Below are 115,017 nucleotides of genomic sequence, written 5' to 3' on the forward strand. Positions count from 1 at the left end.
CTATGTCGAGTTCAACCTGCTCTACGATCGCGGCACCATCTTCGGCCTGAAGACCGGCGGCAACGTGGACTCGATCCTGTCGTCGCTGCCGCCGGAAGTGAAATGGCCATGACAAGACTCCCGCGCGCGATGCTGATCGACATGGATGACACGATCCTGTCGGCCTATGGGCGTCCCGAGATCGCCTGGAACAAGATCGCGGCGGAATTCGCCGACGAGCTTGCGCCGCTGTCATCGCAAGCGGTGGCAGCCGCCGTGCTGTCCTACGCGCGGCAATTCTGGTCGACCGCCGAGCCGGCATGGCGGATGAAGCTCACCGAGGCGCGGCGCCTCACGGTGAAGGGCGGCTTCGCCGCGCTCGCCGCCGACGGCCACCGTGCGCTACCCGACGATCTCGCGCACCGGATCGCCGACCGCTTCACCATTTATCGCGAGGAGGAGATGTTCGTCTTCCCCGGCGCGCATGAGGCGATCGATGCGCTGAAGGCGCTCGGCATCAAGCTCGCGCTGGTGACCAACGGCGCCGCCGACATGCAGCGCGCAAAGGTTGAGCGCTTCGCGCTGGGCCATCGCTTCGATCACATCCAGATCGAAGGCGAGCACGGCTTCGGCAAGCCGGAAGAGCGCGCCTATCAGCACGCGATGGACGCGCTCGGCGTCACCGCGCCGGAGACCTGGATGGTCGGCGACAATCTCGAATGGGAAGTCGAGGCGCCGCAGCGGCTCGGCATCTACGCGATCTGGATCGACGTGCACGGCAACGGCCTGCCGGCGGGATCGATGGTGAAGCCCGACCGCATCATCCGCTCGCTCACCGAACTCGTACCTGGCCTCTCTTCAGCGCAGCGCGCCTGACATCATCACGACGCCACCGATCATGGAAGCAAACAACGCGTCGGCGGCCACAACAAGAAGCTGCGCGAGCGAGATGTCGGCAAAACCCGAGAGAAGACTCACAGCCGATGGTCGCGGGTGAAGCGGGAGACGGTCTGATCGGCGATCGCCGACAAGACCCGGGGCTCCAGCGGAAAGTTTGCCGCAAGCCAAGCGTCCTCGGCCAAGGTCAGGACATGCCCCAGTGCCGGACCCTCCGCAATCCCGCGCGCGATGAAATCCGCGGCCTTCAAGGGAAATTGAGGCGCTTGCCAGCGCTGCGGCAGCGTGGCGAGCGCGCGCCATTGCTCGACATCCCGGCCTGCGCCGGTCCGCGCCCACGCCAGCAGGAGCCGGTCGCGATAGGCATCTTCACCCAGCCGGTAGAGCCTCCGGCGCGCCACCGTCTCGTCCATGCCGGGCAACCGCCACCAGCGATGGCCCATGGAGTCGAGCGCCTTGGCCTCGGCATTGGAGAGCCGCAGCCGCGTCGCGATGCGGCGCGCATCCTCGGTCACGGCGACCGTGAGCGCACCGAGCCTGCGCGTGGCGGATGTTGCAAGCCCCATCAGCTTCTCGATCTCGATCATCGCCGCGAACGGGCCGGTATAGGCGATGCCCCCGAACACCGGCAGCAACAGGCCGCCATCGGCCATCGCGACCACCGCTGCCACGGCGCCGTCCGCGACCACGAGCTTCAGCGTCTCCATACGGATGCGCTCGGCGGAAAGATCCGCAAGCCCCGCGCGAGCGTCGATGCAGGCGAGATAGCCGGCGCGATCGACCTCGCCTGAGCCGTAAGCGGCATGAAACCGGAAGAAACGAAGGATGCGCAGATAGTCCTCGGCGATCCGCCGCGCGGGATCGCCGATGAAGCGCACGCGCCGCGCGTCGATATCGGCGAGCCCGCCGACGCAATCGTGCACTACGCCGGCGGCGTCGACGGACAGGCCGTTGATGGTGAAATCGCGCCGCTCGGCGTCGCGCACCCAGTCGCGGCCGAATGCCACCTTGGCCCTGCGGCCATCGGTTTCGGTGTCCTCGCGCAGCGTCGTCACCTCGACTGGCTGACCGTCGACCACAAGCGTCACGGTGCCGTGCTCGACGCCGGTCGGCACGCTCTTGATGCCGGCGGCCTTCGCCCGTCGCATCACTTCGTCGGGCAAGGCCGTGGTGGCGACATCGATGTCGCCGGGCGCGATCCGCAGCAACGCGTTGCGCACCGCGCCGCCGACCACCCGCGCCTCCTCGCCGCCACCGTTGAGCAGGCCGAGCACGCGCGCCGCCGGGCCTGCGCTGAGCCAGGGTGCGTCCGACAGCAGGCGCGCCTGTTTCATCGCTCAACTCCGGGCACCAGCCTTCCATTCTCGATATGAGCGGGAACATAGGTGGAGTCTGGCGGCGCGCCGCCATAATGCGCGAGCAGGAGGAAGCTCGCGATGACGAGCAGCAGCGCCGCGAGGGTCAGCTTTGCAAGCATCGGCACCGGCCAGGACGCCGGCACCGTCACGCCGGAACGCGTCGCAATGAGAACGAGGGCATAGACGGCAAACGGGATCAGGAAAATCGCGATCTCGGTCAACGCCGTCCGGATCATGACAGATAGATCCGTTCGTAAAGAACGCGCAGAATCCCGGCCGTCGCCCCCCAAATATAGCGCTCGGCGAACGGCATCGCGTAATAGGAGCGATCCATGCCGCGGAATTCCTTGGTGTGGATCTGGTGGTTCTCAGGATTCATCAGGAACGCGAGCGGCACCTCGAAGGCATCGACGACCTCGGCTTCATTGATCTTCAGCGCAAAGCCCGGCTTCACCTTTGCGACCGTCGGCAGGATGCGGAAGCCGAAGGCTGTGCCGTAAAGGTCGAGATAGCCGATCGGCTCGATGAAATCGCGCTTGAGACCAACCTCCTCGCAGGCCTCGCGCACGGCGGCATCGACGGGCGAGGCGTCTGTTGCATCGATCTTGCCGCCCGGAAAGGAAATCTGGCCGGCATGACTGGACAGATGCGGCGAGCGCTGCGTCAGCAGCACGGTAGGTTCGCGACGGTCGATCACCGGGATCAGGACGGCGGCCGGCCGCACCGGCTGCTCCTTCGCGACCAGCTCCAGCATGCGGTCGTTGCCTGCATCGCCGGTGCGCGGAATAATGTTGGGATCGACGAGGCCTGGCGGCACGTCGAAGTTCAGCCGGGCACGGCTCCGCGCAAAAAACTCCGTCGAGCCGATCGCCGCCGCCGGTTGCACCCTTAGCATCGGCTCGTTCAAAGCGCGTCCCTCACCTGCTTCGCATCCGCCATCGCGAAGAATACGCCGCCGGACTCGACCCCGAACATCGGCCGACCATCGACCACCCGCTCCTCGCCCATGTCAACCAGATCGTAGTATAGCGCGCGCGTAACCTTGGCCCAGAGATCGGCGCGGACATGCAGATAAGGCGTTAGTCCGCCGTCCTCGGCGGCCTCGAAACGCAGGCCGTGTCCCCTCCCGCAATCGACCCAATCGTCGACATTGGTGCGGAACCTTAACAAACGTCCACGTTCGTCGTCCCGCGTCTGCATTTCGACCGCAAGGAACGGCGCATCGTCCACGCGGATGCCAACCTTCTCCACCGGCGTCACGAGAAAGTGCTTGCCGCTTTCGCGCTTGAGGATGGTTGAGAACAGTCGCACCAGAGCGGGCCGGCCGATCGGCGTTCCCATGTAGAACCACGTTCCATCGCCGGCGATTCGCATGTCGAGATCGCCACAAAACGGCGGATTCCAAAGGTGAACCGGCGGCAGGGCCTTGCCGCCTGCGGGCCCGGATGTCGCAGCGTGGCTCGCCGCAGCGGTGAGACCTTCGAGACTCTTACCTTCGAGGCCCGTTGTTTCACGGCCCTGATCGGTCTGCCCTTGCTTCGCCATTGTTTGCCTTGAAGTTTCCAGCTCTCAATCTGGCACGATTGGTGCACGTTCCCTACATGTGGGCGGGGCGTCATTCTCGCCACATCGTGATGCAGTTCATACCCCGAAATGCCGATAATGTGGGGATAGTTTAATTCAACGAATACATGGCCTTCGTGCCGGTTTAGCATGAGGCCCGTGAGATGACGATGCGGATTGATCGCACCGTCAAGAAGGAGTTGACGCAATGGCAGGTGCAGACAGCGTCGAGAAATTGGAGGATGTGATCGTCCGTTCGGCCGAGCAGGTCGCCGGTCAGATCCGTGCCGCCAAGGAAGCGATTTCCACCGTCATTTTTGGACAGGACCGGGTGATCGAAAACACCCTGGTGACGATCCTGTCGGGCGGCCATGCGCTGCTGATCGGTGTGCCCGGCCTTGCCAAGACGAAGCTGGTCGAAACGCTCGGTATCACGCTCGGGCTCGATGCCAAGCGCATCCAGTTCACGCCGGACCTGATGCCGTCAGACATTCTCGGCGCCGAGGTGCTTGACGAGAGTTCGACCGGCAAGCGTTCGTTCCGCTTCATCTCCGGTCCCGTCTTCGCACAGCTCCTGATGGCCGACGAGATCAACCGCGCGAGCCCGCGCACCCAGTCAGCGCTGTTGCAGGCGATGCAGGAGCAGCACATCACGGTGGCCGGCGCGCGGCACGACCTGCCGAAGCCGTTCCACGTGCTCGCGACGCAAAATCCGCTTGAGCAGGAAGGCACCTATCCGCTTCCCGAGGCGCAGCTCGACCGCTTCCTGATGGAGATTGACGTCGACTACCCCGATCGCGACGCCGAACGGCGCATCCTGTTCGAAACCACTGGCGCCGAGGAGACGCTCGCGAAGGCGTCGATGGACGCGGAAGCGCTGGTCGCCGCGCAGCGGCTGGTGCGCCGGCTGCCGGTCGGCGATTCCGTGGTCGAGGCGATCCTGTCGCTGGTTCGCGCCGCGCGGCCGGGCACCGAGAGCGGCGAGGCCGGCAAGCTGATCGCCTGGGGGCCGGGTCCCCGCGCCAGCCAATCGCTGATGCTCGCGGTTCGCGCCCGCGCGTTGCTCGATGGACGGCTCGCGCCTTCGATCGACGACGTGCTCGATCTCGCCGAACCCATACTCAAGCACCGGATGGCACTGACTTTCGCTGCGCGCGCCGAGGGCCGCACCATCCCTGACGTGATCAGGCAACTGAAGACACGGATCAGTTGATGGCCGGTGACAGCAGGCACCTGAACGGGGAGATCCTTGCGGTCCGACGTGCTGATGGCGAAAGCCGAACGCTCGCCGCGTCGCTGCCGCGTCTGGTGCTTGAAGCCCGCCGCATCGCCGCGAACGTCATCCACGGCCTGCATGGCCGACGCCGCGCTGGCGCCGGCGAAAGTTTTTGGCAATACCGGCGCTTTGTCTCCGGCGAGCCGTCGCAGCGCGTCGACTGGCGCCGCTCTGGGCGCGACGATCATCTCTATGTCCGCGAGCAGGAATGGGAGGCCGCGCACACGGTTTGGATCTGGCCCGACCGCTCACCCTCGATGGCCTTCGCCTCGCGGAATGCACGCGACAGCAAGCTAGAGCGCACCCTGATCGTCGCCTTCGCGCTCGCCGAACTCCTGGTCGCGGGCGGCGAGCGCGTCGGCATTCCGGGCCTGATGAACCCGACCGCGAGCCGCAGCGTTATCGACAAGATGGCCGAGGTGATGCTGCACGACGATACGGTGCGGACGAGCCTGCCGCCGTCCTTCGTGCCGTCGTCGCTCGCCGAGATCGTCGTGCTGTCCGACTTCTGGTCGCCGTTGCCTGAGATTACGACGATGCTGGCCGGACTGTCCTCCTCAGGCGCGCACGGCACGCTGATCCAGGTCGTCGATCCCGCCGAAGAGACTTTCCCGTATTCCGGCCGTGTCGAATTTGTCGAGCCGGAGGGCGGCGGTGTCATCACCGCAGGCCGCGCCGAAAACTGGGTGAGCGATTATGTCTCTCGCGTCGCGCTGCATCGCGATCAGATCCGCGACGAGACCAACCGGCTCGACTGGTTGTTCTCGACCCACACCACAAGCCGTTCGGCGGCTGAGCTTTTGTTGTTCCTGCATGCCGGCATGATGGTGAGCAAGGGCGGCGGACGCGCGACGGTCAAAGCGGGGCGAAGCGCATGATCGCGGGCTTGCCCCTCTCCTTCGCCGAACCACTGCTGCTTCTGGGACTGGTGAGCCTGCCGGTGCTGTGGTGGCTGTTGCGCGTGATGCCGCCGCGGCCGCGGCGCATCGAGTTCCCGCCGACGCGGCTGTTGTTCGACATCGCGCCAAAGGACGAGACGCCGGCGCGCACGCCGTGGTGGCTGACGCTACTGCGGCTCGCCGCCGCGGCGCTCGTTATCCTCGCCGCCGCCGGCCCGATCTGGAATCCGCCGACGGGGGTCGCCTCCAGCAAGTCGCCGCTGGTAATCCTGCTCGACGACGGCTGGAGCGCCGCCTCGAGCTGGGATGCGCGGATCAAGGCCGCCGACGAACTGATCGCCAACGCCGACAGCGATCGCCGCGGCGTCGCGCTGGTGCCGCTGTCGGAGCCTGCGCGCGACATCACGCTGATGCCCGCCGGCACCGCGCGCGTCGCGCTGCGCCAATTCGCGCCAAAGCCCTATTCGATCGATCGGGTCGAGACCCTTGCCACGATCGGGCGCTTCCTTAAATCCACCGGAGAGTGCGAAATCGTCTGGCTGTCTGACGGCGTCGACACCGGGCGCGGAACCGAATTCGTCGAAGGTCTCGGCAAGATGATCGAAAATCGAAGCCTGACGATCTTCGAGGGCGGCGCGTCTTCGGCGCAGGCGCTGGTCGCGGCGGAGAACGCTGCCGCCAAGATGACCGTGAAGGTGCTGCGGACCGAGACCGGGATTGCGGGTGGCGCTGTGCGCGCGATCGACGCCAAGGGCTCGCCGATCGGCGAGGCGCGCTACAGCTTCAGCCCGCAGGACCGCGAGACCGAGGCCACCTTCGACCTGCCGGTCGAATTGCGCAACGACATTGCGCGGCTCGAGATTTCAGGCGAGCGCTCGGCCGGCGCCGTGCAACTGCTCGACAAGCGCTGGCGGCGCCGCGCCATTGGCGTGGTGACGGGCTCGACCAGCGACACTGCGCAGCCGCTGCTCGCCTCGACCTTTTATCTTTCCCGCGCATTGCAGCCGTTCGCCGACGTCCGTTTGGGGGATCGCGGCGCGCCGCAGCAGGTGATCGCCCAGTTTCTCGATCAGCGGCTGCCGATGATCGTGATGGCCGATGTGGGTACGCTGTCGCCGGATATCCGCGAGCGGCTCAACGCCTGGATCGAGCAGGGCGGCGTGCTGGTGCGCTTCGCGGGCCCGCGCCTCGCGCAGGCCGACGACGACCTCGTTCCGGTAAAGCTACGCAGGGGCGGCCGTACGCTTGGCGGCAGCCTGACCTGGGAGAAGCCGCAGCATATGGCGTCATTTGCAGCCGATGGTCCGTTCGCCGGTCTTGTCGTGCCCAAGGACATCACGGTGAGCCGGCAGGTGCTGGCTGAGCCCGACGCAGTGCTTGCGACCAAGAGCTGGGCGTCATTGGAAGACGGCACGCCGCTCGTCACGGGCGAGCACCGCGGCAAGGGCGTGATCAGCCTGTTTCATGTCGGCGCCGACATGCGCTGGTCGGACCTGCCGATGTCCGGCAGCTTCGTCGAGATGCTGCGGCGGTTGGTCGATATGTCGGGATACACATCGACGCCGGGTGCAGGTGTCGCGGGCGATCCCAAGGCCGAGACGGTCGCGCCGCTGCGCACGCTCGACGGTTTCGGCGTGTTTGGCCCGCCGCCCCCGACCGCCAAGCCGATGTCGGCGGATTATCGCGACCGCGCCACCGCGGACCATCCGCCGGGCTTCTACGGTTCGGCTGAAGGACCCGTCGCCGTCAACACTCTTGCCTCCGGCGACCGCATCGCGCCGCTCGACACCTCAAACCTGCGCGCTCGGCGGGCGAGCTACACCAATGCCGAGCCTCGCGACCTGCGCGGCATCCTGCTGTCGTCCGCGCTCGCATTGTTCTTGATCGATGCGATCGTGGTGGCGATGCTCGGCGCTGGCCTCGCCGCTCTGCTCAGACGGCGCGCCGCGCCCGCCATGCTAGCCTTTGGCTTCATGCTAGCGGCGATATCGCCCTCGCCGACCCGGGCGCAGAACAATAATGACGACTTCGCCATCAAATCCACGTCGCAGACCCGTCTCGCCTATGTCGTCACCGGCAATGCCGACGTCGATTCCATCGTCAAGGCCGGGATGTCCGGGCTGACGCTGTTCCTGGCGCAGCGCACCGCGCTGGAAGCCGGTGATCCGGTCGGCGTCGATCCAGCGCGCGACGAACTGGCCTTTTTTCCGCTGATCTACTGGCCGATCGTGCCGGGCGCGCCGAAGCCGCCACAGGACGCGATCAACAAGATCGACGCCTACATGAAACAGGGCGGTACCGTGGTGTTCGACACTCGCGACGCGGTCGAAGCGCCGCCGGGCGATAATGGCGGCGCACAGACGCCGGGCATGCAGACCCTGCGCGAATTGCTCGCGACCCTCGACGTGCCTGAGCTCGAGCCGGTGCCGCGCGAGCACGTGCTAACCAAGACCTTCTACCTGCTGCGCGATTTCCCCGGCCGCTTCAATTCCGGCCAGACCTGGGTCGAGACCCTGCCGCGTGAGGACGAAGACGAAACCGCGCAGCGCCCGGCGCGCGGCGGCGATGGTGTTTCGCCGATCATCATCACCTCGAACGATCTCGCCGGCGCCTGGGCGATCCGCCCCGATGGCCAGCCGATGCTGCCGCTCACCCCCGGCGAACCCCGCCAGCGCGAATTCGCCTTCCGCGCCGGCGTCAACATCGTGATGTACACGCTGACCGGCAACTACAAGGCCGACCAGGTGCACGCGCCGGCTCTGATCGAGCGGCTGGGGCAGTGAGCATGATCCGGAGAAGTGGCAACCGGTTTTCCGAGCGCATCATGCTCCTAACCAATAGAAGCAAGCCATGAACTACGGTATCGCGTTCACGCCGCTGGTTCCCTCGCTCGTGCTGTGGCTCGCGTTCGGCGCGATCGTCGTCATCGCGGCGCTTCTGCTCCTGTCACGCGCCCGCGGGGCCGCCGTCCGCGTCACGGCGCTGGCGCTGATCCTGCTCGCGCTCGCCAATCCCTCCTTCACCCGCGAGGATCGCGAGCCCCTGTCATCCGTCGCCGCCGTCGTGATCGACAAGAGTCCGAGCCAGAATTTCGGCACGCGCAATCAGGAAACCGAGAAGGCCAGGGAAGCACTGGTCGACAGCCTGAAGCAGATCAAGGGGCTCGAGGTGCGCGTCGTTGAGGCCGGCCAAGCCGATGGCGAGACCGACGGCACGAAGCTGTTCGGCGCGCTGTCGTCGGCGCTGTCGGACGTTCCGGTTGAGCGCGTCGCCGGCGCGTTCATGGTCACCGATGGCCGCGTGCACGATATTCCGGCCAACGTTCAGGCACTCGGCTTCCAAGCACCGGTGCATGCGCTGGTTACCGGCCGCAAGGACGAACGCGACCGCCGCATCGCGATCACGGCCGCACCGCGCTTCGGCATCGTCGGCCAGACCCAGACGATCACTTACAGGCTCGACGATCAGGGCGTCACCGGTGAGCGCGCAAAGGTCGTGATCCGTCGCGACGGAGAAGTCATCAGCGAGCGCACGCTGACCAGCGGCCAGACCTCCAGCGTCGATATCGACATCAAGCATGCCGGTCCGAACATCGTGGAGATCGAGGCGTCGGCGCTCGACAACGAGCTGACGCCGGTCAACAACCGCGCTGTGGTTGCGATCGACGGCGTGCGCGACAAGCTGCGCGTGCTGCTCGTCTCCGGCGAACCGCATTCCGGCGAGCGTACCTGGCGCAACCTGCTGAAGTCAGACGCCAGCGTCGATCTTGTGCACTTCACCATTCTCCGTCCGCCGGAGAAACAGGATGGTACGCCGATCAACGAGCTGTCGCTGATTGCGTTTCCGACCCGCGAGCTGTTCCAGCAGAAGATCAACGAGTTCCAGTTGATCATCTTTGACCGCTACGCCCGACAGGGCGTGCTGCCGATCGCCTATTTCGACAACATTGCCCGCTATGTCCGTTCCGGCGGCGCGGTGCTGGTTTCGGCCGGGCCCGACTACGCGTCGACGACAAGCATCTGGCGCACGCCGCTGGATTCGGTGTTGCCGGCCGAGCCGGTCGGCGTCACCGAGAAACCGTATTACGCGCATCTGAGCGACGCCGGAAAACGCCACCCCGTCACCCGCGGGCTCGAAGGCTCGGCGTTCGAGCCGCCGCACTGGAGCCGCTTCTTCCGCACCGTCGACACGCGCAACGCGATCGGCCCGCCGGTCATGACCGGGGCAGACGGCAAGCCGCTGCTGCTATTGTCGCGCTTCGGCGAAGGCCGCGTCGCGCTGCTGCTCTCTGATCACATTTGGCTGTGGGCTCGCGGCTACGAGGGCGGCGGCCCGCATCTCGATCTGCTTCGACGGATGTCGCACTGGCTGATGAAGCAGCCGGACCTCGACGAGGAGGCGCTGCGCCTGCAGGTGCAGGGCAAGGACCTCATCGTGGTGCGTCAGACCATGGCCGACACCGTCGCGCCGGTCACCGTGACATCGCCGAGTGGCATGACACATGAACTGACCCTGAATGCCGGCGATCCCGGCGAATGGCGCGCGACGCTGCCCGCCAACGAGCTCGGCCTATGGCAGGCGACCGACGGCACGCTAAAGGCGCTGATCAATGTCGGTCCAACCAATCCGAAGGAATTTTCGGAAGTCACCTCCACCACTGACATGCTGAAGCCGCTCGCCCAGGCGACAGGCGGCGACGCACGGCGCATCGTCGATGGATCGAGCCTCGACATGCCACGCGTCGTGCCGGTACGCTCCTCCTCGGTCTTCCGCGGCGACGGCTGGCTCGGCGTCAGGATGCGCGACGCCAGCGTCGTCAAGGGCGTCGGCGTGCTGCCGATGTTCGCTGGCGTGATCGGACTGCTGCTATTGCTCGGCGCGTTTGCGGCGACCTGGCTGCGCGAGGGACGATAGCGGATACCTCTCCGAGAAGGCGGGCGAACCGAGCTTGCTCGCCCGCCGTATTTCCCGTGATCAGCGGTCTTGCTGTGCTCCGGTCGGAGTTCGAGGGCAAGCCGTTGCACCAAACACACAGCCCGTCGGGGATTGCGCGAAGCTCGCGTCAGCCACCGTTGACTTCGTGTGTGCCTTCCGATGTTATAATATAACATCGGAAGCGCTGGGATCATGGCGCTATCGCGATGGGGGTGGCGTGAATCGTCATGAAGTGGTTCCGGAAGCACATCAAGACCGGCTCTCGGCTGGCGCTGTTCGCGCTGGCCGTCCAGTTCGTCCTGTCATTCGGCCACTTCCATTCATTCGCAGCCGATGCGACGCCGGCGACCCAGGGCGGCCTGTCCAAGATCGAGCTCGCCTATATCGGAACCTCGGCAACGCCGGATCTCGCCATCCAGGTCTCCCAAACGCGGCTGCCCACCCATCGCGACGGCGACCGCCAACCGGCTGATAATTGCGCGATCTGCACCGTCATCTCGCTCGCGAGCAGCATTCTGCTCGCAGCGCCGCCCATGCTGTTGCTGCCGGAAGCCGTCGAGCTTCTTCGCCGCGCCACCGATGCCGAATTCGTCCACCTGAAGTCGGTGCCTTCGGCCTTTCACTCCCGCGCACCTCCCCTGTCCTGACATCGATTGATTGCTTCGCCCGCTGAGGACAGCCGCGTCACGCGCGGTCGCTTCCCCGGCGAGCAAATCGGAGTCGATCCGTCGTTTCGGCGGACTCAGGATCAGGGACAATGGAACTTCAGAAGAAACGAGCACTCCAGATCGGAGGAGCCAGCTGGCTGTTGCTGTGCGCGATGGGTCACGGCGCGATGGCCGACGACCCCCCGCCGGCGGCCTCCTCCACCGAACTGCCGGCCGTGACCGTGACCGCGCCGAGCCCGATTCAGCGGCATCGGACCGTGCCATCGCGCACGCCGGCGCGGGTCGCGCGCGCTGCGCCCAATCGTAATCGCGAACGGCCGACCGAGCCGCAACCGACACCGGCAGCGCCTACCCCGCAGCAGGGCGTGCTGCCTGTCATCACCGACCAGTTCGCGACCGTTACCGTGGTCCCGAGCGAGGAACTGCGCCGCGAGGGTACAGCCCAGCTCGGCGACCTGCTGTTCTCCAAGCCCGGCATCACCGGCTCGAGCTTCGCGCCGGGCGCGTCAAGCCGACCGATCATCCGCGGCCTCGACGTCAACCGCGTCGGCATCGTCGAGAACGGCACGGGTGGCGGCGGGGCCTCGGACCTCGGCGAAGATCACTTCGTGCCGATCGATCCGCTCGCGACCAACCAGGTCGAGGTGGTTCGCGGCCCGGCTGCGCTGCGCTATGGCTCAACCTCGATCGGCGGCGTGGTCAGCGCCACCAACAACCGCATTCCGGAGGCGATGCCGACCTGTGCGGCGCCGGCCTTCCAGAGCTACGGCCTTCCCGTGAAGGCGCCTCTCGCGGGCGCGCAAGGTGGGCCTTGCATGAACGTTGAGACGCGCACGGCCGTAAGTTCGGTCGATCGCGGGGTCGAAGGTGGCATGCTGCTCGATACCGGGGGCAACAATGTCGCCGTGCATGCCGATGTCTCCGGCCGCACGGCCGGCGATTACAACATTCCGAGCTATCCGTATCTGTTCAACCAGACGCGGCCGGTGGATGGCCGTCAGCCGAACTCCGCGGCACAATCGGACGGCGCCTCAGTCGGCGCCTCCTATTTCTTCCAGGGCGGCTACGTCGGCGCCGCGATCACGCAGAACGACTCGTTCTACCACATCCCCGGCATCGACGGCGCCGATCACCAGACCCGCATCGACGCGCACCAGACCAAGATCACCGCCAAGGGTGAGTACCGGCCGGACGCCGCGGCCATCGACGCCGTGCGGTTCTGGGCCGGCGCGACCGACTACCGACACAACGAACTCGGGCTGGCCGATCCGGTCGACCCCTTCAGCGACGGCGTGCGCCAGACCTTTACCAACAAGGAGCAGGAAGCGCGCGCAGAAGTGCAGATGATGCCGTTTAACGCGCGCTTTGCGACGGTGACGACGGCCTTTGGCCTGCAGGCCGGGCATCAGGAACTAACCGCGCCAAGTCCCGACGATCCCGGCAGCCCGCTCAACGGATTGTGGAACCCGAACACCAACAACAGGGTCGCAGGTTACGTCTTCAACGAATTCAAATTCAGCGAGACCACCAAGGCGCAGATTGCCGGACGCATCGAGCACGTCGACCTCTCCGGGACAACGCCGGCATTCATACCTCCCGTTTTCGACGTCAACATCGACCCTGCCAGTATCGGTCCTGCCACGCCGCGCAATCTGAGTTTCACACCGAAAAGTGCGAGCATCGGCCTGATCCAGAATCTGCCGTGGAATCTCGTCGCCAGCGTTACCGGTCAATACGTCGAACGAGCGCCGAAGCCGGCCGAACTGTTTTCACGCGGGGCCCATGATGCCACGGCCACCTTCGATATCGGCGATCCGAATCTCGGCATAGAAACGGCAAAATCGATCGAGGTCGGGTTGCGGCGGGCGGCAGGGCCGTTCCGATTCGAACTCACGGGCTACTACACGAAGTTCAACGGCTTCATATTCCGCCGATTGACCGGCAACACATGCGACAGTTCAGCATGTGTGGACATAGCCAATCCGGACCAGCTTGAGTTGCAGCAAGCGAGATACTCGCAGCGCAATGCCACCTTCCGTGGCGCCGAATTTCAGAGCCAGTTCGATGTCGGGCCGCTCTATGGCGGTATCTGGGGGATCGAAGACCAGTTCGATGTGGTGCGCGCCACCTTCGACGACGGCACAAACGTACCGCGCATCCCACCGGTCCGAATCGGCGGCGGGTTGTACTGGCGCGATACCAACTGGTTCGCGCGCGTCAACCTGCTGCACGCGTTCGCGCAAAACGACATCGCGCCGATCGGAGAGACGCCGACCGCAGGCTACAACCTCCTGAAGGCCGAGATCAGTTACAACACCAAGCTCGATTCGTCGTGGTTCGGCGCACGCGAGATAACGGTCGGTGTTTCCGGCAACAATCTGCTGAACGCAAACATCCGCAACTCCGTCTCCTATACCAAGGACGAAGTGCTGTTGCCGGGGATCGGCGTGCGGGCGTTTGCGAACCTGAAGTTCTGAGTCGAGCGAACTCCCTCTTCCGTTCGCGGCGGAGGGAGAACCCGAGCGCCCCGTCAGTCAGTGGCCGACGACGACTTCGCTAATCTGGATCACCGGTTGCTGATCGGTGTAATTCGGGATGTCGCCCAGGATTTCCTTGGCATGTGGCCCGAAGCCGGTCTGGAAGGCCTCAACCGAGTCGCAGAAGATGTGGCACATCCCGACATAGGTCGCGGGTGCGCCAGGCGCGCCGCCCGCAAGCCCCTTATCTATCGTGTAGTACTTGCACGCATCGCCCATGCGCGCCTTCACCAGCGGCATATGCTTGTCCCGATAATAGTCGTGATCGAAGCGCGCGCCGGGGTTGTTCGGATACATGACACTGACCTTGATCATTGCGCGCTCCCTTGCATGTGACATGCGCCGTCCAGCCTTCGGCGCTTGGCAGGACTCTGCTTCAGTTTTGTTGGTTGCGCAACCGCGCTGGATCATGATGCGATTCGTCGAATTACATCATGATCTCATCCCTTTGTTTGAGCATGATCTTTTCGGGAAACCGCTGCACACTTGGATCACGCTCTACCCGATCGGCGCCGCCGCTGCGTTAGAACGCCTTGCTCCAATCCGGATGGATCCGTCCGGACACGCCATCGAAGGCGCCCTCGACCAGTTCCATGACCAACAGGCGACTGTAATCGACCGGTCCAGGCATGATCGCCCGCCCCTTCGGGATGATCTTGAAGCCGACGCGTCCGTAATAGGGCTCGTCGCCGACCAGCACAATGAGACGGTGTCCCTTCTCACGGGCGTCGCTGATCGCACGGTCGAGCAGCGCGCGGCCGACGCCGCGGCTGCGGAACGGCGGCTCGACCGTCAACGGCCCGAGCATCAGCGCCGGCGTATCGCCGATGCGAATCGGAAGCTGGCGCACCGACCCGACCAGCAGGGTGCCGATCCGCGCGGTGAACGACACATCGAGCAGATGATCGACATGCTCGCGCAGCCGATAGGCGCTGAGCACGAAACGGCCGGGGCCGAAGGTGCGCTCATGCAGCCGGTCGATCGCCTGTGCGTCTTTCGGTGTCTCGGGCAGGATGGTCAGGGACGGATCAGTCATCGTGAGGCGGGGGATAGCACCTGTTCGGCGTGCGGTCCATCACTCTACCTGGCTGCATTCACCGCCACGTGGCAGGCAGCGGCTTGCCATCGAGCACCTCCGCGATCCGGAGCCGTGTGCCGGGAGTGGTGTCATCGGGCAGTGCGGACGGATCGAAAAAGCCGCAGTCCACGATCTCGCGGTTCGGCGCCGGCAGCCGGTCCTGGCGGAAATTTCTCACGACATAGACAGCGACGTGGTCGCGCGGCGAAACGTGGCTGTTGAAGAACACGCCATGCAGCAGCGGTTCGCCGGCAAGCTCAATCCGGCCCTCCTCGGCCAGCTCGCGCCGCAGCGCATCGAGGAAGCTCTCGCCGACCTCGACCCCGCCACCCGGCAGATACCAGCCATGAACATAGCTGTGCTTGACCAGGAACACCCTGTTGTGGGCGTCGAGCACGACGGCACGGACCCCGAGCGTCATGCTGCGGGCCAGCAGCCAGTAGAGATGAAAGACCCTCCGAATCTGCGGCTCGTAGCGTTTGCGTAAATCCTGCAGGACCGTCACTGAAGCCTCAACATCGTTGTGTTTCATCCTTGCGCGGAGGCACGCCGCTTGCCAATAGAGAGCAGGATTTTCGGGATAGCATGACATGACCGGGTGCCGGCCACCCATCACTGGCGATCCGAACGGGACCGAATGATGGCGGCGTTCCGCCTTGCGCATCTGTCCGATCCGCACCTGCCGCCTTTGCCGGCAACGCGGCTGCGCGATCTCGCAGGCAAACGCGCATTCGGCTACCTCAACTGGACGCGCAACCGCCACAAATACCACCGCCGCGACGTGCTCGACGCGCTTGTGTCGGACATGCGGGCTCAACAGCCGGATCATGTCGCCGTCACCGGCGATCTCGTCAATCTGGCGCTGGATGCGGAATTCAATCCGGCCCGGGAATGGCTCGAGGGCGTCGGCCGTCCTGCCGACGTGACCGTTGTTCCGGGCAATCACGATGCCTATGTGCGCGCCACGCGGCATCGCTTTGCCGGCATCTTCGCCGACTATCTGCGCGGTGATGTCGATGGCGCACCGGTTACCTTTCCGTTCGTGCGCCGGCGTGGGCCGGTGGCGCTGATCGGCGTCTCCTCGGCGGTGCCGACGCCGCCCTTGATGGCGACTGGCTGGCTCGGCCATGTGCAGCTCGCCGCTTTGGAGGCGATCCTTGGGCAATTGTCCAATGAGGACGCCTTCCGCATTCTCCTCGTGCATCACCCGCTGCACTCCGACGGACGCGCCAAGCGGCTGACCGACTCGCACCAGCTGTGCGGCCTGCTACAGCAGCATGGTGTCGAGCTGGTCCTGCACGGCCACGACCACATTCATTCGACGATGTGGTTCGACGGCCCCGACCGCAAGATCCCCGCGATCGGCGTGCCCTCGGCCTCGGCGCTGGCGCGCAAGCACTATCCGGCCGCGGCCTACAATTTGTTTTCGATCGAGCGCGACGGCAATGCCTGGCGTTGCGAGCAGATCGTGCGCGGCCTGGATGGCGATCGGCGCATCGCGCAGCTCTCCGCAACGCGGCTTCTCTAGAAATTCCTCAAGCTGGCGAACAGCGCGAGCCCGAACAGCGCCAGCGCCCCCACGATGAAGCCGAACACGAACATGCCGAAACCGCCGCGGCGCCTGGGCGCGACCGGCACAGGCGGCGGCTCCGTCGCCTTCGGCTCCACGATCGGGGTCGCCACCATCGCATGTTCGCGCTCGATCAGCCGGCGCGCGATATAATCGGTGACGGCATCGACGATCACGGGCACGTCGTGCGATTCGGCGAGCACGACACGGCCAAAGCGGGTGTCCTGCACGAAGCGGTAGATCCGCTTGTCGCGGCCCATCAGGACGTGCGCGACCACGTCGATCCACAGCCGCGGCGTCTCGCCCTGGCTGATGCCGCGGTCGAACAGATCGACCTTCTCGGGCACCTGCGCAAACAGCGGATCGAGCGCGTCGTTGAGAATTTCGAGACGCGCCACCTCGGCATCGCGCAGTTCGACGACGACGCCGGTCCGGTCGGCCGCCTCGATCCGCGCCCGGCGCAAGGCATCACGCAGCGTCGGCCGCATCTCGCGCGCCTCACTGCCGGTGTTCTGCGGATCTGACATCGGTCACGGCCTCGACTAGGTTTTTCCGCCGCTAACCTATCAGCAACCATGATTTGCGCAAAGGGCGTTGGTTCTCAAGGACTTGTTTGAGCGAGAAGTCCAACGTCCCGGAATCGGACGGCCTCACCCGGATGCACCGGATGAGGCCGCCCGTCCCTGGACGTTTCTTGATTGAGATGGCAGCGGTCAGGCCGAGACCCGCGACGGCTCCTCCACGATGGAGAAACGTACGCCGGCCTTGTGGCGGTTCTCTTCCGAAACCTCGCGCCAGCAGTCCTCTGCTTCCTTGCGGGTCTTGAAGGGGCCTTTGACCTGGGCGGAGCCTTCCACGAGCTTGTGGAAGTTCATCGAACCGAACTCGCCGCCGATCACCCAGAAGTTGCTGCCTTTGGTCATTATCAGTCTCCTCTAATCAATCGGGCCGCTGTTATTCAGCCGCCAATTCCACCGTTAGCCGAACTGGTTCATCGTGTTGTGGACGCCGCCCGCCTTCAGGGCAGCCTCGCCGGCGAAGTACTCCTTGTGATCGTCGCCGATGTCGGACCCGGCCATGTTCTGATGCTTCACGCAGGCGATGCCCTGACGGATCTCGGCGCGCTGGACGTTCTTCACATAGCCAAGCATGCCCTGCTCGCCGAAGTACTCCCTCGCGAGATTGTCGGTCGACAACGCCGCCGTGTGATAGGTCGGCAGCGTGATCAGATGGTGGAAGATACCGGCGCGCTTTGCCGAATCGGCCTGGAAGGTACGGATACGCTCGTCGGCTTCCTTCGCCAGCGGCGTGTCGTCGTATTCCGCCTTCATCAGCTCGGCGCGGTTGTACTTGCTGACGTCTTGGCCGGCTTCCTTCATCGCGTCGTAGACCTGCCAACGGAAGTTGAGCGTCCAGTTGAACGACGGCGAGTTGTTGTACGCCAGCTTCGCGTTCGGGACCACCTTGCGGATACGGTCGACCATCTTGGCGATCTGCTCGATATGCGGCTTCTCGGTCTCGATCCACAGCAGGTCGGCGCCGTTCTGCAGCGAGGTGATGCAGTCGAGCACGCAGCGATCTTCGCCGGTCCCGGGACGGAACTGGTAGAGGTTGCTGGGCAGCCGCTTCGGTCGCATCATCTTGCCGTTCTGGTTGATGATGACATCGCCGTTCCTTGCATTGGCGGCCGTGACTTCCTCGCAATCGAGGAAGCTGTTGTACTGGTCGCCGATGTCGCCGGGCTTGTGGCTCACGGCGATCTGCTGCGTGAGGCCGGCGCCGAGCGAGTCGGTGCGGGTCACGACGACGCCGTCTTCGACGCCGAGTTCGAGGAACGCGTGGCGGCAGGCACGGATCTTCGCCAGAAAGACGTCATGCGGCACCGTCACCTTACCGTCCTGGTGACCGCACTGCTTCTCGTCCGAGACCTGATTTTCGATCTGCAGGGCGCATGCGCCCGCCTCGATCATCTTCTTGGCGAGCAGGTAAGTCGCCTCCGCGTTGCCGAAGCCGGCGTCGATGTCGGCGATCACGGGCACGACATGGGTCTGGAAGTTGTCGATCTTCTCGATCAGCTCCTTCTCCTTCGCTTTGTCGCCTTCCTTGCGGGCGGCGTCGAGCGCGCGGAAGATATCGTTCAGCTCGCGTGAATCGGCCTGGCGGAGGAAAGTGTAGAGCTCTTCGATCAGCGCCGGCACCGACGTCTTCTCGTGCATCGATTGATCGGGAAGCGGTCCGAATTCCGAACGCAGCGCGGCGATCATCCAGCCGGACAGGTAGAGGTAACGACGATCGGTCGTGCCGAAATGCTTCTTGACCGAGACCAGTTTCTGCTGGGCGATGAAGCCATGCCAGCAGCCGAGCGACTGGGTGTACTTGGTGGGATCGCCATCATAGGCCGCCATGTCGGCGCGCATCAGCGCCGCAGTGTAGCGGGCGATGTCGAGGCCGGTCTTGAAGCGGTTCTGCAGGCGCATGCGCGCCACGGCTTCGGCGGTCACGCCGTTCCAGGTCTCCTTGGTCTTGAGGAGCGCTTCAGCCGCCTCAATCTCGCTCTGATACGAAGCCGGCCCCTGGATGCCCTGCTCGCTGATCCCGCGCGGTTGGAAGTTCATGTCCGTGATCCTTTCGGTGACGACGAATCTGCAGCGTTTAAGATCTCGTCTTCGTCACTCTTCTCTCAATCGACATTCTTGACAGTGCATTGCAAAATGCATTCAGGAGCTAAACGCTAAAAAATGAAGTTCGTACAGATAGCTTGCTTTTGAATGGTGATGTCTTGTAACATGCTGACTTGTAATAAATGTAACTTAGTAAATTTTGTCACAAATAGGTCAAGAAGGCTGCCATGCCGGCCGACTCCGGAAAAAAACTGTTCGTCGGGCCGCGCTTTCGGCGGATCCGTCAGCAATTAGGGCTGTCGCAGACCCAGATCGCCGAGGGCCTCGGCATCTCGCCGAGCTACGTCAACCTAATCGAGCGCAATCAGCGCCCGGTGACGGCACAAATCCTGCTGCGGCTCGCCGAAACCTACGACCTCGATCTGCGCGATCTTGCCACTGCCGACGAGGACCGCTTCTTCGCGGAACTCAACGAGATCTTCTCCGATCCGCTGTTCCGCCAGATCGACTTGCCGAAGCAGGAACTGCGCGACCTCGCCGAGCTATGCCCCGGCGTCACCCACGCGCTGCAGCGCCTCTACGCCGCCTACACCGAGGCGCGTCGCGGCGAGACCATGGCGGCCGCGCAGATGGCCAATCGCGAGGGCTCGCAGTTCGAGGCCAACCCGATCGAGCGGGTACGCGACCTGATCGAGGCGAACCGCAACTATTTCCCGGAGCTCGAAACCGCCGCGGAAACCCTCCGCGACGAGATCAACGCGCCGGCCGAAGGCCTGTTCGCGGCGCTTGCCGCGCGATTGCGTGAAAAACATTCGATCGTCACCCGCATCATGCCAGTCGACGTGATGCGCGAGACACTGCGCCGCTTCGACCGCCATCGCCGGCAGCTTCTGCTCTCCGAGCTCGTCGACGGCCCCGGCCGCAGCTTTCAGCTTGCGCTGCAGCTCGGTTTTGCCGAATGCGGCGCCAGCATCGATGCCATCGTCAGCCGAGCCGGCCCGCTCGACGACACCGCGCGCAGGCTCTATCGCATCACGCTCGCCAATTATTTCGCCGCCGCCGCGATGATGCCCTATCAGGCGTTCCATACCGCCGCGGAGGCGTTGAGCTACGACGTGCATGTGCTGGCGCAGCGCTTCAATTCGGGCTTCGAGCAGGTCTGTCATCGCCTCACTACACTGCAACGGCCGAACGCGCGCGGCGTGCCGTTCTTCATGCTGCGCGTCGACAACGCCGGCAATGTCTCCAAGCGATTCTCCTCCGGCACATTCCCATTTTCCAAGTTCGGCGGCACCTGCCCGCTCTGGAACGTCCATTCCACCTTCGACACGCCGGACCGCTTGCTCCAACAGGTGATCGAGCTACCCGACGGCACGCGCTACTTCTCGATCGCGCAGATGGTGCGCCGCCCGGTAGCGCCGCATCCGCAGCCGCAGCCGCGCTTTGCGATCGGCTTGGGCTGTGAAATCCGCCACGCCTCAAAACTCGTCTACGCCAGCGGCATTGATCTCGAGAAGGTTGAGGGCACCCCGATCGGCGTCAACTGCCGGCTCTGCGAGCGAGAAAACTGCAGCCAGCGCGCCGAGCCGCCAATCACGCGGAGCCTGATCCTGGACGAGAACACCCGGCGGCTGTCGTCCTTTGCGTTCTCGAATGCGCGGGAGCTGTAACTCTATCCCCTCCGAGGAAGCGGCAACGCACAGACACATATTCAGCGGAAGAAGTTGTTGGCAATTCTTGGAGCACTCCAGAATAATCCCAAGCCCACATTCACCACAAAGTGCCTCACCATTGGATCACGACTAATTGCTGCTGCTGGCAATTGCTACTTGGGGGGAGAGTCAAGATACAGGCCAGACTGCCGATCCGCAAATGGAGTCGAGAATGGCCGCTTCGATGACTGCCGTTCGCAGCCTGTCAGATTTGCCATCTCCGCGAGCGCTTCCGTTCCTTGGCAATGCACTTCAGCTGGATCCGTCGCGTCTGCATTTGATTCTTGAGGAATGGGCCAAGAAATTTGGCTCCATCTTCACTATCGGCCTCGGCCCAAAACGGGTTCTCGTGTGCTCCGACACCGACCTGCTACAAACCGCGTTACGTGAACGTCCGGCGCGCTACCGGCGCTTTTCAACGATTGAATCCGCCTCCAAGGAGATAAACCTCAATGGACTGGTCTCGGTCGAGGGCGAGGGCTGGGCGCCGCAGCGTCGGTTGGTAATGCAGGCAATGGCGTCAAAAACCTTCAGCGCGTTTTTCCCTGTTCTGAGGGATATCACCGGACGCCTGCACAAGAGGTGGCAGCATTCGGCCAAGACTGGTGAGGTTGTGGACGTGACGCAGGAGCTGCTCCGCTTTACCGTGGACGTGGCCACCGCGCTGGTGCTTGGCGAAGACTCAAATACGATCGAAGAGCGCGGCAACGTGATTCAGGCGCACTTTGCGGAAATATTGCCGGGGGCCGTGAAGCGCGCCAACGCGCCGGTGCCGTTGTGGCGATACTTCAAGCTGCCGAGCGATCGACGATTCGACCGCGCAGTCGCGGCTATGCATCGCGACATCGAATCGCTGATTGAGCGTTCAAGACGGCGCATGCGCGAACAACCGGACGAAAAATCCCGCAATTGGCTGGAAGCGATGCTGGCCACGGCGAGTCTTCCCGATTCCGGCATTACGGAAGAGGTCATCGCGGCTAACGTCATGACCCTGCTGATGGCCAGCGAAAACACGATGTCGCATTCGCTGGCATGGGCCACGTACTTCATCGCCCAGGATGCGGGCCTGCAGTCGAGGCTGCATCTGACAGCCATGGATGCACTGGGATCGTCGCCCGTGTGCCCTGAATTCGAAGACATCAAGAAACTGGATCTCTTTGAATTCGTGACGCTGGAAGCGTCGCGCTTCAAGCCGGTAACGCCGATGATATACCTGGAGCCGGTCGTGGATGTCGTACTCGGCGATGTCGCATTGCCGGCGGGCACGCCGCTTTTCTTCATCCTGCGGCCGTCGATGCTGGACGGCACGCACTTTGGCCGCCCTGACGAATTCCTGCCCGAACGCTGGTCCGCCGGACATCCGGTGCAACCCCACCAAGCCAGGGCCTATGTCCAATTCGGCGCCGGCCCGCGCGTTTGTCCCGGCCGCTCTTTGGCGGCGGTCGAGATGCGCCTCGTACTGTCGATGCTGGCCCGCAATTTCTCGATGGAGCTGGCAGCCAACCTCGACACCATCAAGGAAGTGCAGGGCTTCACCATGATGCCGAGCTCGTTGCCGGTGCGGCTTGAAGCATTGCATTGAAGGACCTGTCGCTCATATGAGTCACCAGGATCGATCGACGTCCTGAGTGCGTTTAGCGTGCGGCGTGGACGCACCGCATCCGGCATTCACCACAAAGTGCGTCACAACTGGAGGCGCATCACGACTAATTGCTGCTGCTGGCAATTGCTACTTGGGGGAGAGCCGGGATACAGGCCAGGCTGCCGGTCCGCAAATGGAGTCGAGGATGGCCGCTTCGATGACTGCCGTTCGCAGCTTGTCAGATTTGCCATCTCCGCGAGGGCTTCCGCTCCTTGGCAACGCACTTCAGCTGGATCTGTCGCGTCTGCATTTGATTCTTGAGGAATGGACCAGGGAATTTGGCTCCATCTTCACTATCGGCCTCGGCCCAAAACGGGTTCTCGTGTGCTCCGACACCGACCTGATGCAAACCGCGTTGCGCGAACGTCCGGCGCGCTACCGGCGCTTTTCAGCGATCGAATCCGTCTCCGAAGAGATCAACCTCAATGGGTTGTTTTCGGTCGAGGGCGAAGGCTGGGTGCCGCAGCGTCGGTTAGTGATGCAGGCAATGGCGTCAAAACCTCTCAGCGCGCTTTTCCCCGTCCTGAGGGATGCCACCGGACGCCTGCACAAGAGGTGGCAGCATTCGGCCAAGACCGGTGAGGTTGTGGACGTGACGCAGGATCTGCTCCGCTTTACCGTGGACGTCGCCACCGCGCTGGTGCTTGGCGAAGACCCGAATACGATCGGAGAGAGCCCCGACGTGATCCAGACGCAGTTGGCGGAGATAGTGCCGGTAACCGTGAAGCGCGTCAACGCGCCAGTGCCGTTGTGGCGATACTTCAAGCTGCCGAGCGATCGACGATTCGACCGCGCGGTCGCGGCTGTGCATCGCGACATCGAATCGCTGATTGAGCGCTCAAGACGGCGCATGCGCGAACAACCGAACGAAAAATCCCGCAACTGGCTGGAAGCGATGCTGGCCACGGCGAGTCTTCCCGATTCCGGAATTACGGACGAGGTCATCGCGGCTAACGTCATGACCCTGCTGCTGGCCAGCGAAAACACCACGGCGCACTCGCTGGCATGGGCCACCTACTTCATCGCCCAGGATGCGAGCCTGCAGTCGAGGCTGCGTCTGACAGCCACTGATGCACTCGGAACGTCGCCCTTGTGCCCTGAATTCGAAGACATCAAGAAACTGGATCTCTTTGAATTCGTGACGCTGGAAGCGTCGCGCTTCAAGCCGGTAGCCCCCATGATGTACCTGGAGCCGGTCGTGGATGTCGTGCTCGGCGATGTCGCTTTGCCGGCGGGCACGCCACTTTTCTTCATGCTACGGCCGTCAATGCTGGACGGCACGCACTTTGGCCGGCCTGACGAATTCCTGCCTGAACGATGGTCCGCCGGACATCCGGTGCAACCCCATCAAGCCAGGGCTTATGCCCAATTCGGCGCAGGCCCGCGCGTTTGTCCCGGCCGCTCCTTGGCGGCGGTCGAAATGCGCCTGGTACTGTCGATGCTGGCCCGCAATTTCTCGATGGAGCTGGCAGCCAGCCTCGACACCATCAAGGAAGTGCCGGGCTTCACCATGATGCCGAGCTCGTTGCCGGTGCGGCTTGAAGCATTGTATTGAAGGAGTTGCTCGCCAACATGAGCACGGGGGCGACGACGCCCTGAGTGCGCTAAGCCCCTATAGCGTCTTCGAGCGAAGTGACCACCGATTCGCGTGAAGAAAGCGTCTAAACAAGAATCTGGAGCTCGGGTTCTGATTCAATCAGAACCGACAATGCTGTAGACGGTGGAGAGCGGGTTGCAATCGCGCCGGCGCCACACTGCGGTGCGCCTCAATTCAACTCCAGGTCATCACGCCCTGGCGATTGGCGCGCCATAGCCGGCGATCATCGCGCTGAAAGACATGCTCGAGCAGGTGGCCGACATCAAGGAGCGGCACAAGCGGCCGGCGGTGCGGTCGAACGTGCACATGCACGCTACGTCCGCCTGATATTGCGTCAGCCCCACGGGCCGCGCGTCCCCGATGCGCCACCCCACGGGCTGCGCGGCGGATAGCCGGTCGTCGCCGGGCTGGCGACGCCGCCCTGCGCGCCGAGCTCGGCCGCAAGCTGCTGCAGGGCCGCGATGCGGTTGGCGGTCGAGGGGTGGGTGGCGAACAGATTGTCGACGCCGTGGCCTGACAGCGGGTTGATGATGAACATGTGCGCGGTCGCAGGATTGCGCTCTGCCTCCATGTTCGGAAGCTGGTGCGCGGCGTTCTCGATTTTTGACAGAGCGGAGGCGAGCCACATCGGCTGGCCGCAGATGCGCGCCCCAAGATTGTCGGCGGCGTATTCGCGGGTGCGGCTGATCGCCATCTGCACCAACATCGCGCCGAATGGCGCCAGGATCATCATGGCGATGGTGCCGATGATGCCCGGACCGCTGTTGTTGTTGCGGTGGCCGCCGAAGAACATGCCGAACTGTGCCAGCATCGAGATCGCGCCGGCGATCGTCGCGGTGATCGTCATCAACAGCGTGTCGTGATTTCTGATGTGCGCGAGCTCGTGCGCGATCACGCCGGCGAGCTCCTCGCGGCTGAGCTGCTGCATGATGCCCACCGTAACGGCGACCGCAGCGTTCTGCGGATTGCGGCCGGTCGCGAACGCATTGGGCTGCGCCTCGTCGATCAGGAAAACCCGCGGCATCGGTATTCCGACGCGCGAAGCGAGTTCGGCGACGAGATCGTAGAGCTCCGGCGCCGACTGGCGATCGACTTCATGGGCGCCATACATCGAGAGCACCATGCGGTCGGAATTCCAGTAGGCGAACAGATTCGTGGCAGCCGCGATGACCAGCGCGATTACAGCGCCGGTCCCGCCGCCGATGAGGTAGCCGACACCCATGAACAGCGCGGTGAGGCCGGCAAGCAGAAGTGCGGTGCGGAAATAGTTCATGGCGATGCCCTCTGGCCAGCCGTAATACTGCCACGACTTGCGCGGTTGAGGTAGGGATTTGGCCACCTGCGCCGCAAGGGGAATACCTGCGTCGCGGCGACGCGCGGACAAATTGTCTCTGCTTCCGGAACTGCCGGACGCCTTGATAACAGCGGCTATTGCGCCACGGCGGGCCGGTGTATGGAAGGAGCAAGCCCTCCCATTCTTCAGCCGGTGACATCGATGCCAGCACCTTTATCCCGCGCCACTACGTTTGCCGCAGCAATCACCGCATCGCTGGCCGTCTCGACCGCTGCACCGGCGCAGCAGCCGCTTCCAGCTCCCGCAGCGCCCACGTCTGCCAAGCCGCGGCCGGCCACCGTACCATCGTCGCGGGCTGCGTCCTGCCACAACGGCCAGACGTTTGATCGCTTCCTCGCTGAGCTCAAGAGCCAGGCGATCACCGCCGGCGTCTCGCGGAGCACGATCGCCGAGGCCTCACCTTATCTCGTCTACGACCAGGGCATCGTCAACCGCGACCGCGGGCAACGCGTGTTCGGCCAGATATTCACCCAGTTCGCGGGCCGCATGGCTGCAACCTACCGGATGCAGCAAGGCCAGCAGCACATCAGAACCTATGCAGCGGCGTTCGCGCGCGCCGAGAAGGAATACGGCGTTCCGCCGGCCGTGATCGCCGCGTTCTGGGGACTGGAGAGCGATTTCGGCGCCAACTTGGGCAATCTGCCAACGCTGAAATCACTGGTGTCGCTCGCCTATGATTGCCGTCGCTCGGAGATGTTCCAGGGCGAGACTATCGCCGCGCTGAAGATCATCGACCGCGGCGATCTCACGGCCGCCGAGATGGTCGGCTCATGGGCCGGCGAGCTCGGACAAACGCAATTCCTGCCGACGCATTACTTCAACTATGCCGTGGACTACGATGGCGACGGTCGTCGCGACCTGCTGCGCAGCGGGCCCGACATGATCGCCTCGACCGCGAACTATATCGCCAACGGATTGAAGTGGCGGCGCGGCGAGCCGTGGCTGCAGGAAGTGCGGGTACCGCAGAGCGTGGGCTTCCCATGGGACCAGGCCGATCTCACCATCAAGCTGCCGCGCGCGAAATGGGGTTCGCTCGGTGTGACCTATCCCGACGGCAAGCCGCTCGCCAACGACGACATGCCGGCCTCGCTGCTGCTGCCGATGGGCCGCACCGGACCCGCGTTTCTCGCCTACGCCAATTTCGCCGCCTATACCGAGTGGAATAACTCGCTGATCTATTCGACCACGGCGGGTTATCTTGCGAACCGCATCGCGGGCGCGCCGCCGATGCTGCGCCCCTCGGCGCCGGTCGCGCAACTACCGTTCAACGAGATCAAGGAGCTGCAGGGGCTGCTCGTGCGTGCGGGCTTCAATGTCGGCAAGGTCGACGGCGTACTGGGGCAGGCGAGCCGCAGCGCGGTGAAAGCGATGCAGATGAAACATGGCCTGCCGGCGGATTCCTGGCCGACCGCTGAGTTGCTGGCGCGGATGCGCGGCGTGCGCGCGCAGCCCGCAGAGGCGGCGATGCCAGGGATGCGCTGAGAAACTGCCGCATGCCCGATCAGCCGATGGCGCGATGTGTGCGAAGCTCGCGCACCGAGATGACGGCATAGTCGATCGCCCGGATGAGGGCCGAGCCGGGGCGCTTCTTCGGTAAGGTCACCACGGCTCTCTCACTGCCGCGACGGAGCGGCAGCAGTTCACCAAGTTGTGCAGCAGCCCCTTCAGGGTTTTGTTTTTCCTGTCACCGCCCATGTGCAGTATTGGCGCTCGGCACATTCCAGCTCAAGAAAAGACCATCACATGTCCTTCAGCGACGCCATCGTCCCCGCTTGCCTGCACATGCTCAACAGCCTCATCGGCCTGCTCACCAAGGCGGAGGCGCATTGCAAAGCCAGGAAGATTCAGCCGGAGGTGCTGTTGGCCTCGCGGCTCTATCCGGACATGATGCCGCTGTCGAAGCAGATACAGCTCGTCTGTGACATCGCGTCCATGGGTTGCGCGCGGCTGACGCACAGCGAAGTGCCCTCGACGCCGGACACCGAGAAAACGTTCGGCGAATTGCAGCAGCGGCTGGCAAAGACCATCGACTACGTGAAATCGTTCAAACCGGAGCAGTTCGGAGGCGCCGATGCCAGGGACATTACCTTCCCGGTCGGCCCGAACCGCAACGTCACGTTGAATGGCCAGCTATTCGTCAGCACGTTCCTGTTCCCGAACTTCTATTTCCACGCCGCCACCGCCCACGGCATCCTGCGCCACAACGGCGTCGAAATCGGCAAGCTCGATTTCCTCGGCATGAACTGACGCACGACGGCGTCATTCCTCCACGGCAGCAGAGATCGGGAGACGTCTCTGCTGCATCTGCCCGTTTTTTGAACATTTCTTGCTCCGCCGACCGTGGGCGCAGCTCCGCTGCGGAGCGCGAATGACTCCGCCATTGCGCTTGTCGTGGCGATGCACAATTCTTGCGTATTCGTCATTGTCTGGAATGTCCCCACATGAGCCAACCGACCAAACTCTTCGAGCCCTTCAAGCTTGGATCTCTGACGCTGCCGAACCGTCTGGTGATGGCGCCGTTGACGCGCAACCGCGCGGTGCCGCCCGCTATGGTGCCGAGCCTGCTTGCCGTAGATTATTACGGCCAGCGCGCCTCCGCGGGCCTCTTGATCACCGAAGCGAGCCAGGTTTCGCAGCAGGGACAGGGCTATCAGGACACGCCGGGCATCTACTCCGGGGAACAGGTTGAAGGCTGGCGGCGGGTGACCGACCGCGTGCATGAGCGCGGCGGGCGCATCTTCATCCAGATCTGGCATGTCGGCCGCATCTCGCACACCTCGCTCCAGCCCGGCGGGGGCAAGCCGGTCGCACCATCCGCGATCCGCGCCAAGGGCAAGACCTTTGTAAATGGCGCCTTCACCGACATCTCCGAACCGCGCGAGCTCGATCTGTCTGAAATTCCGGGCATCATCGATGATTTCAAGCGGGGTGCCGCAAACGCGCTCGCCGCGGGCTTCGACGGCGTCGAGATCCACGGCGCCAACGGCTATTTGCTCGATCAGTTTGCCAAGGACGGCACCAACAAGCGGACCGATGCGTATGGCGGCTCGATCGAGAACCGCGCAAGGCTGATGCTGGAAGTGTCCAAGGCCGTCGCTGCCGAAGCCGGCGCCGAGCGCACCGGCATCCGCATCTCGCCGGTAACACCTGCCAACGACATCTCCGACAGCGATCCGCAACCGCTGTTCGACTACGTCGCCGATGGGCTGAACGCGCTAAAGCTCACCTATCTCCATGTCGTCGAGGGCGCGACCGGCGGCCCGCGCGACATTGCGCCGTTCGACTATGCAAGCTTGCGCAAGCGCTTCAAGCAGGCCTATGTGGCGAACAACGGCTATGACTTCGCCCTCGCCACCGAGGTGCTCGAAGCCGGCGCCGCCGACCTGATCGCGTTCGGCAAGCCGTTCATTTCGAACCCCGACCTCGTCGAGCGGCTGAAGAAGGGCGCAGCCCTCAACGAATGGGACAAGGCGACATTCTACGGCGGCGGCGCGAAGGGCTACACCGACTATCCGACGCTGAAGGCCACCGAGGCGGTGGAATAAGGAAAAAAGGCCGGGATCGCTCCCGGCCTTTTGTCTGTTTCGGATGGCCTGGGCGTCAGGCTTACTTCGCCTCTGCCCGCTTGGGCGGGGTGGCCGGCCACGACTTGATCAGCGTGTCGTAGTCGACGGTCTCGCCCTTCGGCTTCTCGTTCGCGAGCTTGCGCTGCGGAGCGATAGTGCCGTCCTTCTCGACCTTGGCGAACCAGTGCTCGGCGGTGTCTTTCTTGTTGAGCTTCGGGCCGCAGGCGCCCTGTACGCCGGACTTCTCGAGACGCTCGAGCACCGAGTCCTGAGCGGCCGCGAGTGCATCCATCGCCTGCTGCGGCGTCTTGGTACCTGACGACGCATCGCCGATGTTCTGCCACCACAGCTGCGCGAGCTTCGGATAGTCGGGCACGTTGTTGCCGGTCGGGGTCCACTGCACGCGTGCGGGCGAGCGGTAGAACTCGATCAGGCCGCCGAGCTTCGGCGCACGCTCGGTGAACGACTTGTCCCAGATGTCGGATTCACGAATGAAGGTGAGACCGACATGGCTCTTCTTCAAGCTGACCGACTTGGAGACGATGAACTGCAGATAGAGCCAGGCCGCCTTGCGGCGATCCGCTGGTGTCGACTTCAGCAACGTCGCCGAGCCGGCGTCCTGGTAGCCGAGCTTCATGCCCTCCTTCCAGTACGAGCCGTGCGGCGACGGGGCCATGCGCCACTTCGGCGTGCCGTCGGCATTCACGACCGCGATGCCGGGCTTCACCATGTCGGCGGTGAAGGCGGTGTACCAGAAGATCTGCTGGGCGATGTTACCCTGCGCCGGAACGGGCCCCGCTTCGGAGAAAGTCATGCCTTGCGCCTGCGGCGGGGCATACTTCTTCAGCCACTCGAGATATTTGGTGATCGAGTAGACCGCGGCCGGGCCATTGGTGTCGCCACCGCGCTCGACTGACGAGCCGACCGGACGGCAACCTTCCATGCGGATGCCCCATTCGTCGACCGGCAGGCCATTCGGGATGCCCTTGTCGCCGTTGCCAGCCATCGACAGCCACGCGTCGGTGAAGCGCCAGCCGAGCGAGGGATCCTTCTTGCCATAGTCCATGTGGCCATAGACCTTGACGCCGTTGATCTCCTTGATGTCGTTGGTGAAGAACTCGGCGATGTCCTCGTAGGCCGACCAGTTCACGGGCACGCCGAGTTCATAGCCATACTTAGCCTTGAACTTGGCCTTGTATTCCGGGTTGGTGAACCAGTCGTAGCGGAACCAGTACAGGTTTGCGAACTGCTGGTCCGGCAATTGATACAGCTTCTTGTCCGGACCCGTCGTAAACGACTTGCCGATGAAGTCGTTGACGTCGAGCATCGGGTCGGTGACGTCCTTGCCCTCGCCCGTCATGTAGTCCGACAGGATCACGGTCTGGCCGTAGCGGAAGTGGGTGCCGATCAGGTCGGAGTCGTTGATCCAGCCGTCATAGACGTTCTTGCCTGACTGCATCTGGGTCTGCAGCTTCTCGACGACGTCGCCTTCCTGGATCAAGTCGTGCTTGAGCTTGATGCCAGTGATCTCCGAGAACGCCTTGGCGAGCGTCTGCGACTCATATTCGTGCGTCGTGATGGTCTCCGACACGACGTTGATTTCCATGCCCTTGAAGGGTTCGGCGGCCTTTGCGAACCACTCCAGCTCCTTCTTCTGGTCTTCCTTGGACAGCGTCGAGGGTTGGAATTCCGCGATCCACTTCTGGATCACGGCATCGTCGGCGGCGCGAACCGGCGCAGAGACGGCCACAGACACCGCAACGAGCGCAGCGGCGCTGGACATGGCCAGAAAGCTATTCTTGGTCAATGGACCTTTCCTTCTCCTAAACTGTCGCATGTTGTTCCTCCGTTGCAGCGACAAACTTTTAACAGGCCCGGGTTTGTTCCCGGATCTGGTCTTCTTCGCGAGCTTCAGACCGTGCGAAAAATGAGCACGGCCGTGGCAAGCGAAATTCCGGTTGCGAGCCACAGGCTCGAGACTTCAAAGCCCTCCTGCCCGATCGGCAGGGTTGCTATCGGGTCGGTACCGACGATGCCGATCCACAGCAGATGGATCACGGCGGCGAGCACCAGCGAAATGAACAGGCGGTCACCGCGCGTCGTCGGAATTCGCAGCACGCCGACCCGCTCGGCCTCGGGATAGACCGCCGCAAGCCAGGTCATGACCGCGAGCGTGCAGGCAAGAGCAGCGAAGAAGATCGCGGTTGGCAGCGTCCAGGCCATCCAAGCAATGGATTCCATAAACCCCTCCTACACCCGGCCGAGCGCGAAGCCGCGCGCGATGTAGTTGCGAACGAACCAGATCACGAGCGCGCCCGGAATGATGGTGAGTACGCCGGCGGCCGCGAGCAACCCCCAGTCCATGCCGGCCGCGGAAACCGTGCGCGTCATGATCGCCGCGATCGGCTTTGCCTGGACCGAGGTCAGCGTGCGCGCGAGCAGGAGCTCGACCCAGGAGAACATGAAGCAGAAGAAGGCCGCGACGCCGATACCGCTCGCGATCAGGGGCACCAGGATCTTGATGAAGAAGCGCGGAAAGGAATAGCCGTCGAGGAACGCGGTCTCGTCGATTTCGCGCGGCACGCCGGATACGAACCCTTCGAGGATCCAGACCGCCAGCGGCACGTTGAAGATGCAGTGCGCGAGCGCGACCGCCCAGGGCGTATCGAACAGGCCGATCGCCGAATAGAGGTTGAAGAATGGCAGCGCATACACCGCCGCCGGCGCCATGCGGTTCGAGAGCAGCCAGAAGAACAGGTGCTTGTCGCCGAGGAAGCGGTAACGCGAGAACGCGTAGGCCGCCGGCAGCGCCACCGAGATCGAGATGACGGTGTTGAGGACGACATATTCCAGCGAATTGATGTAGCCCGAATACCAGCTCTCATCGGTGAAGATGCGCCGGTAGTGCTGCAGCGTCGGCGTGTGGGGCCACAGCGTCATCGTCGAGACGATCTCGCTGTTGGTCTTGAAGCTCATGTTGACGAGCCAGTAGATCGGCAGCAGCAGGAAGATCAAGAACAGCGCCATGATGACGCGGCGGCCGGGAATCGAGTGCATCAGGCCACTCCTTCCTTCGGTTTGAGCACGCCCACAGGCTTGAGGCCGGCCGCTGGCTTGGGCTCGAGGGCCGCCTCGCTTTCCGGTGCCGCCTTACGCTCGGCTCCGGCATTGGTCATCACGGTGTAGAACACCCAGCACACGATCAGGATGATGAGGTTGTAGACCAGCGACAACGCCGCGGCCTTGCCGAGGTCGAACTGGCCGAGCGCGATCTTGACGAGCTCGATCGAGACGAAGGTCGTCGAGTTGCCCGGGCCGCCGCCGGTCACGACGAACGGCTCGGTGTAGATCATGAAACTGTCCATGAAGCGCAGCAGCACAGCGATCAGCAGCACGCGGTTCATCTTGGGCAGCTGGATGGCGCGGAATACCGCCCAGCGCGAGGCGCCGTCGATCTGCGCCGCCTGATAATAGGCATCGGGGATCGATTTGAGGCCGGCATAGCAGAGCAGCGCGACAAGGCTGGTCCAGTGCCAGACGTCCATGACGATCACGGTGACCCAGGCGTCGAAATCGTTGGAGACGTAATTATAGTCGATGCCGAGGGAGTTGAGCGTGTAGCCGAGCAGGCCGATGTCGGGGCGGCCGAAAATCTGCCAGATCGTGCCGACCACGTTCCACGGAATCAGCAGGGGCAGCGCCAGGATGACGAGGCAGGCCGCGACGCTCCAGCCCTCGCGCGGCATCGACAGCGCGACCACGATGCCGAGCGGGACTTGGATGGTGAGGATGATCGCGGAGAACAACAGATTCCGACCGAGCGAAGCCAGGAAGCGGCCGCCAAGATCGGTCGAGGGATCGAGCAATTCCTTGAACCAGCCGACGCCGTTCCAGAAGAACTGGTTGTTGCCGAAGGTGTCCTGCATCGAGTAATTCACGACGGTCATCAGCGGCAGAATCGCTGAGAACGCGACCACCAGGAACACCGGCAGCACCAGGAACCAGGCTTTCTGGTTGACGATCTTGTCCATCAGGCGCCCCCCTCGACCAAATGGCTGTCCGCATAGACGTGGACATGCGCCGGATCGAAGATCAGGCCCGCGCTGTTGCCTGAAGCCGTGAAGCCCGGCGGCACCCGCGCGGCGAACTTGGCGTCGCCGACGCGGACGCGCGCAAACTGGATGCGGCCGAGATCGTCGATTCGTTCGATCGTGGCCGACAGCAGGCCCGGCGTGGGCGGGGAAACGTCGACGAATTCCGGCCGCACGCCGATCTCGATCTTCTTGCCGGCCGGCAGCACGCCATAATTGCGGCGCAGGCTGATCACATGGCCGTCGATCCGCGCCTCGCGTCCGCTCACCTCCGCGGGCACGATGTTCATGCCGGGCGAGCCGATGAAATAGCCGACAAAGGTATGCGCGGGCTTGTCGAACAGCTCGGCCGGAGTGCCGCTTTGCACCACGCGGCCGTCATGCATGACGACGACGGTGTCCGCGAAGGTCAGCGCTTCGGTCTGGTCGTGAGTGACGTAGATCATCGTGAGGTCGAGCTCACGATGCAGCGCCTTCAGCTTCGAGCGGAGTTGCCATTTCAGCTCGGGATCGATCACCGTGAGCGGCTCGTCGAACAGCACCGCGGCGACGTCGGAGCGCACGAGACCACGGCCGAGCGAGATCTTCTGCTTGGCGTCCGCCGTCAGCCGCGTCGCCTTGCGCTTGAGATAGGGCGTGAGGTCGAGCAGGTCGGCGATCTGCCTGACGCGCGCTTCAACCTCCGCCTTCGGCACACCGCGGTTGTTGAGCGGGAAGGCAAGGTTCTGCCCGACCGTCATGGTGTCGTAGATCACCGGGAACTGGAATACCTGCGCGATGTTACGCTTTTGGGTCGAGAGCGGGGTGATGTCCTTGCCGTTGAACAGGATCTTGCCGCGCGACGGGGTCACGATGCCCGAGATCAGGTTGAGCAGCGTGGTCTTGCCGCAGCCGGATGGCCCAAGCAACGCGTAGGCACCGCCCTGCCGCCAGGTCATCGTCACCGGCTTCAGCGCGAAGGATTCGGGCGGCGCGGCGTTGCCGCCGTAGGAGTGCGCAAGGTCGACGAGGTCAATGCGGGCCATCGAGCATCTCCCTCATTTGCTGCTCGTTCTTGACGCGTTTTCTTCGCGCGAACCGCGACGCACTTCGCCTGAAAGCGCTGTTTCCGGCGAAGCGACGAGGCGCTCTGCCACATCGAACACAAAAAGATTGTCGGGATCGAGCGCGGCGTCGAGGACCTGCCCGGGCTCATATTCGTGCACGCCGTGCAGCACGGCGACCCAGTTCGCGCCGGCGCGATGCAGATGCACAAAGCTTTCCGAACCGGTGATCTCGGTCACCGTCACGGTGGCGGAAAATTTGTGGTGGCTGGCCGCACTGTTGCCGACCTCGAGCTGATGTGCGCGGAAGCCGACGCGGTAGGTGCCGTCGGCCAGATTGGCATAGAGGCCGGTCGCGGGAGCCAATTCGCCACCTGAATAGAGCACCTGCCCGCCCCTCTTCTCGATGCCGACGATGTTGAGCGGCGGATCGGAGAACACCTGAGCCACCCGCAGCGTATCCGGATGGCGGTAGACCGTGGAGGTGTTGCCGGCCTGCAGGGCGCGGCCCTCCCACATGCAGACGGTATTGCCGCCGAGCAGCAGGGCCTCCGACGGCTCGGTCGTGGCATAAACGAAGATCGCACCCGACGCCTCGAAGATGCGCGGCAGCTCGGCGCGCAGTTCCTCGCGAAGCTTGTAGTCGAGATTGGCGAGCGGCTCGTCCAGCAGCACGAGGTCGGCGCCCTTGACCAGCGCGCGCGCGATCGCGGTGCGCTGCTGCTGGCCGCCGGAAAGCTGCAGCGGCGTTCGCTTCAGAAACGGCTCGAGCCGCAGCAGGCTCGCTGCTTCGATCACCCGCTTCTCGATCATTTCGCGCGGCTTGCCCTGTACGCGCAAGGGCGATGCGATGTTCTCATAGACCGTCAGCGAGGGGTAGTTGATGAACTGCTGATAGACCATTGCGACCGAGCGTTGGCGCACGTCGGCTCCCGTGACGTCCTTGCCGTCGACCAGCACGCGGCCAGTCGTCGGCTTGTCGAGACCGGCAAGCAGCCGCATGATCGAGGTCTTGCCCGACAACGTCGGCCCGAGCAGCACGCTGAGCGTACCGCGCTCAAGCGTCAGCGAGACGTCGCGAATGGTCGGAACACCATCCACGGTTCGCATGACGTTTTGCAGCGTGACGCTCATGTACGTCCTCCCGCTTCGCGGAGGGAACGTTCGCCGGAAGCGCGATTGGCGGCCATCCACTCGTCGAGCGCGTCGATTTCGGTCGCCGACATCCGAAGACCCAGCTTGGAACGCCGCCAGACGACGTCCTCTGCGGTTTGGGCCCATTCGTTCGCCATCAGGTACCTGACTTCGCTCTCCGTCAAGGTAGCGCCAAAGGAACGGCCGAGATCGACTGCTGATTTCGCATTGCCGAGCAATTTTGTCGCACGCGTGCCGTAAGCATGCGCCAGCCGGCTGGCATGCGCGGGGCTGAGGAATGGATAGGTTCTCGCAAGCTCGGCGGCCAGCGCCGCGACCGCCGAAACGTCCATGTCGCCGCCGGGCAGTGGCGCCCTGCCAGTCCAACCTTCGCGCGCCTTGGAACTGCGCAAATACGGCTCAAGCCGCTCCAGCGCCTCTTCGGAAAGCCGGCGGTAGGTCGTGATCTTGCCGCCATAGATCGAGAGCAGCGGCGCACCGCCGGGCGTGTCGAGCTCGAACACGTAGTCGCGGGTTGCGGCCTTGGCCTCGCTTGCGCCATCGTCATAGAGTGGGCGGACGCCCGAATAATTCCAGACCACGTCCTCCGGCTTCACTTGCTTGGCGAGATATTCGCTTGCGGAGGCGCAGAGATACTGAATCTCCTCCTTGGTCGCCTTCACTTTGGCCGGGTCGCCCTCATAGTCGCGGTCGGTGGTGCCGATCAGCGTGAAATCGTCCTGATAGGGGATGACGAAGATGATGCGGCCGTCCGCGTTCTGAAAGATGTAGGCGCGGTCGTGGTCGTAGAGCTTCTTCACCACGATGTGCGAGCCCTGCACCAGCCGCACCTTCGCGCGCGCATTCACGCCCGCGCCTGACGCCAGCACTTCCTCGACCCACGGACCACCTGCATTGACCAGTGCGCGAGCCTTGATAGTGCTGCGCGTGCCGCTGGCGCGGTCTTCGACCGTAACATGCCAGATGCCGTCGGTCTGCCTGATCTCGACTGCGCGGGCGCGCGTGCGGATGTCGGCGCCGTGGTCGGCCGCATCGCGCGCGGTCAGCACGACGAGCCGGGCGTCATCGACGAAGCAGTCGGAATATTCGAAACCCTTGGTGTAGCGGTTCGCGATCAGCGGTCTCCCAACCTCATCACGCGTCAGATCGACAGAGCGCGTCGCGGGCAACAGATTGCGGCCGCCGATATGGTCGTAAAGCAGCAGCCCGAGCCGCAGCAGCCAGGCCGGACGAAGGCCAGCATGATGCGGCAAAACGAAACGCAGGGGACGGATGATGTGAGGAGCGATCTGCCACAGGATCTCCCGTTCGATCAGCGCCTCCCGCACAAGACGGAATTCATAATATTCGAGATAGCGCAGGCCGCCATGCACGAGCTTCGTCGACCAGGACGACGTCCCGCTCGCCAAATCATTCATTTCACAGAGGAAAACAGCATTTCCCCGACCCGCCGCGTCGCGCGCGATGCCGCAGCCGTTAACGCCGCCTCCGATGATGGCGAGGTCGTAAATCCGATCCAACGAACGCTTCCCCCGACAAACCGCCTTCGCTTCGGCGGTTTTACTTTCGAATTCGATTAGATCACAACCGAAAACGAAAGCAAACCGAAAATGGAACTTTCATGGGTCTTTTTGGTGGCGGCGCGAGACGGCGTGGTCGGCCTCATTCTTGGAGGCGTGCGCGCTCCTCAGGATGGAGAAAGAGTCGCGGAATGGGAAATAGCGAAGCGGCGTTTTGCGATCGTTACACGCTGCGCAGCGTAACCGGGACCGGTTCGGGGCCGTTGTCGTCGATATCGGCCTGTGGCTTTTCCATCGCGACGACGACTTCAATGCCGCGTGAATGACAGATGTTGGCGAGGCCCGCGGGCAGCGGGGAGTCGGTGACAAAGGTCTGGATCTGGCTGATATGCGCGATCCGCACCGGTGCACTGCGACGGAGCTTTGTCGAATCGGAAACCAGCATCACGTTGCGCGCATTGGCGATGATCGCCTGCGCCACCTGCACCTCGCGATAGTCGAAGTCGAGCAGAGCGCCCTCTTCATCGATCGCCGATGCGCCGATGATAGCGTAATCCACCTTGAACTGGCCGATCAGTTGCGTCGCCGTCGAGCCGACCACGGCGCCGTCGGCCCGGCGCACGGTGCCGCCGGCGACCACGACCTCGATGCGCGGATGACGGTACAGCAGCATCGCGACATTGAGGTTGTTGGTGATGACGAGCAGATCCTCATGCGAGGTCAGCGCGCTCGCGACCTCTTCCGTCGTGGTTCCGATATTAATGAACAGCGAGCAGCCGTTCGGAATCCGCGCAGCTGCCGCGGCGCCGATCGCCTTCTTCTCCTCCGCCGCGACGAAGCGGCGCGCCTCATAGGCAAGATTTTCCACGCCGGAGGCGATGATCGCGCCGCCATGGATGCGGGTCAGCGCGCGCTGGTCGCAAAGATCGTTGAGATCCTTCCGGATGGTCTGCGCAGACACCTCGAATCGCTTGGCCAGGTCCTCCACCACGACGCGGCCGAATGCGCGCGCGATGTTGAGAATCTCTGTCTGGCGGTGGGACAGTCCGGCCACGGCGGCATCCTCGGGACGAGCAAGTTTCCCATGGTGATGCCGTTCGGCACGGAGGTCAACGAGAAGGCCGGATTAAAAGTTAACGCTGCGAATGCTCACGCGCCGTTCTGCGAGCCATCCGGCCGGCACAAGTCGCCGGATGGCAGCCTACTCGCAGCGGAGCGAAGCGTTTATGACGCCATCGGCAGGGTATCGTCGTTGGCGAGGCGCCGCGCCGCCCGCTCGGCTTCGCGTGCATTGCGAAAAACCTGGCCTTCAAGCCGGTTGAAACGGTGCGAAGCAGCAAAGAACTGGTAACCGCGTGCATCTCGCACCACGATGCCCGCGGTCTGCGAACTCACCTCGATGATGTAGCTATCGGACATTGCCCAACCTCGATTTCTTTTCGGGCCGACAACGGGATCGGCGGCGGATTGTTCCTCCGCCTGCTCCGGTCGTGATGCCCCGCAGGATGCGGGGATATCCAGGACGGACGCCACAACACCTCGGTTGTGATCGACGCGTCGCCGGATAGTTGGGTCACGTTCGCAGATGATCGAGTCAATGTTGGGGCCGACCATCGCGGCGAAGCGCCGCAATTAAGTCGCGATCGATTGGCCGTTGCGCTGGATTGGCTGCGGATGGCCCTGTTCGTCGATGGACACGTAGGTGAAATCGCCATCGGTAACCAGCATCTGCTGCAGCCGCTCCTTGCGCCGCAGCACCCAGGCTTCGAGGTGAACAGTAATCGAGGTGCGGCCGATGCGCACCAGATTGGCATGCACCGAGAGGACATCGCCAACGTAGACCGGCTTTCGGAACGTCATCGCCTCGATGGCGACCGTCACCGTACGGGAGTTCGCGACCTTGGAGGCGAACACGCCGCCGCCGAGATCCATCTGGCTCAACAGCCAGCCGCCGAAGATATCGCCATTGGCATTGGTGTCGGCCGGCATCGCCAGCGCGCGGATGCAGAGATCGCCGCGCGGCTCGGCATCGGCGTCAACGGGGGCGTGAGCGTCTGTCATATCAAGTCCTCGATACTCGCGCGGACTCTGGATAGAGACCGCTCCGACTACGTGTGTAGCGGTTTTCCGGAAAGACCATGCTCACATAAAAGACAGAGCGCGATGATGATTCATCCTCATCTCATCGTGCTTCGGGAACAATCAAAAAAGGAATTGAGACGACAGATGAGGAGCACGATTATTGCGTCAGATTTTGCCAGCCGGCGTCGGGCGTAAAACGGCCGCCGAACTTTCGCACGAGCGCCTGCAACGCCGACACCACATTGTCGACGCCGCGGGTTCGTGCATAGTGCAGCGGGCCGCCGCGGAACGGAGCATAGCCGGTTCCGAAGATCATGGCGCCGTCGACCGCGTCAGCGTTGTCGACGATGCCTTCGCGCAAGGCTGCGACGCAGACATTCGACATCGGCAGCACCAGTCGGTCGATCATCTCGTCCGTCACCCGCGGGCCGGTTTCCGGCAACGGCGCCTTCACCGCCTTGCCGTCCTTCCAGGTGTAAAAGCCCTTGCCGGTCTTGCGGCCGAGCTCACCCTTGCCGACTTTCTCGCGCAGCCACGCCGGCGTCGGCGGCAGGCTATCGCCGAATTTCGAGCGCAGCATGTCGCCGACATCGAGGCAGATGTCGAGGCCGACCTGATCGGCGAGTTCGATCGGCCCCATCGGCATGCCGAACTCCTCCGCGGCGGCGTCGATCAGGCGTTGGTCGGTCTTCTCGTCCAGCATCACCATCGCCTCCAGCATGTAGGGCGTCAGCGCGCGGTTGACGAGGAAGCCGGGCGAGCTCTTCACCGGCAGCGGCAGCCGGTCGATCGCGCCGACAAAGGCCAATGCTTGCCTTAGAAGATCAGCGCTGGTGCTGTCATGGCTGACGACCTCGACGAGTTGCAGCCGCGATACCGGGTTGAAGAAATGCAGCCCGAGCAGCCGTTCGGGTGTCGCAAGCGTGGTGCGCAGATCCTGTAGCGGGATGCTCGAGGTGTTGGTCGCCAGAATCGCGCCGGGCTTCATCCTGGCCTCGAGACCGGCATAGACCTTCTGCTTCAGCTCGAGCTTTTCCGGCACGGCCTCGATGATGAGATCGGCGTTGCGGACGCCCTCGCCGTCCATGTCCGGGATCAGCCGGTCGAGCGCGTCGCGAACATCGATGCGCTTGCGCATGATCTTGCCGAACAGGTCGGCGGCGCGCTTCATCGCACCGGCGATCGGCTCGGCCTTCATGTCGGCAAGCGTCACCCGCATATCCTGGTTGGCGCACCAGGCGGCGATATCGCCGCCCATCGCGCCGGCGCCGATGACATGGACATGCCGGACCCTGTTGTCCGGACCGGCAAGCTTCTTCATCTGCTCACGCAGGAAGAACACCCGGATCAGGTTCTGCGCCGTCGGCGTCACCATCAGATTGGCGAACGACGTCTTCTCGGCATTGAGCATCGCCGAGCGGTTGCCGGCATGTTTTTCCCAGAGATCGATCAGTGCATAGGGCGCCGGATAATGCGCGCGCGGCGCCGCCTTTTGGGTCTCGCTGCGCATGCGGGAGGCGAGCAGGCCCCTGACAGGCCCGAGATTGAGCATCGCATTGAGTGCACCGGGCCTCGCGCGCTTGAGCCGGCCGAACACGGCGTCCTTCACCGCGTTGCGGACATGTCGCTCCTGCGTGACGGCATCGACCAGGCCGAGCGACTTGGCGCGGCGCGCATCGATGGTCTTGCCGGTCAGCATCAGCGTCATCGCCTGCATCGGATTGACAAGCTCGGTGAAGCGCACGGTGCCGCCGAGGCCCGGATGCAGGCCGAGCATCACCTCGGGAAAGCCGAACCGCGCATCGTCGATTGCAATCCGCATCTGACAGGCCAGCGCGACCTCGAGGCCGCCGCCGAGGCAGAAACCGTGGATGACGGCGACCGACGGCACGCGCAGCGCTTCGAGCCGGTCGATGATGGCATGCGCGCGGCCAATCGCTGTCTCAACCATGTTCGGATCGCTGGCGCCGCGGAATTCATTGACGTCAGCCCCGGCGATGAAGCCGCTCTTCTTCGCCGAGCGGATCACAAGGCCGGTCGGCCGCCTCGCCTCCAGCGCCGTGACGATGGCGTCGAGCTCTTCGAGCAGATCGGCCGACAGCGTGTTGGCGCTGGCGCCTGCACGGTCGAACAGGAGCCAGGCAATGCCGTCCTCGTCGCGCGTCAGCCTGAAGTTCTTGTAGGGGTTTTCCGCGGCCGGCTTCGGGCCGAGCTCGAGCACACGATCGCCCAGGACGTCCATGATCCTTGAATCCATGATCACACCGTCTCTATCAACATCGCGCCGCCCTGCCCGCCGCCGATACATTCGGTGGCGACGCCGAGCCTGGTGCCGAGCCGCCGCATCGCATTGACGAGATGCAGCACGATGCGGTTCCCGCTCGTGCCCACGGGATGGCCGAGGCTGATCGCGCCGCCATCGACGTTGAGCCTGGCGTGGTCGATCTCGCCCGCAGCGCCGTCGAGGCCGAGGATCTCGCGGCAAAATCTGTCGTCATTCCAGGCTGCGAGGCAGCCGAGCACCTGCGTCGCAAACGCCTCGTTCAATTCCCAGGTCTCGACGTCCTGCAAGGTCAGCTCGTTGCGCTTGAGCAGCGCGGTCGCAGACAGCACCGGGCCGAGGCCCATGATCGAGGGATCGAGCGCCGACCACTGGCTGTCGAGAATGACGGCTTTAGGCGTCAGCCCGTATTTTGCCACCGCCACTTCGGAGGCAAGAATCACCCAGGAGGCGCCGTCTGTGATCTGCGAGGAATTGCCGGCCGTGACCTGCCCCCAGGGACGCTCGAACACGGGTTTGAGCTTTGCCAGGGTCTCGGGCGTCGAGTCCGGACGTACGCCGTCGTCATGGTCGTAGAATTTGCCGTCACGCGCGAACGACGTTTCGAGCTCGCCCTTGAGCCAGCCCTGCGCCTGCGCATGCGCGAGCCGCTTGTGGCTTTCGGCGGCATAGGCATCCGATTGCGCACGCGTGATGCCGAAGAGATGGCCGACCTTCTCGGCCGTCTGCCCCATGTTCAGCTCGGTGATGGGATCGGTCAGGCCGCGCTCAAGGCCGATGATCGGCTTGAAATAGCTCGGCTTCACCTTCAACGCGGCGGCGATCTTGGCTGCCGCCCCCTTGGCGCCGGCAAGGCCTGCGAACCAGCGAACGCCGGCGTTCGGCCAGACCAAGGGCGCGTGGCTCAACGCCTCGGCGCCGCCGGCGAGGATCAGGTCGGAGATGCCCTCGCGGATGTAGCGGTAGCCGGTGTCGATCGACTGCATGCCGGAGCCGCAATTGATTTGCACCGTGAAGGCGACCATTCTCTCGCCCATGCCGAGGCGCAACGCCGCGACGCGCGCAGGATTCATCTCGTCGGCAATGACGTTGACGCAGCCGAGGATCACCTGGTCGAAGGCGGCGGGCGCGAAGGGCTGGCGCGCGAGCAGCGGCCGGCCGCATTGCACGGCGAGATCGACGGGGGTGAACGGGCCGGGACCAGTGCGCGCTTTCAGGAACGGCGTCCGGCTGCCGTCGACAATAAAAACTGGTCGCGCCATCAGCTCGCCGCCCTCTGCTCACCCAGCTCCTGGAAGAACTGATGCACGTCGGCGGATTTCTTGTAAATCGGCGAGAGCGCCTCGGGCGCGAAATCGTCAACGTCGATGACCTTTGCGACGGCTTCACGGGCGGCGGCGAGCTTCTCGCCCTCGCTCTCGGTGATGACGCCCCTCTTGACCGCTTCCTTCCAGTCATGCAGGCGCGCGGCGTGCAGTCGCTTGGCGGCATCCTCGGCCTCGGTCACGAGGCGGAAGGCCTTCTCCAGCCGCGCAATACCCCGGTCGTCGTCGACAAAGGCGAGATCGGGCGTCAGGCGCTCGCGGGCCGCCGAGGGCGACAACACGAGCTGCGCGCATTGATGCACCACGCGGTCCGACGGACCGACGCTACGCGCGCCGAAGGGCTGGATCATGAATCCGAGGATCACCGCGACGAAGCGGTTCGGAAGGTTGGCGAGGATCTCGGCAAAGCGGCTTTCGATGGTCTTGAAGCCAGCCGCCATGCACCATTCGAGCGCGGCGAAATCCTCCTTCTGCCGACCCTCATCCTGCCAGCGCTTCAGCGCGGCAGAGAGTAGATAAAGTTCAGAGAGGATGTCGCCGAAGCGGGCGGACAGCATCTCCTTTCGCTTCAGCGCGCCGCCGAGCGTGAGCAGCGCCATATCGGCGCAGAGCGCAAATGCCGCGGCATGGCGCGAGAGCCGGCGATAAAACCCCGTGGCCTCGCCGGCGTCGGGCGCAGGCGCGAACAACCCACCGGTCCAGCTTCGCCCCCAGGCGCGGAACATGGTCGCAAAGCTGTGGCCGACGTGCTTCCAGAACGCGGTGTCGAAGGCAGTGAGGCCCCTGTCGTGGTCGGCGTCACGAAGCGCGTTCATCTCCTCGAGCAGGTAGGGATGCGCGCGGATCGCGCCCTGCCCGAACACGATCAGATTGCGGGTCAGGATATTGGCGCCCTCGACCGTGATGCCGACCGGCACCGAGCGGTAAAGCTCGCCGAGATAATTCTGCGGGCCGTCGATGATGGCCTTGCCGCCATGAATGTCCATGGCGTCGTCGATCGCGATCCGCATCCGCTCGGTGGCGTGCAGCTTCATGATGCCGGAGATCACGGCTGGATGATGCCCTTCGTTCAGCGCGGCACAGGTCAAACGCCGTGCGGCATCCAGCAGATAGGCCGTGCCGGCGATGCGGGCGAGCGGCTCCTCGATGCCCTCGAACCTGGAGATCGAGATGCCGAACTGCTCGCGGATGCGGGCATAGGCGCCCGTGGTCCGCGCGGCATAGGCGGCACCGGCCGCCGACAGCGACGGCAGCGAGATGCCGCGGCCGGCGGCGAGCGCCGTCATCAGCATCTTCCAGCCCTGGCCAAGCCGTTCCTTTCCGCCGATGATGTAGTCGAGCGGAATGAACACGTCCCGGCCCCGGTTCGGGCCGTTCTGAAACACCTGCATCGCCGGCAGATGGCGGCGGCCGATCGAGACGCCGGGCAGACGGGTCGGGATCAGCGCGACCGTGATGCCGAGCTCGTCTTCTTCGCCGACAAGATGATCGGGATCATAGGCCTTGAAGGCGAGGCCGAGCAGCGTCGCGACAGGTCCGAGCGTAATGTAGCGCTTGTGCCAGTTGAGCCTGAGGCCGAGCACCTCGCGGCCCTCGAAATTGCCCTTGCAGATGATGCCGCTGTCGATCATCGAGGCGGCGTCCGAGCCGGCCTCCGGGCTGGTCAGGCCGAAACAGGGAATGTCGCGGCCGTCGGCCAGCCGGGGCAGCCATTTGTCCTGCTGCTCCCTGGTGCCGAAGCGCATCAGCAATTCGCCTGGCCCGAGCGAATTCGGCACCATCACGGTGACGGCGGCGGTGAGCGAGCGCGAGGAGAGCTTGCGCACAACTTCGGAATGCGCATAGGGCGAGAAGCCGAGCCCGCCGAATTCCTTCGGGATGATCATGCCGAAGAACTTTTTGCGCTTGATGAAGTCCCACACCTCGGGCGGCAGATCACGCCACTCCCAGTTGATCTTCCATTCGTCGAGCATCACACAGAGCTCGTCGACCGGTCCGTGAAGGAAGGCCTTCTCCTCGTCGGTCAGGGTTGCCGGTGCGAACGCCAGCAGCTTCGACCAGTCGGGATTGCCGGTGAAGAGATCGGCGTCCCACCAAACGTCGCCGGCCTCGAGCGCCTCGCGCTCGGTGTCCGACATCGCCGGCAGCACGCCACGCGCGAGGCCGAAGATCGGCTTGGTGATGTAATCGCGGCGGAAGTTCATGGTGTTGTCCCTCATGGGGCGGGCGCGGTGGGGCATCCTAGCGGAAAGTGCCGATCATGGGTGAACAGTTCGCCCGAAAAATAAAGCGAAATTGATACGGCTGGCGTGCTGCTCGTTAACGGCAGGCCGAGCGTACAGTTCCGAAATGCAAGGCGTGGCAATCACGTAGCGGGCGACTGCCGCTGGTCGCGCGGACGTCGAAGTTCACCTCTCCCCGTCGGGGGAGAGGTGAGCCGCATCTGTCGTCGCAGCGATCAATTCATCTCTAGCCCGGTCCCGCGCCTTGGGTCGCCGTATAAACCGCGTAGAGCGACTGGCTCGCGGCCATGAACAGGCGGTTGCGCTTGGGGCCGCCGAAGCAGACGTTGCCGCACACTTCGGGCAGACGGATGCGTCCGATCAGCTTGCCCTCCGGCGTCCACACGGTCACGCCGCTATAGCCGACGGCACGGCCGGCATTGCTGGACGACCAGACATTGCCGTTGACGTCGCAGCGCAGGCCGTCCGGTCCACATTTCACGCCGTCGATCATGCAGTCGCTGAACCGCTTCACGTTCGACAGCTTGTTGTCGGTGCCGACGTCGAACACGAAGATCTCCCCCTTGCCGCCCGGCCCGGTATCGCCCGGTCCCTTGCCAGTGGAGGCGACGTAAAGCTTCTTGTAGTCGGGCGAGAAGCAGAGACCGTTCGGGTCGGGCACTTGATCCTCGCTGACCACGAGGTCGAGGCGGCCGGACGGATCGATGCGGTAGCAATTGGTCGGCAATTCGCGCTTGCCCGGCACGAAGCCGGCCGGCTGGCCGATCCGCGGATTGAGCTTGCCAGCAGAATTGCTGGCGCCTCCCGCGCCGTCGGGCTCGCCCTCATAGAGCTGTCCGCCATAGGGAGGGTCGGTGAACCAATAGCTGCCGTCGGGATGAGCGACGACGTCGTTCGGCGAGTTCAGCCGCTTGCCATTGTAGGAGTCGGCGAGCACGGTCGCGGTGCCGTCGTGCTCGTAGCGCACCACGCGACGGGTAAGATGTTCGCAGGAGAGCTGGCGGCCCTGGAAGTCGAACGAGTTGCCGTTGGAGTTGTTGGACGGCGCCCGAAAGACGCTGACATGGCCATCGTCCTCCGACCACCGCATCTGCCTGTTGTTCGGGATGTCGCTCCACAGGAGATAGCGGCCCTGCGAGCTCCAGGCCGGGCCTTCCGCCCACAACAGTCCGGTATGGAGGCGCTTGATCGAGGTATTCGGCTGGGCGATGTCGTTGAAGGACGGATCGACCGCGATGATGTCAGGGTCCCAGAAATAGGTGGTCGGCGCACCGCGCGGACTAAAATCGCGCGGCGGGCTCGTGACAGTCGTCGGCGGCGAAGCGGGGCCGCCCTGGGCCCGCGCGCCGGTGATTCCTGTTACGGCGGCGCCCGCGCCTACCGCCAATCCCTGGACAAGTGTTCGTCGTGAAATCGCGACTGTTGGATCGCGCTGCTCCTCGCGTGTCATCGCATCCTCCCACTGTGTTCGCCGGCCGTTGATCCGGCCTTAGCGACCTCAGCGTAATGCGCTCCTTGTCAGGTTGCGAGTGATCCTTTCATGTCAACGCGCGGCAAAGGCCCGCAATGCTGCGCTGCCCGCTTCCGTTCGCCCCGCCATTGCGAGGGCAAGGCGGCGAACCAATCCACCCTTCCGGTTGCCGGACGATGGATCGCTTCACCGCAATGACGGTTGCGCAGGCGGTCAATCCGGGCGGATCATTTCGAACATGTTTTCGGGCTTGATCTCAAAATAGTCGCCGCGGCGGCCGGCGCGGACGATCGGGCGGGCGAGCCCGGTCTGGTAGACGCCGTCCTTGATGAAAGCCTTGTCGATATGGACGGCGACGACCTCGCCAAGCGTCAGCCAGGCTTGCGCCTTCTCGCCATTGGCGCCTTGGAGCTGCATGATCTGGGTCACCTTGCACTCGAAGGCGACCGGGCTCTCGGCGACGCGCGGCACGTTGACGAGTTTGCCCGGCACTGCCGTCACGCCGGCGAGCTTGAACTCGTCGACATCGCGGGCGACATGGGCGGCGGTTGCGTTCATCGCCTTGGCGAGATCCATGGTCGCGAGATTCCAGACGAACTCGCCGGTTTCCTGGATGTTGGCGACGCTGTCCTTCCAGTTGGTCGAGGAAAAGCCGATGATCGGCGGGACATAGCAGAAGGCGTTGAAAAAGCTGTAGGGCGCGAGATTGACGTTGCCCTTGGGATCGCGCGACGAGATCCAGCCGATCGGACGCGGCGCCACGATGGCGTTGAAGGGATCGTGCTTGAGGCCATGGCCGTTCTTCGGCTCGTAGAAATGCAGGTCTTTCGCAGTCACGCTGAGCCCCTTTCGTCCCGTGTCATTGCGAGGAGCGCAAGGCACGAAGCAATCGCGCCGCGCCCATGAATTGCTTCGCTTCTAATTGCTTCGCTTCGCCCGCGATGACCGAAGAGTCAACTGAAGAATGATTCAATTCGCCCTGGAGCGCGGCGAGAGGCCGGCGATGACGAAATCGATCATTTGGTCGATTGTCGGGCCCGGCTTGTTGGCGCATTGGGCGATCATCTGCGGGTGGAAGAAGCGCATCATCGCGGTGCAGGCGCACAACGAGGCGAGCTGCAGGTCCGGCGCCTCGAACTCGCCCGAGGCCACACCCTGGGCAATCACCTCGCCAATGATGGAGGCAATACACTCAATATGGACGACGCAAACGTCCCAGTCCTCCTGCATCGCGATCTCGACCATCTCGTGCAGCTTGGAGTCGCCGACATAGCGCTCCGTGTTCATGCGATTGACGGTCGTCATCAGCTCACGCAGGCGCACGGCCGCCGGTCCTGGGGTCCGCGCAATCCGCCGCGCCTCCACCTCGACCTCGCCCATCAGGCCGCGCGCCACGCCCTCGTGGATCGCCTTCTTCGATTCGAAGAAGCGGTACACGTTGGCGGGGCTCATGCGCAATTCTTTGGCGATGTCGGCGACCGTGGTCTTCTGATAGCCGATCTGGCGGAACAGCCGCTCGGCCACCACGAGAATCCGCTCCCGGGTGTCGCGCTCGATATGTTCCGAAACCAGCGTCATTTGTCAGGACTCGTCAATGCATGCCGCACTGTTCAATTATTCAGCCGCTTCAGCAAGCGGAATTGCCGGTTTTGCATCCCCCGCATGCTGCGGCGCAGAAATGGATGTCTCCCCGACTCCGCTTTCCTCCAGGCTCTTGCGGAACCACAGGGCGTATAACCCCGGCAGATACAGCAAGGTCAGAAAGGTCGCAACAAACAGACCGCCCATGATTGTGATTGCCATCGGGCCCCAGAACGCCGACCGCGACAGCGGGATCATGGCGAGGATTGCAGCAAGCGCAGTCAGCACCACCGGCCGGGCGCGCCGGACGGTGGCCTCCACGATCGCCTCCCGCCGGGTCAGGCCGTGCGCGACGTCGGTCTCGATTTGATCGACCAGGATCACCGCGTTGCGCATGATCATGCCGGCAAGTGCGATCAAGCCGAGTAGCGCCACGAAGCCGAACGGCTGGTTGGCGACGTTCAGCCCCAGCGAGGCACCGACAATGCCGAGCGGCGCGGTCAGGAAGACCAGTAACAGGCGTGAGAAGCTCTGGAGCTGGATCATCAACAGCGTCAGCATCACCATGACCATCACGGGGAAGAGGATGAAGATCGAAGCATTGCCCTTCGCGGACTCCTCGAACGCTCCACCCGGCTCGATCCGATAGGCCGGCTCGAGATGGTCCTGGATCTCTTTCAGTTTCGGCGAGATCTGGTTGGTCACGTCAGGCGCCTGCACGCCGTCGACGACGTCGGAGCGCACCGTGATCGCCATGTCGCGGTTGCGCCGCCACAGGATCGGCTCCTCATGTGCATACTCGATTTTCGCAATCTGTTGCAGCGGCACAGCGACACCATTGCGTGAGGTCACCGTGAGTTCGCCGACGCGGCCGAGATCGAGCCGCTCCGATGGCACCGCGCGGGCGACCACGCCGACCTTTTCGATGCCGTCGCGGATGGTGGTCACGGGCGCACCCGAGATCAGCATCGACAGCGCCTGCGAGACTTCCTGTGGCGTGAGGCCGAGCGCTCGCGCCCGGTCCTGGTCCACGACCAGCTTCAGGTATGGCGACTGCTCGTTCCAGTCGAGCTGCACGTCCTTGACGTTCGGGTTCTGGCGCATGATGTCGCGCACCTGGTAGGCGATGTCGCGCACCTTGCCTGCGTCAGGCCCAATCACGCGGAACTGGACGGGGAAGCCAACCGGCGGTCCGAAGTTGAAGCGATCGACCCGGACCCGGGCCTCGTTCAGTGCACCGTCAGCAACCGCCTGCTCGATCCTGGCCTTGACGCGCTCGCGCGCCTCGACGTCCTTGGAGAGGATGACGATCTCGGCAAAGGCCTCGTTCGGCAGTTGCGGATTGAGGCCGAGCCAGAAGCGCGGCGAGCCCTGGCCCACATAGGCCGTATAAGTCGTGATGTCATTGTCGTCCTTGAGCAGCGCCTCGGCCTTCTTCACCGCCTTTTCCGTGACGTTGAAGGCGGTGCCCTCGGGCAGGCGGAGCTGCAGGAATAGTTCGGGCCGCTCCGACAGCGGGAAGAACTGCTGCTGCACGTGACCGAATGCGACGATCGCGGCCACGAAAATTCCGGCGGTAGCCGCCACCACCTTCCCGCGATGGTTGACGCACCACTGCACCACACTGCGCAAGGCGCGATAGAGCCGCGTCTCGTAGATTGCGTGCGGATCGTGATTGGCATGAACCGCGATGTTCGGCAGCAGCTTGACGCCGATATAGGGCGTGAAGATCACAGCGACGAACCAGGAGGCGACCAGCGAGATCGCCACGATCCAGAAGATGCCGCCCGCATATTCGCCGACCGCCGAATTGGCAAAACCGATCGGGAGGAAGCCGGCCGCCGTGACCAGCGTGCCGGTCAGCATCGGAAACGCAGTGGATTCCCAGGCAAAGGACGCGGCGCGGACGCGGTCCCAGCCCTGCTCCATCTTCACCACCATCATCTCGACTGCAATGATCGCGTCGTCGACCAACAGGCCGAGCGCGATGATCAGCGCGCCCAGCGTGATACGGTGCAGGTCGAGCGACATCGTGTTCATCACGATGAAGACGATCGCGAGCACCAGAGGGACCGACAGCGCGACCACGATGCCAGTGCGCCAGCCGAGGGCAACGAAGGAGACGAACAGCACGATCGCGAGCGCTTCGATGAAGGAATGAACGAATTCGCCGACGGCATGCTCGACGACCTTCGGCTGGTCGGCGATCTGCTCGACGTCGATGCCCTGCGGCACGGCCTTCATGAACTCCTCGGTCGCCTTTTCGACGTCCTTGCCGAGTTCGATGATGTTGGCGCCCTTGGCGGTAACGATGCCGATGCCGAGCGCCGGCTTGCCTTCCTGGCGTACGACGAAGCTCGGCGGATCGACGAAGCCGTGGGTGACCGTCGCGATGTCGCCGAGACGGAATACCCGGCCGTTGCTCTCGACCGGCGTTTCGGCGACGGCCTTGGCGCCATCGAGCGCGCCGGTCACGCGCAGCGGCACACGCTGCGAGGAGGTCTCGACCATGCCGGCCGGCGTAACGTTGTTCTGCTTGGCGAGGGAATCGAACAACGCCTGCGGCGTGATGCCCAGCGTCGCTAGCTTTGCATGCGAGAATTCCACATATATGCGCTCATCCTGGACGCCGTAGAGATCGATCTTGGTTACGCCCGGCACCTTGAGCAGGCGCTGGCGAAAGCCCTCGGCGGCCTTCTTGAGCTGCGCGTAGTCGGCGCCGCTACCCGTCATCATATAGAGGATAGAGTCGACGTCGGAGAATTCGTCATTGACGACGGGGCCGAGAATACCTGATGGCAACTGGCCTTGCACATCGGCGAGCTTTTTGCGCAGGAGATAGAAGAGGTAAGGCACGTCCTTCGGCGGCGTCGAGTCCCGGAAGGTGACCTGCATCGCGGTGAAGCCCGGCTTGGAATAGGTCTGTACTTTCTCGAAGAACGGCAGCTCCTGCAGCTTCTTCTCGATCGGGTCGGCGACCTGTGTCTGCATTTCCTGCGAGGTCGCGCCCGGCCACATCACAGAAACGTTCACGACCTTCACGGTGAAGAACGGATCCTCGGCGCGGCCGAGCTTCTGATAGGAGAAGAAGCCGGCGGCGGCGAGCACGATCATCAGGAACAGGACCAGGGTCGGATGGCTGACCGCCCAGCCTGAGAGATTGAAGCGCTTCATGTCACTCTCCAATTTCCAAAACCGTTATTGCTTCGATCGCAACGACGCGGACTAGAACGACAGCGACGACACGACCCGCACCTTTTGGCTCGGATCGATCTTCTGCACACCGAGCGCCACAGCCTGGGCGCCTTCATCGACACCGCCCGCGATGACGACGCAGTTGCTCTCATAGCCCTTCACCTTGACCGGTTTCAGCGCGACCTCGCCCTTGTCATCAACGATGTAGAGGGAAGGATCGCCGCCCTGGCTGTACAGCGCCGACAGCGGCAACTTCGCCACGCGCTCGGTTGCGGCGTCGGCGAGCGTCAGGGTCGCGGTCATGCCGAGCGAAACGTCGTCACCCGCGTCAGGCAGCGAGAATTTTGCGAGATAGGTGCGCGTTGCGGGATCGGCCGAGGGCGCGACCTCGCGGAGCTTCGCGGCATAGGTCTTCTTCGCATCGGTCCATAGTGTCACAGTGGCGACGCCCGACCTGGCACGATTGAGAAGCGTCTCGGGGATCGCGACGACGGCTTCCTTCTCGCCTAGTCGGGCGACACGGATCGCGGCCTGGCCCGCGGCAACCACCTGGCCGGGCTCGATCATGGTCGCAGTGACGACACCACGGGTGTCAGCAACCAGCGTCGCGTAGGAGAGGGAATTCCTGGTCAACTCGACCGAGCGCTCGGCTCGGTTGAGGCGAGCGCGGGCCTCATCGGCAGCGGCCTTGGCGGAATCGAGCTGCGCGTCGGTAGTCCAGCCCTTGCCTTTCAAGTCCATGGCACGCTGCTCGGCGGCGCCTGCCTGCGCCAGCACACCGGTGGCCGCGCGGAATTCGGCCTCCGCCTGCTCGGCCTGCAGCTTCAAATCGACCTCATCAAGGGTGGCAAGTGGCTGGCCGATATCGACGGTCTGTCCGACCTCGACAAGGCGCCTGGCCACCTTGCCGGCAACGCGGAAGCCCATGTCGGCCTCGATCCGGGGCTTGATCGTGCCGACAAAGCTGCGCTCGGGGGTCTCAGCCTCATAATGGACGGTTGCGACAAGCACCGGGCGTCCCGGGTCGACCTTTTCAGCCGCCATTTCATTGCAGCCGGTCAGCGCAATCACCGAAAAGGCCAGCGCGGCACCCATGAAGAGCTTGTAATAGTTAGAAAAAATCGAACGGACGAGCATCGTATATCTCCATCAGCTGACCGCTTATGATGAGTATTGATTGAACACTGACAAATGTCAATATTCATCAGTAAACACCAAATCGTGAGGTTCCATCCCCCGAGCGCGGGGCGGCGGATGTGCAATGGAGGTTGGCGTGGGCTGAAGACGGCGCGTTGCCGGATTTGTGGGTTCGCGACAAACGCGAAGCGTTTGCGCGGGGCATCATGCTCAAACGAGGAGATCAGATCATGATGGGATGCGACCTAATCGCATCATGATTCTACAGCGAGTGAAGCCCCTCGAAGGTCGCAAAGAGATGATGCGACTAGTTCGTCTGCCCTGCCCCGGCGAACTCCGTCTTGGTGTCATGGCCACCGAGAAACACGAGCAGGCCGGCCGCGAGCGGCAGCAGCGACAGCACGAGCAATCCCGTCGAGGTGCTGCCGGTCGATTCTTTGACCCAACCGATCAGATACGGTCCGCCGAAACCGGCGAGATTGCCGATCGAGTTGATCAACGCGATGGCGCCGGCTGCCGCGGTGCCGGAAAGCCAGGCGGTCGGCAGCGTCCAGAACACAGCGAAGGTACAGAAGATGCCGATCGCGGCGATCGTCAGCACGATCATCGTCGTGGTTGGATCGGTGATGTAGCTGGAGATCCCTAGCGCGAGCGCCGTGAGGAGCAACGGACCACCGACATGGGCGACGCGCTCGCGCGTAGCGTCGGAATGGCGTGCCCACAGGATCATCGCGATGGTGCCGAACAGATAGGGGATCGCGGTGACGAAACCGGTCTGCGCATTGGTGAGGCCGAAGGCCTTGACGATCTGCGGCAGCCAGAACTGCATGCCATAGAGCGCGCCGACGAAACCGAAATAGATCGCGCTGAGCGCAAGCACCCGGGGCGACGTCAGTGCTTCGCCAAGCGTGAAGTGCTTCACCGCCTGCTTGGCCGCGACTTCGGCGTCGAGTTTCGTCCTCAGCCACGCGTTCTGCTCGGCCGTGAGCCAGTCCGCTTTCTCCGGCTTGTCGGTGAGATAGAACCAGGTGACGATACCGAGCAGCACCGAGGGGATGCCCTCGATGATGAACAGCCACTGCCAGCCCTTCAGTCCCATCACCCCGTCGAGCCCAAGCAGCAGGCCGGAGATCGGCGCGCCGATCACTGTGGAGATGGGAACCGCGAGCGCGAAGGCCGCCAGGAACCGGGCACGGTATTCGGCCGGGTACCAATAGGTGAGATAGAGGATGATGCCAGGGAAGAAACCTGCCTCCGCAACGCCGAGCAAAAAGCGGAGCACGTAGAAGCTCCATTCCCCGCTGACGGTCGCCATCAGCGCCGAGATGATGCCCCAGGTCACCATGATACGGGCGATCCAGCGGCTGGCGCCGAATTTTTCCAGCGCGAGATTACTCGGCACTTCGAATATGAAGTAACCGATGAAGAAGATGCCAGCGCCCCAGGCGAATACCAATGGCGAGAATTTCAGGTCGGCGTTCATCTCGAGCGCAGCGAACCCGAGATTGACGCGGTCGAGATAGGAAAAAAAATAGGCCAGCACCAGGAAAGGAATCAACCGGACCGAGATCGCGCGGATGGTGGATGTCTCGATGTCGCTGCGGGTGCCGCTTTTCGGCGCCATCGTGGCGGTCTGGCTCATGAGTTTCCCTCGGGGGTATTGCTTGGCTTGACGGATTATTGACTGACAGCGCGTCGAGCAATGGCAAAAACTCATAGCACACAGCGCCAAACGGATTAGCGCATGGCAACGATCGACTGGTTCGTCGTTGCTCCTCGCAAAATGACGGATGGGCTGTCCGCCGGGGCGCGTACTCGTAAACGGCCGGAACGGGAAATCCGCTTCTGGGAGCGCAGAAGACTAGTTGTGCTCAAAGGATTGTGGACCCTCAGCCGACAATTGGGGAGGGACGAATCGATACGTGGGGCAACCTGACGCAGAGTTAGGCGAGTGACGAACCCTGCTGAATTCCAATATTGTTAGCTATTCATTTCGACCTCCCAACGCCATTGATGACTGGGAGACGACATCATGACAGCGGAGTCGGAAGTCAAATCCGCGGGCGTAAACGTTCAAGCAAGCGCCATCAGCACCATTGTGCTCGGCTTTGCAGCCGATCCAATGACCCGCTGGGCTTGGCCCGACTCTTCCGAATATCTCAGGATTATGCCTCAATTCGTCAAGGCATTTGGCGGCCGGGCATTCGAGCATGGCACAGCAGACATCACGGAAGGGGCTCGCGCGGCCGCCCTGTGGCTGCCGCCCGGCGTCGAGCCCGATGAATCGGCCATGGGGGCAGCGGTGGCGAGCGCCCTGCGTCCGGAAATCTCAGAGGATATGGCGCACGTGCTTCAGGGAATGGCCAAACACCATCCCCGCGAGCCGCATTGGTATTTGCCCCTCATTGCCGCCGATCCGAACTGGATCGGCCAAGGTCTCGGCACGTTGCTGATGAGACACGCACTTCGACGATGCGACAAGGACGGCATCGCCGCCTATCTCGAAAGTTCGAATCCTCGAAACATTTCCTTTTATGAACGCCACGGCTTCAGAATCATCGGTGAGATACAACACGGTTCTTCGCCGACGATGACGCCGATGTTGCGGACGGTTTCTTGAGCGGCATCCAATCCGCCGAAGGAAAAATGCGCACGCTTGCAACCACCGCCACTGGCGACCTCCCACGACGTCCGCTTTGCGCCGGTACGATAAGCGGAGGTCAAGTGCGCCGAGTGTCGCGATTTATAGGCACGCGCCCTACTCCGCCAACTGGAAGCGCTCGAAGCGGTGCAGCTCATCCTCGATGCGGCGCTTCAGTTCCTTGCGTGCGGCCTGTTTCTTTCCAACGCCGACCCAGGTCCACTTCTGCATCAAAAGTTTCCTGTTCTGGCGATCGGTCTTGAGATCGATGGCGGCGACGATATCGTCGCCGACCAGCACCGGCAGCGCGAAATAGCCGAACACGCGCTTGTCCTTCGGCACATAGGCCTCGAAGCGATGGCCGTAGTTGAAGAAAAGCTCTGAGCGCTTGCGCTGGATAACAAGCGGATCGAACGGCGACAGGATATGGACGAGACCGGGATCGCCATCGCCGGCCGGCTCGAGCGCTTCGGGCCGCGCCCAGTGCTCCTGCTTGCCCGCGCCTTCGACTGCGACCGGCACCAGCTCCCCGCGGCGGAGACGCGCGTCGATCAGCCGCCGCACCGCCTTCTTGCTCGGCGCATCGAGATGGCAAATCGAGTCCAGGCTGACGATCCCCTGCGAGCGCAGCGCGCGATCGAGGAGATAGTTTATCGTCTCCGCCGCCGAGGCCGGCTTCGGCGGCCTGTCCCAGCCGAAATGCCGCGTCATCAGCTCGTAGGTCTTGAGCATGCCGTTGCGCTCGCTGATGGTGAGCACGCCGGTGTAGAAGCCGAGCTGCAGCGCGCGCTTGGATGGCTTGCGGCTCTGCCAGAGGTGCTCTTTCTCGGTCAGCACATCATCCTCGATGTCGCGGATGGTGAGCGGACCGGCCTTGATCAGGCGCATGACCTTCCGCATGTCTGTGGGCGTCACCGACGCATACCATTTATGGCCGTCCCGCTTGTGCGCCTTCATCGCCGGCAGGAAGAAGCGGATGTCCCTGGCGGGAACGTAGGACAATGCGTGCGTCCAGTATTCGAACACGCTCTTGTCTGCGGTCTGCGCCTGGCGGAGGTCGGCGCGGCGATACTCCGGGATGCGGGTAAACAGGATGTGGTGATGGCAGCGCTCGATCACGTTGATAGTGTCGATCTGGACATAGCCGAGGTGATCGACGGCGGCGGCGACCGCAGCCGCTCCCTCGCCGAACGGCGTCGCTGTGTCGAGCCGCTGCGCGCGCAGCCAGATACGGCGGGCATCCGCATTGCTCACGATAAGGGGTTCGGTGGTGCGGGACATCGCGCTGCAATGTAGCGGGATTCGCGCCGTTGTGGAAAGCGCACCCGCGGATATCTGTGATTCGACCCAATCGCATCGTGATCCAGGAGCTTCGGTTCTGATTCGATCAGGGCCTATAATGCTGTAAGGAGACCGGCACGGACGAACCGGGATTGCGACTGGCAACATGCCGCAAAAACAGCGGCCGCCGGCCCCCCTTCAGATCCTTATTCGAAATCCGGAACTCGGCAACTGAACAATCCGCCATCACGTCATCCAGCGGGCCTCAGATCCAACTCTGGAACAGCATCAGCCGATTGAATGTCGCCGTCGACGTGCCGACAAAGGCCGCCGTGATCGGCAGCATCGCGATGAAGCCGGCGCCGCCGATCGCGACGAAGGCCCATAGCAGCCAGCGCGGCGCCTTGCCGCGCGTGAGCGCGTAGACCAGCGCGAAGCTCGCCGTGGTCGCGGCTGGCAGATAATAATAGATGAAGCCGAGGGTGCGCGGCAGCACCGCCCAGGCAAGATACGGACCGAAATAGAAGGCCAGCACCAGGAACGCATCGGCCCTTCGCGCAACGATCCAGTCGCGCAGCGCAACTGCAAGCGCGAGCAACGCCGGCCACAGGATCAGCGGATTGCCGAGAAAGACGACCGCCGCGATGCGGTCCTCTCCGATCTTGTCGAAGAGATACCAGACCGGCCGCGTCAGGAACGGCCAGGACGGCCATGAGCTCATATAGGTGTGGCTGGCGATCGCGGTCGTGGTGTTGTCGGCGAGGATCCGGCGCTGCGCCTCCACGATATCGGGGAGCGAGAGGCCATAGAGCGGCACGAAGGTCGACAGATAGGCGACCGCGGGGATCAGCACGAAGCACGCAGCGACGTGATGCAAACGGAGATCCGGCCACAGGTCGGGCCGGTACCAATCCTCCGCATTGCCGTCGGCGAAGCGCGTGCGCCAACCCTGCATCAGGTGGATCACGGCAACGATCGCGACGCACGTCGCCAGCACGAACAGCCCGCTCCATTTGCAGGCGATCGCAAAACCCGCCGCGAGCCCAGCGAGCGCAAACCAGCGTTGCGGCCGCTGCTGTCTGAAGCCGTGGACAAAAGCTGCGATCGCGAACAGGCCGAAGGCAAGCGCGAAAACATCCAGCATCGCGATGCGCGACTGCACGAACAGCATCTGGTTGAAGAAAGCGATCAGCACCGCCGCTATCGCACGTTCCTGCGAGGAAAACAGCGCCAGCCCGCAGAGATAGACGCCGACCAACGCCAGCGCACCAAACAGCGTCGCGCCATAGCGCCATCCGAGCGGCCCGTCGCCGAACGATCTGATCGAGAGCGCAATGATCTGCTTGGCGAGTGGCGGATGCATCGGGTTCAGCAGCGGCTCTCGCGTGTCCGGCGCCAGCAGCTGCCGCGCCGCCGGCACGTAATGCACCTCGTCGAAATAGAACTTTTCCGGCGTGGTGATACCCAGCAGCAAAACGATGTGAGCAACGACAAAGATCGTCAGCGCGACGACCACCGTGCGCGTTGCCTGACGCCGCAGGACAAAATGTGATTCGGACACGGGGTTCACAGACCGAGTGTGGCGCAGGGGGCGCGCGTGAGGCAAGTGCGGGCTGAACCGGCTTCATCGCGCGAGCACCGCCCGATCCCCTCATGGCGAGAAGGCGCGAAAGCGCCGTCTCGAACCAAGGTCAGCACAATGGCCTCATGGTTCGACAACGCGCGTTTCGCGCTCCTCTGCACCGGTAGAGAGCCCGCCCGCGGGAAGGCCCCGAGGGAATTCGTCGATCAGGCCGCCGACCTGCCCTCATAGGCCTTGCGCAGGCCTTCGATGTCGAGCTTGACCATGCCGAGCATCGCCTGCATCGCGCGCGCTGCACCTGCGCGGTCGGAGCCGCCGATATATTTTCCAAGCGCGGTCGGCACGATCTGCCAGGACACGCCGAAGCGGTCGCGCAGCCAGCCGCACCGATCGGCCTTGCCGCCGTTCGCAAGCAGTGCGTCCCAGAGACGATCGACCTCGGCCTGGTCGGCGCAGTCGATCTTGAACGAGACCGCATGGGTGTACTCCACCTTCATGCCGCCGTTCAGCGCCATGAAGCGCTGGCCGGCGAGAGTGAACTCGGCCACCAGCACGGTGCCGGCCTTGCCGGCCGGACCGTCCACGGTGTTCTTCTGGATGGTCTCGATCCGCGAATCCGGCAGCAGCGAGACATAGAGGTTCGCGGCCTGCTCGGCCTCGCCGTCGAACCACAGGCAGGGGGACACTTTGGACATGGAGGGCTCCTTTGCGCTGCTGGAGGCGGTTCAGGCGGTGGCGTCGGCCGAATGGGCCTTCGTCGCGGCCTCGACATCCATCCACATCACTTCCCAGATGTGGCCATCGGGATCCTCGAAGCTCCGGCCATACATGAAGCCGAAATCCTGCTTCGGCGTCGGATCGGCGGCGCCGCCGGCCGAAATGGCCTTCTTGACCATCTCGTCGACGGCCTCGCGGCTGTCAGCCGAAAGGCAGATCAGCACTTCGCTCGAGGTCTTGGCGTCGACGATCTTTTTCGGCGTGAACTGCCGGAACTTGTCGTGTGTCAGCAACATGGCGAAGATGGTCTCGGAGATAACCATGCAGGACGCGGTGTCATCCGAGAATTGGGGGTTCTTGGTCGCGCCGACCGCCTCATAGAAGGCGGTGGACCGGGGCAGATTGCTCACCGGCAGGTTGACGAAGATCATCTTGGCCATGGGAACTCCTTTTCATGGGCTCTGCCTCAAGGACGAACCCGATGACAGGCTCCCGACATCACCGCGAAGGATTTTTTGCGACCTCCTGCCGCAGCCCGACCTTAGGTCGCGATCGGGCTCGGCATGGTCAGGAACGCCCGCGTCACGTGCCAGAACAGCTGGCGGTTGATCGCCAGCGCCACCGAATGGGCGGTGCCGGGCAGGATGATGAACTGCCGGTCGCCATTCGGCAGCTTGTTATAGAACTCCTCGAGGTCGGCGACAGTCGCGATGCCGTCATGCTCGCCGCGCACCAGCAGCACCGGCGCGAGCACTTTCTCCGGATGCACGATCGGCAGGTTCGCGGTCATGTCGAGATAGGTCCCGGTTGGAATCTGGTCGCCGAACTGCATCTCGACATCGGCCAGCGCCTCGATGGCGGTGGGATCTGACGTGCCGGGCTTGTCGCGGGTCGCGATCGAGCGGATCATGTCGCGGTCGCGCTTGCGCATGTTGTGGGTGCGATAATAGGCGAGTTGCTCGGCGCGCTTTGTCAGCGTCGGCGAGCCCTCGCCCTTATAGGTGAAGGCCGCGAACACCAGACGGTCGACGCGCTCCGGCGCCGCCATCGCATAGGCACCTGCGCGCAGCGCGCCGGAGGATTCGCCTACGAAGTGATACTTCGCCTGCCCGGTCTCGCGGGCGATGACCTCGACCGCCGCCTTCAGATCCTCGACGCCGCTCGCGATATCGGCATTGCCGGAGGTGCGGCCCGATTTGCCGTAGTTCTCGTGGTCCATGGTCCAGCAGTCGAAGCCATAGCGGGCAAATTCGTTCAGGAGCGAATATTCGCCCTTATCAGGCACAGTGAGGTCGAACACCCTGGATGTCACCGACGAGCCATGGACGAAGAACACCACGGGCCGCGCGGGCTCCGCCGGCTTCGGCGCGCCGATCCGCTTGCGAAACATCCACAACGGAATGTCGCCCTTCTTCGCCCAGTATTCGCTGCTCCAGATGTCACCTTCGGCCGGGACCGCCGTTGCGGCCCGCGCCTGCGCCGCGGCCAGCATGCCGGCCGCTGCCGCACTGCCGACACCCCTGATGACCGCGCGGCGCGAGTGGCCGCGCGAATGGTCGGACTGCGTCATGGGCGATGCTCCCGCGTTTTGGATTCTTCGTCCAATCTCTTGTTCGACCATAGCAGTGCGCGCGAAGCGTTAGCAAACTCGCGGGCGACGGCATTTCACGATGGCAAAATGCAGTGCACGACTTTGTGAACGCAACGGCTGGTGGACGGAGCGGACGACCGGCGAGGTTAAGCCTAGTCTGGACCACGGTCCGACCGGAAACATCCGGCGTGAAGCGGGAGCAAGGAATGAGCAGCAATCTGACCGAACAAGAACTTGCCGCCTTGATGCCATCCGAACTGTGCCAGTACCAGACGCCGATCCCGACCCAAATTGTCTCCAGCGACGAATTCTATCCGGATCCGCAGAACGCACGGCAGCGCGAGGTCGAGGCGCGGCTGCTCGCGATGGCCGACGATCTCGGCGGCAAGCAAGGCCTGGACCGACGCCGGTTTTTCCAGACCGCGGCCGGCATGGCGGCCTCCTTCGTCGCGATGAATCAGGTCTACGGCCCGCTGTTCAATGTGACGTCGGCGGAAGCCGCGACGCCGGCGATGGCCGATGAGCGCGCCGCCGCACTGAAAGACCAGTTCATCATGGATATGCACACGCATTTCCTGCGCGACGATACCCGCATCATGGGCTTCGTCGAAATGCGCAAAGCCGTCGGCAAGGCGGGCTGGAACAAGCAGCTCTCCGATCACGAGCAGACCATCGAGGATCTGAAGTTCAACAACTACAAGAAGGAGATGTTTCTCGACTCCGACACCAAGATCTCGCTGATCTCATCGGCGCCGTCGGATATCGAGCAGGACTGGTTCCTGACCAACGAGCAGATGGCGGAGGCGCGCAAGAAGATCAACGAGGAGGCCGGCTCGCGGCGGGTATTCTGCCACGCCATCTTCACGCCGGGCCAGCCCGGCTGGCTGGACAAGCTGGATGCGGCGCTGGCGCTGAAGCCGGAGTCCTGCAAGGGCTACACGATCGGCGACAACACCCACAAGGAAATCAGCCGCTATCCCTGGCGCCTCGACGACGAGAAGGTCGCCTACAAGGGCTATGAGAAGATGGTGAAAGCGGGCATCAAGAATGTCTGCGTCCACAAGGGACTGTTCCCGCCCGGCATCGAAAAGCAATATCCGAACCTGCGCGGCTTCGCCGACGTTGCCGATGTCGGCCAGGCCGCCAAGGACTGGCCGCAACTCAACTTCATCATCTATCACTCCGCCTATCGCCATGTCGGCGGCGATCCGAGGGTCGCGCTCGCGGAGTTCGAGCGCACCGGCCGCATCGCCTGGACGAGCGACCTCGCCGATATCCCCGCGCAATACGGCGTGAGCAATGTCTATGGTGACGTCGGGCAGTTGTTCGCGACCACACTGGTCGCAGAACCCAATGTTTGCGCAGCGCTGATGGGCACGCTGATCAAGGGACTCGGCGTCGATCACGTCTGCTGGGGCACCGATGCGCTCTGGACCGGCGCGCCGCAATGGCAGATCGAGGGATTGCGGCGGCTCGAAATCCCCGAAGCGATGCAGAAGAAGTTCGGCTATGCGCCGCTCGGCGCGGCCGACGGGCCGGTGAAGAGCGCGATCATCGGCGGCAACAATGCCCGCCTCTACGACATCCAGCCGAGGCGTGCGATGCTGGAGCTGAAAGGCGACCGCTTCGCCATGATGAAGGCCGCGTATGAGAAGGCAGGCGCTGAGCCGTCGAACACCCGTTACGGGTATGTGGTGCCGACCCGGCCGATCGATCACCGGGTATTTGTGTAGGGCACCAACCACGCCATTGCGAGGATTTCACGACAAAATCGCAAAGCGATTTTGCGCTGAAGCAACGAAGTAATCCATTCGTCCGCGTGCGCGCATTCGCGCGACCCGGTGGCTCGCAATGACAGGAGACGCGGGGGTCGCGATGCGATCCGTGCTCTCATACCGAATCAAGGTCACGCGAATCCTCCGTTGCCTGAAGGCTCCGCGACGGCGGTAAGCCCGCTATCCGTTACCGGGTCTCGTCGGGATGGCGGTGCACCGGATCGACCCACAGCACCGTCTCCGGCTTCTCCACCGGTTCGATGTCGAGGTTGATCGCAACCGCCTCGCCGTCCGAGCGGACCAACACACATTCCAGCACCTCGTCGCGGCTCGCATTGATCTCCTGATGCGGCACATAGGGCGGCACGAAGATGAAATCGCCGGGACCGGCTTCGGCAGTGAATTGCAACCTCTCGCCCCAGCGCATCCGCGCCTTGCCCTTCACGACATAGATGATGCTTTCGAGATGGCCGTGATGATGCGCACCGGTCTTGGCATCCGGCTTGATGCTGACCGTGCCGGCCCACAATTTTTGCGCACCGACACGGGCGAAATTGATCGCTGCCTTGCGATCCATGCCCGCCGTCGAGGGAACATTTGGATCAAGCTGATTGCCGGGAATCACGCGAACGCCGTCATGCTTCCAGCGTTCGTCGTCGCGGTGGTGATGGGTGTGGTCGTGGGAGCCGCTCATCGTTCCTGCTTTCGCAAGGCAAGTTTCGCATCCGGAACGCTAACGAAAAGCGCGTCCCCCGGCGAGCAAAAAATCGGAACGTTTCGCGATTCCGAAGCGTTGACCGTCATACCAATCAAGACCGCAATGCATACAGAGGGAGAAGTTCATGGGTAGCACGACCGACAAGATCAAGGGCACTGCCAACGAGGCGATGGGCAAGGCAAAGCAGAAAATCGGCGAAGCCACGGGTTCCGAGGAAATGCAGGGCGAAGGCGCGATTCAGGAGACCAAGGGCAAGGGCCAGAAGGCGCTTGGCGATGCCAAGGAAGTCGCCAAGGATGCGGTCGACAGGGCTGCCGCGGCGGCGAACAAGAAAGCCTGATCCAAAGTCTTCGATCGGATTGCGACTAAACTGAAAAGACCGGCCTCGCGGGCCGGTCTTCTTCTGTGATGGCGGCGGACTTTGCCTCGCCGCCAAGGTGATTTTTACTTCACCGCCAGCAGTTCGACATCGAACATCAGCGTTGCGTTTGGCGGAATCGCACCGCCGGCGCCGCGCGCGCCGTAGCCGAGCTCCGGCGGGATGATGAGCGTGCGCTTGCCACCGACCTTCATGGTGGCAACGCCTTCGTCCCAGCCTGCGATGACCCGGCGCCGGCCGATCGGAAATTCGAAGGGCTCGTTCCGATCCACGGAAGAGTCGAATTTCTTGCCCTTCTGGCCGTTCTCGTACAGCCAGCCGGTGTAGTGCATGACGCAGATCTGGCCGGGCTTCGGCGAGGCGCCCGTGCCGACCTTGCTGTCGATGATCTGAAGGCCTGAGGATGTGGTCATGGGCTTTCCTGCGGTTTGAGCCGTTGCGGTGCGGACAACGGGCGTGGAGATCGTGGCCGCAATCGCGGCAAGCGCAGTCGTGATAATCGTGCGTCGGGAAGATCGCATCTTGAGACCTCTTCGGAAAGACGGCCGTCTCTAGCGCAGCGCGGGCGAAATCCCTAGCCATTTTTCAGTGACCGGCCATGCCGCCGTCGCGGTCCAGCGCAAAATCGTCCAGCAGCGGCGACGTCGCACCGCCGATGAGATCGCCGATCAATTGCGCCGCCAGATAGCTGAAGGTGATGCCATTGCCACCGTAGCCATAGGCGGCGTAGACGCCCTTCGCGCCCGGAACGGGACCGATCAACGGCAGGCCGTCGCTCGTGGTATCGAATGTTCCGGCCCAGCGGTGATCGATCTCCGTCTCGGCAAACGGCCATAGCGCCACGAGGCGCTGCACCAGCCGGCGCGATTTCTCCGGGATCAGCCGATCGCGCGCATCCGGCTCGACGATCTCCGCGCTGTCCTCGCCGCCGATGATGATGCGACCCGCCGGCGTCGTGCGTGCGTAGAGATAGTCTCTGGCGTTCTCCCAGATCAGCGCACCATTCCTCCAGATGTTCTGCGGCTGCGGCGCGGTCGCGATCGCCCAGCTCGAGGACACGGTGTGGACCGAGGAGCGGACGATATCAGGCATCACGTAGCCGGTCGCAAGCACCACTGATCTGGCTTCGATGTTCCGGCCGTTGTCCAGACCAACGACGACGGCATGCCCCGCCGCATCGAAGGCGGTGGCTTCGGCGTCAAACAGACGGGCGCCGCGTGTCACGGCGAGCTGCAACAGGCCGCGTGCGAGCAGCAAGGGATCGGCATCGGCCGCGCAGGGCGATACGATCGCACCAGCCCGCGCCATTCCGTAAGCCTCGAGCAGGCGTGCATGGTCCAGGAAATCGCCGGGCAGCCCGGCGCGGCGACGAAGCCGGTGCTCCTCCAGCAAATCTGATGCCGTGTCACCGGCGGCGAGATAGAGCGAGGTCTTGTTCCTGATATTGCCGGGGAGCTTGAGATCGCGTGCGAGCGAGGTCAGGCCCTTCACAGCATCGAGGCTCGCGCGATAGGCCCGCGCGGCGCGCTCGAAGCCGTAGAACTCCGTCAGTTCGACGAGCGGGCGATCGATCTCCCACAGCAGCATCGAGGTGCTGGCCGCGGTGCTGCCGCGGCTGGGATGTTCACGATCGACGATGACGACGTCGAGCCCCTGACGCGTGAGGCGCTCGGCGACCAGCGAGCCGGTGATACCGGCGCCGACGATAAGCGCATCGCAGGCAAGATTCTCGGTAAGTGTCGGCCGCGGCGGATGCTTGGCCGCGGCAAACCAGGGTGAGGAGCCGCCGCGCAAATCGGCCTGTTCGATGTCATCTGAATCGAGGGTACGGATCATGAACCTCGCGAGGAAGGGCTTTCAGCACCAACCTCTGCGATCACAGCTTGTTCCGTGCGGACCTGCAGGTTTGCCGGCTTGCGCGAAGATCAATAGCCGAGCGCGCAGCCGTCCTTGCGCGGATCGGAGCCGCCGGTCAGCGTGCCCTTGTCCCAATCGATCCAGATCGCCTGGCCGCCGCCGAGCGGCCCGACCACGCTGGTGGTCTTGTGGCCGATCTTCTTCAGGCCTTCGACGACGTCGGCCGGCACGCTGTCTTCGAGCTGGTAGACGCCCTCGTAGTGCAGGCCGCGCGGCATGTCGATCGCCTCCTGCACGTCGCAGCCATAGTCGAGCATGTTGGTCAGCACATGGGTCTGGCCGACCGGCTGGTACTGACCGCCCATCACGCCGAACGGCATCACGGCGCGGCCATTCTTCGTGACCAGCGCCGGGATGATCGTGTGCAGGGGACGCTTGCCCGGCGCGATGCAGTTGGGATGACCGGGCTGGATGCGGAAGCCGCCGGCGCGGTTCTGCAGCAGGATGCCAGTCTTGTCAGACACGATCGCCGAGCCGAAGGAATGCGCGATCGAATTGATGAAGGAGCAGATGTTGCGGTCCTTGTCGACCACGGTGATGTAGACGGTCGACGGATTCATCGGCGGCGCGACGTTTGGCAGGTCGAGCAGCCGGTCCATCCGGATGTTCTTGATATGCTCCTCGGCGAATTCCTTTGCGAGGATGCCGGCGACGTCGACATGGACGTGCCGGGGATCGCCGATATACTGCTCGCGCATCATGTAGGCGATGCGCGCGGCTTCTGCCTCGAGATGGAAGCGCTCGATGCTCAGCGGCTTGAACTTCGTGAGGTCGAAGCGCGACAGGATGTTCAGCATCACGAGCATGGTGATGCCCGGGCCGTTCGGCGGGCATTGCCAGACGTCGTAGCCCTTGTACGTCGTGCCGATCGGCGAGGTCGTCTCGGTCGAATGCGTCGCGAAGTCCTCGAGCGTGTGCAGGCCGCCGATCCCGCGCAGCGTCTCCACCATATCGGCGGCCACCTCGCCGCTGTAGAAGGCATCGCGGCCTTTTTGCGCGATCGCGCGCAGCGTCTTGCCGAGCTCGGGCTGGCGGATCACGTCGCCGGCGACCGCCGGCTTGCCGTGCGGCAGCAGATAGCGCTCGGTATTGGTGCCGTTCTTCAACTTCTCGAACTGGTTCTTCCAATCGAACGCAATGCGCGGAGCGACGACATAGCCCTGTTCGGCGGCCTTGATGGCAGGCTGCAGCAGCCGGTCGAAGCCGAACTTGCCGTGGTCCCTCAGGATCACGTCCCACGCATCGACCGCGCCGGGAATGCTGACGGCATGTGCTGACGTCAACGGCACCGCATGGATCTTGCGCTCGAGATACCAGTCCGCGGTCGCCGCCATCGGGGCACGGCCGGACCCGTTATAGGCTGTGATCTTGCCCTCTCCCCTGGGCTGGATCAGCGCAAAACAGTCGCCGCCGATGCCGGTCGATTGCGGCTCGATCACGCCGAGCAGCGCGCAGGCCGCGACTGCGGCGTCCGCCGCCGTGCCGCCCTCGCGCATCACCTCGATGGCCGCCAGCGCCGCCTCAGGATGCGACGTCGCCACCATCGCGTTCTGGGAATGGACCGTGGAACGGCCGGCGAAATGGAAATTCCTCATAGCGGACTGCTCGCTTGATCGTGGTTCTTGATCGTGGTTGCTGGGCTGGTCGGGTGGATGGCACGTACATGACACATTCATGCCCGGCTGAGCAATGCCTGGCATGCCAGAGGATTCATCCCGGTAACGCATGGCTTTGCCGGTTTCGCCGGCCCTGCCGGCCTGATAAACCCCCGGCCATGTCGCTCAAGGTCGCTGCCTTCTACCAGTTCGCCGCACTGCCCGACTTTCACGTGCTGCGCGAGCCGCTGCGCGAACTCGGTGCCGCCCTTGGCCTCAGGGGCAGCGTCCTGCTCGCACATGAAGGCATCAACGGCACCATCGCCGGCGCCGCCAGGGGCATCGATATCTTCGTCGCCGAACTGCAGCGCGGCCCCCTGTTCGGCGGCCGGCTCGATAATCTCGAACTGAAATTCTCGGAAACCCTCGCGATGCCGTTCCAGCGGCTGAAGGTGCGGCTCAAAAAGGAGATCGTGACGCTCGGCGACGCCACTGTCGATCCGGCGCGGCACGTCGGCACTTACGTCGATGCCGCCGACTGGAACGCGTTGATCTCATCTCCCGACACGCTCGTGCTCGACACCCGGAACGCCTTCGAGGTAGCGATGGGCACCTTCGAGGGCGCCGTCGATCCAAAGATCGCGAGCTTTGGACAGTTCAGGGAATTTGCCGCGCGCCACCTCAATCCCGCACGACATCGGAAGATCGCAATGTTCTGCACCGGGGGCATCCGCTGCGAGAAGGCGAGTTCCTATCTGCTCGCCCACGACTTTGCCGAGGTCTATCACCTGAAGGGCGGCATCCTGAAATACCTCGAGCAGGTGCCGGAACAAGACAGCCGATGGCGTGGCGAATGCTTTGTGTTCGATGAGCGCGTCGCGCTCGGCCATGGCCTGCGCCAACGTGCGCGCGGGGGCGCCGCCTATGAATGACGCCGCGAAACTTGGCGAACGCATCGATGCGCTCGAGGTCCGCCTGACCTATCAGGACGAAACCATCGAGACGCTGAACCAGACTATCATGGCACAGTGGAAGCAGATCGACGCGATGGCGCGCCAGATCGCGGAACTGCGCGACCGGCTGCAGGAAGCCGAGCGTCATGCGCCGGGCCCAGCCAACGAGCGCCCGCCGCATTATTGAGGCGTGCATCGGCGGCGCGCGCCGCCGGCTGTCCGTACGCCTGGCATCATGTGTGGAACTTCAACCACAATGTCACGGCAATGATCGCAAGCACAATCATGCATCCGACCACGGGCGTGACCAGTTTCGAGCCGCCGCTGCGCGGCGAGACATTGCCTGAATGATCGAACCCGGTTCGCATCGTCACTAGCGGAAGATTGCGATGACCTTGTCCCATAGCGACTGGTTTTCCCGATCGCCATCAGGCTTGGTCGGCGCGGGCTGCGCCGCGCTGACCGGGTCCGACCCCGGAAAGCTGTGCTCCAGGCCGGCCTGCAACCTCGCGTGAGTTTCTCGGTCCGCAGCCAATGCGTCGCGGGGATCTTCGGCGTGCTTGTCATGCGCGGCAGGATCAAATTTCTCGGCCATCTGCGTCCTCCGTGTTTGGCGGATAACGTTGCGGGTGAAGCGGGAGTTCCAAAACCGTCTTGGCCCGGCGCGACGCGCCGTGTATCAGATGCCCCCGATATCCGCTGTGGTCAGGAACCTTTGCGTGCCCCAGGATTCCGCAACGAAGCCGTTCATTGAAGTGCTGGCCGGGCGCCGGCAGAGCACTCCGCCGATCTGGATGATGCGACAGGCCGGCCGCTATCTGCCGGAATATCGCGAACTGCGCGCAAAGGCCGGCAGCTTCCTCGACCTCTGCTTCACGCCGGACTACGCAGCCGAAGTCACGCTGCAGCCGATCCGCCGCTTTGCCTTCGATGCGGCGATTATCTTCTCCGATATCCTCGTCATTCCCTACGCGCTCGGTCGCTCTGTTCGCTTCGAGGCCGGCGAAGGTCCAAGGCTAGATCCGCTGGCTACGCCTGATGAGATCGCAACGCTTGCCGCGCGCGCCGATTCCGGCAAGCTCGAGCCGGTGTACGAGGCACTGCGGCGGGTGCGGCGCGAGCTTAGCCCGCACGTCGCGCTGATCGGATTCTGCGGCGCGCCGTGGACGGTCGCGACCTACATGGTGGCGGGCCAGGGCACGCCGGATCAGGCGCCAGCGCGGATGCTTGCCTATCGGCATCCGGAGGCGTTCGCAAAGATCATCGATGTGCTGGTCGAGAGCTCGATTGCGTATCTCGTCGGCCAGCTCAAGGCGGGAGCCGATTGCCTGCAGATATTCGACACCTGGGCCGGCGTGCTGCCACCGCGCGAATTCGCGCGCTGGTCGATCGAACCGGCCAGACGCATCGTCGCCGGCGTGCGCAAACAGGTGCCGGATGCCAGGATCATCGGTTTTCCCCGCGGCGCCGGCGGCTTGCTGCCGGCCTATGTGGAGCGGACCGGCGTCGATGCCGTCAGCATCGACTGGACGGCCGAACCGTCGATGATTCGCGAGCGCGTGCAGACACGCGTCGCCGTTCAGGGCAATCTCGATCCGCTCGCTCTGATCGCCGGCGGCGCCGCGCTCGACCGCTCGGTCGACGATGTACTTGAGAATTACGGCGAGGGCCGGCTGATCTTCAATCTCGGCCACGGCATCCAGCCGGAAACCCCGATCGCCCATGTCGAGCAGATGGTGGCGCGCGTGCGGGCGCATCGGGGGTGAGGTCTCCACTCCCCCGTTTCTTGTTCAGACGGGGGACATGGTGGACGGGTGTTCGGAGAGATCGTGGAGATGACCCCTCACCCCCGGCTTCACGTCGGCCTCTCCCGCAAGCGGGCCGCGACAATCACCGCGCATCCTCCAGGATCATGTCCGACGCCTTCTCGGCGATCATGATGGTTGGTGCGTTGGTGTTGCCCGACATCAGATCCGGCATGATCGATGCATCGACAACCCGCAGTCCCTCGATGCCGCGAACCTTGAGCCGCTGGTCGACCACGGCAAGCGGATCGTTACCCATGCGGCAGGTCGAAGTCGGGTGATAGACCGTGCTGCCGGTGTTGCGGCAGAAGTCCAGCAGGTCTTCGTCGCTGACCGTCTTGGGCCCCGGATAGACTTCCTCTGCGCAGTAGGCATTCAGCGCCGGCGCGGCGAGGATCTTGCGCAGAATGCGGATGCCGTCGATGAAAGCACGGCGATCGGTCTCGGTCGCGAGATAGTTGATCCGGATCTCGGGCGGCGCGCTTGGGTCCGCGCTCTTGATCTTCAGCGTACCGCGGCTTTCCGGCCGCAGCTGGCAGACCGACGCGGTGAAGCCCGAGAACGGATGCAGGTTCTCGCCCATCTTGTCTGTAGAGAACGGGATGAAGTGGATTTGAATATCCGGCGAAGCCAGTCGCGGATTGGTCTTGAAGAACGCGCCTGAGGTGCCGGCTGCGATAGTCAGTGGCCCGCGGCGGAACGCGGCGTAGTGCACGCCGGCCCAGATCCGCCGCAGCGGATGATTGACGACATCATTCAGCGTTACCCGCTGGAGGCATCGCGTCACCACCCGGACCTGAAGATGATCCTGCAGGTCGTTGCCGACGCCGGGCGCGTCGAGCACGACGTTAATGCCGTGCTGTTTCAACAGCCCGGCGGGACCGACGCCGGAGAGCTGCAGCAATTGCGGCGAGTTGTACGCGCCGCTCGAAACCAGAATTTCCTTGCGCGCTTTCGCCGTGCGGACGCGTCCTTCCTGCTTGTACTCGACCGCGCTCGCCCGCCGCCCCTCGAACAGGATGCGCTGCGCCACCGCCGAGGTCTCGACGCGCAGACTGCTGCGCGCTATTGCCGGCCGCAGATAGGATTGCGCCGTGCTGGCGCGGCGGCCGCGCCGCGTCGTAGTCTGGAAGAAGCCCGCGCCTTCCTGCGTTGCGCCGTTGAAATCGCGGTTGGTAGGGATACCGGCCTCAGCCGCGGCGGCGACAAAGGCCTCCGAAAGCGGATCGTGATGCCGCCAGTCTGAGACCGGCAGCGGGCCGCCGCTGCCATGATACTCGTCGGCGCCGCGCTGCTGGTCCTCGGCCTTCTTGAAATAGGGCAGCACGTCGTCATAGCCCCAACCGGCATTGCCGCGCTGGCGCCAGCGATCGTAATCCTCATGCTGGCCGCGCACATAGAGCAGGCCGTTGATCGAGCTGGAGCCTCCGAGCACCTTGCCGCGCGGCTGGAACACCTGGCGACCGTTCAGACCGGGCTCGGGCTCGGTCTGGTACATCCAGTTGACGGATTTTTCCTTGAACAGCTTGCCATAGCCGAGCGGGACATGAATCCAGATGTTGCTGTCCTTGGGCCCGGCCTCGAGCAGCAGAACCGAATGATTTCCGTCGGCGCTCAACCGATTGGCGAGCACGCAGCCAGCCGAGCCGGCACCGACGACGACATAATCATATTTCGCAACGTCGTTGTTGTTGTTCACTGATTCCCCCCGAGGCGGTCTTTTCCTGCGGTGGTACAGACAAAGCATCGCCTTGAAAAGGCTGGCGCCCTGCGCTGACGTTCTGGAGCCTTTGCTTGAGGGGCATATTGAGCGGCCGCCGCGCACCCGGCCAACGCACGGCCTTTGTATCGATTTGTTAGCGATGCCGCCCGGTGGAACCACCACCGCCACGCAAGCACCGCGCGAGGCCGGAATAATTCATAGATTGTCAAAGGTTTGCAGTGAATTTGCGCGTCAAGGCCAACGGCTGGGCCAACCGTCCAGGGTCCGGAATGCGAATGTTCTTGAGTACCTACTTCAAGCAGCTCTTTGCTGGCGATCTCGCAGCGTTCGGCGGACCGCAGACGGATGAATCCCTCGCAGGCCATATCCGTGCCGAACAGATCTGCCTGGTGCTCGGCTATTCCACGGGCATCATGCTGGCCAATGCCTGCAACGCGGTCGTACTCGCTGTCGCGCTCTGGCATTCGCCCAACTGGATCTACGCTCTGGTCTGGGCCGCCGCAGTTGCCACGGGAGCGCTCGCTTTCGGCCTGCACGCCCACTCCGCGCGGCGGATCACAAAGCCACAGTTCGTGTCGCGCAAGACCATGTACCGCCTGGTGCGCAATGCGTTCGTGCTTGGAACCGCCTGGGGAATCGTCCCGGTGGCGTTCTTCACGAATGCATCGAGCGGCGCGCAATTGGTGATCACCTGTCTTTGCGCGGGAATGCTTGCCGGCGGCGCATTCGCTTTCGCCACGATACCGGTGGCTGCCATCGCGTTCACCATGCCGATCTTCCTTGGCACGGCGATTTGCCTCGGCCGTAACGGCGATTTCGTTTATCTGCTGGTCGCGGTGCTGGTCGTTGTCTATGGCGCAGTGCTGTTGCGCGCGGTCTTCGTCAACGCCTTCGAATTCACGCGACGCATCATCGCGCAATTCCACGCCGAGCAGTCGGTCCGGCAGGATCCGCTGACACATCTGCCCAACCGCTTCGCTTTCAATGAAACCCTCGCCGATGCCTTGAGGCGGCTTGCGCATTCCGGCGAGGAATTCGCGGTGCTATTGCTCGACCTCGATCGTTTCAAGGAGATCAACGACAAGTTCGGCCACCCGGCCGGCGACGAATTCCTGGTTCAGGTCGCAGCGCGGTTGCAACGTTGCACGCGCGCGGCCGAGCATGTCGCCCGCATCGGCGGCGACGAATTCGCGCTGATCATGGCCAACCTGACCAGGGCGGAAGACGCATTGGAAGTCGCCGAGAAGTTTGTCGCAGCCTTTGCCGAACCTTTCCTGATCGAGGGATGCGAAGTCGTCGGTGCGATGAGCGTCGGGATCGTATTGGCGCCGCGGGACGGCAACACCTCCCCCGATCTGCTCAAGCATGTGGACATCGCCCTCTATCGCGCCAAGAAGGCAGGCCCGGGCACCATCTGCTTCTTCGAAGCCACCGATGACCGGTCGGCACGCGACCGCAAGGCGCTCCAGCGCGATCTGGAGCTCGCAATCGAGCGGGACGAGCTGTTTCTCGTGTACCAGCCATTTCTCGACGTCCGTCACAACCGGATTACCGGCTTCGAGGCGCTGCTGCGCTGGCAGCATCCCGTGCGCGGATTGGTTCCGCCAAGCGTCTTCATTCCGATCGCCGAGGAGACCGGACTGATCCACCAAATCGGCGAGTGGGTAATCCGCCGCGCCTGCGCGACATTATCGACTTGGCCGGCCAATGTCAGAATGGCCGTGAACTTCTCCGCGGCCCAATTCCACAATAGTGGTATCCTGCAGACGGTGGTGCAGGCGCTCGGCGATTCCGGCGTTTCGCCCCGGCGGCTCGAGATCGAGATCACCGAGTCGATGCTGATCTCGAAATACGGCTCGGCCTCATCGATCCTGAATGCGCTGTTGCAGCTCGGCGTGACGGTTGCGCTCGATGACTTTGGCACCGGCTTCTCCTCGCTGACCTATCTGCGCAAGCTGCCGTTCAGCCGGATCAAGATCGATCAGTCCTTCATCCGGGACATGCTGACCCAGCCGGATTGCGCCGCGATCGTGAAGTCCGTCATCGGCCTTGCACAGGATTTGCGTATCGGCGTGGTGGCCGAGGGCGTCGAAACGACGGACCAGCTCGAGTACCTCCGTCAGACCAATTGCGATGAAGTCCAGGGCTATCTGATCGGCCGGCCGATCTCGGCCGACCAGATCGCAGCCCTGCTTGATCCGCGAAAGCAGCGTTCAACACACGCCGCCTAGAGCCCTTTCGTTCCGATGGAATCGGAACGGGGCTCTAGATTCTTGTTTTGACGCGTTTTCTTTACGCGAACCGGTATCCACTTCGCTCGAAAACGCTCTAGATGTGGAGCCTCAGGAATTCGATGCAGATCGCGTCTGCGCCGATTGCGTGTCCTTGATGCTGACCACAACGGCGATGCGCTTGATCAGGCCGTTCCGGTAGGCCTGCAGGAACCTGTCGTAGTTCTTGACCGAGATGCAGCCGTTGGAATCGCCATTCGGCCCGAGCATGTAGCTGTGGACGAGCAGGCCCACCCGTCCGAACGTGTCGCTGCCATCGACCGGGGTCATGCGCAGGGCCGGCACGCCATGGAACAGCTTTTCGCGCGGCTTCATCTCATAGATGCCGGGCGGCGTCGCGCCCGCGTTACGGGTCTTCACATACGCCGGGTCGTCCAGCAGGTTGCCAAGACCAGAATGCGCCTCGAACTTGGTTCCGTCGGGCATGTATACGACGCGAGCGGAGATGTCGTAGACCGCCGTGCTGCCGTCGTAGCCGAGCGCATTGAGATTGGGGCTCGGACCGGAGAGCAGCCCGTCGTTCGGATCGGCCGACGCCAGAGTCAACTTCGCCGGCATCAGGTCAGCGATCTTCTGCAGGAATGTCCGGTTGTCGGCCCGCTGCACCGGCGTTGGCGGCGGTGGCGGCTGGTCATTCCTGGCAAGCAGGCTTGCCTCGGCCGGGCGGGACCTCGGCATCGGGATGCCGGCCACGGCGGCCGGCGGCGCGGCCGGCGGACTCGGCAGATCAGTCTGGGTGTCGCGCAGCTGGCCGGCCAGCAAGTCTTCGATCTGATTGAACTCGGATCGGAATTCGCCGCGGTCCGAACGGATGCCGCGTCGGGATGGATAATAGAGTGAGGCCGAGCTGAGCGTAGAGCGGGAGCCGAAACGATCGTCAAAAGTCAGCGCGGCGGTGGTGTTTGCAAGGGCTGGTCCATGCAGCCAAGCGGTAGGATCTACGTCGGCCATCCACGCCGCAACGGCAGACGACAGGGCAAGCGCACCGACGACGAACGCCGTGCCACCCACCAAGGACATGCCGCGGCTAGACCGGTGCCCGGCAGCTTTTGTCGCCTTCTGACCCATCCATCCCCAGTTCGGCGAATTGGTGCCTTTCCGGCCCCCCGGAGAGATTCACCGAATACACATCGTATCAGGGAACTAGAGTAAGGCATATTCGAGGCCAAGGCGCCGATCACCGATTTTTGGTCGCGCAGCCCGCAAATGGCAAGAATCCTGGTTCGAAGGGCCGAAAGGCCCTCTGGCCGTCAGGCGAAAAGGGGGTCTCACCCCGCGTGGGATCAGAACCGGTACCGCCTTACAGATCGCGCCCGGGATTCTGCGCATCCGGCGCGCTGAGGGCCTCGCCGCCAGACTCAGGGACGAAGTGCCGGCGTCGTGTTTGGAGTCGGCGCGTGCTCCATCTCGGCGTGCTCGGGCAGTCGGTCACCATGCACGGCGAGCGGCGTGCCGATCCAGAGCGCGTCAGCAAGATGATCGCGACGCGGATTGGTCGTGTTGGGGTGAACCAGGATGCTGAGGCTGCCATGGTTGAGCATAAGCCACGGCACGAGTTGCGCAAACACCTCCGCCGCAAAGGCTACCTGATACATCGCCTGATCGTGCGGACCGACCTTGACGTCATGCCACCGCCCAAGAGTGACCGCGAAGCGCTCGCCAACCCAGTGGCGCAGGCGCTCGGCCTCGCCGCGGCTGGTGGCGGGGTCGTAATAGACATGGGCGTGGTAGCTCCCGATCTCGCCGGTCATGCGCGGGGCGGCCTTGTCGGTTCGATCGGTCATCTTGCGCGATCCTTTTTCTGTCCATCACTTCCGCCGCAGCACGCTGAACTGGAACGACTGCGTGGAGCCCCAGGGCGTGACATGCCGATGGTATTGATGAGCGATCGGCTCGAAAGCTTTGCCAATCGCTTGGCTAAGCGACGCGGGGTCATATCGCTGCACCGGCAGGCCGCTGCATTTCTCCGGACCGTCGAGCGCGAATGTGCCGATGATGGCATGGCCGCCCGGCCTGACGCCGCGATGCAGGCGCTCGAGGTAGGCGGAGCGGTCGCGCTCTTCGACCAGGAAGTGGAATGCGGCTCGATCGTGCCAGATGTCGAAGGGCTGCGGCGGCTGCCACACCGTTGCGTCAGCGGCGATCCACCGCACAGTATTGGCCGCCGGCCCTATCCGCTCGCTCGCGGTCCGCAACGCCGCCTCGGACAGGTCGAGCACCGTCACGGCGTCAAAGCCGTTCCGCAGCAGCGTATCGACCAGGCGCGAAGCGCCGCCGCCGATGTCGATGATGGACGCGCGAGGAGTTGCCGCGACGCTTTCGATCAGCCGCAGCGACGGTTGCGGATCGGCTTGCGACCAACTCACCTCCTGCTCGTTCTTGGTGAGGTAGACGGTCTGCCAGTGCGACTGGCGGTCAGGAACGGTCATGGTTATGGGCCCCGCAGGCGGGCGGAAACAGGGTGCTCCGCAATCCCTATTATCCCTGACCTAGGAGGCATGATTTCAGCCGTCAACCCGGCAGCGGGCGCATCGGACACCGACCGCCTGGGCTGCAAATGCCGCATTTGCATTGCCGTATTTTCCATTTAGCGTGGAACCAGGTTGAGACGGGGGCACTCGCATGGCGACGTTCGGCTGGACGCGCGACAAGGCGCCCGCGGCAGCTGAGGACGCCGACCTCAGCTTCGGCGGCCTCTCCGATCCCATTGCCATGCTCGAAGCGCTCGACAAGGCCGTGCCACGCTATCTCGACCTTGTCGATAACGGCACGTGGATCTACCCGGCCTGCAAGCGCAAGCCCACGGACGCCAAGGGCGATATCCGCGAGATATGGGAGCACACGCGGCTGGAGGCCATGCGCTATATCGCGATGGTACCGCGGCAGGATGCAGCGCTGCTGGTCGATCCGGAGCGCCAGCCGGAGATGATCGACGCCTTCCTGCGCCAACGACCACACGAGGACACCATCATCGACTTCACGGGAACGGCGATCGACGACTACGGAATTGCGATCTATGCCGGGCTGAACTGGCTAACCCGTTGCGGAGCGCTCTCAGGCGCCGATTCGCAAAAGTTCTCCGGCATGTTGCGTAGCTTCCGCAGGGTCATGGTTGTCGCGCAGCAGTGGTGGGCAATCGATGGCGCCGCCGAGCGCTGCAAGCAAATGCTTCAGGCGCTGGAAAGACCGCCGCTGGTCTTCTTTCTGGTTTTGGCCGAATACACCCACCTCGCGAAGCAGATCACGCTGACGGTCGCACGCGGTTCGGCAGCGCAGGACGACAGCGTGTCACGATTGCAGTTGGCACAGGATCCGGAAGAACTGGCGCGACGGGGATAGATCGTCGACGGCCTGACCGCCATGCCACCAGTTCGCGGGATGGGCCTCTCTGGCGCTCGCCCGAGGTTTTCGTTAGAAACCTGACTATCAGACTGGACCAACGCATGCTCAACGTTCCGCAGAAATCGCTCGCCGACGGCAAGATCCTGCAAGGAGTGGCCGACGGCGTTGGTATCATCACCTTCAACAATCCCGACAAGCGCAACGCGATGTCGCTGGAGATGTGGGAGGGCTTCGGACAGGCGCTGACCGACCTGCGTGACGATCCCGATGTTCGAGTCGTGGTCCTGGCCGGCGGCGAGAAGGCGTTCGTGTCGGGCGCCGATATCAGCCAGTTCGAAAAGGTCAGGCACAATGCCGAGGCGTCGGAAGAATATTCGCGGCGCAGCGCGGACCACCGCGCCCTGCTCGCCGACTATCCCAAGCCGACCATCGCCTGCATCAGGGGCTTCTGCCTTGGCGGCGGCATGCAGATCGCGATGCTCGCGGACATCCGTATCTCCAGCCTAAGCGGCCAGTTCGGCATTCCCGCGGCGAAGCTCGGGATCGCCTATGGCTATGACGGGCTACGCCATCTGGTGTCGCTGGTCGGCCCATCCTGGGCGCGGCTGATCATGTACACGGGCATGCGGATCGACTCCGCCGAAGCGCTGCGCATCGGGCTGGTCGACCGCGTGCTGCCCGATGCCGAATTGTGGGATGCGACCATGGAGATCGCACGTACCATCGCGGGCAACGCGCCACTCGCGATCAAGGCCGCCAAGATCACCATCGCTCAGGTGTTGAAGGATCCAGCCGATCGCGACATGCCCGCGATCAGGCAGATCGGAATCGACTGCATGGACAGCGAAGATTTTCGCGAAGGCCGCCGCGCCTTCATGGAAAAGCGAAAGCCGGACTTCAAGGGACGCTAGATCATGATCCGGAAGAGCGTGTCGCCGCTTTCCGAAAAGATCATCTAGGTCCGCTCGTTCACCGGTACGGTATAGTTCAGGATCAACCGTCCGCCGTCGGGATAGATGGTCTGGCCGGTGATGTAGGAAGCATCGTCGCTGGCGAGGAAGGCCACGACGGAAGCGACCTCGCTCGGCTCGCCGCAGCGGCCAGCCGGCGTCCGCGACAGCACGCTGCGTCGCGCCTCCTCGGAGGAGAAGATCGCGGTCGCGACCATCTCGGTGAGGATCGTCCCCGGTCCGACCGCCACGACACGGATGCGATGCGGGGCCAGCGCCACCGCCGCGACCGAAGTGAGCTGCTTCATCGCGCCCTTGGACATGGCGTAGGTCGCAAGCGAGGGAATCGCAAGCAGCGCGTTGACCGAGGACATGTTGACGACGACCCCGCCGCCGCCTTGGGCGATCATCTGACGCGCCGCGGCCTGGACGCCGAAGAATGCGCCCTTGAGGTTGATCCCCATTACATCGTCGAACTCAGCTTCGGTGATCTCGAGAAAATCCCGGTTACGCGCGACGCCGGCATTGTTGACCATGACGTCGAGCCGGCCGAATTCCTTCACGGCCGCGCCGACAAGCCGATCGACGTCGGCGCGCTTGCTGACGTCGGCCTCCACCGCACGCAACTGATCCGGGCGCCCAAGCTCTCCTGCCGTCTTGTTCAGCGTCCCGCCATCAATGTCGGACATGACGACGTTTGCACCGTCTGCGAGGAAGCGCTCTGCGCAGGCCCGACCGATGCCGCGCGCCGCCCCCGTGATGACGACCACCTTGCCGGAAAATTTCATGACTGCCTCCAGATCGATGTTGCCAGAGCAATAGCGCATCGTGCGGCAGCAGGAAACGCGGCGGATTCACCGCCGTCGTCCGTCGCAGCGCGACGCGGCCCGCCGCTACCGCGGCTTGATCCGCACGAGGATTCGATCCGCCTCGGTGCGCCAGTCCGCGCTTCGGGCGAACCCGGGCGCGCCCTTGATCCCGAACACGCCCTCGTCGGCGAGATCGGCGACCCAGGCCTGCCGCTCGGCAGTGCCCGTCGCCGACCAGGGCTCGAGCCCGGCCTCGCGCACGGTTTCGGCTACCTCGCGCACTTCCTCGCTGCGCCGCCGGCCGTGCTCGATGACGCGCTGGAAGAAATAGGCACCCTGCCCTTCCCAGTCGATGCCGGGAAAGGTTTCCGCGAGCGAGGCCAGCACCGCGTCCTCAACGCCATAGGCGCGCGCGGTGGTGAAGCCCTCGATGACCATGGCCTCGAGACCCTTGATCATGATGCTGCGGCACATCTTCACCGCCGAGGAGACGCCGAGTTCGTCGCTCGCAACCTTCGCGGCAAAGCCGAGCGCCACGAGTTGCGGCGCGAGCTCCCGCGCCCCGTTGCCGCCAAGCAGCAGCGGCACCTTGATCCGCTTGGGCGGCACCGACGTCATCACGGCGCCTTCGACATAGCGCCCACCGGCGCCATCGATGACGGAAGCCGCGCGCTGCTTGGCACCGGGCGAGGCCGAGTTGAAATCCAGGAACCAGCCGCCCTCCTTGAGCGCGGGCGCGCAGGCCTGCGCGACGGACACAGCCTGGCTCGCGGTCACCGCGGAGATGATGAAGTCGGCGCGGGCCGCGAGGTCGACATGCGATCGCGTCAGCTCAACCCCGATGCCCGCCGCGTGCTGCTCTAGCGGCGCCGCCTGCGCACCACCCAGCTTGATGTCGCAGGCACTCACTCTGAGGCCCTGCTTGCGCAGATCCTCCGCGAGGATGCGGCCGACCTCTCCATAGCCGAGGAGGCCGACTTGCCACTGCCTTGGATCGCTCGATATCGCCATCAGTTCAGATTCCGTGTTGTATCGTCAAACAACTCGTCCACCGCGAAACGGCGCGGGATCAAGGCCTGCTGGAATGCATATTCGATGATAAGTTCCAGCGGCCTCCTGTTGGCCTCGACGCCGAACGGCGCGAGGTCCGGCGTGGCGGATGGACCGGCGCTCGCCTTGCCGCGCTTTAACAGATCGTAGACGCCGCGCACCACGTCGGGCCGCGACCGCGCGAGCTTCTCCGTCACCACGACCAGATGATTGACCGGCACCGCGCCATGTTGGCGGTGCCACCGTGCCGCCTCGGCCGCGGGATCGGCAAACAGCGGCTTCAGTGCGGGATCTGTCGAGGTCTCGCCGAGCGCCGCGTCGAGTTCGCCATCCTTCAGCATCTGCAAGATGGCCTTGCCCTTCGGCGCACGCTCGGTGGTATCGACATATTCGGCGACATGCGGGTCCTCGAAGGTGACCCAGCTGACCTTGTTGAGGTCGACGCCATGATCGTTGGCAAGGATGCCACGGATCCAGGCTCCGGTCGTGGTGGTGAACGAGCGGATGCCGACGCGCCTGCCTTCGAGATCTGCGGGACCGAATGCGCCGCGATCGCCGCGGTAGAGGGCGTAGCCGTGCTGGAATCGGCCGAGCATCGCGGCCGGCAGCAACACCAGCGGCTTGCCGTGCGCCCTGGCCATCAGGTAGGTGACGACAGCCATCTCGCAGACGTCGAAGGCCTGCTCCCGCACCATCGGCTTGAACGCGGCGTTGGTCGGTGAGAAATCGACAAATTCCAGGTCGAACAGGTCCGACCGCAGTGCGCCGTTCTTGACCGGCTGGATGTGCGGATGATTGCCGATGACGGCGCGCAGCCGAGGCTTGTCCATATCGGCAAACTCCCAAATCGAGGCCGAGGCTGCCGCCGGCCTGTGTCAGTCTTCGGCACGATCGAGATAGACGAGCCCGGCCTTCGCCAGCGCCTCGCGCATATTGTACATGTCGAGCCCAAGCTCGCCGGAAGCGAGCCGCTTGCGCTTGCCGTCCTCGTCGTCATTGCGCTTTCTCGCCTTCTGTGCAACGTCGGCGACGAGCTTCTTCGGCACGATCACCACGCCGTCATCATCGGCTACGACGATGTCGCCTGGATGCACGTTAACGCCGGCGCACACGACTGGAACGTTCACCGAACCGAGCGTCGCCTTGACCGTGCCTTTGGCGGAGACTGCCCGCGACCACACCGGAAATTTCATCTCGTGCAGCGCCTTCACGTCGCGGCAGCCTGCATCGATGATCAGGCCCTTGACACCGCGCGCGGCGAGGGATGTCGCGAGCAATTCACCGAACATGCCGTCGGTGTTGTCGGCGGTGCAGCCGACAACGAGCACGTCGCCCTTCTGGCATTGTTCGACGGCGACATGGATCATCCAGTTGTCGCCGGGCTGCGCCAGCACGGTCACGGCAGGACCGGCGATCTGCGCGCCCGGCCAGATCGGCCGCATATAGGGTTTCAGCAGGCCGAAGCGGCCCATCGCCTCATGTACGGTGGAGACGCCAAAGACGTCGAGGCCGTGCGGGTCGGCGCGCTCGATATTTCTGATGACGACCGGCTTCATTGCAGGATCTCCTCGACGGTCGGAAACAGGCGCTGATAGGCCTCGCCATAGGTCATGGGCACGCCGGTGTTGCGGCTGCCCTGGATGCCGCGGTTGAGCGCGACCCGCTCGTAGTAGCCCCACAGATGCTTCTGCGCGGCGAGGATCTGGAACGCCTCGTACTTCTCCTTCCAGACCTCGTCGATCTTCAGGATCAGGTTTGGCCTGAAATTGCACATCTCCGGCTGATGCGGCTCGAACAGGAACACCGGCGGCGCCGCGTATTTGTACTTGGCATCGGGCTTGTGGCCCATGGCCTGCGCCACCACGCGGGTCTGCTGCGCGAAATGCGCCGCATCGGGGTGGTCGAAGTTGTAAGGGTCTTCCAAAGCGTGGGTCAGCACGAAGCTCGGACTGAGCTCGCGATAGATATCGACCATGCGGTCGAAGTGCGTCTCGTTCAGCTTCAGCGGATAGTCGCCGCAATCGAAGAACTCGATCTCGGCGCCGAGCAGTTTCGCCGCGCGTTCGGCCTCGTCCTTGCGGCCGGCCTTGACGGATTCGAGCGTCGCACCGGCCTCCTTCCAGGCGAACTGGCTTTCGCCGCGCTCGCCATAGGACAGGCACACGATCTTGACGCGATAACCCTTTCTGGCGTGCAGCGCGATGGCGCCGCCGGCGCGCCAGACGAAATCGCCGGGATGGGCGGTGATGACCAGACCTGTCTTCATGGGATGAAGGTTCCCTCTTGTTCGATGTGCGCAAACATAGTCTGTGAAAGGTCGTACCGCCGACTCCGTCAGCGCCCGCTCTAGCTCTTGATTGGGACGAGGTCCTTGCGCCGTGCGGGCGCGGTTTGATCGAGCGGCTCGGCCTGCAGCGAGGCAACCGTCGCGCGCACGAGTTCTTCGATCGCGCGGCCCGCGTCGGTGCCGTCGGCGCTGCCGCGCGACAACCGCGACACGCGCTCCGGTGTCACCAGCGTATAGTACAGCGCGCCGAGCAGGAAGTGGCTGCGCCAAACGATGTCGGTGCGGGGAATATGCGGCAGGCTTTCGTGGATCGCGTCGACGAAGGCGTGGCTGGTGTCGTCGAAGGTTTGCGCAATGATCCGCCGCACGACCTCGTTGCCTTCTGCCGACATCACTGCGCGGAGCCGCGTGAAACGCGTTCCGCCGCCGGCCAGATCGCTGCCCGAGGTGAAGGCCGGCAACACATAGGCGCGCACGATGGCTTCCAGCCGGTCCTGCAAGTCGCGCACCCGCTTGGCGGCGGCGAGCAACTCGGCGCGGCGCAGGTTCATCGGGCCGCAATGGCGCCGATAGATTTCAAGCAGCAAGCCGTCCTTGGTCTCGAAATGATAGGTCACGCTGCCGGGATTGGCGCCCGCGGCCTGCGCGATGTCGCGCACCGACACGGCATTGAAGCCGTAGGTCGAGAACAATTCCTCCGCGGCAGCGAGGATCGCCTCGCGCATGTTTGGCTTGCGCGTGCTGGGGACCTTTGCGGACTTGCGAACCATATTTGTACTATCGTACAAAAGATCAGGTCACGTCAACAAGTGCGACGCCGACACTTGTGGCGTCCTGCGGATCGGGAAGGACACGCGCGAAAATGACGAGCTTGAAAACGATCGGCCGTGCCGTCGCGGCCGCCGCGATAATCCTCGCCGGCAGCGCGCAGGCAGAGAACTTCCCGAGCAAGCCGGTTCACATCCTGGTGCCCTATGCGGCCGGCGGCGCAGTCGACGTGCTTGCGCGCACGCTCGGCCAGGCGCTGGCGAAGACGTGGGGCCAGCAGCCGGTGATCGAGAACCGGCCGGGCGCCGGCGGCGTGATCGCTTCTCAGGCGCTGGCCCAGGCCGCGCCCGACGGCACCACGCTGATCCTGGTCGCGAGCGGCCATCCGCTCAATCAGTTCATCTATCCGAGCCTGCCCTACGACACGTTCAAGGATTTCACTGCGATCACCGAAGTGGCGTCATCCCCGCTTGCCATCGTGGTGTCGAAGACGAGTCCCTACAAGACGCTTGCCGATGTGCTGGCCGCCGCCAGCAAGGAACCGGACAAATTATCCTATGGCATGTCGGGCAATGGCACCTCGGCGCATCTCGCCGGTGAACTCCTGAACTACATGGCGAAGGTCAAGATCGTCGCCATTCCCTACAAGGGCGGTGCCCCGGCGTTATCGGCGGTGATCGCCGGCGACATCCCGCTCAGCATCAATCCGCTCGCCGAAGCCATCGGCCAAATCGACGGCGGCGCAGTGCGCGCACTCGCGGTCACATCGGCCGAACGCTCCAAGGCGTTGCGCGATGTCCCGACTGTCGCGGAATCTGGCGTGCCCGGATATGACGTGTCGGTGTGGTGGGGCTTCCTCGGGCCGGCCCGGATGGCGCCGGATGTAGTCGCAAAGCTGCAGGCCGACCTGAGGGCTGCGCTGCAGGATCCAACCGTGCAAGCGACGCTGGACAAGCTCGGGGCCGCCCCGATCGGCAACACCGCGAGCGAGTTCGACGCTTACATGCACGCGGAGGCAGCCAAGTGGGAGCCGGTGCTGAAGGCGGCCGGCATCAAGGCACAGTGAGCGCGTCGTTCAGGACAGTTTGACATCAGGCTCGGCGCGACCGCGCGCCGCTACATCGAGCAGGAAGGTCTTGCCATGACCCGGATCGGCGGCGCGCTGCGCGTCGTCCATGTCCTGCCAGGCCGAGGTTACGAGCACTTGCGAAAAATCGCGGCCGACAAAGGCCGGGCAACTGGATTGCCGCGCCGGTACACGCAGCGAGCGCAAGCGCCGGCCCGCGGGATCGTAGATATCGATGCAGGCGCCGCCCCAGCGCGCGTTCCAGATCATCCCGTCCGCATCGACGATGGCGCCGTCGAGCCCGCCGACGCCTCGATGCCGGATCAATGCGGCGGGTTCACCGACCGGCAGGCCGGTCGATGCATCGAGCGGCACACGGTAGAGGATATTGGTCGCGGTATCCGCGAAATAGCCGACCTCGCCGTTGGGCGAGAAGCAGATCGCATTCGGGATGGTAATGCCGGGGTAGAGCCGCGTGATGCGGCCACGGTGAAGCGCGTAGATCGCGCCTGCGCCCATCTCCGCATGGCGTCCCATGGTTCCAAGCCAGAACGTGCCCGACGGATGCACACGCGCATCGTTCGAACGCGTCACCGGGTTGTCCGCCTCAAGCGCAGTGAACAGCTGGAGATGGCCGCCGGCGACCTCGCGGACATAGAGGCCGTCCTCGGCCAGGATGAGCTGCCGCGCGCCGTCTATCCGTGCGAGTGCGCTCGCCATCTTCGGCAGCACATGAATGATGGTGCCCGCAGCGGCGAAGCGATGTTCGAACAGGCGCCGCTCGGCGATGTCAAACCACCAGGCGGTATCGGTCGACACGTCGTAGGTCGGCCCCTCACCGAGATGGCAGCGCTCCGCCGACAGCACCGACGTCGGCACGTCCTCCATCACCTCATCCGCGATGCGGTCCGGCGTCATGGCGCTCACACGGTGGAAAAACGATAGACGATGGTGCGTCGATAGATTTCCCCTGGATCGAGCCGCGCCGACGGGAAGTCCGGGCGGTTCGGCGTATCCGGCCAGGCGTGCGGCTCGAGACACAGCGCGTCGGATTGCCGGTAGAGCCGGCCGCCCTTACCGGCCGTACTGCCATCGAGGAAGTTGCCTGAATAGAATTGCAATCCCGGCTGATCGGTCAGCAATTCCATCACCCTGCCGCTGCGCGGCGCTTCGAGCCGCGCGGCAAGGCGAATGCCCGGCTCCGATCCCAGGCAGAAATTGTGATCATAGCCGCGGCCGAGCCTCAGTTGCTCGTCGTTCAAGCGAATGCGCGAACCGATCTCGGTCGGCGTTCGAAAGTCGAACGGCGTGCCGTCGACCAGCCGTGGCGGTTCCGGCAGAGGGATTGCCGAGCCGTCGACGGCTAGAAAATGATCCGCCGGGATCGTCAACCGATGGTCGAGGATCTGGGTCGCGGAGCGGGCGCCGTTGAGATTGAAGAAACTGTGGTTGGTGAGGTTGACGATCGTCGGACGATCGGACGTCGCCTGGTACGTGACGGAAAGCTCGGTCGCGCTTCTGACGCGATAAGTCGCGCGGACCTCCAGACTCCCCGGATAACCTTCCTCGCCATGCGGGCTCGTGCGCGCCAGCACCAGCGTCGGTCCCGGACTGTCGGTGAGTTCAACGATCTGCCAGAGCTTGCGATCAAAACCCTGCGGACCACCATGCAGCGCGTTGGGACCGTTATTGGCATCGAGGCTGACCGCCGCCTCGTCGAGCACGAAGCGCGCTCCAGCGATCCGGTTGGCGTAACGCCCGACGGTGGCGCCGAAGAATTTGCGCTGCGCGAGATAGCCGTCGCATTCGTCGTGCCCGAGGACGATATCATCGCAATGCCCGTTGCGATCGGGGATCTTGAGCGACTGCAGCGTGGCACCGAAAGGAATGATGGCGGCCTCGAAGCCGTTGCCGCCACGCAGAGTCACGCGCTCGATCACTGAACCATTGGACAATCTGCCGAATGGAGCGCGATCGATCGTGGCTGATGTCATGGTCAATCCTCAAACGGCTCGACGAAGCGCCGCCGTCCCAGCATGAAGCTGTCGGCCACGAGCTGCAATGGCGTCAGGTCGACGTCGGATTTGCCTTGCGACGCCAGGGTGGCGAAGCGGCGATAGAGTCCAGGATACTCCTCGTCCCTGGCATCGACGATCAGCCTGTCGCCGTCACGCAATTGCGCGCCACCCTTCGACAGCGTCACGTTGCCCGCATCGGTTTCGAAAAGCATGTCCCAGCTCTGTGGACCGGTCTGGCGGAAATCGAACTCGGCGCGGATCGGCAGGCCGTTCACGTCCGACAGGTCCAGCTCCGCCGCGATCGGCGCGGCGCGGTTGACCGGAAAGGCCAGTTCGGCGCGCCTGACGAACACCTGATCCGGCAGGATGCGGGTCAGGATGGACAGCGCATTGATGCCGGGATCGAACACGCCAAAGCCACCGGCCTCGAAGATCCAGGCCTGTCCGGGATGCCAGATCCGCACGTCTTCCTTCCAGATGATCGTCACCCTGACGAGCCTGCGGTCAGCGAGCAGACGCCGGGCCGGCTCGACCGCGGACGCGTAACGCGAGTGCCAGGTCGCGAACAATGTCCGGCCCGCGCCCTCTGCGGCCGCAATCAGCGGCATGACTTCGCTCACAGTCGCGCCCGGCGGCTTTTCCAGGAGGACGTGCTTGTGTGCGGCAAGCGCGAGCGCGGCCTGCGCGTGACGGATCTGCGGCGGCGTGCACAGCGCAACGGCGTCGATCTCGGGCCCGCTCCGCAACAGCTCCTGCAGATCGCTGAAGTGCGCCAGGCCGGGCGAGGCATTGACGGGATCGGCGATCGCGACAAGCGCAGTGCCCTGCGTCTTCGCGATCGCCGGCGCGTGCTGCCTGCGCGCGATCTCTCCGAATCCGACGATAGCGATGCGGAGCACCTCACTCATGACGCATTCTCACGTTCCGGACCCGGGTTCGGCGATGCCGGCCATGGGGTCGTGCAGCGCGGGATCTACGACCGCCGCGCCGTGGCGGCGTATGCCGTTGAAGATCACGGCGGTCATGGCGGCAGCGGCGTCTTCCGCATTGCCGTCGGCGATCGCATCGACGATGCGCTGATGACAGCATAGCACCGTCTCGCGGTCGGCGGGATCGACGGGCGCGCTCAGCACGAAGGAGGCGCGCAGCGCGGCCTCGATCACTCCGTCGACCGACCGCATGAAGGGATTGCCGGAGGCCTTGGCGACGGCGATATGCAGGGCGAGATCGCCATCGGCGAATGCGTCGGAATCGGATGGTTCGTGCCGCATGATCGCGATGCAGCGGCGCAGTTCGACGATATCGGGCTCGGTGCGCCGCGCCGCCGCCAGCGCCGCCGCGCGCGGCTCGATCGCAAGGCGGATCTCGGCGAGATCGCCAAGGAACTGCTTGTCGATGCCGACATCAAGGTGCCAGGCCAGAACATCGGCATCGAACATGTTCCAGGCGCCACGGCCGCGCACCACGGTGCCGACCCGCGCCTTGGTGGTAAGCAGGCCCTTCGCGACCAGCGTCTTGATGCTCTCGCGCAATACGGGACGGGAAATGCCAAAATTCGCCGTCAGCTCGGCATCGCCGGGCAGCCGCGTGCCCTCGGCGTAGCGGCCGGCGATGATATCGATGCCAATGCTGCGCGCGACTTCGGCGTGGTTGGAATGCGCCCGCCGCGCCGGAATGATCACCAAGCCGGAATTCATCAATCGGCTGCCCTTCGGCTGATGCCGCCGCAGCATGACCATAAGTCAGGATCGATTACTAGTCATATAATCTTACTTTTTGACTCTCGTCTTCCCAAGGCAAATCTGCGAGCTTCGGGAGGTGGTGCCGCTTTCGCGCGCGTCTATCGCGCCGCTTCGAACCCGCTGAGCCCAGCCGCGAGATTGGCGCCGAGGATGTCGGAGAGATAGCCGCCCTCCTGCACCAGCACCGTCGGCAGTCCGATTCGCGCGAGCGCCGCGCCGATGCGGCGAAAGCCCTCGGTCGTCACCGCGAGGCCCGCGAGGGGATCATGCTCGGAGGCATCGAGGCCGAACGCGACGACGAGCGCGCCCGGCGCGAACGCGTGGATCGCCTCCGTCGCGGTTGCGAGTGCGTGCATGTAGCCGTCGTCGCCAGTGCCCTTCGGCAGCGGAATGTTGAGATTGGCGCCGAGGCCGGCCCCCGCACCACGCTCATGGGCATAACCCCAGACGTACGGGTAGAAGAACGATGGGTCAGCGTGGATCGAGACGGTAAACACGTCCCGCCGCTCGTAGAAGATGCCCTGCGTGCCGTTGCCATGATGTACGTCGACATCGAGGATCGCGACGCGCTCGTGTCGCTGACGCAGATGCTCGGCAGCGATTGCGCTGTTGTTGAGGAAACAGAAGCCACCGGCGAGATCGCGATAAGCATGATGGCCAGGCGGTCGGCAAAGCGCGTACACGGCGTCCTCCCCATCGAGCACCATCTGCGCGGCCGTGGTCGCAACGTCGGTCGCAACACACGCGGCGGCCCAGGTGCCCGGACCGATCGGACAGCCGGTGTCGACAGTGTGCCATCCGAGCCTGCCGACGATATGGGTCGGATAGGTGCCGGGATTGCGGACGGGATGCACGTTCGCGATCATCTCCGGCCCCGCATCGCCGAGCGCGGACCACGCATCCCACGCTTCGGCGAGAAAGCTCAGATATTCCGGGCTGTGCACCCGCGCGCGCGGACCCTGGCCGAATGCGGTCGGCGCGACCAGCGCGTGGTTTCCAGTCCTCAGTCCGGCCAGCAGGCGATCGGCACGTTCCGGCTGCTCGGTGGTGCGCTTGACCACGCCACGCACCAGGAAGAATTGCGGATCGTGGCTGCGGTGCAGTTCGCTGTAAACGGCCTTCACTGAATGCTCCCGTTCGCTTGAGAGGCCAAAATAGTCGATCCCAAGGCGGTATCAATCGATGCCGTATCGCGGTCAAGGTCCGGATGCCGGCGTCGAGATCGATCGCAGTGCCATCGCGGCTGCGAACGCGCTATACAGGCGGCACGTCAATCCTGGTCCCGGGGCCGGACCATTGGCTGCAAGCATCCTTTGCCTCGCGCATCGACAAGAAAGGTTGGAGAGAAACATGACCGCCCTGCAGAAAAACTTCATCGCCGGCGACTGGGTCGACGGATCTGGTATCACGCGGGACATCAATCCCTCCAACACGAACGACGTCGTCGGCGAATACGCCAAGGCCGACAAGGCGCAGACCGAGAAGGCGATCGCCGCGGCGAAGGGCGCCTTTCCCGCCTGGTCGCGCTCGACCCCGCAGGAGCGTTTTGACGCGCTCAACAGGATTTCGACCGAAATCCTCGCCCGCAAGGAGGAACTCGGACGCCTGCTCGCGCGCGAGGAAGGCAAGACGCTGCCGGAGGGCATCGGCGAGGTCGCACGTGCCGGACAGATCTTTGCGTTCTTCGCCGGCGAAGCGCTGCGGCTGATGGGCGAGAAGGGCGCCTCCGTTCGCCCCGGGCTCGAGGTCGAGATCACCCGCGAGCCGGTCGGCGTGGTCGGCATGATCACACCATGGAATTTCCCGATCGCGATCCCGGCCTGGAAGATCGCGCCCGCGCTCTGCTACGGCAACACAGTCGTGTTCAAGCCGGCCGAGCTCGTGCCGGGCTCCGCGCACGCGCTGTCCGAGATCATCGCGCGTTCCGGCCTTCCGGCCGGGGTCTTCAACCTCGTGGTGGGCTCAGGCTCCGTCGTGGGCCAGACCCTGCTCGAACATCCCGATGTCTCCGCGATCTCCTTCACCGGCTCGGTCGCCACAGGCCGCAAGATCGCGCAGGCCTGCGTGCTTTCCAATCCCATGAAGAAGTTCCAGCTCGAGATGGGCGGCAAGAATCCGCTGGTCGTGCTCGACGATGCGGACCTCAAGGTCGCGGTCGAGGTGGCCGTCAACGGCGCCTATTTCTCGACCGGCCAGCGCTGCACGGCGTCCTCGCGCCTGATCGTCACCTCGGGCATCCATGACCGCTTTGTCGCGGCGATGACCGAACGGATGAAGGGCCTCTCGGTCGGCGACGCCCTGAAGAGCGGCGTACATGTCGGCCCGGTCGTGGACCAGAGCCAGCTCGACCAGGATCTGCGCTACATCAAGATCGGCCAGGATGAAGGCGCCCGCCTGTACTGGGGTGGTGAGCTCTTGAACCGTGAGACGCCCGGCTTCTACCTGCAACCGGCGCTGTTCACCGAGGCCAATAACGCCATGCGCATCGCGCGCGAGGAGATATTTGGCCCGGTTGCCTGCGTGATCCGCGCCAAGGACTACGAGGAGGCGCTTGCAATCTCCAACGACACCGAGTTCGGCCTCGCCTCCGGCATCTGCACTACCAGCCTGAAATACGCCTCGCATTACAAGCGCAACAGCGAGGCTGGCATGGTGATGGTCAACCTGCCGACCGCCGGCGTCGACTATCACGTACCGTTCGGCGGCCGCAAAGGCTCGAGCTACGGCGCCCGCGAACAGGGCTCCTATGCTCGCGAATTCTACACCACGGTGAAGACCGCTTACGCCAATCCGGGCTGATCGTAACGGCGGAGCGCGTGCCGCCACGGAAAGTCCGCTGCCGACATGGTCGGCAGCGGACTATTCCAATCATATGCAAGATCGCTCGGTCCGCCATCACTCGTTGTCGTGATGGATCACGGTCTTGCTGCGGTTACCGAACTCATCTTCCTTCTTGATCACAGTGGTCCGGTCGCGGGGTTCGCGCTCCTTGATGACCGTGGTGCGGTCACGATCGCGGTCGCGATACTCGTGGGACTGACCGACCGTCACTCCGGCGCCGACGGGACCGACGCGAACACCAACTTCATCGGCAATAGCAGGCATCGCGATCGAGCCCACCATGGCCGCAGCCAACAGATACTTTTTCATATGTCTTCTCCAGCCTTACGTGTGGCGGAGGAACGTCGCGTACGACGGATTGTTCCTGCACGATCCGACCGCTCGGCTGCGAAACTCCATGAACAGGCATTCACCTGTGTGGCGAAATGATCATGTTCCCCGCGTTGAATAGCCCGAATTGCTGCCCCACGTCGTTCTCCAACAGGAGGACGTCTCATGAAGCAGTCGCAACATTTTCTCGAGAATGCAGCCAACTGTGCGCAGCTCGCCGAGCGAGCGACCGACGAGCCAACCTACAATCGCTACAAACGAATGGAAGCCGCCTGGAGGGCGTTGGCCAAGGAGCAGGACTGGCTCGACGGTGAAACCTCGCCGTCGGAAACTGGCTTGGATGCCTAACGTGCTCGACGAGTCCAACCACGACGACGGGAGGAGCGCGGAACCCGCTACGGCGCCCAGCGTTTAGGCTCTGACAACGTGGAGACCGTGCCATGGAGCAACTTCGCTATCCGAACGAAAGTGCGGAGTACCGAGCCGCCCGCACCGCGCTCCTGAATGACGAAATCGCACTCCGCGCGCAGATCGAGGCGGTGGCGGCCAAGCGCCGCGCGCTGCCGCCGGGCGGTGAGGTGCCCGAGGACTACGTGTTCGAGCGCATCGGCAGCAATCAGTCGCCCGAGACGGTGAAGATGTCGGAGCTGTTCGGCCCGCACGATACACTCATTCTCTACAGCTTCATGTACGGGCCCGAGCGCGACCTACCTTGTCCCGGTTGCACGCATCTGATCGACGGTCTCGACGGCGCGGCGCGACATGTCGGCCGACGCGCTGCGATGCATATCGTCGCAAAATCCCCGATCGCCCGCCTCGCCGCGTGGGCACATGCCCGCGGCTGGAATCATCTTTCGCTGGTGTCGACCGCGGGCAACAATTACGACGCGGACTATTTCGGCGACACCTCAAAACTGTCCCGGGAAATGCGCACGCAGCACGACGTCCCGGACGGCCAGAACTGGGACGAAACGATCTTCAACGTGTTCAAAAAACAGGGCGGCGTGATCCGCCACTTCTGGGGCTCGGAGATGAGCTACGCACAATCGCCTCCCGGGCAGCATCACCGCGCAGGGGATCTTGTCGATCCGCTATGGGGTCTTCTGGACATGACGCCCGCCGGCCGCGGCGATTTCTTTCCGAAGGTCAATTACGTCTGAAGCCGCTCAGGACGCCGGCGCCGCCGCAAGGGCTGGTGAGCTGCCGTCCTATGAGGCGAATCGTTTCCGATTTCGCCGACCCAATTCCAGTTGCTCGGCACGCCGCCTACTCCGCGCTTGGTTGCCGCTGCCAGCGCAGCAGATAGGCCTGCAGCCGCCAGATGATCGCCGACAGCACCACGCCGACCAGCATCAGCACGACGACGGCGACCATCATACCCGAGGCCTCGCCCCGCGCCTCGGATTCGATGATCAGCCGGCCGATGCCGCGTTCGGCGCCGATGAACTCGCCGACGATCACGCCGATCAACGCAAACGAAATCGCCGGCGTCAGTGAGGCGAACACCCAGGCCATGGTCGACGGGATCACGACGGTGCGGGTGATCTGCCATTCGCTGGCGCCGAGCAGCCGCGCGGCGTTGGTGAAACCTTCGTCGATCGACCGCGCGCCCTCGAATGTGTTGAAGAACACCAGGAACACCACGACGATCCAGGAGGTCACGATCTTCGACATGTCGCCGATCCCGAACGCCAGCACGATGATCGGCGCCAGTGCGATCCGGGGGATCGAATTTACCGCGGTTATGAACGGCTGGAAGATCGCGCTCAAGCGGTCCGAGCGCCCGAGGATCAGCCCGGCGACGAAGCCGCTGATCACGCCGGTGATGAAGCCGAAGAACGTGTTCTGCAGCGTCACGCCGGTTGCAGCCCAGAGATTGTTCTGGTTGCGCGCCAAACATTTTGCGAAGTCGCCGTTCAGCCAGCCGTTCCAGCCGCCGAGCTTCGAGGTGAGGCAGCTCTGGATCAGGAAATTCTCGAAAATCATCGACGGTTTTGAGATGAAGTAGGGATCGAGCAGGTCAGGCACCAGCCACGGCAATCGCGTGCGCAGGTCGTAGCCCCATTGCCAGATCGACAGCACCACGATGCAGATCAGGGCCTGCCACGCGATCGTGTTGAGCCTGCTGTATCGCTTCATGCGCTGCGGCCTTTAACAAATTCTTCGCCGAGCGAATGCCAGATGTGCTGGAACAGCTCGGCGTAGCGCGGCGTCTCGCGCACCTTGACCGCGTCGCGCGGCCGCGCGACGTCGACCTCGAACATGTCCTTGATCCGGCCCGGCCGCGCCGAGAACAGGATGATGCGGTCGGCAAGCGTCAGCGCCTCGCCGAGATCGTGGGTGACGAACAGCACGGTCTGCTGCTCGCGCTCCCAGATCCTGAGCAGCACCTCATGCATGTCGATCTTGGTGTGGGTGTCGAGCGCGCCGAACGGCTCGTCCATCAGCAGGATCTGCGGCTCGACGATCAGGGTGCGCATCAGTGCCGCGCGCTGGCGCATGCCTCCCGACAGCGCCGAGGGATAGGCGTTCTCGAATCCTTTCAACCCGGCCTGCGCCACGCATTCGGCGATGCGCCCTTTCCTCTCCTGCGCCGGCACGCCGGCGAGTTCCAACCCGTAGCCGATATTGTCGGCGACGGTCCGCCAGGGGAACAGCGTGTCGCGCTGGAACACGTAGCCGACCTCCGGCGTCGCCTTGCCCGCCACGACGCGCTTGCCGTCGATCAGGATTTCGCCGCCGCTCGGCCGGATCAGGGAGGCGATCATGTTGAGCACGGTGCTCTTGCCGGAGCCCGAGGGACCGAGCAGCGCGACGAATTCGCCGCGTCGGACATCGAAGGAAACGTCGCGCACCGCCTCGATCGCGGTATTGGCGAGTTGGAACGACTTGCTCAAGCCCCTGACCTCGACCCGCCGGACATCGAGGGATCGCGGCAATGGCGCGGCGCTCGTCTCCAGCGCGCTCAACCCGGATAGGCCTTTCGCGCCGCGTCGATGAAGGTCGGGACGACGACATCAGCGATGGTCAGCGGCTTGATGCCGGTCATCTCGCGGAACCAGACCTTTTCCCCGCGCGCGAATTCAGCGGCGTCGATCGTGGCGTCATAGTCGGCGACCTTCTGCAGCGCGGTGATCTCCAGCAGGTTGGCGCCGCGCGAGGTGCTGCCGACATAGGGCTCAATGGCGTCGTAGATCTGCTCCGGCGTATGCGTCTTGATCCACTGCGTCGCGCGCCAGATCGCGGTGACGAAGGCCTGCATCTTGGCAGGGTCCTTATCGATAGTCGCCTGCGTCGAGAAATGCGACGTCACCGGCACCTTCCCACCGATATACTTGTTCCAGATGGCCTCGTCGGTGCCGTCGAACAACAGTTCGCCCCAGCCCTGCTCGCGTGACTCATTCAGAAGCGATAGCGAGCTGACGAGGATGTCGGCCTGCTTCGACTTCAACGTGCCGAGCATGGTGTCGACATTGCCGGTGCCGATCCATGTCACCTTGTCGTCAAGCCCCATGGTTTCCATGTAGTAGGAGGCCCAGACGTGGTTGGTGCCGCCGAGCGACGAGACCGAGACGATCGGCTTGCGGCCATCCGGCCGTTTCCACTGCGTGAAGGCCTCCAGCGTGTTGATGCCCTGGTCCTTCAGGTCCTTGCGGATGATGAACATCACCGAGCTCGATCTTGTGTCGACCGGCATCAGCACCCGCCCGCCGCGGCCGCGGTTTGAGAGCTGCATCGGATGCGTGATGTCGCCGATCCCGATGTCGCCTTGCGAGGAGGCGATGATCTCGCGGGTCTTCACGCCGCTGCCGCCCTGGATCAGCTTGCAGTCGAGCCCTGCCTCCTTGAAAAAGCCGATACGGTCGGCGACGAACTGCGTCTGGTAGACCGGGACTGCGACGGGATAGATCACGCGGCCCGAATTGTCCGCGGCCCTTGCCCGACCGCCGAGCGCGGCGGCGCCGCCGGCTGCGATGATCGTCAGCGCCGAACGTCTTGAAACATTGGCCATCACGCGTGCTCCCTGGCCGAGACCTTGTCGAGCGCGCTCAGCACCGCGTCGCCGATCTCGACGGTCGAGAGCTTTTTCGCGCCGGCCTCGGCGATGTCGGCCGTCCGCGCACCGGATGCGAGCGCGGTCTGAACCGCCTTCTCCAGGAGGTCGGCGTCCTCGGGGCGGTTCAGCGTCAGGCGCAGCATCATCGCGACGCTCAGAATCGAGCCGAGCGGATTGGCGATGCCCTTGCCGGCGATATCGGGTGCGCTGCCATGTACCGGCTCGTACAACGCCTTGCGCCTTCCGTAGCGATCCACCGGCCCGAGCGAGGCCGACGGCAGCATGCCGAGCGAGCCCGAGGCCATCGCCGCGCAGTCGGAGAGGATGTCGCCGAAGATGTTGCCGGTCACCATCACGTCGAATTGCCGCGGCTCCCGCACGATTTGCATCGCGGCGTTGTCGACATAGAGATGGGTCAGCTCAACGTCGGAGAATTCCTCCTCGTGCAGCTTGATCACCTCCTCGCGCCACACCACGCTGGTCTCCAGTACATTGGCCTTGTCGACCGAGCAGACCTTGTTGCGCCGCGTCCGCGCCAGCTCGAATGCGGAACGCGCGACGCGGCGGATCTGGTTGGTGGTGTATTGCTCGGTGTTGAAGCCGCGGCGCTGGCCGTCCGGCAGGGTCTCGATGCCGCGCGGCTCGCCGAAATAGATGCCGCTGGTGAGCTCGCGGATGATCACGAAGTCGACGCCGTCGAGCACCTCGGCCTTGAGCGGTGCCGAGGCGGCAAGCGCCGGGCTTGCAACGATCGGCCGCAGATTGGCGTAGAGATCGTATTTGCTCCGGAGTCCCAGCAGGCTCCCCGCTTTGCGCGCCGCGGCCGGCACCTCCCTGGTTTCCGGCCCGCCGGTCGCGCCCCACAGAATCGCGTCGGCTTCGTCCATCGCTTCAGCAGTGTCCTCCGGCAGCACCTTGCCGGTTGCGAGATACGGAATGAGCCCATACTGCGCTTCACGCAACGTCATCGGCACGCCGCGCTTGGCGGCGAACCAGTCGAGCACGCGGCGCGACTGCGCGGTGACCTCGGGGCCGATGCCCTCGCCGCCGACCACGGCGACCTTGATCATGTTGGATTGATTGCTCATGCCGGTGTCCTTGCGAAATGAATCCATGGGCGTGCCGCGCGGTCGGAGGCCTGGAAGGCGCGGATCTCGTCGTCGCGCGTCAGCGTCAGTGCGACCTCATCGAGCCCCTGCAAAAGTCCCTCGCGCCGTCGCGGGTCGATCTCGAACGTATGGCGCTGGCCGGACGGCGAGACGATGGTCTGCGCCTCAAGATCGATCGAGACTTTGCCCGCGCCCTGCGTCGCCTCGATGTCGGCGGCCAGTCCATCAACCACGGACTTGTCGACGACGATGGGCAATATGCCGTTCTGGAAGCAGTTGGCGAAGAAGATGTCGCCAAACCCCGAGCCGATGACGGCACGGATCCCCATCTCCTGCAACGACCACACCGCGCCTTCGCGCGATGAGCCGCAGCCGAAATTCGGTCCCGTCACGAGGATCTCCGCCTGCCGGTACGGCTCGCGGTTCAGGATGAAATCGGGATTTTCGGAGCCGTCCGGCAGATAGCGCAGCGAACCGAACGCCCATTTGCCGAGCGTGCCGCGCACGGAATTGCCGACCAGCCGCTCGATGCGGATGATCACGTCGGTATCGATATTGCTTCGCATGATCGGTGCTGCGGTTGCGGTGAGCTTGTTGAACGGTTTTGGCATCTCAGCGCCCCATGGTCCTGACGTCGGCGATCGCGCCGACAATGGCGGATGCGGCGGCGCTTGCGGGGCTTGCGAGATGCGTCCGCGCCCGCGGCCCTTGCCGCCCGACAAAGTTGCGGTTCGAGGTAGAGACCGAGCGCTGCCCGGGCGCGACCACCTCACCATTGGCGGCAAGGCACATCGAGCAGCCCGGCTCGCGCCACTCAAATCCTGCGTCGGTGAAGATCTTGTCGAGCCCTTCGGCGACAGCCTCGCGCTTGACGTTCTCCGAACCCGGCACGACCCAAGCGCGGACGCCAGCCGCCACCTTGCGACCGCGCGCCACTTCCGCCGCGGCGCGCAGATCGCTCAGCCGACTGTTGGTGCAGGAGCCGATGAACACCCAGTCCACCGGCGTGCCCGCGATCGGCGCGCCAGCCTGCAGCCCCATATAGTCCAGCGCGGCTTCGATCGCGGCGCGGCGCACGGGATCGTCGACCGCCCTCGGATCGGGAATGTGACCATCGATGCCGATGACATGCTCGGGGCTGATGCCCCACGTCACCTGCGGAATGATTTTCTCAACATCGATCACGACCTCGCGGTCGAACACAGCGTCCGGATCGCTTCTTAGTTCGCGCCACGTCGCAACCGCCTGCTCCCACATCGCGCCGTGCGGTGCGTAGGGGCGGCCGCGCAGGAATTCGAACGTCTTTTCGTCGGGCGCGACCATGCCCATCTTGGCGCCCAGTTCGATCGAGAGGTTGCAGATCGTGAGCCGCCCCTCGATCGGCAGCTCGCGGATCGCGCTGCCTGCATATTCGACCGCATAGCCGGTGCCGCCAGCGGCGCCGACATGCCCGATCAGCGCGAGGATCATGTCCTTGGCGGTGACGCCGAGCGGCAGCTTGCCCTCGAACCGCGCGCGCATGGTTTTTGGACGGCGCTGGATCAGTGCCTGCGTCGCCAGCACATGCGTGAGCTCGCTCGACCCGATCCCGAAGGCGAGCGCGCCGAGCCCGCCATGAGTGCAGGTGTGGCTGTCGCCGCAAACGATCGTGCAGCCCGGCAGGCTCAAGCCGAGTTCGGGCCCGATGACATGAACGATGCCCTGGCCGGGTTGATCGACGTCGAACATCGTAATCCCGCTCGCGGAAGTCTCGGCCCGCAACGCAGTCAGCAATTCCTGCCCGATCTTGCTGGTCCCGGCTCGGCCATGCGCCGTGGATATGGCGTGGTCGGGGGTCGCAAATGTCAGCTCGGGATTGTGGACCTCGAGCCCCCTGCTCTTGAGGTCAAGCAGGCCGCGCGAGCCGCCGAGATCGTGCAGCAGATGACGGTCGATATGCAGGAGATCGGTGTCCTCGCTCAGGCGCGCGATGACATGCTGGTCCCAGATCTTGGCCAGCATTGTTCGACCGGTCTTTTCCAAGACAGTCCTCCCTTTGGGATTCTCGAGGCTAGCGGCGAGACCCGCTGATCGTCGCTTTGGCGCGGCGTTGGTTGGCGGCATCAAATCATGCAGGCCGCCGTCCCGCCAGAGCGGAGTGACGAGCATGGCATGGAGGGAGGCCTGCGCCCGCGCGGCTTGACAAGATCGGACGATGGTCCGGAGCGGCGCGCCAAGAATTGTACGGTGTCGCTCAGGACGCCAGCGCCTCCTCCGGCATCACCACCGCGAGGTGTTGGCTCTCGGCGACAGCACGGTTGGTGATCCGGCCACGATGAACGTTGAGGCCGGCGCGTAGATGCGGATCCTCGATCAGCGCGCTAAGCCCTTTGGCCGCCAGCGCGAGGCCGAACGGCAGGGTCGCATGGTTGAGCGCGTGGCTCGAGGTGACCGGCACCGCGCCCGGCATGTTGGCCACGCAGTAATGCACGATGTCATCGACGAGGTAGGTCGGCGCCTGATGCGTGGTCGGCTTCGAGGTCTCGAAGCAACCGCCCTGGTCGATCGCGACATCGACCAGCACTGCGCGACGCTTCATGCCCGCGAGTTGCGCGCGCGACACCAGCTTGGGCGCGCTCGCGCCAGGAACCAACACCGCGCCGATCACGACATCGGCAGCGAAGACTTCCTGCTCGATCGCCTCCAGCGTGGCATAGCGGGTGCGGACGCGTCCAAGAAAGATGTCATCGAGCGCGCGAAGCCGCTGCACCGAGCGATCGAGAATGGTGATGTCGCCGCCGAGCCCCGCCGCCATGCGGGCCGCATGCGTGCCGACCACGCCGCCGCCGATGATCGCGATCCGCGCCGGCGGGACGCCTGGCACGCCGCCGATCAACTTGCCCATGCCGTCGGCCGACTTGCGCAGCGCCGCGCCCGCAGCCTCGATCGCAAGCCTACCGGCGACCTCGCTCATCGGCGCCAGCAGCGGCAATCCGCCATGCGCGTCGGTGACGGTCTCGTAGGCGACAGCCGTGCATCCGGATGCGAGCAGACCGTTGGTCTGGGCAACATCAGGCGCGAGGTGAAGATAGGTGAAGAGGATCTGGCCTTCACGCAGCCTGATCCATTCGGACGGCTGCGGCTCCTTCACCTTCACGATCATGTCGGCGACCGAAAAGACTTCTTCAGCGGTATCCGCAATCCGGGCTCCGGCCTGGGTATAGACTTCATCAACGGCGCCGATGCCATCGCCCGCGCCGCGCTGCACGACGACCTCGTGCCCGTGGGCCACATATTCCCGCACGGAGGCCGGTGTCAGTCCGACCCGGTATTCCTCGACCTTGATCTCCGTGGGCACACCGACGCGCATGGTCCGCTCCCGCAAAATTCCGCCGCCGCCGCCCAACCCAAGTTAATCGCAATCGGCCGGCGTTTCTCGGCGAAATCCGGCTTGTCCACGCCGCGATACGCCCATATTCTTCGCAGTTGGCCAGTGACCTAGAGGAAAACTGCGTGAACGGTCTTGATCGCATCGATTTCCGAATCCTGGCCGAACTGGTCTCCGATGCCCGCGCGAGCCAGATCGAGATAGCCGAGAAAGTGGGGCTGTCGCCGACCGCCTGCGCGCGGCGTATCCGGCATCTCGAGGAAAGCGGCGTCATCCGCGGCTACCGCGTCGACCTCGAACCTCAAGCGCTCGGACTGGTCACGACGGTCGTCGTCACCATCACACTTGAAAAGCAGAGCGAGGACTATCTCGCGGCGTTCGAGGCCGCGATCGCGCGCTGTCCGGACGTCGTGTCCTGCCATCTGATGTCGGGCAGCGACGACTATCACTTGCAGGTCATCGCCCGCGACATCGCCGACTTCGAGCGCATTCACAAGCAGCATCTGTCGCGGATGCCCGGCGTCGCCCGCATCCATTCGAGCTTCGCCATGCGCGAGGTCGTCCGCCGCACCATTCCGGAAACCGCGCTGCGCGGCTGAGTTACGCCGCAGGCTCATCCCGCCCGCATGCATTTTTGTGTCGTGATTCGCGACGAATTGTGACAGAACTACTACACATACATGTCACTTCGGTTACGCGTGGAGCGGTGATGAGCTTGGAATGGCGTTCGAGGCCGGTTTCCCTGGCCTGGTCTAACCCGGTGGCCTGGTGGTGGAGCCTGTTGACGCTGGTCAGCGGCGTCAACATCGCGGTCTGGTTCACGCTGTATCGCGAGCTCGCCGAGCACCCGGCCAAGGGCCTGGGCGACGCTCCCGGCATCGGGCTGATGCTCGTACTCTGCGCGGCCTATGTGTTCGGCTGCGCGTTTCGGTCGCTGTTGCCGCGCGCGGATGTCCAACGCATCTGTCTGTTCGACACCTGGCTGTCGAGCGTCACGGTTGGCCGCTCGGTCGCCACCGTGGCCGAGCTGGGCTTCGCCGCGCAATGGGCGATCATCCTGTATCAGCTCGGCACCATGACGGGCGCACAGACCGTCGTGAACGTCGCCTGGGTGATCGTGCCGCTGATCCTGATCGCCGAATGCTTCTCCTGGTATGCTGTACTGACCACCCACTATCTCGGCAATGCGATCGAGAATTCGATCTGGGCGGTCGCCTTCTTCCTGGTCGGCATCGCCCTTTGCCGTCTGCTGCCTGAATTTCACGGCCCGGTGCGCTGGGCCTTCATCATCGCGATCCTCGGGGTCGCGGGCTACCTCGCGTTCCTCATGACCGTCGACGTCCCGATGTATCTGAGCCGCTGGCGGGCCGAACTCGCCGAGGGCAGCAAGCTGCTCCACCCGCTCGAGGGCCTGCGCGACGCCAGCACGCGCTGGGTCGTGACGCATGATATCGCTGAGTGGAAGGATGAGATCATCTGGATGTCGCTTTATTTCAGCATGGCGGTCTGGGCGAGCCTTGCGCTCTGCGTCTGCTACTCGCTCGAGGATCATCTCCTGCGCTACCGCACCGAGGCGCCGATCGCGAGCGGGCCGTCGCGCACGGCGCCGGTCGCGCATCATGCCATCGCGGCGACCGGGCCGGCGCACATGCGCCAGAACTGATCTTCCGCCGTTCTGCGTGGCTTGAGGCAAGCTGCGCTTTCGGAGTAAAGCACCACCTGCTTGATCCTCCAGCCCGGGCGTCCCATGCCGCGCGTCACGATCATCGAAACCGGTCGGGTTGGCTCTCCTCGCCGCGAACTTTATGGAACCTATCCGCAGATGTTCGAGCGGATGATCCGCGCCGCGGATGCAACCGTCGCCTGCGATGTCGTCAGCGTCATCAACGGCGAGCTGCTGCCCGATCCTGCGGGGCTCGATGCAATCCTCATCACCGGCTCTGCGGCCGGCGCCTATGATGATATCGCCTGGATTGCTCGAGGACTTCGTGCGCGCAGCCCACGACAACAACGTTCCGATGGTGGGCGTCTGCTTCGGCCATCAACTGATCGCGCAGGCACTGGGCGGCACCGTGCGCAAATCCAAAAATGGCTGGGGCACCGGACGCCACGTCTATCGGGTGGCGCCGGACAACGGACTGATCGAAGGCGATGAGATCGCCATCGCGTGCTCGCATCAGGATCAGGTGATCGCGCCACCTGCGTCGGCGCGCACGATCATGTCGTCCGCGTTCACACCCTATGCCGGACTGCTCTACGCGAACGGCACGACGCTGTCGGTGCAGCCGCATCCGGAATTCGACGTCGGCTACGCCTACGCGGTGTGCGAACTGATCGCCGGCCACGCGCCCGATGCCGTGATCGCCACGGCCAAGGCATCGCTTGCGCAGCCACTCGACCACGCCAAACTCGGCGGCGCCATCACGCGCTTCCTCACGAGCCGATCGAGGTAGCGACGCGTCGGCGGCGAGGCCGTTCGGCTCATTGTCGAGTCCGTCGTTGCGAGGAGGGACAAGAATTTCCCGCAGCGATGAGGGTGTGGGTTCGCGTTCTCGCAGCATGTTTTGCCCGAGGCTTGCATCATCTTCGCGCCCTTAAGAGCGAGGGCGCAGGGAAAGCCGGGCGCCGATCGCACCCATGGGTCCCGTGCAACAAAAAGCACGGGGGTAGGACCACAGGTGTAACCGGAAACAACCCGGCTTTCCCTGCGCGATGGTTTACGGCTTATACGTGATCTCCTCGGTGAGACCGGGCTTTGTTGCCACCGTCGCCCCTGAGAAGCGCGAGCTTCTTAAGGACTTAACACCAGCCACTGGGGCGTCAGGACCACACGACTTCGCCGTCCGCGTTGCGCGCACTCGTCAGTTGCGCACTCCGCGTCCACCGCATCTCACCGCAACACTCGTGACGATCGCGAAGCGCCCCTCAATCGGGTGAGACGGGCGGAATTGAACACCTGATTTGCCCGACGACGGAAGTGGAATATTTTTCGCGCGAGGACTGGACGACGAGCCCAAATCAATGATCGCCAATCTCCGCGCCGGTGGCGACACGAAGCCAAGCAAAGATCACTAAGCGCTCGCGGCCGACGCCGCGATGGATGAGGCCGAGCCGTCAGGATCAACGGGCACCGTAAAGTGAAAAATAGCGCCGCCACGGCTCGTGTCGACGGTGACCCACAATCGTCCCTCATGCGCTTCGATGATCGACCGGCAGATCGACAGCCCCATACCCATGCCGTGCGTCTTGGTCGTGAACATCGGGTTGAATATCCGATCCACAGCGTCGCGATCGAGGCCCTTCCCCGTATCCTCCACCGACACCATCACATATCTGGACTGACGGGCTTCAGACTTGATGGACAGGCGCCGCTCTCCATTCTTTGCAGCCATGGCGTCGATAGCGTTCGTGATCAAATTCACCAGCACTTGCTGGAGCTGAATGCGCTCGCCCATGACCCGCGGCAGCCGCTCGTCGGATCGAGCTTGGACCGCGATCTGATATGCCTGCAGCTTGTCGCGAACGACGGACAGAGCTTCCTGAATGACATCGTCGATATCAAGCGACGCGCGGGTCCGTGCGCCCATCCTGTACTGCGCCCGGATATTTTCGATCACGGCGTCCGCACGGTGGCCGGCGGCCACGACGCGCCCAAATGCCTTCCTGACACCATCAAGGTCGGGCTCGACACGATCAAGCCAATTCAATCCCGCGTTCGCACTCGCAATGATCGCCGTCAACGGTTGTTTGACTTCGTGGGCAATTGAAGCCGAGACCGCATCGCCGGTGACGAGGCGCGCATCGCGTTCGCGGCGTTGCGCGAGGACCGCGTGGAGCAGTTGCGCGTAAAGCGTTGTTATCTCGTGCAACAGCACGAAGAGCACGAGAATACTGGACACGAACCCGAAAATCCGGCCAGCATACCAGCTGCCGCTGAAGCGGGCCGGATCGGGAAACGAGACCAGGTAGATCTCAATTGCGCACGCGCAGACAACCACCATCAGCCACAGATCGAGCACCGAGCTTTGGCGGATCCAGAGCAAAATGAGGGCAACTGCGTTCCACAGGATCAGACAACCGGCAAGATAAAGCCAGAGGGTAGAGAAACGGACCGGATCGATTGAGACGCGGGGCAAGTATGCATCACCCGCTGTGACAACAACTGTCACGGAGCACACGACGGCCGCGGACATCAGCACACTCGAAACGATGGTCGTGCCCACTGAGCCATCCCACGATTGCTTGGGCGGATCGGTATCCTTCAACAGGACGTATGCGATGACGAACGTGGGAAAACTGGCGTACTGCAGAACGTAGAGCCAATGCGTGCTCTGTAGCCCCGCGCCAAGCAGACCATCTGGCGTGAGCAGCCCCGGAAACGTCAGCATCCATGGGATGACCATGAGCGCCGTGACGAGATACCCAGTCGAGATTGCGAGGAGGGAACGCGAGCGCAGGATGGCGAACTGATTGAACAGCAGGACCGCGGTGATCAAGTCATTCACGAAGATCGCCGTGCCATAGGCCGGGACGAAGGCGTCGATCCGCCCCAGCTGGATGTTCGAGAGCGTCCCTGCCGAGACGAGAAGCACGCCAAGGAAGGAGAGCGCAACCGCAAGGGCAAGCCGTCTCTGCGACGGGCTGGGCGACAAGTTCGCGAGGGTGAGGGGCTGATCCTCTGGAACAATTACGACCGGCTTCATCATCGGAAGGACTCTTCACAACGGCCGGAACGCGCGGCTTGATGCCCCGAACGCCTCGCCGTTTTCATCGCCGGCCGCCGCAGCTCATGCCGTTTCCGCCCTGAGCAGAGATATATCGTGTTTGGACGAGGATATCGATGGGCCCGGCGCGGGCAATTAGTCTGGCTCCGTCCTCCCTAACGGCCATTTTCGCTTAGCCCGACAGACGACAACGGGACCATACCCGGCCTCGTCCCAAGCCAATCTCATACGACATCACAGCGAGCCCGAATGCCGACGTTTCCGCGTCGTCATTGCCGGTTTCATCCGAGCCTTCCATGTCTTTCCTCACGTGGTAATCAGGACGTGGATGCCGGGACAAGACCTGTGCGAGAACCGCTTGCGGGACGACCGGCCATGCAGGCGTCGAGACTTGTCCTTGAGGGAAACCTGACCTGCCCGGCACGCGCTGGGCGAGGTCATGCCAAGCTGCTAGCTTCCGACACTTCATATTGTTGCTTTGCAATCAGGGACCAGAGCAAATGGATAATCGTAGTGATGTCTGGCGCGGCGTCGACGCGATCAAACCGCGTTTCATTGAATTGAGCGACAGGGTGTGGGCGACACCGGAGGTTTGCTACACCGAAGCGCGTTCGTCCGCCGAACATCTTGCCGAACTACGCCACCAGGGCTTCCGCGTCACCGAAAGCATCGCCGGGATCCCGACCGCGCTGATCGGCGAATGGGGCGAAGGCGGCCCGGTGATCGCCTTCCTCGGCGAATATGATGCCCTGCCCGGCCTGAGCCAGGAGGCCGGTGTAGCCGAGCACTGTCCGATCGAGACCGGCGGCCACGGCCATGGCTGCGGCCACAATTTGCTCGGCTCCTCGGCATTGCTCGCCGCCACCGCAGTAAAGGACTGGCTTGCCGCGAACAAGGCACCAGGGCGCGTGCGCTATTACGGCTGCCCCGCCGAGGAAGGCGGCGCGGCGAAGACCTTCATGGTGCGCTCCGGCGCGTTCGATGACGCCGACATCGCCATCACCTGGCATCCGCACAGTTTTTGGGAAGTAGCGGTAACGCCGTCGCTCGCAAACACCCGCGCCGACTTCACCTTCACCGGGCGCACGTCGCATGCCGCGGCCTCGCCGCATCTCGGCCGCAGCGCGCTCGATGCGGTGGAGTTGATGAATGTCGGCGTGAACTATATGCGCGAGCACATGCCAAGCGACGCCCGCGTGCACTATGCGCTGCTCGACACCGGCGGCATCGCCCCTAACGTGGTGCAGGCACATGCCCGCGTGCGCTATTCGATCCGCGCCCGTGACCTGGCCGGCATGAACGAACTGGTGCAGCGCGTGCACAAGATCGCGCAGGGCGCGGCGCTGATGACCGAAACCACGATGGAGATGAAGATCATTTCAGCGGTCTCCAACATCCTGCCCAACACGCCGCTGGAACGGACATTGCACCGGATCATGGAAGACCTCGGCCCGCCGCATTTCGACGACGCGGACAAGGACTTTGCGAGCCAAATCCGCGCGACCTTGACCGAGAAGGACATCGCTTCGGTTTATTATGCGATCGGGATGGATCCGACCGATCGGCCGCTCGCCGATTTCCTGGTGCCGATCGACGCCAGGCGCAATCCGCTGATCGGCTCGACCGATGTCGGCGACGTCAGTTGGGTGGTGCCGACCGTGCAGGTCCACGCCCCCACGGTCGCGATCGGCACCCCCTTCCACACCTGGCAGGTGGTGGCGCAGGGCAAGACCCCGGCCGCCCACAAGGCCATGGTGCAGGCCGCCAAGGCGATGGCGGGCCTCGGCGTCAAGGCGCTGATGGAGCCGGAGCTGATCGCCGCCGCCAAGGCCGACCTGAAAAAGCGGACGACCCGGACCCCGTATGTCAGCCCGCTTCCGGCCGATGCTGCACCGCCGTTGGACATGTCCCTGGCCTGACCCGGTGCCTTCGAATGACGCCCGGCCCGAGCGCCGCTCGGGCGGGAGCGCGAAAAGCACGCCGGAACAAAGAATAACGAACAAATTTTTCGCAGTCCGAGGTGCGCCAAGGGCGTACTTCGGCACGAAATTGCCGCAGCCGTGTGCGCCGGCAAGGCAGTCTGCATAGGCGATAGCCAAAAAGACCTACGGCTTGGGCTCCGCGAGGCGTTGACCTCCGAGGCCATTCGGTGTGCCATCTGCCGCCAATATCCGGCGGCCCGTTTCCGCGGCCGGCCGCAATCAACCAGAACCGGACGAGGGGCGACGATGTTCGACAAAGACCTGCGCACCATGATCGACGACGTGAAGGATGGACGGATTGACCGCCGCGCCTTCGTCAAGCGCATGATTGCCGTCGGCCTGACCGCGCCGATGGCGAACCAGATCCTCGCGATCGGCGGTGTCGCAATGGCGCAGAGCCCCACCCCCTACAAGCCGACCAAGCGCGGCGGCGGCGGTCCGTTGAAGCTGTTGTGGTGGCAGGGCCCGACCCTGCTCAATCCGCATTTCGCCACAGGCACCAAGGATCAGGACGGCAGCCGCATCTTCTACGAGCCGCTCGCCAGCTGGGACGCCGACGGCCATCTCAACCCGATCCTCGCCGCGGAAATTCCGTCGATCCAGAACGGCGGGCTCGCCGCCGACGCCAAATCGGTGGTCTGGAAACTCAAGCCCGGCGTGAAATGGCATGACGGCAAACCGGTCACCGCCGACGACCTCGTGTTCAACTGGGAATATGCGAGCGATCCCGCGACCGCAGCCGTATCGGTCAGCACGTACACCGGCCTCACCGTCGAGAAGCTCGACGACCTCACCGTCCGCATCAACTTCAAGGACCCGACGCCGTTCTGGGCCAACGCCTTCGTCGGAGCCTATGGCTGCATCATCCCGAAGCATCTGTTTGCCGAGTACAAGGGCGGCAAGTCGCGCGAAGCGCCAAACAATCTGAAGCCGATCGGCACCGGCCCCTACAAATTCGTCGAGTTCAAGCCCGGCGATCTGGTGCGCGGCGAGATCAATGCCGACTACCACATGGCCAACCGACCCTATTTCGACACCATCGAGATGAAGGGCGGCGGCGACGCGGTGTCGGCGGCTCGCGCGGTGATCCAGACCGGCGAATATGACTTCGCCTGGAATATCCAGGTGGAAGACGAGGTGCTGCTGCGCCTCGAGAAGGGCGGCAAGGGCAAGACCGTCTATGCCGTCGGCGGGGACATCGAGTTCATCGCCATCAACTTCACCGACCCCAACACCGAGGTCGACGGCGAGCGCTCGTCGATGAAGACCAGGCATCCGATCCTGTCGGACGCGGCCGTGCGCAAGGCGCTGGCACTCCTCGTCGATCGCGAATCCGTCAAGAAGGTGATCTACGGCCGTGCCGGCCGCACCACCGCGAACTACCTCAACGGTCCCGAGGAATTCGTTTCCAAGAACACGCGCTGGGAATTCAGCATCGACAAGGCGAGCCAGCTCCTGGAACAGGCCGGGTGGAAAGCCGGCGCCGACGGCATTCGCGAGAAGGACGGCAAGAAGCTGAAACTGCTCTACCAGACCTCGATCAACGGGCCGCGCCAGAAAACCCAGGCGATCGTCAAGCAGGCCTGCCAGAAGGCCGGCATCGACGTCGAACTGAAGTCGGTCGTGGCGTCCGTCTTCTTCTCCTCCGATGTCGCCAACCCCGACACTTACTCCAAGTTCTACTCCGACATCGAGATGTTCCAGATCCCGATGACCCAGCCCGACCCGGCCCTGCACATGCGCCGCTACCATTCGCGGAACGTCGCCACCAAGGAGAACAAGTGGCAGGGCCAGAACTTCCCGCGCTGGGTCAACAAGGATTTCGATGTCGCGATCGACGCGGCGGAGACTGAGACCGATCCGCTCAAGCGCGCCGACCTCTACATCAAGTGCAACGATCTGATGTGGCAGGACACGGTGGTGATTCCCGTGATGCATCGCCTTGCAGTGGACGCCTGCTCGAACACGCTGCGTCCGGCACTCTCGGGCTGGGCCAACCGATCCGACAATCTGCAGGACTGGTATCGTGAAGCCTGAGACGTGATGGATTCGGAATTGAATGAGTCCATCTTCTCGCTCTCCCCGTTCTTACGGGGTCAAGGCGAGCGAAGCTCGCTCTTGGAAGGCTGAGTGAGGGGCTCTGTCTACGAATGCGGCGGAAGGTGAGTTCGTGGAGAGTCCCCCTCACCCGGAATTCAAGCTGCGTTTGAATTCCGGCCTTTGCCCGCATGCGGGACGAGGTAAATCCGAGTTCGCCTTTCGATTTGAAGCACATCATCATGCTCTAGCCGGGTGCGAGCGTTAGTCGGATGATCCCATGAGTCAGTACGTCCTGCGTCGCCTCCTGATCGCAATCCCGAGCCTGCTCGGCATCTCGCTCGTGCTGTTCGTCGTGCTGGCGCTCGCGCCGGGCGATCCGTTCGGCGAACTCGCGACCAATCCGAACGTGCCGCCCGAGGTACAGGCCGCGCTTCGCACCAAGTTCGGCCTCGATGATCCGATCTACATCCGCTATTTGCGCTGGCTCGCGGCGATGGCGCAGGGCGACTGGGGCTTCTCCTTTGTCAGCCGGATGAACGTCGACACGTTGATCCTGCAGCGGCTGCCAGCCACGCTCTATGTGATCGGCTCGGCGCAACTGCTGGCGCTGTTGATCGCGATCCCGGTCGGCGTCTATGCGGCAACCCGGCCCTATTCGATCTTCGACCAGGTCGCCAACACGCTGGCCTTCGTCGGCTTCTCGCTGCCGACCTTCTTCACCGGCATCCTGTTCATCCTGATCTTTTCGGTGAAGCTCGATTGGCTGCCCTTTGTCTACACCACCGACATCAAGGAGACCGGCATCCTCTGGGTGCTCGAGATGATCCGGCAAGCCATCATGCCGGTGATGGTGCTCGGCCTGTTCCAGGCAGCCTCGATGACCCGCTTCGTGCGCTCCGCGATGCTCGACGTGATCCGCCTCGACTACGTCACCACCGCGCGCGCCAAAGGGCTCGGACAGGCCAAGGTGATCGTCAAGCATGTGATGCGCAATGCGATGATCCCGGTCGTCACCCTGATCGCGCTGCAGATGCCCGCCGTGTTCGGCGGCGCCATCGTTACCGAGCAGATCTTCCGGATTCCCGGCATCGGCTCGCTGCTGATTTCCTCCATCCTCGCCAACGACACGCCGGTCATCATGGCCGTAACCTTCGTCTTCGCGTGTCTCGTGGTGCTGTTCAACCTGATCGCTGATGTCCTCTATGGCTGGCTTGACCCTCGCATCTCCTTCCGCTGAGCGGCGCGGCTATTCGCCCTGGCGCGAGACCTGGCGCCGCTATCGCCGGCACAAGCCGGCCGTGGTCAGCGCCGTGCTGCTGCTGGTGCTGATCCTCGCCGTCGTGCTCGGCCCCTTCGTCTGGCGCGTCTCGATCAACGACATGGATGTCGTGGCCGGCCTGCAGGGGCCCTCGCTGGCGCATCCGTTCGGCACCGACGATCTCGGGCAGGACATCCTCGCCCGCATGATCTACGGCGGACGCATCTCGCTCGCGGTGGGGCTTGCCGCGATGATCGTCTCGGTCGTCGTCGGCACGCTGATCGGCGCGGTCGCGGGCATGTCGCGCGGCGCGGTCGGATACATCCTGATGTGGCTGACCGACCTGTTCCTGTCGCTGCCGCAACTTCCGCTGCTGCTGCTCCTGATCTACCTGTTCCGCGACGGACTGAAGGCGGTGTTCGGTCCCGAGGGCGGCATCTTCATTCTGATCGTGCTCGTGATCGGAGGCTTGCGCTGGATGCCGGTCGCGCGCCTGGTGCGCGCCCAGTTCCTCTCCTTGCGCGAGAAGGAGTTCGTCGAGGCAGCGCGCGCGCTCGGCGCGAGCCCCGTGCGGCAGGTGGTGCGCCATATCCTGCCCAATGCGGTCGGACCCGTCATCATCGCCGGCACGATCGACGTTGCCGCCGCCATCATCGCGGAATCCACGCTGTCGTTTCTCGGCCTCGGCTTTCCGCCCGACACTCCGACCTGGGGCCGCATCCTCTATGATGCCAAGGACTTTCTCGACATCGGCCCGCATTGGGCGCTGTTCCCGGGCGGCGCTATCTTCATCGCAGTCGTCGCCATCAACTTCATCGGCGACGGTCTGCGCGACGCGCTCGATGCGCGCAAGGTGATCTGATGCGGCCGCTGCTTCAGATCAAGGGCCTGAAGACCCATTTCGCCACCGACGACGGCATCCTGCAGGCCGTCGATGGCGTCGACATCAGCATCAACAAGGGCGAGACGCTCTGCGTCGTTGGCGAATCAGGTTGCGGCAAGACCGTGACCGCGATGTCGATCCTGAAGCTGATTGCGATGCCGCCGGGCCGCATCGTCGAGGGCGAGATCATCTTCGAGGGGCGCGACCTCGTGCCGCTGACGAGCAATCAGCTCGACGACATCAGAGCCAAGGAGATCGGATTCATCTTCCAGGAGCCGATGACGTCGCTCAACCCGGTGCTGACGATAGGCGAACAGATCTCGGAAAGCCTGCGCCGCCACGAGGCGGTGACGAAAAAGCAGGCGCTCGAGCGGACGATCGAGATGCTCAAGCTCGTGCAGATCCCCAACGCCGAGGGACGCGTGCATCATTATCCGCACCAGTTCTCGGGCGGCATGCGCCAGCGCGTCATGATCGCGATGGCGCTTGCCTGCCGGCCCAAGCTCGTGATCGCCGACGAGCCGACCACCGCGCTCGACGTCACGATCCAGGCGCAGATCCTCGACCTCTTGCAGGACATGAAGGAGCGCTTCGGCATGGCGGTGATGCTGATCACCCATGCCATGGGCGTGGTCGCCGAGACGGCGCAGCGCGTCGTCGTGATGTATGCCGGCAAAGTTGTGGAGGAGGCCGATGTCGATGCGCTGTTCGCCGATCCGCGCCATCCCTACACGCAGGGCCTGATCCGCTCGATCCCGCGTATCGATCTCGACGCCGAGCACAAGACGCGGCTGGAGGCGATCGGCGGCTCGGTGCCAATCCTGATCAAGCCTGCGCCCGGCTGCCGCTTCGCGCCGCGCTGCCGTTACGCCATGGGCATCTGCTCCGAGAAAGAGCCGCGTTTGCGAGAAATCGCCCCGGGCCATCGCATGGCCTGCCACCTCGGAGACGCGCCATGAACCAACCATTGCTGCGCGTCACCAGCCTCAAGAAGCATTTCCCGGTGCTCGGCGGATTGCTGTCGCGCGAGGTCGGGCAGGTTTACGCGGTGGACGGCGTGTCGTTTGCGATCAATCGCGGTGAGACGCTGGGCCTGGTCGGCGAATCCGGTTGCGGCAAATCAACCACGGGTCGCTGCGTGCTGCGCCTGATCGAGCCGACCTCCGGCGAGATCGTGTTCGACGGGCAAACGGTGACCGGCCTCGGCAGCGGCGATTTGCGCGCGATGCGGCGCAACATGCAGCTCGTGTTCCAGGACCCGTTCGCCTCGCTCAATCCGCGCATGACGATCGGCGCGATCCTCGGCGAGCCCTTCATCATCCACAACCTCGTCGCCTCATCGAGCGAGCGCGAAGAGCGGGTCGCAAGCCTCCTCGTCAAGGTCGGGCTGAAGGCCGAGCACATGCGCCGATATCCGCACGAATTCTCGGGCGGCCAGCGCCAGCGCATCGCGATTGCGCGTGCGCTTGCGCTGGAGCCGAAGCTGCTGGTCTGCGACGAGCCCGTGTCGGCGCTCGACGTCTCGATCCAGGCACAGGTGATCAATCTCCTGGAAGATTTGCAGGCCGAGCTGAACCTCACCTATCTGTTCGTCGCCCACGACCTCTCCGTCGTGGAGCACATCTCCGACCGCGTCGCGGTGATGTATCTCGGCCGCATCGTCGAGCTTGCCAAGGCGAGCGACCTCTACCGCAATCCGCAACATCCTTACACCAAGGCTCTGCTTTCGGCGGTGCCGGTGCCGGACCCCAAGGCGAAGCGCGCGCGGATCCGCCTCAAGGGCGACGTTCCGAGCCCGATGAATCCGCCGAAGGGCTGTCATTTTCACACCCGCTGCCCGATAGCCGAGGAGCGCTGCCGGCAGAGCGCGCCCGAACTCCGGGAAGGAAGCAGCGGCCACTTCGTGGCGTGCCATCTGGCATAGCGGGTGGCTGAGGTCGGGCGGTTGCCTTGCGCATCGCTACCGTATTGAAGCAGCTCTCCGGACCGGCCGTTGCGCGTTGCCACGCGCGACTTGGCAGCAGCGGGGGATCGTGCGACGCTGACCGAAACGGCGATAGTGTTCACAGCGCCGTGGCGGAGGAGCGCATCTTGTATCGTCGCATTGCCCTGGCGGCGCTTTTCGTGGTTGGCGCCGCGCAGGCGGCTCCGGCCGCGACGGATCCAGCACGGTGCCGCGAGCTCAACCGCAAGTATGAGACGGGCAAGGCCCAGTTCACCGCGATCGAGGTGTCGTTGACGCTGTTCGCGGCCGCAAACGCCAACTGCGTCAACCTCGCCACCCGATTGCTCGATCAAGGCGCGTCCGTCGATGCGCGGGACCGGCTGGGCGCGCGGCCGCTCAGCCAGGCCGCGCGGTCCGGCCATCTCGAAATGGTCGACCTTCTGCTTGAGCGCGGCGCGCCGGTCGACGCACGCAACCTGGCGGGATCGACGGCGCTCTATTTCGCTGCCGAACGCGGCCATGTCGCCATCGTGCAGCGACTGATCGATCGCGGCGCCGACGTCAATCTCAGCGGTCGCAGCGGCGCGTCCCCGGTCGCAGCCGCGGCCTATGCGGGCAGGGATATGATTGTCAAAATGCTGCTGGCACGCGGCGCCGACGGCCGCAAGCCTGACGACACCGGCAAGCCGCCGATCGTATATGCGGCCGCGGGCGGCCAGCTCGGCATCGTCAAGCAGTTGCTGGCGCTCGATATCGACGTCAATGCCCGCTACGCCAACGACCTTACGCTGTTGATGTGGGCATCCGGCCCCGACGAGGCCGTGCCGGAAGCGCAGGCACTCGAAATCGTCGCGTATCTCCTGCAAGCGGGCGCGAAGATCGACGATTACGATGCGCGCGGGCGCACCGCGCTGATGATCGCGGCGGAGGGCAATCATCCAGCGATCGTCAAGGCGCTGCTGGCGCATGGCGCGGATCCTGCGCTGACCGACAAGGCGGGAAAACGCGCCGCTGACCTCACGGTGTTGTCGGCGCTGCGCGAGGAGCTGACACCGCGCTGATCGCGCTCAAAGCCCCGCCAGATAGTCGACCAGCGCCGCAAGGTCGTCGGGCGACGTCGCCAGCATCAGGTCGGACATTCCGGGGTTGTTGGCGCGGGCGCGCGTGCGGAAATCGGCGATGGTCTTGGCGAGATAGTCGCGCCCCATGCCGGCGAGGCGCGGCACCGTGCCGTCCCCCTGGAAGCGGTCGAGATGACAGGCCGGACAGCCGACCGAGCGGCTGGCGTTGATGGCCTTCTCCGCCACTTCCTTGGATGCGCGCGGCTGCCCGAGATCGGGCCACGGCTTCTGCGAGAAGTACTCGGCAATCGCCAGCATGTCGTCGCGCTCGAACGTCGAAGCGATCGGCTGCATGATCTCGCTTTTGCGGTCGCCGCGCTTGAAGTCGCGAAGCTGGATGTAGAGATAGCCTGCCTGCTGGCCCCAGATGGTCGGAATCGTCTTGTCGACCGGCTTGCCGTTCTCGCCATGGCAGCCGGCGCACACCTGGGCCTTCTCCGCGATCGTTTCCGCACGCGCCCCGCCTGCGAACAAGAGCACCAAGGCACCGCTAATCGCCAGTTTAGCGAACATCAATCCATCCAACGGAAACAGAAGCGGGACCGACCGGGTCCCGCTTCGCCACAAATGATTGCCGCTCGGCTCAGTCGAGCGTGAAAGCGATGATGTTGTTGCCGCGCTTGTAATCGAGCTGGGTGTTACCGCCCGCCCCGACCACGATGTACTGCTTGCCGCCGATCATATAGCTCGACGGTGGCGCGTTGACGCCGGCGCCCGCGCGGAAGCTCCACAATTCCTTGCCGTTCGAGGAATTGTAGGCCGCGAACTTGCCGTTGCCTTCACCGGTGAACACCAGGCCGCCGGCGGTGGCGAGAATGCCGCCAATCATCGGCTCGGGCGTCTTGACCTGCCATTTGATCTTGCCGGTGTTGTAGTTCACCGCCGTGATGTTACCCGACTGCTGCTCGCTCGGGATCACCTTGAAAGCGCCGCCCAGCCACAGCTTGCCGTTCGGATAGGGCGAGTTCTCGACGTGATAGGTCATCGGCTGGTGCAGGTTGATGGCGTAGGCCAGCTCCTGCCCCGGGTCGGTCGCAATCGGCGACCATTCGACGCCGCCATTGGCGCCCGGCAGCATGCGCGCGCCTTCCTTGGTCGGCAAGACCCACATGTTCTCCTGCGGCACCATCGCTTCCGAGAAGCGGATCATGCTGCAGTCCTTGCGATCGTGCACATAGATGTGCCCGGTCTTGCCGGCGTGGATGACCCCGGGAATGGTCTTGCCGTCCTTCCCCTTGACGTTGACCAGCACCGTCGGGCTGACCGCGTCGAGGTCCCACACGTCATGGGCGATGTACTGAAAGTGGCAGACATACTTGCCGGTCTCGAGATCGAGCGAGACCAGCGAGTTGGTGTAGAGGTTGTCGCCGGGCCGGTTCGATCCGTCGAGGTCGGGCGACGGATTGCCGACGACGAAGTAGATCCGGTTGGTCGCAAGATCGACCGAAGGGTTCTGCCACACGCCGCCGCCGAGCTTGGCGTAGGGATCGCCAATCTTGGCCAGCGTATCCTTTTCTGCCTGGATGTTGCGATGCATGTCGCGGCCGGTGGCATCCTTGGTCGCCCAGACGCCGACGGAATTCTCCGGAATGGTGTTGAAATTCCAGAGCTGCTTGCCGGTCTTGGCATCATAGGCTCGCACGAAGCCGCGGATGCCGTATTCGCCGCCATTGGTGCCGATCAGCACCTTGTCCTTGATCACCGTCGGCGCCATCGTCTCGCTGTAGCCGAGTTCGGGATCGGCGATGTTGGTGGTCCAGACCACTTCGCCGGTCTTGGCATTCAACGCCATCAGCTTGGAATCGAGGGTCGCCAGGTAGACGCGATCATTGAGGACCTGAATGCCGCGATTGTTGGGACCGCAGCAATAGACGGTGATCGGCCCCATCTTGTGCGCGTAGTGCCAGAGCTGCTGGCCGGTTTTGGCATCGAGTGCATAGACATGGCTGAACGAGGTCGTGACAAACATCACGCCGTCGACGAC

Annotated in this window: 103 protein-coding genes and 1 pseudogene (2 of these 104 cut by a window edge); 38 read left to right on the plus strand and 66 right to left on the minus strand. The window is 63.9% G+C overall.

Features of this window, described 5'->3' with window-relative positions:
• Positions 1–112, plus strand: the 3' end of a protein-coding gene (hemF, locus tag JQ553_RS11490) for an oxygen-dependent coproporphyrinogen oxidase (RefSeq protein WP_212500047.1). Its footprint begins 776 nt before the window's first position; 112 of the gene's 888 nt are visible here — the last part of the coding sequence; the start codon falls outside the window, past its left edge; its stop codon occupies positions 110–112.
• A complete protein-coding gene (locus JQ553_RS11495) occupies positions 103–855 on the plus strand; it encodes an HAD family hydrolase (RefSeq protein ID WP_212500048.1) in 753 nt (250 codons plus the stop codon). The genes hemF and JQ553_RS11495 overlap by 10 nt, the downstream gene beginning before the upstream one ends.
• A gap of 98 nt (positions 856–953) precedes the next feature.
• On the opposite strand, the gene JQ553_RS11505 is transcribed toward JQ553_RS11495, so the two are convergent.
• From JQ553_RS11505 to JQ553_RS11520, 4 genes are read right to left on the minus strand one after another with little or no spacing between them, the layout of a single operon-like run.
• Positions 954–2,210, minus strand: coding sequence for a CCA tRNA nucleotidyltransferase (locus JQ553_RS11505; RefSeq protein WP_212500049.1), 1,257 nt, complete (start codon positions 2,208–2,210; stop codon positions 954–956).
• Positions 2,207–2,470, minus strand: a complete 264-nt coding sequence (locus JQ553_RS11510; RefSeq protein ID WP_212500050.1) for a DUF6111 family protein — start codon at positions 2,468–2,470, stop codon at positions 2,207–2,209. Before JQ553_RS11510 ends, JQ553_RS11505 begins: the two co-directional genes overlap by 4 nt.
• Positions 2,467–3,129 carry a CoA pyrophosphatase gene (locus JQ553_RS11515; protein ID WP_409363057.1) on the minus strand — a complete coding sequence of 221 codons (663 nt, stop codon included), beginning with the start codon at positions 3,127–3,129 and terminating at the stop codon, positions 2,467–2,469. Before JQ553_RS11515 ends, JQ553_RS11510 begins: the two co-directional genes overlap by 4 nt.
• An 8-nt stretch (positions 3,130–3,137) precedes the next feature.
• The gene (locus JQ553_RS11520) at positions 3,138–3,779 is read right to left on the minus strand and encodes a DUF1285 domain-containing protein (protein ID WP_212500052.1); all 642 of its coding nucleotides are present in this window, start codon (positions 3,777–3,779) and stop codon (positions 3,138–3,140) included.
• A gap of 226 nt (positions 3,780–4,005) precedes the next feature.
• Between JQ553_RS11520 and JQ553_RS11525 the strand changes: the two genes are divergently transcribed.
• The 6 genes from JQ553_RS11525 (at position 4,006) to JQ553_RS11550 (ending at position 14,052) form a co-directional block, all read left to right on the plus strand.
• Positions 4,006–5,010, plus strand: coding sequence for a MoxR family ATPase (locus tag JQ553_RS11525; protein ID WP_212500053.1), 1,005 nt, complete (start codon positions 4,006–4,008; stop codon positions 5,008–5,010).
• Positions 5,010–5,951, plus strand: a complete 942-nt coding sequence (locus JQ553_RS11530; protein WP_212500054.1) for a DUF58 domain-containing protein — start codon at positions 5,010–5,012, stop codon at positions 5,949–5,951. The genes JQ553_RS11525 and JQ553_RS11530 overlap by 1 nt, the downstream gene beginning before the upstream one ends.
• The gene (locus tag JQ553_RS11535) at positions 5,951–8,755 is read left to right on the plus strand and encodes a DUF4159 domain-containing protein (protein ID WP_212500367.1); all 2,805 of its coding nucleotides are present in this window, start codon (positions 5,951–5,953) and stop codon (positions 8,753–8,755) included. The genes JQ553_RS11530 and JQ553_RS11535 overlap by 1 nt, the downstream gene beginning before the upstream one ends.
• Before the next feature lie 67 nt (positions 8,756–8,822).
• Entirely contained in the window at positions 8,823–10,886 is a 2,064-nt protein-coding gene (locus tag JQ553_RS11540) for a hypothetical protein (protein ID WP_212500055.1), read from the plus strand.
• Between the two features lie 248 nt (positions 10,887–11,134).
• A complete protein-coding gene (locus JQ553_RS11545; protein ID WP_249144165.1) occupies positions 11,135–11,554 on the plus strand; it encodes a DUF2946 family protein in 420 nt (139 codons plus the stop codon).
• A 110-nt stretch (positions 11,555–11,664) separates the two neighbouring features.
• Positions 11,665–14,052 (plus strand): TonB-dependent receptor, encoded by a 2,388-nt coding sequence (locus JQ553_RS11550; protein WP_212500056.1) that lies wholly within the window; start codon positions 11,665–11,667, stop codon positions 14,050–14,052.
• Between the two features lie 57 nt (positions 14,053–14,109).
• Here JQ553_RS11550 and JQ553_RS11555 read toward each other — a convergent pair whose 3' ends face one another.
• From JQ553_RS11555 to JQ553_RS11565, 3 genes are all read right to left on the minus strand, one after another.
• Complete coding sequence (locus tag JQ553_RS11555; RefSeq protein WP_212500057.1) at positions 14,110–14,427, minus strand: EthD family reductase; 318 nt, start codon at positions 14,425–14,427, stop codon at positions 14,110–14,112.
• A 208-nt stretch (positions 14,428–14,635) separates the two neighbouring features.
• The gene (locus JQ553_RS11560) at positions 14,636–15,148 is read right to left on the minus strand and encodes a GNAT family N-acetyltransferase (protein ID WP_212500058.1); all 513 of its coding nucleotides are present in this window, start codon (positions 15,146–15,148) and stop codon (positions 14,636–14,638) included.
• Between the two features lie 58 nt (positions 15,149–15,206).
• The gene (locus JQ553_RS11565) at positions 15,207–15,722 is read right to left on the minus strand and encodes an NUDIX domain-containing protein (RefSeq protein ID WP_212500059.1); all 516 of its coding nucleotides are present in this window, start codon (positions 15,720–15,722) and stop codon (positions 15,207–15,209) included.
• A 108-nt stretch (positions 15,723–15,830) separates the two neighbouring features.
• Between JQ553_RS11565 and JQ553_RS11570 the strand changes: the two genes are divergently transcribed.
• Positions 15,831–16,718: a metallophosphoesterase gene (locus JQ553_RS11570; protein ID WP_212500060.1), complete on the plus strand. Its 888-nt coding sequence runs from the start codon at positions 15,831–15,833 to the stop codon at positions 16,716–16,718.
• On the opposite strand, the gene JQ553_RS11575 is transcribed toward JQ553_RS11570, so the two are convergent.
• The 3 genes from JQ553_RS11575 to JQ553_RS11585 form a co-directional block, all read right to left on the minus strand.
• Positions 16,715–17,287: a hypothetical protein gene (locus JQ553_RS11575; RefSeq protein WP_212500061.1), complete on the minus strand. Its 573-nt coding sequence runs from the start codon at positions 17,285–17,287 to the stop codon at positions 16,715–16,717. The two genes, JQ553_RS11570 and JQ553_RS11575, sit on opposite strands and share 4 nt — an antisense overlap.
• 186 nt (positions 17,288–17,473) lie before the next feature.
• Positions 17,474–17,683 (minus strand): hypothetical protein, encoded by a 210-nt coding sequence (locus JQ553_RS11580; RefSeq protein WP_139482122.1) that lies wholly within the window; start codon positions 17,681–17,683, stop codon positions 17,474–17,476.
• Between the two features lie 54 nt (positions 17,684–17,737).
• Positions 17,738–19,375 (minus strand): isocitrate lyase, encoded by a 1,638-nt coding sequence (locus tag JQ553_RS11585; protein WP_212500062.1) that lies wholly within the window; start codon positions 19,373–19,375, stop codon positions 17,738–17,740.
• A 233-nt stretch (positions 19,376–19,608) separates the two neighbouring features.
• Here JQ553_RS11585 and JQ553_RS11590 point away from each other — a divergent pair, with 233 nt between their 5' ends.
• From JQ553_RS11590 to JQ553_RS11600, 3 genes are all read left to right on the plus strand, one after another.
• The gene (locus JQ553_RS11590) at positions 19,609–21,051 is read left to right on the plus strand and encodes a short-chain fatty acyl-CoA regulator family protein (protein WP_212500063.1); all 1,443 of its coding nucleotides are present in this window, start codon (positions 19,609–19,611) and stop codon (positions 21,049–21,051) included.
• A gap of 214 nt (positions 21,052–21,265) precedes the next feature.
• Positions 21,266–22,675 carry a cytochrome P450 gene (locus tag JQ553_RS11595; protein ID WP_212500064.1) on the plus strand — a complete coding sequence of 470 codons (1,410 nt, stop codon included), beginning with the start codon at positions 21,266–21,268 and terminating at the stop codon, positions 22,673–22,675.
• A gap of 205 nt (positions 22,676–22,880) precedes the next feature.
• Positions 22,881–24,290 carry a cytochrome P450 gene (locus JQ553_RS11600; protein ID WP_212500065.1) on the plus strand — a complete coding sequence of 470 codons (1,410 nt, stop codon included), beginning with the start codon at positions 22,881–22,883 and terminating at the stop codon, positions 24,288–24,290.
• 376 nt (positions 24,291–24,666) lie between these two features.
• On the opposite strand, the gene htpX is transcribed toward JQ553_RS11600, so the two are convergent.
• The gene (htpX, locus tag JQ553_RS11605) at positions 24,667–25,605 is read right to left on the minus strand and encodes a zinc metalloprotease HtpX (protein WP_212500368.1); all 939 of its coding nucleotides are present in this window, start codon (positions 25,603–25,605) and stop codon (positions 24,667–24,669) included.
• Between the two features lie 222 nt (positions 25,606–25,827).
• Here htpX and JQ553_RS11610 point away from each other — a divergent pair, with 222 nt between their 5' ends.
• The 3 genes from JQ553_RS11610 (at position 25,828) to JQ553_RS11620 (ending at position 29,231) form a co-directional block, all read left to right on the plus strand.
• Entirely contained in the window at positions 25,828–27,168 is a 1,341-nt protein-coding gene (locus JQ553_RS11610; RefSeq protein ID WP_212500066.1) for a lytic murein transglycosylase, read from the plus strand.
• A gap of 261 nt (positions 27,169–27,429) precedes the next feature.
• Positions 27,430–27,933 carry a DUF1993 family protein gene (locus tag JQ553_RS11615; protein WP_212500067.1) on the plus strand — a complete coding sequence of 168 codons (504 nt, stop codon included), beginning with the start codon at positions 27,430–27,432 and terminating at the stop codon, positions 27,931–27,933.
• 194 nt (positions 27,934–28,127) lie between these two features.
• A complete protein-coding gene (locus JQ553_RS11620) occupies positions 28,128–29,231 on the plus strand; it encodes an alkene reductase (protein WP_212500068.1) in 1,104 nt (367 codons plus the stop codon).
• 61 nt (positions 29,232–29,292) lie between these two features.
• On the opposite strand, the gene JQ553_RS11625 is transcribed toward JQ553_RS11620, so the two are convergent.
• The 19 genes from JQ553_RS11625 to JQ553_RS11715 form a co-directional block, all read right to left on the minus strand.
• Positions 29,293–31,035 (minus strand): ABC transporter substrate-binding protein, encoded by a 1,743-nt coding sequence (locus tag JQ553_RS11625; RefSeq protein ID WP_212500369.1) that lies wholly within the window; start codon positions 31,033–31,035, stop codon positions 29,293–29,295.
• Between the two features lie 128 nt (positions 31,036–31,163).
• Positions 31,164–31,493 (minus strand): DUF2160 domain-containing protein, encoded by a 330-nt coding sequence (locus tag JQ553_RS11630; protein ID WP_212500069.1) that lies wholly within the window; start codon positions 31,491–31,493, stop codon positions 31,164–31,166.
• Between the two features lie 9 nt (positions 31,494–31,502).
• Complete coding sequence (locus tag JQ553_RS11635) at positions 31,503–32,309, minus strand: carbohydrate ABC transporter permease (protein ID WP_212500070.1); 807 nt, start codon at positions 32,307–32,309, stop codon at positions 31,503–31,505.
• Entirely contained in the window at positions 32,309–33,283 is a 975-nt protein-coding gene (locus tag JQ553_RS11640; RefSeq protein ID WP_212500071.1) for a carbohydrate ABC transporter permease, read from the minus strand. Before JQ553_RS11640 ends, JQ553_RS11635 begins: the two co-directional genes overlap by 1 nt.
• Positions 33,283–34,368, minus strand: coding sequence for an ABC transporter ATP-binding protein (locus tag JQ553_RS11645; RefSeq protein WP_212500072.1), 1,086 nt, complete (start codon positions 34,366–34,368; stop codon positions 33,283–33,285). The genes JQ553_RS11640 and JQ553_RS11645 overlap by 1 nt, the downstream gene beginning before the upstream one ends.
• A gap of 12 nt (positions 34,369–34,380) precedes the next feature.
• Complete coding sequence (locus tag JQ553_RS11650; RefSeq protein WP_212500073.1) at positions 34,381–35,520, minus strand: ABC transporter ATP-binding protein; 1,140 nt, start codon at positions 35,518–35,520, stop codon at positions 34,381–34,383.
• A complete protein-coding gene (gene glpD / locus JQ553_RS11655; RefSeq protein WP_212500074.1) occupies positions 35,517–37,061 on the minus strand; it encodes a glycerol-3-phosphate dehydrogenase in 1,545 nt (514 codons plus the stop codon). Before glpD ends, JQ553_RS11650 begins: the two co-directional genes overlap by 4 nt.
• 223 nt (positions 37,062–37,284) lie before the next feature.
• Positions 37,285–38,115 (minus strand): DeoR/GlpR family DNA-binding transcription regulator, encoded by an 831-nt coding sequence (locus tag JQ553_RS11660; protein ID WP_212500075.1) that lies wholly within the window; start codon positions 38,113–38,115, stop codon positions 37,285–37,287.
• Between the two features lie 170 nt (positions 38,116–38,285).
• Positions 38,286–38,480, minus strand: coding sequence for a hypothetical protein (locus tag JQ553_RS11665; protein ID WP_212500370.1), 195 nt, complete (start codon positions 38,478–38,480; stop codon positions 38,286–38,288).
• Positions 38,481–38,693: 213 nt separating this feature from the next.
• Positions 38,694–39,122 (minus strand): acyl-CoA thioesterase, encoded by a 429-nt coding sequence (locus JQ553_RS11670; RefSeq protein ID WP_212500076.1) that lies wholly within the window; start codon positions 39,120–39,122, stop codon positions 38,694–38,696.
• Positions 39,123–39,300: 178 nt separating this feature from the next.
• Complete coding sequence (locus tag JQ553_RS11675; protein ID WP_212500077.1) at positions 39,301–41,400, minus strand: 3-hydroxyacyl-CoA dehydrogenase NAD-binding domain-containing protein; 2,100 nt, start codon at positions 41,398–41,400, stop codon at positions 39,301–39,303.
• Positions 41,401–41,402: 2 nt separating this feature from the next.
• Positions 41,403–42,686 carry an acetyl-CoA C-acetyltransferase gene (locus JQ553_RS11680; RefSeq protein ID WP_212500078.1) on the minus strand — a complete coding sequence of 428 codons (1,284 nt, stop codon included), beginning with the start codon at positions 42,684–42,686 and terminating at the stop codon, positions 41,403–41,405.
• Positions 42,686–44,953, minus strand: a complete 2,268-nt coding sequence (locus tag JQ553_RS11685; protein WP_212500079.1) for an acyl-CoA dehydrogenase — start codon at positions 44,951–44,953, stop codon at positions 42,686–42,688. The genes JQ553_RS11680 and JQ553_RS11685 overlap by 1 nt, the downstream gene beginning before the upstream one ends.
• A gap of 265 nt (positions 44,954–45,218) precedes the next feature.
• Positions 45,219–46,442, minus strand: a complete 1,224-nt coding sequence (locus tag JQ553_RS11690) for an SMP-30/gluconolactonase/LRE family protein (protein WP_212500080.1) — start codon at positions 46,440–46,442, stop codon at positions 45,219–45,221.
• A 234-nt stretch (positions 46,443–46,676) separates the two neighbouring features.
• Positions 46,677–47,300 (minus strand): flavin reductase family protein, encoded by a 624-nt coding sequence (locus tag JQ553_RS11695; protein ID WP_212500081.1) that lies wholly within the window; start codon positions 47,298–47,300, stop codon positions 46,677–46,679.
• Positions 47,301–47,432: 132 nt separating this feature from the next.
• Positions 47,433–48,041: a TetR/AcrR family transcriptional regulator gene (locus JQ553_RS11700; RefSeq protein WP_212500082.1), complete on the minus strand. Its 609-nt coding sequence runs from the start codon at positions 48,039–48,041 to the stop codon at positions 47,433–47,435.
• A 36-nt stretch (positions 48,042–48,077) separates the two neighbouring features.
• The gene (locus JQ553_RS11705) at positions 48,078–51,218 is read right to left on the minus strand and encodes an efflux RND transporter permease subunit (protein WP_212500083.1); all 3,141 of its coding nucleotides are present in this window, start codon (positions 51,216–51,218) and stop codon (positions 48,078–48,080) included.
• Between the two features lie 51 nt (positions 51,219–51,269).
• On the minus strand, positions 51,270–52,376 hold the full coding sequence (locus JQ553_RS11710; RefSeq protein ID WP_212500084.1) for an efflux RND transporter periplasmic adaptor subunit: 1,107 nt from the start codon (positions 52,374–52,376) through the stop codon (positions 51,270–51,272).
• 307 nt (positions 52,377–52,683) lie between these two features.
• A complete protein-coding gene (locus JQ553_RS11715) occupies positions 52,684–54,018 on the minus strand; it encodes an MFS transporter (protein WP_212500085.1) in 1,335 nt (444 codons plus the stop codon).
• Positions 54,019–54,408: 390 nt separating this feature from the next.
• Between JQ553_RS11715 and JQ553_RS11720 the strand changes: the two genes are divergently transcribed.
• Complete coding sequence (locus JQ553_RS11720; protein WP_212500086.1) at positions 54,409–54,996, plus strand: N-acetyltransferase; 588 nt, start codon at positions 54,409–54,411, stop codon at positions 54,994–54,996.
• A gap of 138 nt (positions 54,997–55,134) precedes the next feature.
• Here JQ553_RS11720 and JQ553_RS11725 read toward each other — a convergent pair whose 3' ends face one another.
• The 5 genes from JQ553_RS11725 to JQ553_RS11745 all read right to left on the minus strand — a co-directional run bounded on the left by JQ553_RS11725 (position 55,135) and on the right by JQ553_RS11745 (position 60,167).
• Positions 55,135–56,298 (minus strand): winged helix-turn-helix domain-containing protein, encoded by a 1,164-nt coding sequence (locus JQ553_RS11725; RefSeq protein ID WP_212500087.1) that lies wholly within the window; start codon positions 56,296–56,298, stop codon positions 55,135–55,137.
• A gap of 265 nt (positions 56,299–56,563) precedes the next feature.
• Entirely contained in the window at positions 56,564–57,859 is a 1,296-nt protein-coding gene (locus JQ553_RS11730) for a phospholipid carrier-dependent glycosyltransferase (RefSeq protein WP_312015126.1), read from the minus strand.
• 227 nt (positions 57,860–58,086) lie between these two features.
• Positions 58,087–58,575, minus strand: a complete 489-nt coding sequence (locus JQ553_RS11735; protein WP_212500089.1) for a VOC family protein — start codon at positions 58,573–58,575, stop codon at positions 58,087–58,089.
• Between the two features lie 30 nt (positions 58,576–58,605).
• Positions 58,606–59,037: a VOC family protein gene (locus JQ553_RS11740; protein ID WP_212500090.1), complete on the minus strand. Its 432-nt coding sequence runs from the start codon at positions 59,035–59,037 to the stop codon at positions 58,606–58,608.
• A 101-nt stretch (positions 59,038–59,138) separates the two neighbouring features.
• A complete protein-coding gene (locus JQ553_RS11745; RefSeq protein WP_212500091.1) occupies positions 59,139–60,167 on the minus strand; it encodes an alpha/beta hydrolase in 1,029 nt (342 codons plus the stop codon).
• 227 nt (positions 60,168–60,394) lie between these two features.
• Between JQ553_RS11745 and JQ553_RS11750 the strand changes: the two genes are divergently transcribed.
• Complete coding sequence (locus JQ553_RS11750) at positions 60,395–61,921, plus strand: amidohydrolase family protein (protein WP_212500092.1); 1,527 nt, start codon at positions 60,395–60,397, stop codon at positions 61,919–61,921.
• A gap of 229 nt (positions 61,922–62,150) precedes the next feature.
• Here JQ553_RS11750 and JQ553_RS11755 read toward each other — a convergent pair whose 3' ends face one another.
• Entirely contained in the window at positions 62,151–62,657 is a 507-nt protein-coding gene (locus JQ553_RS11755; protein WP_212500093.1) for a cupin domain-containing protein, read from the minus strand.
• 148 nt (positions 62,658–62,805) lie between these two features.
• Here JQ553_RS11755 and JQ553_RS11760 point away from each other — a divergent pair, with 148 nt between their 5' ends.
• Complete coding sequence (locus tag JQ553_RS11760) at positions 62,806–63,021, plus strand: CsbD family protein (protein WP_212500094.1); 216 nt, start codon at positions 62,806–62,808, stop codon at positions 63,019–63,021.
• A gap of 104 nt (positions 63,022–63,125) precedes the next feature.
• Here the strand turns inward: JQ553_RS11760 and JQ553_RS11765 are convergent, their stop codons facing one another.
• The 3 genes from JQ553_RS11765 to ggt all read right to left on the minus strand — a co-directional run bounded on the left by JQ553_RS11765 (position 63,126) and on the right by ggt (position 66,572).
• The gene (locus tag JQ553_RS11765) at positions 63,126–63,581 is read right to left on the minus strand and encodes an FKBP-type peptidyl-prolyl cis-trans isomerase (RefSeq protein WP_249144167.1); all 456 of its coding nucleotides are present in this window, start codon (positions 63,579–63,581) and stop codon (positions 63,126–63,128) included.
• Positions 63,582–63,645: 64 nt separating this feature from the next.
• A complete protein-coding gene (locus JQ553_RS11770; RefSeq protein WP_212500096.1) occupies positions 63,646–64,896 on the minus strand; it encodes an FAD-binding oxidoreductase in 1,251 nt (416 codons plus the stop codon).
• Positions 64,897–64,985: 89 nt separating this feature from the next.
• Entirely contained in the window at positions 64,986–66,572 is a 1,587-nt protein-coding gene (gene ggt / locus JQ553_RS11775) for a gamma-glutamyltransferase (protein ID WP_212500097.1), read from the minus strand.
• A gap of 179 nt (positions 66,573–66,751) precedes the next feature.
• On the opposite strand from ggt, the gene JQ553_RS11780 reads away from it, so the two are divergent.
• Complete coding sequence (locus JQ553_RS11780; protein WP_212500098.1) at positions 66,752–67,504, plus strand: rhodanese-related sulfurtransferase; 753 nt, start codon at positions 66,752–66,754, stop codon at positions 67,502–67,504.
• A complete protein-coding gene (locus JQ553_RS11785; protein ID WP_212500099.1) occupies positions 67,497–67,712 on the plus strand; it encodes a SlyX family protein in 216 nt (71 codons plus the stop codon). The genes JQ553_RS11780 and JQ553_RS11785 overlap by 8 nt, the downstream gene beginning before the upstream one ends.
• A gap of 186 nt (positions 67,713–67,898) precedes the next feature.
• Here JQ553_RS11785 and JQ553_RS11790 read toward each other — a convergent pair whose 3' ends face one another.
• A complete protein-coding gene (locus JQ553_RS11790; protein WP_212500100.1) occupies positions 67,899–68,120 on the minus strand; it encodes a hypothetical protein in 222 nt (73 codons plus the stop codon).
• Positions 68,121–68,208: 88 nt separating this feature from the next.
• Here JQ553_RS11790 and hemE point away from each other — a divergent pair, with 88 nt between their 5' ends.
• Positions 68,209–69,291 (plus strand): uroporphyrinogen decarboxylase, encoded by a 1,083-nt coding sequence (gene hemE / locus JQ553_RS11795; protein WP_212500101.1) that lies wholly within the window; start codon positions 68,209–68,211, stop codon positions 69,289–69,291.
• Between the two features lie 124 nt (positions 69,292–69,415).
• Here hemE and JQ553_RS11800 read toward each other — a convergent pair whose 3' ends face one another.
• Positions 69,416–71,029 carry a choline dehydrogenase gene (locus JQ553_RS11800; RefSeq protein WP_312015127.1) on the minus strand — a complete coding sequence of 538 codons (1,614 nt, stop codon included), beginning with the start codon at positions 71,027–71,029 and terminating at the stop codon, positions 69,416–69,418.
• 293 nt (positions 71,030–71,322) lie between these two features.
• Here JQ553_RS11800 and JQ553_RS11805 point away from each other — a divergent pair, with 293 nt between their 5' ends.
• Entirely contained in the window at positions 71,323–73,284 is a 1,962-nt protein-coding gene (locus JQ553_RS11805) for a bifunctional diguanylate cyclase/phosphodiesterase (RefSeq protein ID WP_212500103.1), read from the plus strand.
• A 111-nt stretch (positions 73,285–73,395) separates the two neighbouring features.
• On the opposite strand, the gene JQ553_RS11810 is transcribed toward JQ553_RS11805, so the two are convergent.
• The 3 genes from JQ553_RS11810 to JQ553_RS11820 all read right to left on the minus strand — a co-directional run bounded on the left by JQ553_RS11810 (position 73,396) and on the right by JQ553_RS11820 (position 75,773).
• The gene (locus tag JQ553_RS11810; protein ID WP_212500104.1) at positions 73,396–74,364 is read right to left on the minus strand and encodes a DUF2778 domain-containing protein; all 969 of its coding nucleotides are present in this window, start codon (positions 74,362–74,364) and stop codon (positions 73,396–73,398) included.
• 338 nt (positions 74,365–74,702) lie between these two features.
• Complete coding sequence (locus tag JQ553_RS11815; RefSeq protein WP_249144169.1) at positions 74,703–75,128, minus strand: DOPA 4,5-dioxygenase family protein; 426 nt, start codon at positions 75,126–75,128, stop codon at positions 74,703–74,705.
• A gap of 24 nt (positions 75,129–75,152) precedes the next feature.
• Positions 75,153–75,773, minus strand: coding sequence for a trans-aconitate 2-methyltransferase (locus tag JQ553_RS11820; RefSeq protein ID WP_212500105.1), 621 nt, complete (start codon positions 75,771–75,773; stop codon positions 75,153–75,155).
• Positions 75,774–75,966: 193 nt separating this feature from the next.
• Here JQ553_RS11820 and JQ553_RS11825 point away from each other — a divergent pair, with 193 nt between their 5' ends.
• On the plus strand, positions 75,967–76,683 hold the full coding sequence (locus JQ553_RS11825) for a hypothetical protein (RefSeq protein WP_212500106.1): 717 nt from the start codon (positions 75,967–75,969) through the stop codon (positions 76,681–76,683).
• A gap of 104 nt (positions 76,684–76,787) precedes the next feature.
• Complete coding sequence (locus JQ553_RS11830) at positions 76,788–77,597, plus strand: enoyl-CoA hydratase (RefSeq protein WP_212500107.1); 810 nt, start codon at positions 76,788–76,790, stop codon at positions 77,595–77,597.
• A 44-nt stretch (positions 77,598–77,641) separates the two neighbouring features.
• Here JQ553_RS11830 and JQ553_RS11835 read toward each other — a convergent pair whose 3' ends face one another.
• The 6 genes from JQ553_RS11835 to JQ553_RS11860 form a co-directional block, all read right to left on the minus strand.
• Positions 77,642–78,424, minus strand: coding sequence for an SDR family NAD(P)-dependent oxidoreductase (locus JQ553_RS11835; protein ID WP_212500108.1), 783 nt, complete (start codon positions 78,422–78,424; stop codon positions 77,642–77,644).
• A 105-nt stretch (positions 78,425–78,529) separates the two neighbouring features.
• Entirely contained in the window at positions 78,530–79,456 is a 927-nt protein-coding gene (locus JQ553_RS11840) for an NAD(P)-dependent oxidoreductase (RefSeq protein WP_249144170.1), read from the minus strand.
• Positions 79,456–80,325 carry an ABC transporter substrate-binding protein gene (locus JQ553_RS11845; protein ID WP_212500109.1) on the minus strand — a complete coding sequence of 290 codons (870 nt, stop codon included), beginning with the start codon at positions 80,323–80,325 and terminating at the stop codon, positions 79,456–79,458. Before JQ553_RS11845 ends, JQ553_RS11840 begins: the two co-directional genes overlap by 1 nt.
• 45 nt (positions 80,326–80,370) lie before the next feature.
• Complete coding sequence (locus JQ553_RS11850) at positions 80,371–81,051, minus strand: 4-carboxy-4-hydroxy-2-oxoadipate aldolase/oxaloacetate decarboxylase (protein WP_212500110.1); 681 nt, start codon at positions 81,049–81,051, stop codon at positions 80,371–80,373.
• A complete protein-coding gene (locus JQ553_RS11855; RefSeq protein ID WP_212500111.1) occupies positions 81,048–81,761 on the minus strand; it encodes a PIG-L deacetylase family protein in 714 nt (237 codons plus the stop codon). Before JQ553_RS11855 ends, JQ553_RS11850 begins: the two co-directional genes overlap by 4 nt.
• Before the next feature lie 80 nt (positions 81,762–81,841).
• A complete protein-coding gene (locus JQ553_RS11860) occupies positions 81,842–82,552 on the minus strand; it encodes a TetR/AcrR family transcriptional regulator (RefSeq protein ID WP_212500112.1) in 711 nt (236 codons plus the stop codon).
• 92 nt (positions 82,553–82,644) lie between these two features.
• Here JQ553_RS11860 and JQ553_RS11865 point away from each other — a divergent pair, with 92 nt between their 5' ends.
• Positions 82,645–83,616, plus strand: a complete 972-nt coding sequence (locus JQ553_RS11865) for a tripartite tricarboxylate transporter substrate binding protein (RefSeq protein WP_212500113.1) — start codon at positions 82,645–82,647, stop codon at positions 83,614–83,616.
• 9 nt (positions 83,617–83,625) lie between these two features.
• Here JQ553_RS11865 and JQ553_RS11870 read toward each other — a convergent pair whose 3' ends face one another.
• The 5 genes from JQ553_RS11870 to JQ553_RS11890 form a co-directional block, all read right to left on the minus strand.
• The gene (locus JQ553_RS11870) at positions 83,626–84,504 is read right to left on the minus strand and encodes an SMP-30/gluconolactonase/LRE family protein (protein ID WP_212500373.1); all 879 of its coding nucleotides are present in this window, start codon (positions 84,502–84,504) and stop codon (positions 83,626–83,628) included.
• A gap of 35 nt (positions 84,505–84,539) precedes the next feature.
• The gene (locus tag JQ553_RS11875; protein ID WP_212500114.1) at positions 84,540–85,610 is read right to left on the minus strand and encodes an aldose epimerase family protein; all 1,071 of its coding nucleotides are present in this window, start codon (positions 85,608–85,610) and stop codon (positions 84,540–84,542) included.
• A gap of 2 nt (positions 85,611–85,612) precedes the next feature.
• Positions 85,613–86,542, minus strand: a complete 930-nt coding sequence (locus tag JQ553_RS11880; RefSeq protein WP_212500115.1) for a Gfo/Idh/MocA family protein — start codon at positions 86,540–86,542, stop codon at positions 85,613–85,615.
• Between the two features lie 9 nt (positions 86,543–86,551).
• A complete protein-coding gene (locus tag JQ553_RS11885) occupies positions 86,552–87,331 on the minus strand; it encodes a FadR/GntR family transcriptional regulator (protein WP_212500116.1) in 780 nt (259 codons plus the stop codon).
• Positions 87,332–87,474: 143 nt separating this feature from the next.
• Positions 87,475–88,500, minus strand: a complete 1,026-nt coding sequence (locus JQ553_RS11890) for a histone deacetylase family protein (RefSeq protein ID WP_212500117.1) — start codon at positions 88,498–88,500, stop codon at positions 87,475–87,477.
• 226 nt (positions 88,501–88,726) lie between these two features.
• Between JQ553_RS11890 and JQ553_RS11895 the strand changes: the two genes are divergently transcribed.
• Positions 88,727–90,175, plus strand: coding sequence for an aldehyde dehydrogenase family protein (locus JQ553_RS11895; protein WP_212500118.1), 1,449 nt, complete (start codon positions 88,727–88,729; stop codon positions 90,173–90,175).
• A gap of 96 nt (positions 90,176–90,271) precedes the next feature.
• On the opposite strand, the gene JQ553_RS11900 is transcribed toward JQ553_RS11895, so the two are convergent.
• Positions 90,272–90,526, minus strand: a complete 255-nt coding sequence (locus tag JQ553_RS11900; RefSeq protein ID WP_212500119.1) for a hypothetical protein — start codon at positions 90,524–90,526, stop codon at positions 90,272–90,274.
• 186 nt (positions 90,527–90,712) lie between these two features.
• Between JQ553_RS11900 and JQ553_RS11905 the strand changes: the two genes are divergently transcribed.
• The gene (locus JQ553_RS11905) at positions 90,713–90,895 is read left to right on the plus strand and encodes a hypothetical protein (protein WP_212500120.1); all 183 of its coding nucleotides are present in this window, start codon (positions 90,713–90,715) and stop codon (positions 90,893–90,895) included.
• 92 nt (positions 90,896–90,987) lie between these two features.
• Complete coding sequence (locus tag JQ553_RS11910) at positions 90,988–91,707, plus strand: DUF899 family protein (RefSeq protein WP_212500121.1); 720 nt, start codon at positions 90,988–90,990, stop codon at positions 91,705–91,707.
• Positions 91,708–91,813: 106 nt separating this feature from the next.
• On the opposite strand, the gene JQ553_RS11915 is transcribed toward JQ553_RS11910, so the two are convergent.
• The 7 genes from JQ553_RS11915 to ald form a co-directional block, all read right to left on the minus strand.
• Complete coding sequence (locus tag JQ553_RS11915; protein ID WP_212500122.1) at positions 91,814–92,686, minus strand: ABC transporter permease; 873 nt, start codon at positions 92,684–92,686, stop codon at positions 91,814–91,816.
• Positions 92,683–93,444, minus strand: coding sequence for an ABC transporter ATP-binding protein (locus tag JQ553_RS11920; RefSeq protein WP_249144171.1), 762 nt, complete (start codon positions 93,442–93,444; stop codon positions 92,683–92,685). Before JQ553_RS11920 ends, JQ553_RS11915 begins: the two co-directional genes overlap by 4 nt.
• A 68-nt stretch (positions 93,445–93,512) precedes the next feature.
• Positions 93,513–94,559, minus strand: coding sequence for an ABC transporter substrate-binding protein (locus JQ553_RS11925; RefSeq protein ID WP_212500124.1), 1,047 nt, complete (start codon positions 94,557–94,559; stop codon positions 93,513–93,515).
• Complete coding sequence (leuB, locus tag JQ553_RS11930; protein WP_212500125.1) at positions 94,559–95,692, minus strand: 3-isopropylmalate dehydrogenase; 1,134 nt, start codon at positions 95,690–95,692, stop codon at positions 94,559–94,561. The genes JQ553_RS11925 and leuB overlap by 1 nt, the downstream gene beginning before the upstream one ends.
• Positions 95,689–96,324 (minus strand): 3-isopropylmalate dehydratase small subunit, encoded by a 636-nt coding sequence (leuD, locus tag JQ553_RS11935; RefSeq protein ID WP_212500126.1) that lies wholly within the window; start codon positions 96,322–96,324, stop codon positions 95,689–95,691. Before leuD ends, leuB begins: the two co-directional genes overlap by 4 nt.
• Before the next feature lies 1 nt (position 96,325).
• Positions 96,326–97,714 (minus strand): 3-isopropylmalate dehydratase large subunit, encoded by a 1,389-nt coding sequence (gene leuC / locus JQ553_RS11940; protein WP_212500374.1) that lies wholly within the window; start codon positions 97,712–97,714, stop codon positions 96,326–96,328.
• 232 nt (positions 97,715–97,946) lie between these two features.
• Complete coding sequence (ald, locus tag JQ553_RS11945) at positions 97,947–99,062, minus strand: alanine dehydrogenase (protein ID WP_212500127.1); 1,116 nt, start codon at positions 99,060–99,062, stop codon at positions 97,947–97,949.
• A 143-nt stretch (positions 99,063–99,205) separates the two neighbouring features.
• On the opposite strand from ald, the gene JQ553_RS11950 reads away from it, so the two are divergent.
• The 3 genes and pseudogenes from JQ553_RS11950 to JQ553_RS11960 all read left to right on the plus strand — a co-directional run bounded on the left by JQ553_RS11950 (position 99,206) and on the right by JQ553_RS11960 (position 101,533).
• The gene (locus JQ553_RS11950) at positions 99,206–99,679 is read left to right on the plus strand and encodes an Lrp/AsnC family transcriptional regulator (RefSeq protein WP_312015128.1); all 474 of its coding nucleotides are present in this window, start codon (positions 99,206–99,208) and stop codon (positions 99,677–99,679) included.
• A 110-nt stretch (positions 99,680–99,789) separates the two neighbouring features.
• On the plus strand, positions 99,790–100,743 hold the full coding sequence (locus JQ553_RS11955) for a hypothetical protein (protein ID WP_249144174.1): 954 nt from the start codon (positions 99,790–99,792) through the stop codon (positions 100,741–100,743).
• Between the two features lie 84 nt (positions 100,744–100,827).
• Positions 100,828–101,533: pseudogene (locus JQ553_RS11960) on the plus strand (type 1 glutamine amidotransferase).
• Between the two features lie 618 nt (positions 101,534–102,151).
• Here the strand turns inward: JQ553_RS11960 and JQ553_RS11965 are convergent.
• A complete protein-coding gene (locus JQ553_RS11965; protein ID WP_249144176.1) occupies positions 102,152–103,786 on the minus strand; it encodes an MASE4 domain-containing protein in 1,635 nt (544 codons plus the stop codon).
• 518 nt (positions 103,787–104,304) lie between these two features.
• Between JQ553_RS11965 and JQ553_RS11970 the strand changes: the two genes are divergently transcribed.
• The 7 genes from JQ553_RS11970 (at position 104,305) to JQ553_RS12000 (ending at position 112,973) form a co-directional block, all read left to right on the plus strand.
• Positions 104,305–105,723: a M20 family metallopeptidase gene (locus tag JQ553_RS11970; protein ID WP_212500129.1), complete on the plus strand. Its 1,419-nt coding sequence runs from the start codon at positions 104,305–104,307 to the stop codon at positions 105,721–105,723.
• 309 nt (positions 105,724–106,032) lie between these two features.
• Positions 106,033–107,823 carry a peptide ABC transporter substrate-binding protein gene (locus JQ553_RS11975; RefSeq protein WP_212500130.1) on the plus strand — a complete coding sequence of 597 codons (1,791 nt, stop codon included), beginning with the start codon at positions 106,033–106,035 and terminating at the stop codon, positions 107,821–107,823.
• 280 nt (positions 107,824–108,103) lie between these two features.
• On the plus strand, positions 108,104–109,063 hold the full coding sequence (locus JQ553_RS11980) for an ABC transporter permease (protein ID WP_212500131.1): 960 nt from the start codon (positions 108,104–108,106) through the stop codon (positions 109,061–109,063).
• Entirely contained in the window at positions 109,029–109,946 is a 918-nt protein-coding gene (locus JQ553_RS11985; protein ID WP_212500132.1) for an ABC transporter permease, read from the plus strand. The genes JQ553_RS11980 and JQ553_RS11985 overlap by 35 nt, the downstream gene beginning before the upstream one ends.
• Complete coding sequence (locus JQ553_RS11990; protein ID WP_212500133.1) at positions 109,946–110,926, plus strand: ABC transporter ATP-binding protein; 981 nt, start codon at positions 109,946–109,948, stop codon at positions 110,924–110,926. The genes JQ553_RS11985 and JQ553_RS11990 overlap by 1 nt, the downstream gene beginning before the upstream one ends.
• Positions 110,923–111,891 carry an ABC transporter ATP-binding protein gene (locus JQ553_RS11995; protein WP_212500134.1) on the plus strand — a complete coding sequence of 323 codons (969 nt, stop codon included), beginning with the start codon at positions 110,923–110,925 and terminating at the stop codon, positions 111,889–111,891. Before JQ553_RS11990 ends, JQ553_RS11995 begins: the two co-directional genes overlap by 4 nt.
• Positions 111,892–112,058: 167 nt before the next feature.
• Entirely contained in the window at positions 112,059–112,973 is a 915-nt protein-coding gene (locus JQ553_RS12000) for an ankyrin repeat domain-containing protein (RefSeq protein ID WP_212500135.1), read from the plus strand.
• A 6-nt stretch (positions 112,974–112,979) separates the two neighbouring features.
• Here the strand turns inward: JQ553_RS12000 and JQ553_RS12005 are convergent, their stop codons facing one another.
• The gene (locus tag JQ553_RS12005) at positions 112,980–113,546 is read right to left on the minus strand and encodes a c-type cytochrome (RefSeq protein WP_212500136.1); all 567 of its coding nucleotides are present in this window, start codon (positions 113,544–113,546) and stop codon (positions 112,980–112,982) included.
• Between the two features lie 70 nt (positions 113,547–113,616).
• Positions 113,617–115,017, minus strand: partial view of a PQQ-binding-like beta-propeller repeat protein gene (locus JQ553_RS12010; RefSeq protein WP_212500137.1) — the 3' portion only. 312 nt of this gene lie beyond the right edge of the window; the window shows 1,401 of its 1,713 coding nt (coding positions 313–1,713); the start codon falls outside the window, past its right edge; the stop codon is at positions 113,617–113,619.

Source organism: Bradyrhizobium lablabi, assembly GCF_018131005.1.
In the GTDB taxonomy this organism is placed as follows: Bacteria; Pseudomonadota; Alphaproteobacteria; order Rhizobiales; family Xanthobacteraceae; genus Bradyrhizobium; species Bradyrhizobium lablabi_D.

Bases quoted from the DNA above. Each gene is read 5' to 3' on its own strand.
- JQ553_RS11495 (WP_212500048.1), top strand. From the start codon at position 103: ATGGCCATGACAAGACTCCCGCGCGCGATGCTGATCGACATGGATGAC.
- JQ553_RS11505 (WP_212500049.1), bottom strand. From the start codon at position 2,210: ATGAAACAGGCGCGCCTGCTGTCGGACGCACCCTGGCTCAGCGCAGGC.
- JQ553_RS11510 (WP_212500050.1), bottom strand. From the start codon at position 2,470: ATGATCCGGACGGCGTTGACCGAGATCGCGATTTTCCTGATCCCGTTT.
- JQ553_RS11515 (WP_409363057.1), bottom strand. From the start codon at position 3,129: ATGCTAAGGGTGCAACCGGCGGCGGCGATCGGCTCGACGGAGTTTTTT.
- JQ553_RS11520 (WP_212500052.1), bottom strand. From the start codon at position 3,779: ATGGCGAAGCAAGGGCAGACCGATCAGGGCCGTGAAACAACGGGCCTC.
- JQ553_RS11525 (WP_212500053.1), top strand. From the start codon at position 4,006: ATGGCAGGTGCAGACAGCGTCGAGAAATTGGAGGATGTGATCGTCCGT.
- JQ553_RS11530 (WP_212500054.1), top strand. From the start codon at position 5,010: ATGGCCGGTGACAGCAGGCACCTGAACGGGGAGATCCTTGCGGTCCGA.
- JQ553_RS11540 (WP_212500055.1), top strand. From the start codon at position 8,823: ATGAACTACGGTATCGCGTTCACGCCGCTGGTTCCCTCGCTCGTGCTG.
- JQ553_RS11545 (WP_249144165.1), top strand. From the start codon at position 11,135: ATGAAGTGGTTCCGGAAGCACATCAAGACCGGCTCTCGGCTGGCGCTG.
- JQ553_RS11550 (WP_212500056.1), top strand. From the start codon at position 11,665: ATGGAACTTCAGAAGAAACGAGCACTCCAGATCGGAGGAGCCAGCTGG.
- JQ553_RS11555 (WP_212500057.1), bottom strand. From the start codon at position 14,427: ATGATCAAGGTCAGTGTCATGTATCCGAACAACCCCGGCGCGCGCTTC.
- JQ553_RS11560 (WP_212500058.1), bottom strand. From the start codon at position 15,148: ATGACTGATCCGTCCCTGACCATCCTGCCCGAGACACCGAAAGACGCA.
- JQ553_RS11565 (WP_212500059.1), bottom strand. From the start codon at position 15,722: ATGAAACACAACGATGTTGAGGCTTCAGTGACGGTCCTGCAGGATTTA.
- JQ553_RS11570 (WP_212500060.1), top strand. From the start codon at position 15,831: ATGGCGGCGTTCCGCCTTGCGCATCTGTCCGATCCGCACCTGCCGCCT.
- JQ553_RS11575 (WP_212500061.1), bottom strand. From the start codon at position 17,287: ATGTCAGATCCGCAGAACACCGGCAGTGAGGCGCGCGAGATGCGGCCG.
- JQ553_RS11580 (WP_139482122.1), bottom strand. From the start codon at position 17,683: ATGACCAAAGGCAGCAACTTCTGGGTGATCGGCGGCGAGTTCGGTTCG.
- JQ553_RS11585 (WP_212500062.1), bottom strand. From the start codon at position 19,375: ATGAACTTCCAACCGCGCGGGATCAGCGAGCAGGGCATCCAGGGGCCG.
- JQ553_RS11590 (WP_212500063.1), top strand. From the start codon at position 19,609: ATGCCGGCCGACTCCGGAAAAAAACTGTTCGTCGGGCCGCGCTTTCGG.
- JQ553_RS11595 (WP_212500064.1), top strand. From the start codon at position 21,266: ATGGCCGCTTCGATGACTGCCGTTCGCAGCCTGTCAGATTTGCCATCT.
- JQ553_RS11600 (WP_212500065.1), top strand. From the start codon at position 22,881: ATGGCCGCTTCGATGACTGCCGTTCGCAGCTTGTCAGATTTGCCATCT.
- htpX (WP_212500368.1), bottom strand. From the start codon at position 25,605: ATGAACTATTTCCGCACCGCACTTCTGCTTGCCGGCCTCACCGCGCTG.
- JQ553_RS11610 (WP_212500066.1), top strand. From the start codon at position 25,828: ATGCCAGCACCTTTATCCCGCGCCACTACGTTTGCCGCAGCAATCACC.
- JQ553_RS11615 (WP_212500067.1), top strand. From the start codon at position 27,430: ATGTCCTTCAGCGACGCCATCGTCCCCGCTTGCCTGCACATGCTCAAC.
- JQ553_RS11620 (WP_212500068.1), top strand. From the start codon at position 28,128: ATGAGCCAACCGACCAAACTCTTCGAGCCCTTCAAGCTTGGATCTCTG.
- JQ553_RS11625 (WP_212500369.1), bottom strand. From the start codon at position 31,035: ATGTCCAGCGCCGCTGCGCTCGTTGCGGTGTCTGTGGCCGTCTCTGCG.
- JQ553_RS11630 (WP_212500069.1), bottom strand. From the start codon at position 31,493: ATGGAATCCATTGCTTGGATGGCCTGGACGCTGCCAACCGCGATCTTC.
- JQ553_RS11635 (WP_212500070.1), bottom strand. From the start codon at position 32,309: ATGCACTCGATTCCCGGCCGCCGCGTCATCATGGCGCTGTTCTTGATC.
- JQ553_RS11640 (WP_212500071.1), bottom strand. From the start codon at position 33,283: ATGGACAAGATCGTCAACCAGAAAGCCTGGTTCCTGGTGCTGCCGGTG.
- JQ553_RS11645 (WP_212500072.1), bottom strand. From the start codon at position 34,368: ATGGCCCGCATTGACCTCGTCGACCTTGCGCACTCCTACGGCGGCAAC.
- JQ553_RS11650 (WP_212500073.1), bottom strand. From the start codon at position 35,520: ATGAGCGTCACGCTGCAAAACGTCATGCGAACCGTGGATGGTGTTCCG.
- JQ553_RS11665 (WP_212500370.1), bottom strand. From the start codon at position 38,480: ATGTCCGATAGCTACATCATCGAGGTGAGTTCGCAGACCGCGGGCATC.
- JQ553_RS11670 (WP_212500076.1), bottom strand. From the start codon at position 39,122: ATGACAGACGCTCACGCCCCCGTTGACGCCGATGCCGAGCCGCGCGGC.
- JQ553_RS11675 (WP_212500077.1), bottom strand. From the start codon at position 41,400: ATGGATTCAAGGATCATGGACGTCCTGGGCGATCGTGTGCTCGAGCTC.
- JQ553_RS11680 (WP_212500078.1), bottom strand. From the start codon at position 42,686: ATGGCGCGACCAGTTTTTATTGTCGACGGCAGCCGGACGCCGTTCCTG.
- JQ553_RS11685 (WP_212500079.1), bottom strand. From the start codon at position 44,953: ATGAACTTCCGCCGCGATTACATCACCAAGCCGATCTTCGGCCTCGCG.
- JQ553_RS11690 (WP_212500080.1), bottom strand. From the start codon at position 46,442: ATGACACGCGAGGAGCAGCGCGATCCAACAGTCGCGATTTCACGACGA.
- JQ553_RS11700 (WP_212500082.1), bottom strand. From the start codon at position 48,041: ATGACGCTGGTTTCGGAACATATCGAGCGCGACACCCGGGAGCGGATT.
- JQ553_RS11705 (WP_212500083.1), bottom strand. From the start codon at position 51,218: ATGAAGCGCTTCAATCTCTCAGGCTGGGCGGTCAGCCATCCGACCCTG.
- JQ553_RS11710 (WP_212500084.1), bottom strand. From the start codon at position 52,376: ATGCTCGTCCGTTCGATTTTTTCTAACTATTACAAGCTCTTCATGGGT.
- JQ553_RS11715 (WP_212500085.1), bottom strand. From the start codon at position 54,018: ATGAGCCAGACCGCCACGATGGCGCCGAAAAGCGGCACCCGCAGCGAC.
- JQ553_RS11720 (WP_212500086.1), top strand. From the start codon at position 54,409: ATGACAGCGGAGTCGGAAGTCAAATCCGCGGGCGTAAACGTTCAAGCA.
- JQ553_RS11725 (WP_212500087.1), bottom strand. From the start codon at position 56,298: ATGTCCCGCACCACCGAACCCCTTATCGTGAGCAATGCGGATGCCCGC.
- JQ553_RS11735 (WP_212500089.1), bottom strand. From the start codon at position 58,575: ATGTCCAAAGTGTCCCCCTGCCTGTGGTTCGACGGCGAGGCCGAGCAG.
- JQ553_RS11740 (WP_212500090.1), bottom strand. From the start codon at position 59,037: ATGGCCAAGATGATCTTCGTCAACCTGCCGGTGAGCAATCTGCCCCGG.
- JQ553_RS11745 (WP_212500091.1), bottom strand. From the start codon at position 60,167: ATGACGCAGTCCGACCATTCGCGCGGCCACTCGCGCCGCGCGGTCATC.
- JQ553_RS11750 (WP_212500092.1), top strand. From the start codon at position 60,395: ATGAGCAGCAATCTGACCGAACAAGAACTTGCCGCCTTGATGCCATCC.
- JQ553_RS11755 (WP_212500093.1), bottom strand. From the start codon at position 62,657: ATGAGCGGCTCCCACGACCACACCCATCACCACCGCGACGACGAACGC.
- JQ553_RS11760 (WP_212500094.1), top strand. From the start codon at position 62,806: ATGGGTAGCACGACCGACAAGATCAAGGGCACTGCCAACGAGGCGATG.
- JQ553_RS11765 (WP_249144167.1), bottom strand. From the start codon at position 63,581: ATGCGATCTTCCCGACGCACGATTATCACGACTGCGCTTGCCGCGATT.
- JQ553_RS11770 (WP_212500096.1), bottom strand. From the start codon at position 64,896: ATGATCCGTACCCTCGATTCAGATGACATCGAACAGGCCGATTTGCGC.
- ggt (WP_212500097.1), bottom strand. From the start codon at position 66,572: ATGAGGAATTTCCATTTCGCCGGCCGTTCCACGGTCCATTCCCAGAAC.
- JQ553_RS11780 (WP_212500098.1), top strand. From the start codon at position 66,752: ATGTCGCTCAAGGTCGCTGCCTTCTACCAGTTCGCCGCACTGCCCGAC.
- JQ553_RS11785 (WP_212500099.1), top strand. From the start codon at position 67,497: ATGAATGACGCCGCGAAACTTGGCGAACGCATCGATGCGCTCGAGGTC.
- JQ553_RS11790 (WP_212500100.1), bottom strand. From the start codon at position 68,120: ATGGCCGAGAAATTTGATCCTGCCGCGCATGACAAGCACGCCGAAGAT.
- hemE (WP_212500101.1), top strand. From the start codon at position 68,209: ATGCCCCCGATATCCGCTGTGGTCAGGAACCTTTGCGTGCCCCAGGAT.
- JQ553_RS11805 (WP_212500103.1), top strand. From the start codon at position 71,323: ATGCGAATGTTCTTGAGTACCTACTTCAAGCAGCTCTTTGCTGGCGAT.
- JQ553_RS11810 (WP_212500104.1), bottom strand. From the start codon at position 74,364: ATGTCCTTGGTGGGTGGCACGGCGTTCGTCGTCGGTGCGCTTGCCCTG.
- JQ553_RS11815 (WP_249144169.1), bottom strand. From the start codon at position 75,128: ATGACCGATCGAACCGACAAGGCCGCCCCGCGCATGACCGGCGAGATC.
- JQ553_RS11820 (WP_212500105.1), bottom strand. From the start codon at position 75,773: ATGACCGTTCCTGACCGCCAGTCGCACTGGCAGACCGTCTACCTCACC.
- JQ553_RS11825 (WP_212500106.1), top strand. From the start codon at position 75,967: ATGGCGACGTTCGGCTGGACGCGCGACAAGGCGCCCGCGGCAGCTGAG.
- JQ553_RS11830 (WP_212500107.1), top strand. From the start codon at position 76,788: ATGCTCAACGTTCCGCAGAAATCGCTCGCCGACGGCAAGATCCTGCAA.
- JQ553_RS11835 (WP_212500108.1), bottom strand. From the start codon at position 78,424: ATGAAATTTTCCGGCAAGGTGGTCGTCATCACGGGGGCGGCGCGCGGC.
- JQ553_RS11840 (WP_249144170.1), bottom strand. From the start codon at position 79,456: ATGGCGATATCGAGCGATCCAAGGCAGTGGCAAGTCGGCCTCCTCGGC.
- JQ553_RS11845 (WP_212500109.1), bottom strand. From the start codon at position 80,325: ATGGACAAGCCTCGGCTGCGCGCCGTCATCGGCAATCATCCGCACATC.
- JQ553_RS11850 (WP_212500110.1), bottom strand. From the start codon at position 81,051: ATGAAGCCGGTCGTCATCAGAAATATCGAGCGCGCCGACCCGCACGGC.
- JQ553_RS11855 (WP_212500111.1), bottom strand. From the start codon at position 81,761: ATGAAGACAGGTCTGGTCATCACCGCCCATCCCGGCGATTTCGTCTGG.
- JQ553_RS11860 (WP_212500112.1), bottom strand. From the start codon at position 82,552: ATGGTTCGCAAGTCCGCAAAGGTCCCCAGCACGCGCAAGCCAAACATG.
- JQ553_RS11865 (WP_212500113.1), top strand. From the start codon at position 82,645: ATGACGAGCTTGAAAACGATCGGCCGTGCCGTCGCGGCCGCCGCGATA.
- JQ553_RS11870 (WP_212500373.1), bottom strand. From the start codon at position 84,504: ATGGAGGACGTGCCGACGTCGGTGCTGTCGGCGGAGCGCTGCCATCTC.
- JQ553_RS11875 (WP_212500114.1), bottom strand. From the start codon at position 85,610: ATGACATCAGCCACGATCGATCGCGCTCCATTCGGCAGATTGTCCAAT.
- JQ553_RS11880 (WP_212500115.1), bottom strand. From the start codon at position 86,542: ATGAGTGAGGTGCTCCGCATCGCTATCGTCGGATTCGGAGAGATCGCG.
- JQ553_RS11885 (WP_212500116.1), bottom strand. From the start codon at position 87,331: ATGAATTCCGGCTTGGTGATCATTCCGGCGCGGCGGGCGCATTCCAAC.
- JQ553_RS11895 (WP_212500118.1), top strand. From the start codon at position 88,727: ATGACCGCCCTGCAGAAAAACTTCATCGCCGGCGACTGGGTCGACGGA.
- JQ553_RS11900 (WP_212500119.1), bottom strand. From the start codon at position 90,526: ATGAAAAAGTATCTGTTGGCTGCGGCCATGGTGGGCTCGATCGCGATG.
- JQ553_RS11905 (WP_212500120.1), top strand. From the start codon at position 90,713: ATGAAGCAGTCGCAACATTTTCTCGAGAATGCAGCCAACTGTGCGCAG.
- JQ553_RS11910 (WP_212500121.1), top strand. From the start codon at position 90,988: ATGGAGCAACTTCGCTATCCGAACGAAAGTGCGGAGTACCGAGCCGCC.
- JQ553_RS11915 (WP_212500122.1), bottom strand. From the start codon at position 92,686: ATGAAGCGATACAGCAGGCTCAACACGATCGCGTGGCAGGCCCTGATC.
- JQ553_RS11925 (WP_212500124.1), bottom strand. From the start codon at position 94,559: ATGGCCAATGTTTCAAGACGTTCGGCGCTGACGATCATCGCAGCCGGC.
- leuB (WP_212500125.1), bottom strand. From the start codon at position 95,692: ATGAGCAATCAATCCAACATGATCAAGGTCGCCGTGGTCGGCGGCGAG.
- leuD (WP_212500126.1), bottom strand. From the start codon at position 96,324: ATGCCAAAACCGTTCAACAAGCTCACCGCAACCGCAGCACCGATCATG.
- leuC (WP_212500374.1), bottom strand. From the start codon at position 97,714: ATGCTGGCCAAGATCTGGGACCAGCATGTCATCGCGCGCCTGAGCGAG.
- ald (WP_212500127.1), bottom strand. From the start codon at position 99,062: ATGCGCGTCGGTGTGCCCACGGAGATCAAGGTCGAGGAATACCGGGTC.
- JQ553_RS11955 (WP_249144174.1), top strand. From the start codon at position 99,790: ATGAGCTTGGAATGGCGTTCGAGGCCGGTTTCCCTGGCCTGGTCTAAC.
- JQ553_RS11965 (WP_249144176.1), bottom strand. From the start codon at position 103,786: ATGATGAAGCCGGTCGTAATTGTTCCAGAGGATCAGCCCCTCACCCTC.
- JQ553_RS11970 (WP_212500129.1), top strand. From the start codon at position 104,305: ATGGATAATCGTAGTGATGTCTGGCGCGGCGTCGACGCGATCAAACCG.
- JQ553_RS11975 (WP_212500130.1), top strand. From the start codon at position 106,033: ATGTTCGACAAAGACCTGCGCACCATGATCGACGACGTGAAGGATGGA.
- JQ553_RS11980 (WP_212500131.1), top strand. From the start codon at position 108,104: ATGAGTCAGTACGTCCTGCGTCGCCTCCTGATCGCAATCCCGAGCCTG.
- JQ553_RS11985 (WP_212500132.1), top strand. From the start codon at position 109,029: ATGGCTGGCTTGACCCTCGCATCTCCTTCCGCTGAGCGGCGCGGCTAT.
- JQ553_RS11990 (WP_212500133.1), top strand. From the start codon at position 109,946: ATGCGGCCGCTGCTTCAGATCAAGGGCCTGAAGACCCATTTCGCCACC.
- JQ553_RS11995 (WP_212500134.1), top strand. From the start codon at position 110,923: ATGAACCAACCATTGCTGCGCGTCACCAGCCTCAAGAAGCATTTCCCG.
- JQ553_RS12005 (WP_212500136.1), bottom strand. From the start codon at position 113,546: ATGTTCGCTAAACTGGCGATTAGCGGTGCCTTGGTGCTCTTGTTCGCA.